The following is a 113,812-nucleotide window of genomic DNA, read 5'->3' as shown; positions in this document are numbered from 1 at the left end:
AACCAATTTTCTAAGGTCCAATCGTCCCGCCGATTGACAGTGCTTCTTAGTTTCGGTGTAATCTGCATCATGGGGATTTGAGCGATCTCCCCACGAGGCGACAGGCCCAAGCATCGCGTCCCGTTCGGTTCTTGCGAGGACGCATCATGTCTACATTCACGACCATTTCATCTGACAAAATGGCACGGCTGATCGGAACGGCGAACGCGCCTGTCCTGATCGACGTTCGGACAGAGGAGGATTTTGCCGCAGACCGGCGGCTGATCCCCGGCTCCGTCAGGCTCAGCCACGACAATGTGACGGACTGGGGCGGCGCATTTGCCGGCCGCCGTGTCGTCGTCTCCTGCTTCCGCGGCGAGAAGCTCGCGCAGGGCACGGCGGCCTGGCTTCGTCAGCTCGGCGTGCAGGCCGAGACGCTGGAGGGCGGCTTCGAGGGCTGGAAGGCGGCCAAGCTGCCGCTGCTCGACGCCCGCAAGCTGCCGCCGCGCGATGCCAGGGGGCGCACCGTCTGGGTCACGCGGGCGCGGCCCAAGGTCGATCGCATCGCCTGCCCGTGGCTGATCCGCCGCTTCGTCGATCGCAATGCGGTGTTCCTGTATGTGGCGCCGTCCGAGGTGGTCGGGGTCGGGGAGCGGTTCAATGCGGCCCCCTTCGACATCGAGAACGTGTTCTGGAGCCACCGCGGCGAGCTCTGCACCTTCGACGTGATGATCGAGGAGTTCGGCATAGCGACGGCGCCCCTGCTCCGGCTGGCGACGCTCGTGCGCGGCGCCGACACCGCGCGGCCCGAGCTCGCGCCGGAGGCGCCCGGCCTGCTCGCGGCCTCGCTCGGACTGTCGCGCATGTATGACGACGACCTCGAGCAGCTCGAGGCCGGCATGTTGCTCTACGATGCCTTCTACCGCTGGTGCCGCGACGCCACCACCGAGACCCACAACTGGCCGACCAACAAGGTGAAGGCGTAATGGATACCCGTAACGTTCAAGCAGGAGCTGACGCCGGTCACGGCGTCAGCTTCAATGAGGCCTTTCGCGTCTGGCTCCGCGTCGCGTCCTTGAGTTTTGGCGGGCCCGCTGGCCAGATCGCAGTGATGCACCGCATCCTGGTCGAGGAGAAGAAATGGATCTCCGAAGGCCGTTTCCTGCATGCGCTGAATTACTGCATGCTGCTGCCGGGACCTGAGGCGCAGCAGCTCGCGACCTATGTCGGCTGGCTGATGCATCGCACCGCCGGCGGGCTGATGGCAGGCGGGCTGTTCATCCTGCCCGGCATCATCGCCATCATGGGTCTCAGCTACATCTACGCCGCCTTCGGCAATGTCAGCTTCGTCGAGGCGCTGTTCTTCGGACTGAAAGCCGCCGTGCTCGCCATCGTCGTCGAAGCCGTGGTCCGCGTCGGCAAGCGTGCGCTGAAGAACCGCATCATGATCGCGCTCGCGGCCGCGGCCTTCGTCGCCATCTTCTTCTTCGCGGTCCCCTTCCCGATCATCATCATCGCCGCCGGCCTCATCGGCTATGCCGGCGCGCGGGCCGGCCGTCCGGAGTTCGCGCCGGCCGGTCACGGCCATGGCGGCAACGGCGCCGCGATCGACAGCATGCTCGGCGAGGCTGTGCCCGATCACGTACGCCCCAACACGGCACGCACGATCCGCGTCGGCGCGGTGTGGCTGGCGCTCTGGCTGGTGCCGGTGATCGCGCTGCTGGTGGTCTTGGGCCAAGCCAATGTGTTCAGCCAGATCGCACTGTTCTTCTCCAAAATGTCGCTCGTCACCTTCGGCGGCGCCTATGCGGTGCTGGCCTATGTCGCCCAGCAGGCGGTCGAGCACTATCATTGGCTCAAGCCGCACGAGATGCTCGACGGTCTCGGCATGGCCGAGACCACGCCGGGCCCGCTGATCATGGTGCTCCAGTTCGTGGGCTTCATGGCCGCCTATCGCGACCCCAGCGGGCTGTCGCCGATGCTTGCGGCCACGCTCGGCGGATTGCTCGCGACCTGGGTCACCTTCACGCCCTGCTTCCTCTGGATCTTCGTAGGCGCCCCCTACATCGAGCGCCTGCGCGGCAACACGGGCCTCGCCGGTGCGCTCAGCGCGATCACCGCCGCCGTCGTCGGCGTGATTCTGAACCTTTCGATCTGGTTCGCGCTGCACACGCTGTTCCGCGAGACCGTGCCGGTGCATGCGTTTCCGCTCGCGTTCGACCGGCCGGTGCTGACCAGCGTCGACGTGCCGGCGCTCGTGCTGTCGATCGCGGCGGCGACTGCGATCTTCCGGTTCAAGCTCGGGATGCTGACGGTGCTGGCGGGAAGCTGCGCGGCTGGTGTGGCGCTAAGGCTGGCGGGGGTGATTTAAGGCACGTACTCGTCCGTTCGTTGTGTCCGGTTTGCTGTTGGAAGGCGACATCGAAGCCGACGGGGCTGCATGGCGGCTTTGGGCCAGAGCACTAAATCGCTGCGCGATAACCCGCTGAGGCGGGCGGCCTAACCGCGAGCACTGTCTCCAGGGAGAGATCATCGGTGGCGGGCGTGGCGCCCTGTCTTGAAGATCGAGGTGTGATCCACCTCATCCCAGGCAGGAGTCGTCTATGACCACCGATACTATCAGTCCGCTGCGCCAGCGCATGATCGAAGACATGAACGCGCGCAAGCTGTGCGCGGGTACGCAGCGGGGCCACATCAGCAGCTGCAAGCGGTTCGCTGCGTTTCTCAAGCGCTCCCCAGACACGGCCACACTTGAGGACATCCGCCGCTTCCAGCTGCACTTGGCCGAGACGGGCGCGAGCATCTGCAACCGCAACCGCATCATGACCGGGCTGCGGTTCTTGTTCCGCGTGACGCTGCGGCGATTGGACCTTGCGGCCGAGATCTATGCTCCGCGAGCCTCAGAAGATTCCGCTGGTGATGAGTACGGATGAGACGAAGCGCCTGCTGGCCGTCGCCAGCAGCCTCAAGGCCCGCCTTCTGCTCAGTCTCGGCTATGGCTGCGGGTTGCGCGCTGGCGAGGTGGTCCGGCTGAAGGTCAAACATATCGACAGTGCGCAGAAGATCATTCGCATCGAGCAATCCAAGGGCCGCAAGGACCGCAATGTCATGCTGTCATCCGAGACGCTCGATCTCTTGCGCCAATGGTGGAAGGTGCGCCCATCGCGTCACGATGCGCAAACGCCTGTGCCGGAACGCTGGCTATTTCCTGGCACCAGGGCCGGCAAGCCCATGACCACCCGCCAGCTCAACCGCCTGTTTCATGAGGCGGCCGAGGCGGCCGGGATCAGGAAGGGCGTGACGCTGCACGCGCTGCGCCACAGCTTCGCGACCCACCTGCTGGAACGCGGAACCGACATCCGCATCATCCAAGCGTTGTTGGGGCACGACAAATTAGACACCACGGCGCGCTACACGCGCGTTGCCACCGGCATGATCGCTGCCATCGAGAGCCCGCTCGACCTGCTGTCGTTGCCTCGCAAGCCCAGGAAGAACAGGAAAGACCCGCCGCCGGCATAATCGCCCGCGGCCATGTCCCGCCCAGTATTGGAGGTCGCGGATATCTTCCGCGGCCATGGACCGGCATGGCGCCAAGCCAATGCCGGCCATGTGAGCCTCGGCCAACTCAAGGTGATGTCGGCGATCGAGAACTGCCGCACGGCAGCGCTCGGCGGTCACGTCGCGCGCTGCGAGAACGAGAAGTGCGCCTATACGCAGATCGCCTACAACTCCTGCCGCAACCGGCATTGCCCCAAATGCCAGGGAACGGCGGTAAGGGAATGGCTCGCCGAGCGCGAGGCCGAGCTATTGCCGGTGCCTTACTTCCACCTCGTGTTCTCGCTGCCGGCCCAAATCGCCGACATTGCCTACCACAACAAGGCCGTGATCTACGACATCCTGTTCAAGGCCTCGGCCGACACCATGATCGCCATCGCGGCCGACCCCAAGCACATGGGCGCCCGCATCGGCGTCCTCTCCGTCCTCTACACCTGGGGCTCGGCGCTCACCCACCATCCGCATGTCCACATGATCGTGCCAGGCGGTGGCATCTCGCTTGATCGCGAGCGCTGGGTTGCCTGCCGCCCTAACTTCTTCCTGCCCGTGCGCGTGCTCTCGCGCCTGTTCCGCAGGCTGGTCCTGGAGAGACTTGATGCCGCTCACCGCGCCGGACAGTTACAGTTCTTCGGCAAGCACGTCGCCCTGACCAATGCACGAGCCTTTGCCGCCTATCTGGCTCCGCTGCGCGACAGCGAATGGGTCGTCTACAGCAAACGACCGTTCGGTAGCCCCGAGGAAGTGTTGCGCTATCTCGCGCGCTACACCCACCGCGTCGCCATCTCCAACCGGCGCCTGGTCGCGCTCGATGACAACGGCGTCACCTTCAAGTGGAAGGACTACCGCATCGAAGGTCCCGCGCGATACAAGTTGATGACGCTCGATACCCACGAGTTCATCCGCCGCTTCCTGATGCACGTCTTGCCGCAAGGCTTCCACCGTATCCGTTATTACGGTTGGCTCACGAGCCAAACCCGCGTCAGGAATATCGCCCGCATCCGCGAGCTGCTTGCAGCGCCACTCATCCCGATCGATACCATCAAGGCTGTCAACGCCAAGCCCGAAGAGCCAAAAGCGCCAGAGCATCCTTGTCCCTGCTGCGGCGGCCGCATGCGCATCATCGAGACCTTCTTGCGCGGGCAACAGCCGAGGCACCGCCGCTCGCCGGTTTCGCCCAAGATCAGGATCGACACCTCATGATGCCGACGCCAGTCCTCGACACACACGGCAACACTCACCGCCTGTGTTGGCTCTTGCCCGACAGCGCCGCCGCTTGCCGCGTCACGCCGGATTGTTGCGCAATCACAACCAAAAAACACACAATCTCGTCGCTCAAAATGCCCGCTGCTCGATCGTGCTTCAACCTACGTTCCGCCTACCTGGCAAAACGGGGCTCGCTGCCGCTTCGCGTCATCACAGGCGCACCAGAGCTCGCGGCCAAATCCCCATAGCACCCGCGGCACTGCTGCCGCCCACATCCCGCGATTTCGTGCCTTGGCGCTTTTCGGACGCCGGCCGCTGGAGCGCGTGGATAGTCCCACCCTCCCGGCATCCGAAAACCTGCACAGGAACGGACTCATGCGCCGCCGCAATTATCTATTCGATCACCTCGTCGGCGCCGGCGAGCAGCGTGATTGGAATGTCGAGACCGAGCGCCTTAGCGGTCTTGAGGTTGATATTCAGGGTCACGTCCGTCGTCTGCTGGACGGGAAGCTCTGCCGGACGCGCCCCTTTCAGAATGCGATCAACATAGCCTGCGGCGCGTTGCCATAGTTTGAAAAGGTTGGCAGAGTACGACATCAGTCCTCCTCTCTGAGTCGAGTCGCGGAATGGATAGATCGCCGGCATTCGCCGCTCTGCGGTGAGCGCGATCACCCGGGGAACGAGGGGTATCAGCGATGGATCATCGGTGACGACGAGGCCGTCGAGGCCGCTCTCTCCCAGAGCGGCGAAACTGTTATCGATTTCCGCGAGCCGCACCGAGAGGGCAGTCAACTCGAGACCGAGCCCGGGTGCCGCTTTTTGCATGAGTTCGACTTGGTTGGCAGTCGTCGGATTGTCAGGATTCCACAACACGGCGACACGATGCACTTTCGGTGCCGCCTCCTTCAGCAGCTCCAGCCACTTGACGCCGTAATCGCCGGAGAGCTGCGACAGCCCGGTGATGTTGCCGCCTGGCCGGGCAAGGCTTGCCACAAGACCGGCTCCGACGGGATCTCCGCTCATGCAGACGATCGGCACCGTGGATGTTGCACGTTGCGCAGCCTGCGAAGCGGGTGTGCCTGGAGTCACGAGAACATCGACCTTGAGCGTGAGGAGTTCAGCGATCAGCGCAGGAACACGCTCCGGCTTTCCCTCCGCATAGCGTTCTTCGAGCAGCAGGTTGCGCCCCACTACATATCCCGGGTCCGCAAGTCCCTGACGGAATCCGGTCTGGTAGTACACGTCCGTCCCGCGAACGCCGCTCCAGACGTAGCCGACCCGCGGCACCACAGGTTGCTGCGCGTGGGCTGCGAGGGGCAAGGCTACCATCGCAGCGCCGAGAAGCGTGACAAAGTCGCGGCGTTTCATTGAGCCATCTCGCGGCGCGCTACCACTACAATATGCGCCCGCAACTTGGAATTTTGAATGGGTTGAGCCGGTGAAATAACCGTCAGCCTGAGATGAGTCCAACGGCGGACCTCGCCGACGTGTGCCACATGGAAGTGACATTCACGTTGGAGGCGGATTTCGTTGAACGGTGAGCCTCTTGAGTAGAGGCGGCGCAGTCCCCGATGTCCGGGTTGGGTCATAAGCCGTCGATGATGACCAAGCGGGGCTAGAAGCTGCCATTCACGAGCACCCGTCCTCAAAGAATAGCTCGTCGCAGCGCGCCCGTCGGGCAAAACAGCCCGGTCAGTTTGACCAAGCCGCCTGTCAAGCCCCACCTCGCAAAACATTCCACTTTACCGAAATTCGGATTTGTCGTATACGCGAAACACCCTGGCCCGAGACAAGGGGCGGATCGCGATCGTCACGAACCGCGGGCTGGGCAGCGATGGACGCGACGGCGTCGGGCGCAACAGGCATTGCGGGGCGGGACACCGTGAGCAATTGCCTTCGCGCCAACGACACGGCGCTGACAGCGTCTTCGCATGGCTTCGGGGGCGAGCACACGCCACCCCTCGAAAGTCCCAGCGAGGACGTGCGCGGACGGAGAAGTCGTGTGGTCCTGACGCCCGGGGTCTGTGCGTCAAGTCCTGCGGTGATGATGCGGGTCCGACCGGATGCGCACATCAGCTATCCGCAGGGCGACGGGGGCAATAGTGCATCGCTCCCCGAGGAGAGCACGAAGGACACCGTAAAAACCATTCGCGCAGGGAAGGCCGGGCGACCGGCATCACCTGTGGTCCACCCGTGTGCATTTCTGTCGCGCACGGATCTCGGGTGCCGCCGGCGCCCGGCCTTCCCTGCGCCCTTGTCAATTTCGAGGGCGAGCGAGACGCAAAACTCGGGCGAGTCGCGCCGCGAGAAGGCGATGGTGTGTCTGCTATTTGAAATGTGCATTGGAGAACGATGGCCTCTCCGCTTGCTCCGTCATTGCGAGCGCAGCGAAGCAATCCAGGCCGTCTCCGCGGAAAGATTCTGGATTGCTTCGCTGCGCTCGCAATGACGACGTGGAAGCCGCTCCTCACCCCTCACTGTCATCGCCCGGCTTGATCGGGCGATCCAGTACGCCGCGGCGGACATTGTGCGAACCAACTGCCGCCGCGGCGTACTGGATGCCCCGCCTTCGCGGGGCATGACACCGGTGTTGTGGTGCCTTGCGCCTCATTCGATTCCGCTACCGCATCATCATCCGCGCAATCGCCTCGCCAATCACCACCGTCGTGAAGTGCGTGTTGGCGCGGCAATCGGACGGCATGATCGAGGCATCGGCGACGCGCAAGGCCGCGATGCCCTTCACCGTGCCGTCGGGGTTGACCACACCATCGGCATCGCCAGCGCCGCTCATGCGGCAGCTGCCGGCGGCGTGCTGGATGTCGCCGGTCTCTCGCCGCAGCACGGCATCGAGCTCATGATCCGGCAGGCTAGCTGCCTGCGGCAACGTCAGGTCGGTGTCCGCCAGCCGGATCCAGTCGGCGATGCTTGATAGCGCCGGCTGTGAGGTGATCACGGCCAAACGTTTCACCGCGTCCATCATCCGCAGCATGTCGCGGGGATCGGCCAGCATGTTCTCCTCGACGACAGGATCGATTCCAGGATCGGTCGAGGCCAATTTGAGCGTCCCACGCGAATACGCGTTGAACAGCCCGGCGCCGATCGCCCCGGGATTACCGATGCCACGGTGATTGAACGCGATCAGGATCATGTCGCGCTTGCCGCCATCGGCGAGGCCCGACGAGTAGGTCACGCAGCAATTGGTGTGGCGCGTATCGGGATCGGTGGGACGAAGCTCCTCCCGGAGCTGGATCGTGGCACGAAACAGCGGGTGGTCGAAGAAGTGGCGGCCGACCGGCAGATCGCGCTCGACCGCAATCCCCATCGCCTTCAGCTCGTCGGCCGGGCCAATGCCCGAGCGCAGCAGGATCGCCGGGCTGTGGATGGCGCCGGCGCACAGCACGACCTGGCGCGCGCTGATCTCGTGGGTGCCCTGCCCCTCGACATGAACGCGGACGCCGGTCGCCCTTCCGTCGCTGATCAGCACGCGATCGACCAGCGCATGCCCGCGGATCTCCAGATTGGCGCGGCCGCGCGCGGGCTCGAGATAGCCCTCATTGGTGGTGATGCGGCGGCTGTCGCGGCTGTTGATGGGATAGCAGGCGACGCCCTCGCCATCGGGGCCGTTGAGATCGGCGCACCAGGGATAGCCGCTCGCCAGCGCCCCGTCGCGCAGGCCGCGATCGATCGGGCCCCATGTCTCCGGCGGCGCGCGATAGACCGGCAACGGCCCGCCGCGTCCGTGGCCATCGGCATCGCCAAACTCCAGATCGTCCTCGATCACCGAGAACAGCGGCATCACCTCCTCGGCCGACCAGCCGGTGCAGCCATTGGCCGCCCATTCGTCGAAGGCATCCGCAACGCCGCGGATCGCAATCTGGCCGTTCATCATCGACGAGCCGCCCAGACCCTTGCCGCGCCAATAGAAGCGCGGCTCCTGCCCCGCCACGCGGCGCGTCAAGAGATCAGGCCACTGCCATTTCTCCTGATACTCGCGCTTGTGGATGATCGGGATCGGGTTCGGCGTCCGCACCTCCCACGTTGCCTCGTCGGCGCGCCAGTCACGCCCCGCTTCGACCAGCAGGACGCGCCGAGCCGGATCCTCGGAGAGCCGTGCCGCAACGGCGGCGCCGGCGGAGCCGCCGCCGACAACAATGACATCGTACATCGCGTTACTTCTCGACGTTCCAGAACAACGGAATGGCGGACGGTATCAGACCGCGCAGAGTGGCGCGATAGGCTGCCGGCTGCGCGAACTGCCCCCACGGAATTGCGGGCGCCTGATCGTACATGACGGCCTGGATCTCGCCCGCGATCTTCTTGCGGTCCTCCTCGGCCGGCGCCTTGGCGAAGGCTTCCATCAGCGGCGTGATGCGCGCATCGCATTGCCAGCCGGTGAAGTCGGCGCAGTTGAAGGCGACCATGACGTTCGTCAGCGGCGAGCCGAGATCGAAGCCGCCGGCGTGAACGCCGTAGACACTCCAGCCCTCCTTCTTGGCGCGGCGCGCCAGCACGCTCGCCCAGTCCATCACCTGCAGATCGACCTTGAAGCCGGCAGCCTTCAGCCGCTCGGCCAGCACCTGCGCCGAGACGCGCGGAGCTTCGAGATCGTTGGCCTCCATGACGACCACCGGCTCGCCCGCATATTTGGTCGCCTTCAGCGCAGCCTTCGCCGCCTCGATCGACGGCTTGGCAGCAGCTTCGATGCCGGCCTTGCTTTCATATGTGGTGCCGCAGGTGAAGTAGGTCGCGCAGGGCATGGCGTATTTGGCATCGAGCCCGAGCGCATCCAGCACTTCGCGCTGATCGACCAGCTTCCACAGCACGCGGCGAATCTCGGGATCATCGAACGGTTTCGACGCGGCGTTGAGGCGATAGGCGCCCGCGAACATGTTGCCGCCGGTGAAGTTGACGAGCTTGACGCGCGAGTTCTTCTCCAGCTGCGGCAGCAGATCGAACGGCGCGTAATGCATGAAGTCGACCTCGCCGGCCTGCAGCGCAGACGCGGCGGTCGCGCCATCGGGAATGACGCGGATCTCCAGCGTGTCGACATTGACGCGCTTGCCGCCGGCGAGGAAGTCGGCGGGCTCGGGACGCGGCACATAGTCGGCGAACTTCCTCAGGATCATGCGGTCGCCAGTACGGTGATCGTCCCTGCTGTAGACGAACGGACCGGAGCCGACGATCTCGGTGATGCGCTGGTCGCCGGGCGTTTTCGCGATGCGCTCGGGCATCATGAAGGCGACCGGGCTGACGGGATTGCCGAGCGCGTCGATGACGAGCCCGGACGGCTCCTTCAGCGTCAGCACAAAGGTTTTGGCATCGGTCGGCTCGAGCGAGGCGGTGATCGCGAAGATGCGGCGGCCGAGTGCGCTGCGGGTGCCCCAGCGGCGCAGCGAGGCCACGCAATCGGCTGATGTGACCGGCTGGCCATCATGCCACTTCAGGCCGTCGCGCAAGGTGAAACTGTAGGTCAGGCCGTCGGCCGAGACTTTCCAGTCCTGCACCATCTGCGGTTTGATGTCGCCCTTGGAATCCTTCGCAAACAGCGTGTCGAACACCATGTAGCCGAACGTGCGCGAAATATAGGCCGTGGAGAAATGCGGATCGAGCGTGACGATTTCCGCCTCGAGCACCGCGACGAGATTGCCCGCCGCATGCGCGGGCGCCGCCACCAGCGCGAGGCCGAACAGCGCCGGAATGAAAGCCTTCAGTTTGAACATTGGGGTTATTGCCTTTTTGACCAGCCGCTTGCAGTCGCCAGGAAAAAGCAATGTTCGTGCCCGCTCGTATGCGCTCGGGACTATCTGCTACGCGTTTGCGGGATACACAATGTCAGTTGGAGAGCAGCGCTAGCGCCTGTCGTCATTGCGAGCGCAGCGAAGCAATCCAGACTGCCACTCGCGGAAAGAATCTGGATTGCTTCGCTGCGCTCGCAATGACGATGGGGAGGCAGCTGCGCACCGCTCTCTCGTGCCCCGGACGCAGCGCAGCGCCCCCGGCGATGCGAAGCATCGTCCGGTGCGGTGCGCTGCAGAGCCGGGGCCCATGTCTCCAAGAGTACCCGTGCAGCGTGGGTCCCGGCTCTGCGCAGCAACGCGAGAGCGTTGCAGCGCGTCCGGGACACGAGAGCCCTATCCGATCACCCGGCCGAACTTGTTCGACTTCGGGAAACCCTTCGGCGGCAGGCGGCCGGCATCGGCGCGGGTGCCTTGCCACTCCGCAAGCTCCTTCATGGTCGCGGAGAATTCGCGGCCGGCGGAGTCCTTCCAGGTCAGGCCCGCCTTGGCGTCGAATACCGCAACGTCGGAAAGGCCGCCGTCCTTGTACTTCTGCAGGCGCACGCCGCGGCCGCGGGCCATTTCCGGCACCTGGTCGAGCGGGAAGACCAGCATCTTGCGGTTCTCGCCGATGACCGCGACGGTGTCGCCTGTTACCTCGGTGATCGCGCGCGCCTCGTTCGGCATGTCGACGTTGAGGACCTGCTTGCCCTTCTTGGTGGTGCCGACGCAATCGTCCTCATTGACGACAAAGCCCTGGCCCTCATGGCTCGCGACCAGGAACTTGCGTCCGCCCTTGTTGACGAACAACGCGACCGGCGCCGCCTCCTGCTCGAGGTCGATGAACAGGCGGATCGGCTCGCCGTGACCGCGCCCGCCCGGCAGCTTTGCGACATCGAGCGAGTAGAACTTGCCGTTGGTGGCGAACAGCAGCAGCTTCGAGGTCGTCTCGGCGAAGAAGGCGAAGCCGAGCTTATCGTCCTGCTTGAAGGCGAGCCCTGAGAGATCCTCGACATGCCCCTTCATGGTGCGGATCCAGCCCTTGTCGGAGACGACGACGGTGACCGGCTCGCGCTCGACGAAGGCCTCCTCGATCGCGGCGAGATCGTGCTCGGGCGCATCCGCAAAGGTGGTGCGGCGCTTGCCGAGCGGCGTCTTCGGTCCGAACATGTCGCGGACCTTGCCGACCTGCTCGCCGACCTTCTTCCACTGTTCGGCTTCGGAGGCGAGCACCGCATTGATGCCCTTGAGCTCGGCGCGGAGGTTCTTGTCCTCGGTGCGGATCTCCATCTCCTCGAGCTTGCGCAAGGAGCGCAGGCGCATGTTGAGGATGGCTTCGGCCTGCACCTCGGTGAGCTTGAACGCCTTCATGAGCTCGGGCTTGGGCTCATCCTCGGTGCGGATGATCTTGATCACCTTGTCGATGTTCAGGTAGGCGATCAGGAAGCCGCCGAGCACTTCCAGCCGGTGCTCGATCTGCGCCTTGCGGTAATTGCTGCGCCGGATCAGCACGTCGCGGAGATGGTCGAGCCATTCGCGCAAGCACTCCGCGAGCCCCACGACCTTGGGAATGCGGCCCTTGATCAGCACATTGAGGTTCAGCGGAATCTTGCTTTCGAGCTCGGTCAGCCGGAACAGCGATTCCATCATCAGCGCGGGATCGACGTTCTTCGACTTCGGCTCGATCACGATGCGGACGTCTTCGGCCGACTCGTCCCTGACGTCGCCGACCAGCGGCAGCTTCTTCTGGTCCTGCAGCTCGGCGATCTTCTCGATCAGGCGCGACTTCTGCACCAGGAATGGGATCTCGGTGACGACCACGACCCAGGTCCCGCGCGCACCCTCTTCCTGCTGCCATCGGGCGCGGACGCGGAACGAGCCGCGGCCCGTGGTGTAAGCTTCAGCGATCGCCTGCTTGGAGTCGACGCAGATGCCGCCGGTCGGGAAATCCGGGCCCTTGACCCACTTCAGCAGCGCCTTGGATTTCGCGTCGGGCTTCTCGATCAGATGCAGCGCGGCATCGCACAGCTCGGCGGCATTGTGCGGCGGAATCGAGGTCGCCATGCCGACGGCGATGCCTTGCGCGCCGTTGGCGAGCAGGTTCGGAAAGCCGCCGGGCAGCACGACGGGCTCTTTCGACTGGCCGTCGTAATTGGCGCGGAATTCGACGCCGTCCTCGTCGATGCCCTCGAGCAGAAGCCGCGCGACGTCGGTCATGCGCGCTTCGGTGTAGCGGTAGGCGGCGGGGTTATCGCCGTCGATATTGCCGAAATTGCCCTGGCCGTCGACCAGCGGGTAGCGCGAGGAGAAGTCCTGCGCGAGGCGGACCATGGCGTCGTAAATCGCCTGGTCGCCGTGCGGATGGAACGAGCCCATCACGTCGCCGACGATCTTGGCGGATTTCTTGAAGGCAGTGCCGGGGTCGAGCCGGAGCAGGCGCATGCCGTAGAGGATGCGCCGGTGCACCGGCTTCAGGCCGTCGCGCGCGTCCGGCAGCGCGCGGTGCATGATGGTGGACAGCGCATAGGCGAGATAGCGCTCTTCGAGCGCATCACGCAGCGGAACCTCATGGATTTGGGCCGGTTCTTCCGGCGGAACGATTCGTTTTCCCATGCCGCCCGGTTAAACCGTGGAAGCGAATCGGGCAAGGATCGAATGGTTCCTGTGGGCCGCCTACTGGCCTGCCCAGCCGGCCGTGAATGTCTGGGTTTTGGCCTGACCAGGCGTTTGGGCGGGCGCCGGCGCATTGGTCACGCAGCGGCGGGCCGCCTCGATCTCGGCCTCAGTCGCCCCATGGGACCGCGCCCATGTCTCTGCGGCGGCAGCAGAATATTTCGCCACATAATACCGAACGAGCGTGCACGACGCCCGGCGAAAGACGCCGGGTTGCGGCTCGCCAGCCATGGCGTCGGGCGCAAACGCAAGCAGCGTCGCGGACAAGGCGAATCCCCTGATCAACATTTGGGCTGTCCCCCTGTGTGGAACCTGAAGGCGAACTCGACCGGCCCGATTTAGTTCCGCGGAACTCCATGCCGGGGAGCAATACAGAGTCCCGACTGGCTCATGGCGCCAGGATCGCCGCTCTCGCCTGCTGCCGCATCAAGGCGTTGATGAAGCCGGCCCGCGCATCGGAATGGCCCTGCCCGCGCGGCTCCAGCACGTGGCGCAGCAGGAACAGGCCGGTCAGCCGAAAACCGTCCTGGAGATCCTGCTCGGTGAGATCGCTCGCGGCCTCGCCATGACGCAGGAACGGCGGCAGGCGCAACAGGCGGTCGCGCCACGGCTCGCCCGCGCCGCGCGACACCGCACCGCCGGATTTCGGCGAGACATAGATCAGGTCCGTGGTCTCGCCGGTCACCGCGCAGTTGTCCAGCGCCAGCCCGAAACCCAGCTCGGCGAGCATCGCCAGCTCGAAATGGATCAGGTGCACGGCGGCGCTGCCGATATCGTCGAAATCATCCAGCGAATGTTCGAGCAGCGTAAAGATGTCCTCGTGCGGATCTCGCTCCGGCAGGAGCCGCGCGACCGAGGCGAGATGGGTGACGCCATAGACGCCGTGGGACGATGCCAGCAGCGTCGCCGCGCGCAGCTTCAAGCCCTCGATCGCATAGGTCCCGAGATGCTCGTCGAGCCGGGCTCGCCACACCGCACTGACGCTGTTCCCCGGCTGCAAAAGCGGCCGCATCCGCGAGCTGACCCCGCCGCGCACAAGGCCGAGATGCCGGCCGTGCGCGCGCGTCAAAAGCTCGACGATGGCGCTAGACTCGCCATGTCGCCGCACCCCCAGCACGATGCCTTCGTCGGTCCATTCCATGGGGGAATACTACAGGATTCCAGTGCCGCTCGCACTCACTCCTGCCCCGGACAAAACGCGGCGCGCAAGCGACGCGCTGCCGAGCCGGGGCCCATCTTTCCGCGCGCTCCTGGGTTCCGGCCCTGCGGCGCAGCGCTGACGCGCTGCACCTTGTCCGGGACACGAGGCCGTCACGCGTTGAACCAGCCCTGCGCGTCGCCCGTGAAGGAGAAATACAGGCCCATCGTCGTCAGCGCACAGGAGACGATCTCGATGGCGCTGTCGAGCTCCATGCCTTTCTCGCCGATGATCTGGCCGAGCGAGATCACCGACAGCACGAGGGCTGCCGCCAGTACCCAGCGCGGCCAGTTCTTGCGCCAGTGCGCAGCTAACCAGACGAAATAGACCAGCAGCAGGATCATGCCGCCGGCGAGCAGCGTCGCCGTCATGATCATCTGCTCGGTCACCTCGGCATTCGGCGTGCGGTCCTGCACGGCGACCGACAGGGCATCCAGCATCAACGATGCATAGAGCAGCGCTTCGAAGCGCCTGATGTTGCTGGGCACGCTCATCGGAGACCGATCTTGTCTTGGTTATTCCTTGGGGAAGTCCAGGCCCATCTCGCGGTAGCGATCGGGATCGTCGCCCCAGTTCTCGCGCACCTTGACGAACAGGAACAGATGCACCGGCACGTCCAGGATCTGCATCAGCTCTTTCCGCGAATCCGCGCCGATCGACTTGATGGTGGCGCCGCCCTTGCCGAGCACGATCTTGCGCTGGCTTTCGCGCTCGACGAAGATCGTCTGCTCGATCCGCACCGACTTGTCCTTGCGCTCCTCCCACTTGTCGGTCTCGACCGTGGACTGGTAGGGCAATTCCTGGTGCAGCTTCTGATAGATCTTCTCGCGCGTGATCTCGGCCGCGAGCTGCCGCATCGGCGCGTCCGACATCTGGTCCTCGGGATAGAGGAACGGGCCCGGCGGCACCATTTCCGCGAGCGTCTTGCGGATGTCGTCCACGCCGTCGCCCGAGATCGCCGAGATCATGAAGGTCCGTGCGAACTTCATGCGCTCGTTGGCGGCCTGGGCCAGCGCCAGCAGCTTCTCGCGCTGGACCAGATCGACCTTGTTGATGACGAGAATCTTCTCGTGATTGACGCTGGCGGCCTTGGCGAGGATCGCTTCCGCTTCCTCGTCGATCCCGGTCTTGGCATCCAGCAGCACGCAGACGAGATCGGCGTCATGCGCCCCGCTCCAGGCGGTCGAGACCATGGCGCGGTCGAGCCGGCGCTTGGGCAGGAAGATGCCGGGCGTGTCGACCAGGATGATTTGCGCGTTGTTTTCGATGACGATGCCGCGGATCAGCGCACGCGTGGTCTGCACCTTGCGCGAGACGATCGTGACCTTGGCCCCGACCAGCGCGTTGACCAGCGTGGACTTGCCGACGTTCGGTGCGCCGATCAGCGCGACGAAGCCGCAGCGCGTTGCGGTGGGCGCCTCGCCGCTTGCTTCAGCCGTCATTGCCGCCGCCAACGCCTTCGCGTTCGATCATCACTGATGCCGCCACCTTCTCTGCCGCGCGCTTGCTGCCGCCGATGCCTTCGGCCGGCGCCAGTCCCGGCAGGTCGACGGCGACACGGAACTGCGGATCGTGATGCGGGCCGGTGCGCTCGACCTCGCGGTAAACCGGCGTCGGCAATCCCTTGCCCTGCGCCCATTCCTGCAGCACGGTCTTGGGATCGCGCAAGGGACGGCGCGGCTTGTGCATGCGCTCGGTCCAGTTGCGCTTGACGAATTCGGCCGCTGCCGCATGGCCGCCGTCGAGGTAGATGGCGCCGATCACGGCCTCGCAGATGTCACCGAGGATGGATTTGCGCAAGCGGGCATCCGCGCTGGAGCCGACCGAACCGAGCTTGATGTCGTCGAGCAGGCCGAGCGACTTGGCGACGTCGGCGCAGCTTTCCTTGCGCACGAGCTCGGCAAGACGCTTGGACAGCTCGCCCTCGTCGGCGTTCGGGAAGGCATGATAGAGCATGTCGGAGACGACGAGCCCGAGCACGTGGTCGCCGAGGAATTCCAGCCGCTGATAGCTGTCGCCGCGCTTGCGCCCGGACTTCAACGCCGAGACATGCGTGATCGCCTGCATCAAGAGGTTCGCGTCAGCGAAGCTGTGGCCGATGCGCGCCTCGAGCGCCGCGTTCGCATCTGTGCCCTTGGCCTTGCTGCTGCGCGCCCGCTTCTTCTTCGCAGGTGTCTTGTTTGCAGGCGTCTTGGTCGCAGTTTCCCCTTCGGGGCCCGCTTGCGCCTCGATCGGCTGGGTCGCGATGTCCTTGGCTTCGTCTTTCATCGGACGATTTTGAAGAAGCGATTCCAGCGCACCGCCCACGGCCAGCGCCAGAACATCCAGGCATGCTCGCCTTCAGCGATGGAGAAGAAGATCATCTGGGCGCGGCCGATCAAGTTCTCCTGTGGCACGTAGCCGACCTGGCCGAGAAAGCGGCTATCGGTAGAATTGTCGCGATTGTCGCCCATCATGAAGAAGTGACCGGGCGGCACCGTGTAGATGTTGGTGTTGTCCATGTAGCCGTTGTCGGCGCAGTCCAGCGTCTCGTAGGACACGCCGTTCGGCAGCGTCTCCTTCCAGCGCTTCACCCGGGAGATGCCACCGCCTTCCGAGCCACAGGGATCCTCGCCGACATATTCGCTCATGCGCTGCCGCTCGACCGGCGTATCGTTGATGTAGAGCAGCCCGTCGCGCATCTGGACGCGGTCGCCGGGAAGACCGATCACGCGCTTGATGTAGTCGGTGGAATCGTCCTTCGGCAGGCGAAACACGACGATGTCGCCGCGGCTCGGATCCGAGCCCCAGATTCGCCCCGAGAAAAGCGGCGGCGAGAACGGGATCGAATAGTGGCTGTAGCCGTAGGAATATTTCGAGACGAACAGATAGTCGCCGACCAGCAACGTCGCCTTCATCGAGCCGGACGGGATGTTGAAGGGCTGAAACAGGAAGGTGCGGATCACCAGCGCGATCAGGAGAGCATGGATGACGACCCGGATCGTTTCACCGACGCCGCTCTCAGTTTTCGTTCCTGAAGTCACGCTCATTGCTCTCTCAATTCCGGCCGGCGGTCACAGAGCGCCCTCCTGGCGCGAACAGCCCATTGCTTCGCGGCCCATGGAGATTGTCCTGATTCTGATAGTGAGGGCCAATTCCGGCGTAAAGCCGAATTCGCCCAAGCTGATTTGCGTCCGCGGACTTTTAGACGGTTGTCGGAGGCCACGCAATCAAGGATCGCATCAAAACTGAATAAGACATTGATTTCAAATAGAATTATAAAATCGAACGGATCGCGTCAGGACTTCGCCTGCGGCACGGCGGAAATGATGACAAAGGCCTGCGCCAGCGGCCAGTCGTCGGTGATCGAAACGTCGATCCGCGCCTCGAACCCCTCCGGCATCAGGGCCTGGAGCCGGGCCAGGGCGCCGCCGGTCAGTTGCATGGTCGGCCGCCCGCCCGGCAGGTTGACCACTCCCATGTCGCGCCACCAGACGCCACGCCTGATGCCGGTGCCGAGCGCCTTGGAGCAGGCCTCCTTGGCGGCGAAGCGCTTGGCGTAGGTCGCTACCACCATCTTCTCGTTCTTGGCGCGCCGCTCCGCCTTGTCCCGCTCGGCCGCGGTGAAGATGCGGTCGAGGAAGCGCTCACCGTGGCGCTCGATCACCTTGGCCACGCGGGTGATGTCGATCAGGTCGGAGCCGACGCCGATGATCATGCCCGGCTCCGGCCGCGGTCCATCGCCGCGCGCATGCTGCGCACGGTCTCGGCCAGCCCCACGAACAGCGCCTCGCCAATCATGTAGTAGCCGATATTGAGCTCCATGATCTCAGGCAGGGCCGCGATGGTCTCCGCCGTCGCATAGTCCAGCCCGTGCCCGGCGTGGACCTCGAGCCCCGCACCCTTGGCGAGCTTTGCCCCCGCCACGATCCGCTGCCATTCGGCCTCGGCCTTGTCGGTGTGGCCGTCGACGACGGCGTCGCACCAGGCGCCGGTGTGGATCTCGATCACGGGCGCGCGCAGCCGCGCCGCCATCTCGATCTGGGCGGGATCGGCGGCGATGAACAGCGAGACCCGGATGCCGGCATCGTTCAGCCGCGCGATATAGGGCGCGAGCGCGTTGTGCTGGCCGACCACGTCCAACCCGCCCTCGGTCGTCACCTCCTGGCGCCGTTCCGGCACGAGGCACACCGCGTGCGGCTTGGTGGCGAGCGAGATCCGCATCATGTCGTCGGTCGCCGCCATCTCGAAATTGAGCGGCTTGGAGATCTCCGCCTTCAGCCGCGCCATGTCCTCGTCACGGATGTGCCGGCGGTCCTCGCGCAAATGTGCGGTGATGCCGTCGGCGCCGGCCTCGATCGCGAGCAGCGCCGCGCGCACCGGATCTGGATTGCGGCCACCGCGCGCGTTACGCAGGGTCGCGACATGGTCGACATTGACGCCGAGGCGGAGCGGAGGTGCGGGCATTTCAGAACTCACGAAATCGGGGCGATAGGCGCAGACGCAAAGCGTCTATCCATTAACACGTTCGACACGGGCGACGACCGCCTTCGCGCGCAACTGGGCTATGATCGCGCTCAGGTGCTTCAGGTCGTAGACTTCGAGATCGATCGTCGTCTCCGTGAAATCCGGCGAGCGGCGCTGCATGCTGATGTTGTCGATGTTGCCGTCGTGCTCGGCGATTACTGTGGCGATCTGGGCGAGCGCGCCGGGCTCGTTGACGTTCTCGACCTTGATCCGGGCCGGGAAACGCTGCGGCACCGTGTCCTCGATGTCCCAGCGGACGTCGAGCCAGCGCTCCGGCTCCTCCTCGAAATCCTTCAGCGCCGGCGCCTGGATCGGGTAGATCGTGATCCCCTCGCCCGGCGTGACGATGCCGACGATGCGGTCGCCCGGCACGGCGCCGCCGTTCGGCGCGAACTTGACCGGCAGGTCGGAATTGATGCCGCGGATGGGGATGGCGACCGGGCTGCGCGACGGTTCGGAGACCCCCTTCTCCTTGAGCTTGGCGGCGAGCCCCTTCTTGACGCCGTAGCGCGCGACGCGCTCCTCCTTGTAGTCGGGATACATCGCACGCGCCACGTTGGAAGCCTTGATCTCGCCGCGGCCGACCGCCGCCATGACGTCGTCGATCGAGGTGCGCGCGAGCCGCGGCAGCGCGCCCTTCAGCTTGTCGTCGGCATATTCGATCTTGGCGCGCTCGAACAGACGCTCGACGATACGCCGGCCGAGCCCGGCATATTGATCGCGCACGGCGGTGCGCGTGGCGCGCCGGATCGCGGCACGCGCCTTGCCGGTGACCGCCAGCGTTTCCCAGGCCGACGGCGGCGCGGATTGCGCCTCCGAGGTCAGCACCTCGACCTCGTCGCCGTTCTGGAGCTCCGAGGACAGCGGCGCGAACTTGCCGTTGATCTTGCAGCCGACCGCACTGTTGCCGACGTCGGTGTGCACCGCATAGGCGAAATCGATCACGTTGGCGTGGCGCGGCAGCGCGATCAGCTTGCCCTTCGGGGTGAAGCAGAACACCTGGTCGTGGAACAGCTCGAGCTTGGTGTGCTCGAGGAATTCCTCGGGATTGGCGCTCTCGGAGAGAATTCCGATGGTGTGGCGCAGCCAGGCGAACGCGTTGGACTCGCGCTTGAGGTATTCGGTCGGCGAGCCCACGCCTTCCTTGTAGAAGACGTGCGCGGCAATACCGCGCTCGGCGATCTGGTCCATCGCCTCGGTGCGGATCTGGAGCTCGACGCGCTGGTTACCGGGGCCGATCACCGTGGTATGGATCGAGCGGTAGTCGTTCTGCTTCGGCGTCGAGATGTAGTCCTTGAAGCGCCCCGGTACGACCGGCCAGGTGGTATGGACGATTCCGAGCGCGCGATAGCAGGCCTCGATGTCGCTGACGACGAGGCGAAAGCCGAAGATGTCGGACAATTGCTCGAAGCCGATCGACTTGCGCTCCATCTTGGTCCAGATCGAGAACGGCTTCTTGCGACGGCCATAGACCCGCGCCCCTAAGCCCCTGTGGCGCAGATTGTTGGAGAGCTGGTCCTCGATCTCGCCGATCAGATTGCGGTTGCGCTCGGCGAGCGCGTCGAGCCGCTGCATCACGACCGAATAGGCTTCAGGATCGAGGGTGCGGAAGGACAGATCCTCCAGCTCCTCGCGCATTTCCTGCATGCCCATGCGCCCGGCCAGCGGCGCGTAGATGTCGAGCGTCTCCTCGGCGATGCGCCGGCGCGATTCCGTCGGCACGAAATCCAGCGTGCGCATGTTGTGCAGGCGGTCGGCGAGCTTGACCAGGAGCACGCGGACATCGTCGGCAATGGCCAGCAGCAATTTGCGCAGGTTCTCGGCCTGCTTGGCCTCCCGCGAGACCAGCTCGAGCCGCTTCAGCTTGGTCAGGCCCTCGACCAGCGCGCCGATCTCCGGCCCAAAGATCTGGTCGATCTCGGCCCGCGTCGCCTCGGTGTCCTCGATCGTATCGTGAAGCAGCGCGGCCACGATGGTGGCGTCGTCGAGCTTCAGGTCGGTGAGAATCGCCGCCACTTCGAGCGGGTGCGAGAAATAGGGGTCGCCCGAGGCGCGGGTCTGCGAGCCATGCGCCTTCATGGCGTAGACATAGGCGCGGTTCAGCAGGTCTTCGTTGGTATTGGGATTGTAGGACCTGACGCGCTCGACGAGGTCATATTGACGCATCATGCGCGCGCGGGGCCTGGCCGGGCGCGCGACCGGCGCAGTCGGGGCCACGGCAACCGATTCGGTTGCGGCCTGCATCTGCGTGGATCTGCGGCGCCGATATACCATGCCGTCCTGCCTTCAAACGGACCCTGAGCCGGCCCGTTGTATACATCCTAGCTCCGATCGCGCTTGTGTCCGATCAATTCGGTGACAGGGCGCAGCGCCAACCGGCAACGCTATGGTAACCACGAAAAGGTCAACAAAAGCAAAGGCCCGAACGACGGTTCGGGCCTTTGATAAGATCACAAGAAGTCGATGATCGCGACGGAGGAATTACTCGTCTTCCTCGGGCTGCTCCTCGGGCGGAGCGAGGCCTTCCAGGCCTTTCAGAAGCTCCTCCTCGGTCATGCGCTCCACGGCGACTTCGGTGTCGTCCGCGTCGACGCTGGCACCTGCGGAACCGATCAGCGGCACCGTATCCGGCTCGGGCTCATCCACCTCGACGAACTTCTGGAGCGAGTGCACCAGCTCCTCGCGGAGGTCCTCCGGCGAAATCGTCGTCTCGGCAATTTCACGCAAGGACACAACAGGGTTCTTGTCGTTATCGCGGTCAACCGTTAGTTGTGAACCGGACGAGATCATGCGGGCACGGTGGGCGGCCAGCAGGACCAAGTCAAACCGGTTGTCGACCTTGTCGATACAATCTTCTACGGTGACGCGAGCCATGGACTGTCGCTCCGTTGTGGGTGGACGAAAGATGTGGATGATTGGGGCTAGTTATAGGGGCCGGGACGGTTTCGCAAGGCTAATTTGTGATTTGGCCTCGCCAAACGGCTCTGCTACCCCCACATTAGGGCTGGGACGGGTGGTTTTCCGGGCTGCCGTTGAGGGCGGCCATGGGTCTATGCAAGTTCGCCATAACTATACCTTGATTGCCCCGACTTCTCCGGATTTGCGGTTTCGACGGGACTCAGCGGCACCTTAGAACTGCGCGGCTTGCTGTCGCCGCGCCAACAAAAAACGATCAATCACGAGCACTACGCGAGCAAACTGAATGTCACCTTCTCCTACCAACAAGATCGCGCTCTTCATCGACGGGGCCAATCTCTACGCGACGGCGAAAACTCTGGGCTTCGACATCGATTACAAGCGCCTGCTGAAGGAGTTTCAGAGCCGCGGGACGTTGTTGCGGGCGTTCTATTACACCGCCATCATCGAAGACCAGGAATACTCCTCGATCCGCCCGTTGATCGACTGGCTGGACTACAACGGCTACACCGTCGTCACCAAGGCGACCAAGGAATTCATCGACGCCTCCGGCCGCCGCAAGGTGAAGGGCAACATGGACATCGAGCTCGCGGTGGACGCCATGGAGCTCGCCGAGCACATCGACCAGATGGTGCTGTTCTCGGGTGACGGCGACTTCCGCTCCCTGGTCGAGGCGGTGCAGCGCCGCGGCGTGCGCGTCACGGTAATCTCCACCATCGCCAGCCAGCCGCCGATGATCGCCGACGAGCTGCGCCGCCAGGCCGACGTCTTCACCGACCTCGTCGAGCTGCAATCCAAGCTCGGCCGCGATCCCTCCGAACGCCCCGCCCCGCGCGACCGCGGCGAGCGTGGCGAACGCCACCACGCCCCGCAATTCCTCCAGCGCGCAACCACGATGGCGCCGAGGGGCGATGACGATTTCGAGGAGTGAGGCGGCCCGATCGAGCCGCCAGCCCCTCACCGTCGTTCCCGACCGTGACTGTCCGCTCTGCCCGCGCCTGGTCGCCTTTCGCGAGGCGAACCGTGTGCGCGAGCCGTCGTGGCACAATGCCCCGGTGCCGCCCTTCGGCGACATCACGGCGCGCCTTCTGATCGTCGGCCTCGCGCCGGGCATGCAGGGCGCCAACCGCACGGGACGGCCGTTCACCGGTGATTATGCCGGCGACCTGCTCTATGCCACGCTGATCGAATATGGTTTTGCCAAGGGCACCTATCGGGCGCGTCCCGACGACGGTCTGAAATTGGTCGACTGCCGGATCGCGAACGCGGTGCATTGCGTGCCGCCGCAGAACAAGCCGCTGCCGGTCGAGATCACCACCTGCCGCCGGTTTCTCGTCGCGAATCTAGAGACGATGCCGAACCTGCGCGCGATCGTCGCGCTCGGGCGGATTGCGCACGACAGCGTGCTCAAGCCGCTGAATCTGAAGGCCTCTCAGGCCCCCTTCAGCCACGGCGCCGTGCATCAGGCCGGCGCGTTCAAGCTGTACGACAGCTATCACTGCTCGCGTTACAACACCAACACTGGCGTGCTGACGCCGGATATGTTCCGGAGCGTGTTCGCGAAGGTGAAGGCCGACCTCGACTAGAGCACGGGCGCTCGTGCGGCCATGTGCAATGTTCAAACCGTCATCCTGAGGCGTGAGCCGTGCGGCGCGGAGCGCCGCTCGGCGAGCCTCGAAGGATGAGCGGCCGGGATACAGCCGGGCCGTCGCCCTTCGAGGCTCGCCCTGCGTTGCAGGACGAGCACCTCAGGATGACGGCGAGAGCTTTGGGCGCGCGATACCAGCCTCATCACTGCCAGGCGATTGCCCTGCCCTCATGCGGGATCATGCTTTACGCCCTGGCCGGATTAGCCTTCAGCCAGTCGAGCACGTCGCCGGCGTTCCGGTCGGGCGGAAACACCGGATAGAACACATGCGTGATCCTGGCGTCGTCGATGATCAGCGCCAGGCGCTTGATCAGCGTCAGGCCTGCGACCTCCATGGTCGGCAAATCCAGGGCGCGCGTCAGCGCCAGCTTCTCGTCCGAGAGCACCGGGAACGGCAGATGCAGGCGCGAGGCCATCTCGGTCTGGTAGTCGTTGCTCTGGGTCGAGAGGCCGAACACGTGCGAGGCGCCGGCGGCTTTCAGCTCGGCGTACAGATCGCGGAATGCACAGGTCTGGGGCGTGCAACCGCGCGCTCCCGGGATCATGTCCCAATCGTCGACCAGCGCGATCTTGCCGGGCTCGCCGGTGCGGGGATAGGCGAACACCACGGTGCGGCCACGCAGCGCCGACAGCGTGACCGACGTATCGTCGGTCGCGAGCAGGCCGATCGGCGGCAACGTCATGCCCTTGAGATGCGCGGCGCGGCCGTCATCGGCGGGCGCGGGAATCTGGCTCCAATCGACCTCGAGCAGGTTCCGTTGATTCATCGCGTCATCCCCTCGCCCGCAGCAGGCGGCCCTTCTCCCGGCTCCAGTCGCGCTTCTTCTCGGACTCGCGCTTGTCGTGCAGCTTCTTGCCCTTGGCAACCGCGAGCTGCAATTTGGCGCGCCCGCGCTCGTTGAAGTAAAGCTTGAGCGGGATCAGCGTCATGCCCTCACGGTCGACCGCGCCGATCAGCTTGTTGATCTGCTGACGGTGGAGAAGCAGTTTGCGCGGACGCTTGGGCTCGTGATTGAAGCGATTGCCCTGGAGATATTCGGGAATGGTGGCGTTGATCAGCCAGATCTCGCCGTTCTTGGAGTCGGCGTAGGATTCGGCGATCGTGCTCTTGCCATTGCGGATCGACTTGACCTCGGTGCCGGTCAGCGCAATGCCCGCTTCGATCGTGTCCTCGATGGCGTAGTTGAAGCGGGCCTTGCGATTTTCCGCCATGACCTTGATCGGACGTTCGTTCTTATCGGCCATGATGGGCAAACCTGATCGACATGCGCGCGGATTCTAACAGTTCGGATGAAGTGGGCGCGTCACTTCTTGAGGAGATCGCGGATCTCCGTCAGGAGTTCGACCTCGGCCGACGGTTTTGGCGGAGCGGCAGGGGCCGCCTCGTCCTTGCGCTTCAACGTGTTCATGGCGCGGATCACCAGGAACAGCACGAAGGCGATGATGATGAAGTTGATCGTCAGCGTGAGAAAGCTGCCCCAAGCCAGCACGGCGCCTTGCTTTTTCGCATCCGCTAAGTTGGTGGCTGTGACCTTCGCCGACAAGGGGGTGAAGTAGTTCGAGAAGTCGAGCCCGCCGGTGACGGCACCGATGATCGGCATGATCACGTCGCCGACCAGCGAGTTGACGATGGCGCCAAACGCTGCGCCGATGATGACGCCGACCGCGAGATCGACGACGTTGCCCTTCATCGCGAACTCGCGGAACTCCTTCAGCATCCGTGCGCCCTTCTCCTCGACGCTCATGAAGACTCCCCCCGACGGGCTGATGCGTCAGTTGATCAGCCCGGCGTGAATCATCGCGCTGCGCACAGCAACGCGGGTCGGCTCGGAAACCGGAACCATCGGCAGCCGCAGCGTCTCGTCCAGCTTGCCGAGCAGCGACATCGCGTACTTGATCGGCGCCGGGTTGCTCTCGATGAAGAGGTTGTTGTGCAGCGGCATCAGCTTGTCGTGGATCGCGAGCGCCGTCTTGGTGTCGCTCTTCTGCCAGGCGGCGTGGAACTCCGAGCACAGGCGGGGCGCGACGTTCGAGGTCACCGAGATGCAGCCATGGCCGCCATGGGCCATGTAGCCGATGATAGTGGCGTCCTCGCCCGAGAGCTGGTTGAAATCCTCGCCCATCGCCGCGCGCTGCTGCGACACGCGAACCATGCTGGCGGTGGCGTCCTTGACGCCGGCGATGTTCTTCAGCTCCCACAGCCGCTTCATGGTGTCGACCGACATGTCGATCACCGAGCGCGGCGGGATGTTGTAGATGATGATCGGAATGCCGATCGCGTCGTTGATCGCCTTGAAGTGCTGGTACATCCCTTCCTGGGTCGGCTTGTTGTAGTAGGGCGTGACGATCAACACGGCGTCTGCGCCCGCCTTTTCGGCGTGCTGGGAGAGCTCGACCGCCTCCTTGGTCGAGTTGGAGCCGGCGCCCGCGATAACAGGCACGCGGCCTTTGGCCTCAGCGATGCACCATTCGACGACCTTCTTGTGCTCGTCATGGCTGAGCGTCGGGCTCTCGCCGGTGGTGCCGACCGGGACGAGACCATTGGTGCCCTCGGAAATCTGCCAGTTGACCAGGGAGCGGAACGCCGCCTCGTCCAGCGCGCCGTTCTTGAACGGCGTGACCAAGGCGGTGAACGACCCCCGGAATTTCGTCTTGGCTGCCATGGACTTCCTCCGTACGCGGCGATCTCTTGAGCAAGCTCCATTCATATCGGGTCTATCCCGCCGGTAAAAGGCCCGCTTCGGTGCGGGGCTGCGTTTAGGCCGCGATTTTGCCGCGGTGCTGGTGCAAATCGGCCTGAGGTAAGCGGCTGTTGATATTTTTCTCCGCATATTCAATCAAATTCAGTCTTGAGCCACTTCACTGATTCGGGGCGACAAAACGCCGTGACCTCCTTTGCTCGTGCCGCATGGCGATCCCTAGGTCTGGCCGTGTGCCTGATGGCAGGGCTGTCGGTGGGCTGCGCCGCCCTCGCCAAGTCCAATGAGACGGCCGCGGAGACCAAGGATACCGCGAAGCCAGCCGCCAAGGGCGCCCCGAAGCCAACCACCAAGGACGCCGCAAAGGGAACCGGCAAGGACGCCGCGAAGGGCACGAGCAAAGGCGCCCCCAGCGCTCCGGCCAAGGATGCCGCGAAGAAGCCTGCCAAGGATGCCGCTGGCAAGGAACCCGCGAAGGACAAGCCGAAGCCCGCGGCAGCGATCCCCGCGCCAAAATCGCAATCCACGGCGTCCCCCAAGTCAGCACCCGCGCCGGCCGTGACCGCCACGGTCAAACCCAACGCACCGGCCGCTGCCAGACCGGTCGCCGCTCCCGTGCTGGCGCCTGCGACCCGCCAGCATGCAGCCCCGCGCAAGCCGGTCATCCCGGCCGCGCTCGCTGCGACATCGTCGACGTCGCAAGCCGACAAGGACACGCTGGAGAGCGTCATCGAGCTCGTGCGCAAGCGCAAGGCCGGTGACGCCACCAATGTCGCGGCTGGCATCTCGGATCCCGTCGCGCGAAAGCTCGCCGAATGGATCATCCTGCGCAGCGAGGACAACGGCGCGACCGTCGAACGCTATCGCGCCTTTCTCTCCGCCAATCCGAGCTGGCCGTCGCAGACCTTCCTGCGCCGGCGCCTCGAGGCCGCGATGTGGGACGACAGGCGCGACGATTCGGTCGCGTGGTCGTGGTTCGAGAACGAGTCTCCGATCTCCGCCAAGGGCCGCTTCACCCTCGCCAAGGCGATGCTGGCGCGCGGTGACCGCTCCAATGCCGAGCGGCTGGTGCGTGAGGCCTGGCGCAGTGATCCGATGTCGGAGGACACCGAGAACAACGCACTCGACCAGTTCGGCGCCCTGCTGACGCCGGGCGATCAGAAGGCGCGGATGGACACCCTGCTCTACGGCAGCGAGACCGAGGCGGCGCTGCGCGCCGCAAAGCGCCTCGGCGCCGGCTATGTCGCCCTCGCCAAGGCGCGCATCGCCGCGGTCAAGAAGGCGCCAAACGCGCGGGCGCTGCTCGATGCGGTACCGCGCGAGCTGCACAGCGATCCCGGCTTCATCTTTAGCAAGATCCAGCTCTTGCGCCGCGAGGAGAAGTTCGCCGAGGCCGCCCAGCTGATGCTGTCCGCCCCCAAAGATACGGGGCGCCTCCACAATCTCGACGAATGGTGGATCGAGCGGCGCCTGCTGGCGCGCAAGATGATCGACACCGAGGAATTCCGCAGCGCCTATCTGATCGCGCGCGACGCCGCCCTGCCTTCGCGCGACATCTACAAGACCGAGCAGGAGTTCACCGCCGGGTGGATCGCGCTGCGCTTCCTCAACGACCCCGCGACCGCCGCCCAGCATTTTGCCCGCATCGGCGTCGGCAGCGTCAACCCGACCACGCTGGCGCGCGCCGGCTATTGGCAGGGCCGCGCCGCGGAAGCGATGGGCCGCCAGCAGGAGGCGCGCAACGCCTATGCCCGCGCAGCCGAGCAGTCGACCAGCTATTACGGCCAGCTCGCGCGCGCAAAGCTCAGCCTGCCGCAGATCGAGCTCAACAGCCAGCCGCGCGGGCGCGGCGCCGAGCGGCTCGAGATCGTGCGCGCCGCGCAACTGCTCTACGAGCTCGACGAGCGCGAGCTCGCGGTGCCCATGCTCGCCGACATGGGCGAGAACGGCGATCCCGAGGCGCTTGCCGGCCTCGGCGAGCTCACCCAGCGCTACAGCGATGCGCGCGGCATGTTGCTGGTCGGCAAGGCCGCGCTCAACCGCGGCCTGCCGTTCGACTTCTACGCCTACCCCATCAATGGCATTCCGCACTTCACGCCGATTGGCCCCGAGGTCGAGCGCAGCATCGTCTACGCCATTGCCCGGCAGGAGAGCGCGTTCAATCCGTCGGTGGTCTCGCCGGCCCAGGCATACGGGCTGATGCAGGTGACGCCGGATGCCGCTCGCTATGTCTGCAAGCGCCACGGCGCGACCTACGATCTCGGGCGGCTGAAGAACGATTCGGTCTACAACGCCACGCTCGGCTCGGCCGAGCTCGGCGGACTGCTCGAGGATTATCGCGGCTCCTACATCATGACCTTCGCCGCCTACAATGCCGGCCGCGGCAGCGTGAAGAAGTGGGTCGAACGTTACGGCGATCCCCGCGACCCCAAGGTGGACGCGGTCGATTGGGTCGAGCTGATTCCATTCTCCGAGACGCGCAACTACGTGCAGCGGATCATGGAGAACCTGCAAGTCTACCGCGCTCGCTTCGGCGGCGGCACCCGCCTGCAGATCGAAGCCGATCTGCGCCGCGGCGCCGGAAGCGTCGAATAGCAGCACACGCCAGGTAAGGTTGCGGCGGAGGTGCCGTCGGGCCTGAAGGCGCCGCGCGCGACACGATCGCCCCATCCCGATTCAACGAGGCGGCCCCACCTACTCCGTTATTGCGGGATGTATTGCGGGATGCGTGCGAAGCATGAAGGGCCAGGAACCCATCGGGCCGCACGCTCTGTGGCGGAATGGATTCCGGGCTCGCCCTTCGGGCATCCCGGAATGACGATCGGAGTCTGCGGACAGCGCCCACACCTACTCCGCCATTTCCGGGATGCGCGTGAAGACCGCGGCAACAACCCAAGACCCCCGCCGCGGCCAGGTCGGTCAGCGCCATCGCGTCGTCAACAAGCGCACATGACAAAGAAAGAACCCCGGCGGTTTCCCGCCGGGGTTCTCATTCAGGTCGTTAGACCGAACTTACCAGTTGCGCTGAGCGCGGAGGAGCAGGGTGATGGTGTCCTGATCCTTCAGCTCGTAGAGCGCGGTCGGCTTGGCGGTCACGCCGGAGGGGGTAACACCAACCGTACCGGTGTACTTCTGGTCAACGCGGGTCCAGGCGAGGTCAGCCGAGAACGTCAGGTTCTTGACCGGCGTCCAGCGAGTGATGATACCCGCCGAGTACACGGAGAAGTCCGGGTTGCAACCCGTCACACCGGCCACAGCCGCCCCCGTGACGAACACGCCACCGACGCCGCAGATCGTGGTCTTAGCCAGGGTACCGAACTGGGCCTGAGCGTAGGCACCGTAGATCGAGGTGTTCCAGTACGGATCCCAGTTGTGGGTGTACGCACCACGGAAGCCCCAGGTCTTGACGGTTTCCTGCGAGCTGCCGGTCACGAACACCGTGTCCGGAGCGTTGGCGAAACCGACGCTCTGGTAGGCGATGCCCGAGCTGCCGAACATCGAGTAGCTGCTGCCCGCGAGGTTCTGGAAGTTGTAGCGGGTCGCACCGTCGGTATAGACGCCCTGGACGTTGATCGTGTCACCCGCGCCGGTCGGGATGTTCTTGATCGACAGAGCGAGCTGAACCGCCCAACCCCACTTGTCGTCGGGGTGGCCAGTGGGCTCGGTCGCGCCGTAGTAGGCAACGTGGTTGTCCTTCGCAGCAACCGACGCCTGGAACAGACCCCAAGCCTGGTCGACGCGAATCTGACCGACGAGGTTCGGCGAACGCGAACCGCCGATGGCGTTGGAGCCATACGAACCACCAACAATGCCAGCCACCGAAGCGCCGCTCATGTTGAGGTTGCCGGCCTGCATGTAAGCAGTCGGGTCTTCAGCCGAGAACGACGCCGTGATGCCCTGACCGAAGTCAGCAGTGTAGCTGAACTGGGTGATACCAGTGACCGTGCCGCTGCCGCCGACGAGACCGTCGTAGTTGTTGCCGGGATAGTTGGTCCAGGGCGCGTCGAACTGCGACACGGCCTTACCCATCGTGAAGCCGGCGAACTGGATGAAGGCGTAGTACACGCCGAGCGAACCGCCCGAGGTACCGCCGTCAGTCGGGTTGATCGTCGAACCAACGAGCGCCGGAGTGGCACCGGAGGTGTTGAGGCCCAGCGCGGCGCTGTAGACCGTCGAGCCGGTCGCACTGCCGCTGCCGGAATAGTTGCCGGTCGTCCAGGAGAACACGCCGTCGAAGAAGGTACGGACGACGCCGTACTCGGTCGCGGTGCGCGTGTCGATGTTGAGATCTTCACGAGCGCGCATCGTGTAGTAGTTCGTCAGACGGTTGCGCGCACCGTTGTTCGTGGTGAACTGGCCGTTGTAGTCCGAGTTCGTGTTCAGCGCGACTTCAGCGCGCAGATAACCACCCAGCTTGATGCAAGTGTCAGTGCCCGGGATGTAGTAGAATCCAGCACCGTACAGGGAGCAGATCTTCACGTATTCGACCGCCTTGGCCTTCACGGGGAGATCGGCTGCCTGCGCTCCGCCCACGGCGATCAGACCCGCCGCTGAGCCGAGCAAAAGGCTCTTAACCAACTTCATGTTAAACCTCCAAGTTGCTCTTCAGGGAAGGTCACTGACCGGACGGCCAATTCCCCAACCCCCTCTAAATCACCGCTTTGGGCCCCTTCGCGCCTTCGGACACACCCGCATGAACGCGAGGGACTTAAGCGAACGACCTAAACGGGACGACCTCGGGATGCCCCCCTCCGTCGCTTAGTCACAATTACCGAACGTCCTTGCACACACAACAACAGAACGCTTCGAAACGGGCCGATGAAGCGTGTTTTCCGACGGGTGTTGCACAAATAACACGCAGATGTGATCAAACCGCCCTCGCAACATATTGTTTACATTGACGTTTTTAGAGTGGTTCCATTTGCCATCAAAGTTCCCCACATGAGGCGCCGCAGCCGAGATCTCAGCCCGGAGCCGCTTTGACGCGCTCGAATCGTGGAATCAGAAAGGAGACTCAACGTGCAGGCATCAATCGCCTCCGCGCCTCCAGCCTGACGCAAGCCCGGTCACTGCGACGCCTCAGGGGGCGCGGCAAGCACTCTTAATGGAGGCGGGGATGATTGGGACGGACCGGCAGCCGAGCGAGCCAAGACGCAGGGATCCCGACTTTCCATCAGCCCCTCTCGCGTAGCATTGAATTTCCTAGCAAATTCGGCTTCCGACACGAGCAAGGATGTCCTTCTACGCGGATCATCCCCGCGTCATGTGCCAGATGTTCCAGCCTTGGATCTGCTCTCGCAGCGCCACACTCTCGCCCGAGAACAAACCCGTTTGCTTCGAAAATCACTGGGAATATTCGAGCGAAAACACACGCTTCCAAATTGACCGCCCCAAGTAATTAGAGGCATAAGGCTCGCACCGGAGAGGTGGCCGAGTGGCTGAAGGCAACGCTTTGCTAAAGCGTCATACGGTCTCAAGCTGTATCGAGGGTTCGAATCCCTCCCTCTCCGCCACCCAGCAGCGGAATCAATCAAGCTCTCTGCGTTCTTTCGCCTGAAAGCGATCGTGACGCCGGCGCGAAAGCCTGGCGCAAGGATGAACGCGGCGGGCCCAGCTCGATTCGCATGCTCCTTATATATGTGTGCACGCACCTAGATACTGGATCGCCATATCCGCCAATACGACGGCGATATCAGCACAGCCTCGTCGGCCCAAACATTGAACCAGGCGCCGCCCTTGCGCCGGTATGGAAACGACCAGGGCAAAATTCCCATCTTGTGCAGACGCCCGAGTTCCAGATCGCACTCATCGGGAGCGATCTGAATCGGTAGCCATCGTCCATTCGTGTCTTGGCCGCCCCTGCCGTCGGGTCTTATGCGGCGGCACAGCGCGGAAACTTGATTCAGCGCAACCGGGCCCACCCGTGCAAATGCGGGGCCAGACGCGCCTCTCATCTCAGTGCGCGGTGACCCAGGCCCTCGCCTCGCGCTGCGCGACCGAGATCTCGGCATCCGACATCTGCCCGGCGACTTCCTGGCGCAGCGCTACGGCGTCCTTGCGGCCCTTCAACGCGGCGAGGTTGAACCATTTGTGCGCGGCGACGAGATCGACGATCCCGGAGCGGCCGCTCGCCCAATAGATCCCGCGCTCGAACAGCACGTCCGACAGCGCGCTCGCGTCGACCGGCGTTGCCGTCTCCAGATCGAAAGTACCCTGAAACATCACGCATCCCCTTTATTCTTATGCCGTCTCGTTCCCCCGAGCGCGGCTCCCGTCCAACTGCGACTTGCATGATCCCTTTCTGGGACCGTGCGCTGTTCAACTCATCCCCCATGCCGTTTGCCGGCTTGTTGGAGGCGATGATGGCGGGCAAATTTGAATGGCAGTTTAAGTATCGCGATGAAGCAGACGTAAACGCGAGCGCGCGGCATGAGCGCGCAGAATTCGAAAAGTCCCTGGTTCGCAGGCACTTCTGCGATTCGTCAGATTCTGTTTACCCCGGGATTTTGGGACATCGATAACCATCGCGCGCGGACGGATGCGCGGCGTGGCGTATCGCGAGCGGCTTATCGTCGTCACCTGCGCAGGTGACCCAGTATTCCGACAGACAGTAGTCATCCCCCGAGAAGCCGCGGCGTACTGGATCGTCCGGTCGAAGCCGGGCGATGACACCGCGAATGGGGATACTGCGTGCGAGCAATGGAATCAGGGCCGCAGCCCTCGCCTGCTCCAAGGCAGAACACCGACGTCAGTGCGCCGACGTCGCGGTCAGATCAGCAATGTCGGGGGGAAAGGGATGCCGGCAATGCCCCGGCTTCAAGAGAACGAGGGCGTCGGCGAACACGTCAGGACCAGATTTCACATTGGCCCGAAGGCCTCTCGTGAAATTGCGGAGCCCCCAAGAAAGAGAACCGCACCGAACGAAGAAAACTCGTTTCTTCTGCCGGACCGCAAAAGAGAACGGTCCGACCGTTGACCTGATGTCTCGCCGACACCCTCTATCGTCGACCAGAACCTCTAGGAGGCGCTGATGACGAGCCGGCTATCGGGAGCCGGCAACTTCAGAAGCGAAGTTACTTCTTCTTCTTCGCGACCTTGCGGGTCTTCTTCGCAGTCTTCTTCACTGCGCTCTTCGCCTTCTTCGCCTTCTTCGCTTTCTTGGCCATGTTGCCCTCCGATGTGTGAGATGGCTTTAATCGCTGCGTGCACTCGGGGATCGAATGCACTTCATCCCGAATACACCAACACGAAGAAAAAAACAGCTTCTCGCTTAAAGAAGTGTTGACGCAGCAAGGCGTGTGCGCTTGGCGAGCACGACGCAGGCGCTTCGCGTGGCGTGCGGTTGCGATCGCGCAGAGTGATCGCATCGTCGATGTTCGCGAACGACGCGATTGCACAAAAACACTATGCAGCAAGTATTTTTTCGCACGCGCGCATCGCGTGCGATCAACGCGATGATGCGCATCGACAATCGCGCGATCGCCTCGCGAAAGCGTTTCGCGGACTCTGAGTCGCGAGTTTTGGCAACGAAAATATTTTCATGCTTAACGGCGCGAGCGCTCGTCGGAGCGTGCGCAAGGCGCCGTTTTGGGCGAATCGCGCGGCGGCGATTCGGTCGCCGCCTCGCTGTCGATCGGGATGAAGTTTGCCGTTCGAGGATGCGCGCGAGCGTCGCACCGAGAGCCGAAAGCGAGGCGACGAAACGTGTCCGTCACCTCGTTCGAACGCGTGACGCTAGACGCCGAGCTTGGACTTGAGCAGGTCGTTGACGCTCTGCGGGTTGGCCTTGCCGCCGGACGCCTTCATCACCTGGCCGACGAACCAGCCGAGCGACTGCGGCTTGTCCTTGACCTGCGCCGCCTTGTCGGGATTGGCCGCGATGATGTCGTCGACCACCTTCTCGATCGCCGAGAGGTCGGTCACCTGCTTCATGCCGCGGCTTTCCACCAGCGCGCGGGGATCGCCGCCCTCCTGCCAGACGATCTCGAACAGGTCCTTGGCGATCTTGCCGGAGATCGTGCCCTCGCCGATCAGGTCGATGATCGCAGCCAGCTGCCCGGCATTGACCGGAGAAGCCGTAATATCCCGGCCTTCCTTGTTGAGACGGCCGAACAGCTCGTTGATCACCCAGTTCGCCGCCATCTTGCCGTCGCGGGCACGGTTGGCGAGCTTGTCGAGCACCGTCTCGTAGAACACCGCGCTCTCGCGCTCGGCGACGAGCACGCTCGCATCATAGGCCGACAGGCCGAAATCGGCGACGAAGCGCGTCTTCTTCTGGTCCGGCAGCTCCGGCAGCTTCGCTTTCAGCTCCTCGACGAATTCCTGGCTGAACTCCAGCGGCAACAGGTCGGGATCGGGGAAGTAGCGATAGTCGTGAGCCTCTTCCTTCGACCGCATCGAGCGCGTCTCGCCCTTGTTGGGATCATAGAGCCGCGTCTCCTGATCGATCTCGCCGCCATCCTCGAGGATCTCGATCTGGCGTCGCGCCTCGTACTCGATCGCCTGGCCGATGAAGTTGATCGAGTTCATGTTCTTGATCTCGCAGCGGGTGCCGAGCGGCCCGCCGGGCTTGCGCACCGAGACGTTGACGTCAGCGCGCAGAGATCCCTTCTCCATGTCGCCGTCGCAGGTGCCGAGATAGCGCAGGATCGAGCGCAGCTTGGTCACGTAGGCCTTGGCCTGCTCGGCATCGCGGATGTCGGGTTTTGACACGATCTCCATCAGCGCGACGCCGCAACGGTTGAGGTCGACGTTGGACATGGTCGGCGACCGGTCGTGCAGCAACTTGCCGGCATCCTGCTCCAGATGCAGCCGCTCGATGCCGATCGTGACGCTGCGGCCGCCGTCGAGCTCGACCAGCACCTCGCCCTCGCCCACCACCGGCGATTTGTACTGGCTGATCTGGTAGCCCTGCGGCGAGTCCGGATAGAAATAGTTCTTGCGGTCGAACACCGAGCGCAGATTGATCTTGGCGTTGAGACCGAGTCCCGTCCGGACAGCCTGCCTGACGCATTCCTCGTTGATCACAGGCAGCATGCCCGGCATTGCGGCGTCGACCAGCGACACGTGGCTGTTCGGCTCGCCGCCGAATGCAGTCGAAGCGCCCGAGAACAGCTTCGCATTCGACGTCACCTGGGCATGGATCTCCATGCCGATGACCATCTCCCAATCGCCGGTGGCGCCTTTGAGAAGCTTGTGCGATGCCGTGCTCATGTCGTGCTCCCGAGCAGCGTGGCAGCGATCCGCTCCCACTCCGCTTCCAATGAATCCTTTGCCGTCGGCTGGCCGGCCTGGCGATACCAGTAGCCGGCATTGCCGAGATCGCCTTCGACGCGGTGCAAGTATGCGTGCACCCAGGCCGCCTCGCGGCTGCTCTCGTCCTGGACGATCTTGTGCGCGCGGTCCCAGTCGCCCCTCGCCGCCCACCAGAGGCCGGCCAGCGGCGCGCTCAGCTCCGGCGCGGGCGCCGCGCCGTCGAGGCTCGCGATGAAATCAGCGACATTCACCACCACCTCGCGGGCGTGAAGCGGCCGGCGGCCTGCTCGATCACCTCGCCGAGCGAGAACAGCGTCTCCTCGTCGAAGGGCCGTCCGATCAGTTGCAGGCCGAGCGGCAGGCCCTGCGCGTCCTTGCCGGCGGGCACGGCGATGCCGGGCAGGCCCGCCATGTTCACGGTGACCGTGAAGATGTCGTTGAGGTACATCTCGACCGGATCGGCTCCGCCCTTCTCGCCGATGCCGAAAGCAGCCGAGGGCGTCGCCGGCGTCAGGATCGCATCGACGCCTCTCGCGAAACAGTCCTCGAAATCCCTCTTGATCAGCGTGCGCACCTTTTGCGCGCGCAGATAATAGGCGTCGTAATAGCCGGCCGAAAGCACATAGGTACCGATCATGACACGGCGCTTCACCTCCGCGCCAAAGCCCTCGGCGCGGGTGTTCTCGTAGAGCTCGATGATGTTCTTAGCCGACTCGCGCAGGCCGTAGCGCACGCCGTCATAGCGCGCGAGGTTGGAGGAGGCCTCGGCCGGCGCCACGATGTAGTAGGCCGGCAGCGCATATTTCGTGTGCGGCAGCGACACCTCGACCAGCTCGGCGCCGGCGCTCCTGAGCCAGTCGGCGCCCGATTGCCAAAGCTTCTCGATCTCCGCAGGCATGCCGTCGAGGCGGTACTCCCGGGGAATGCCGATCTTCATACCCTTCACCGACTTGCCGATCGCAGCCTCGTAATCCGGCACCGGGATGTCGACCGAGGTCGTGTCCTTCGGGTCATGGCCCGCCATCGAGCGCAGCAGCATCGCGGCATCGCGCACGCTGCGCGCGATCGGACCGGCCTGGTCGAGCGAGGAGGCGAAAGCGACGATGCCCCAGCGCGAGCAGCGGCCATAGGTCGGCTTGATGCCGACGGTTGCGGTGAACGCCGCCGGCTGGCGGATCGAGCCGCCGGTATCGGTTGCGGTGGCGCCCATGCACAGCAGCGCCGCCACGGCCGAGGCCGAGCCGCCGGACGAGCCGCCCGGCACCAGTGTGGTGTTGCTGTCGTCGCGCCGCCAGGGATTGCCGACGGGCCCGAAGCACGAGGTCTCGTTCGACGAGCCCATCGCGAACTCGTCATTGTTGAGCTTGCCGAGCATCACCGCGCCGTCGCGCCAGAGCTGCGACGTGACAGTCGACTCATAAGTCGGCACGAAAGTGCCGAGGATTTTTGAGCACGCCGTGGTGCGCACGCCCTTGGTCGCGAACAGATCCTTGATGCCGAGCGGGATGCCGGCGAGCGGGCCGGCATCGCCCTTGGCGATCCTGACGTCGGCCTCGCGCGCCATCGTGCGCGCCTGGTCGGGCGTCTCCATCACAAAGGCATTGAGCACGCGCGCGGCCTCGATCGCGCTCAGATGCGCGTCGGTCAGCTCGAGCGACGTGAAAGTTTTTGCCGCGAGACCCTTGCGGGCCTCGGCGAGCGTCAGCGATGTCAAATCGGTCATTTATTGATCGGGCTGCAGAAGAACGGAGACAGGGTCTTGTCGTTGGCCGGGTCGTCTTTTTTGGCAGCGGCTTTCGCGGCAGCCTCGATCTCGTCGAGCACGGCATTGACGGCGACATCGGGATCGGCGGCCTTGCCCTGCCGCTCCATCTTGTCGAGGTAATTCATGTAGGCCTGATAGGCCTTCTCATCGTCGCATAGCAGGCACATCGGACAGCGTCCTAAGACTCTTTACTTTGACGCGTTTTCTTCACGCGAACCGGCTTCCACTTCGCTCGAAAACGCTATGCTACTCGACGACCTTCGGCACCAGGAAGAAGTGACCTTCGGTCGCGGGCGCGTTGGCAACGATATCGTCGGCGATCTCGCCGTCATTGACCACGTCCTGCCGCTTCTTCATCTGCGTCGGGGTCACCGAGGTCATCGGCTCCACGCCCTCGACATTGACCTCCGAGAGCTGCTCGACAAAGGCGAGCATGGCATTGAGCTCGCCCTGCAGATGCGGAACCTCGTCCTCGGAAACCGCAATGCGCGCCAGATGCGCGATGCGGCGGACGGTAGCGGCGTCGACGGACATTATATAAGGCCTCTCACGGCAAATCCTACGTGCCGTATAGCAGAGGCCGGTTTTGCGCCGCAACCGGCGCTTCCCACCTATCCGGCCAGCGCCTTCAGGCGGGCCAGCGCCGATTTGGCGAGATCGCGGGTCAATTCGGCCGCAGGGACCTCACGGCCCAGGGCAATCGCCTGTCCCGCCCAAAGATTGGTGAAATCCACCCTGCCCTGCTTTTCGGCAGCGGCCTTCAGCGGCCCCAGCGCGGTCGCGGCATGGGGAAAGGGAGGCGCATCCGGCGAGACCGGCCCCGCCTCGCGCATCAGGCGGTTCTGCACGCCGCGCGCCGGCCGGCCGGTCATGACATTGGTGATGACGGTGGACTCGTCGTCCGCCTCGGCGAGTGCCTTGCGGCCTCCCGGCGCGACCTTGGATTCCGGACAGCGCAAGTAGGCGCTGCCGATCTGCACGCCGGAGGCACCGAGCGCGAAGGCCGCGGCAATGCCGCGCCCGTCCGCAATGCCGCCACATGCGATCACCGGTACCTTCACGGCATCGGCGACCTGCGGCACGAGCGCGAAGGTGCCGGGCTGCTCGGCGATTTTGTCGGTCAGGAACATGCCGCGATGGCCGCCCGCCTCGGCGCCCTGCGCGATCACCGCGTCGACGCCGCGCTCTTCCAGCCAGACCGCTTCCTTCACCGTCGTCGCGGAGGAAATGATGAGGCAGCAGGCCGCCTTGACGCGCCTCAGCAGCGTTTGCTCCGGCAGGCCGAAATGGAAGCTGACGACTTCCGGCTTCAGCTCCTCGACGACCTCGCAGAACGCCGCATCGAATGGCGCGCGGTTCGCAGCAGTGATCGGCGCTGAGGGATCGAGACCATGCTCGGTGTAATAGCCCGCGAGCCGCTGCTTCCAGCGCGCATCGGCTTCCGTCGTGAGCTCGACCGGCGTGTGGCAGAAGAAGTTCATGTTGACCGGCGCCTTCACGCGCTGGCGGATGAGACCAACCTGCTCGCGCGCCTTCTCCGCCGAGATCATCGCACACGGCAGCGAGCCCAGCGCTCCGCCTTGCGCAGCCGCAATCACCAGCTCCGCATCCATCACGCCCGCCATCGGCGCCAGCACGATCGGGAATTCGGTCTTGAAGAGATCGATCAGTCGACGGTCAGGCCACATGGTTTGTTCTCTCTCGTTGGTCCTTACCCTCCCCTGGAGGGGGAGGGTCGATCGCGCGTAGCGCGAGCGGGGTGGGGTGACGGTCTCTCCGCAGAGAAATTGCTCGTGTGGAGAGATCACCCACCCCGCTAGGCATTCCGCTTCGCTACATGCGTAGCGACCCTCCCCCTCCAGGGGAGGGTAAAAAGTCTACGCCGCTGTCACCGAATTTCTCCGCCCGGCAAGCAACTGCTCGGCCTCAACCACAATCCGCTCGACGATCTCCGCCGCGGGTGGAATATCATGGATCAGCCCGACCGCCTCGCCCGCGATCACGGCCGCGACATCGAAATTGCCGGCGGCCTTTGCCGCCGCATACTCGGCCGCGACCGCGGCGACATTCTGCATCAGCTCGACCTCGCGCCCGATCCAGAGCCGCGCGTGGTCGTTGACAAGGCACCGTCCCGTGAACGGCGCCGGCCAGACATTGTTGCGGGACAGATCGAAGATGATGCCGCGCAGCGTCGAACCACTGTTCGCCGCGCAGATGCGCCGCTTGGCCTCCTCCGCGCCGTCGGCCTCCTGGCTCGCATAGAAACGCGTGCCGAGCAGCACGCCGCTCGCGCCGAGCATCATCATGGCGGCGAGCCCGCGCCCGTCGGCGATTCCGCCGGCCGCCACCACGGGAACGCGCCCCGCGGCGAGATCGACGATGGCAGGCACGAGATCGATCGTGGAGCGCGAAGCACCATGACCACCCGCCTCCGTCCCTTGCGCGATCAGGATGTCGGCGCCGGCATCGAGCGCCTGTAGCGCCATCGCCTCGTCCTGCACCTGGCAGATCAGGCGCGCGCCGGCAGACTTGATCTTTGGCGCGAACGGCGCGGGATCGCCGAACGACAGCATGATCGCGGATGGTTTTGCGCCGAGCGCCACGTCGAGAAGCTCGGGCTTTCTCGCGAGGCTCCATGTGATGAAGCCGATCCCGAACGATGCACGCAGACCAGCGAGCTTCGCCGTTTCCTGCTCCAGCCACGCCCGCTCGCCATAGCCGCCGCCGAGAATGCCGAAGCCGCCGGCGCGGCTCACGGCCGAGACCAGCCGGCTGCCGGCAATGACATCCATCGGCGCCAGCAGGATCGGATGCTTGATCTCCAGCAGCGTGGTCAGCGGCGTCACAATCGGCATGGCTCCTCCCCGATCTGGACAGCGAGACTAGGCGCGGCTAGCATTCTCGAAAAATGAATTGTTACGAACGCTGCCATCTCAGAAGCGGAACGACGCCATGGAACTCAGCGACCTCAAGACCTTCGCCGCCGTTGCCCGCACCGGCGGCATCACCCGCGCCGCCGAAGAGCTCAACACCGTGCAATCGAACGTCACCCAGCGTGTGAAGGCATTGGAGGCGGAGATCGGCACGCCGCTGTTCGAGCGCCACAGCCGTGGCATGACGCTGACCGGCGCTGGCAAGCGCCTCCTCCCCTACGCGCAAAAGATGGCGGCGCTGTCGCGCGAAGCCTTGCTCGCCGCGCGCGACGATGGCGAACCGAAAGGACCGCTCGCGATCGGCTCGATGGAGACAACGGCAGCCGTGCGATTGCCGCCGCTGCTCGCCGATTTCCACCGCCGCTTCCCGGCCGTGCGCCTCTCCCTGCGCACCGCAACCACGGCCGACCTCGTCGCCGGCGTGCTCGAACGCACGCTCGACGGTGCCTTCGTCGCAGGCCCGATCGCACATGCCGATCTTACCGCGACCAGTGCCTTCCGCGAGGAGCTTGTGCTGGTCAGCGCACGACGCTGGGCTTCGCTCGCCGAGCTGCGCGCCGGCACGCCGGAGTCAGGCCCGACCGCACTGGTTTTCCGCACCGGCTGCACCTACCGTCAGCGGCTAGAGCAGGTGTTCGTCGAGTTCGGCTGGCCGTCGGCCGCACGCTTCGAGCTCGGCACGCTCGACGGCATGATCGGCTGCGTCGCTGCCGATATGGGCGTGACGCTGCTGCCGCGCGCCGTCGTGGAGCGCAGTGCGATGAACGGCAGTGTCTCCATCCACACGCTCAGCCCGTCGCATGCCCGCGCGGAGACGCTTTTCATCCAGCGCAGCGCCGGACATCAATATAGCGCGCTTCAAGGCTTTGTCGCGTGCCTGAAGAAGGACGAGGACGTCATCGCGGCCTGACGCGACGCAAACGTTCCACGTCACGAAATTCGTCACAAATCTATCGCGTTTGAATTGATCCGCGCTGCGTTCTGCCATCGCAGCGCAGCACTTCGAAAAGCTTTGAAGCCCGCGCTCCTTCTACGTTAGGATGAGCGACTGGCCAGCGCGAAACCATAGACGAAGCCAAAACATCGGGAGGATTATCGATGCGCAATACGCTCGTGTTGTGCTGTGTCGCCGCGTTGTCGGCGATTTCAGGAACTGCAAGCGCACAGGACTGGACCAAATCGAAATGGGGGCCGAACGATGAGATCGGTGCCGCCAATTACATGACGCCCGAGCTGGTGGTGAAGGCGGCGTCGCTGGTGAAGACCGGTAAGACCTATGCCCTTGGCATTCCCGTCACGCCGCAGACGCCCGCTTATCCGCCGCGCACCTTCAAGCTCACCATCGTGCAGCCCGGACAGGCCGGCAGCCCGGGTCTCGGTCCGAACAAGGCCACCTATAACGACGACATCCTCGACACCTGGGTCGGCATCGGCAGCCAACTCGACGGGCTCGGCCATCTCGGCGTCGAGCACGTCTATTATAACGGCAACAAGCTCGCCGATTTCGCCGATCCCAACGGGCTGAAGAAGCTCGGCATCGAGAAGGTGCCACCCATGGTCACGCGCGGCGTGCTGCTCGACATGGCCGCCTATTTCAAGACCGACGTGGTGAAGGAAGGCACCGCCTTCAACGTCAAGGAGATCGAGGAAGCCGCCAAGCAGCAGAACGTCGAGATCCGCCAGGGCGACGTCGTCATCTTCCACACCGGCTGGCTCAGCCTGATCGGCAAAGACGACAAGCGTTACTCGGCCGGCGAACCAGGTCTCGGCGTCGAAGGTGCGAAGTACTTGACCGGCAAGGGCGTCGTCGCAGTCGGTGCCGACACCTGGGGTCTCGAGGTGCTGCCGTTCGAAGGCAAGACCGTGTTCGAGGTGCACCAGATCCTGCTCGCGATGAACGGGACCTACATCCTCGAAAACATGGACACCGCCGCGCTCGCCAGAGACAAGGGCTACGAATTCCTGTTCGTGCTGGGACAGCCGCGCTGGACCGGCGGCGTGCAAGCGATGATCAACCCGATCGCGATCCGCTGACCCCTGCTCGGAGGAAGCCGGGTGAGGTCTTGCAGTATGCCGATAAGAACGCGCTGCTGCCCTCACCCGGATGCCGCGCCGTGCCGCTACTCTGCAGGACCATCGCATATGGCGTTGTGGAGCGGCCTGAGCGCCCGCCTCGTCCTTCGAGACGACCCGCTCCGCGGGTCTCCTCAGGATGAGGCTCGTCGGCATCGGCGTTCGTTGAAGCCGCCGCCGCGCACTCCGTCCTCATCCTGAGGAGCTCGCCGCAGGCGAGCGTCTCGAAGGATGGAGCAGGGCAATCACTCTCAAACGCGATTGCACTGCCCTGCTCCGTGAGGCAAAGTCCTAGATCCGAATATCCTCATAGGATTCGATCCGCCGCGGGCCGACCGAGGTCGCCTCATGCGAGTCTGCGTCGGCGAGATTGCCGAAGTCGAGCTTGGTCAATTTCGCGAGGTCCGCGGCCGAGACCTGGAAGACGCTGACGTCCTCCTCGGACATCCGCTCGAGCAGATCCGCCTCCTGGATGCGGTCGATCTCCATGACCTGCTTTCGCTGGCTCATCAGGAATGCCGCCGCCTTGAGCGCGTCGTCATCCTCGTTGCGGCGGATCAGGATCTTCCAGAAATATTTCGGGATTTGAACGCCGCCGAAGCTCGGATCCTTGTGCGGCCGGCCGGCCGGATTGGGCAGATCGGATCCGTCGGCATCCGGTCCGTCGAACACCGGACCGTTCATGACGATGCCCTTCTCCTCGCCTTCGAGCAGGACATCGCGCGTGTAATCTTCCAATCCCGCCCAGAGCTGCTTGCCCTGATTGAACGAGAAGAATTGCGGCGAGCAATTGGTGAAATGGAAGGAATCGTCGCCATGCTGCTTGGCCGCGGCGACGGTGTCGCCCCAGGTCGCATCGAGGCGGCGCACGAGATGACCGCGGTCGAACGGATTCTTGCTGCGGTCGGCCTCGAAAGTGGCCTGCTTTCGGTAGAACTCATCACCGATCTGGGCATCGTCGTCGATGCGCGGATCGCGCAGCCAGGAATCGCCTTCCCGCTTGCCGACGTCCTGCTGCTCGCCGCCGTCGATATTGACACAACTGAAGAAGGCGAGCTTGCGCGCCTTGTTCATGACGACGCTGTAGTTGAAATATTTCAGCTCGGACTGCTTGGAGCTTCCCTTCAGCATCGCGATGTGGGACCTGAGGGCGGCCGGGATCTTCGGCAAGGGCACTGCGAACTTGCCGGTGCCCAGGAAATTCGCCTTGTATCCGGGACGCGATTTCAGCGTGCTCTGATCGATATGCACGGCCTCCATGGGCAGGCCGTTCTTCGCACTGATGTGAGGCAAGAGGCCCGCCGGTGGGGCGATCAAGGGCTTGCTGCCGTTCTGCATCCCGCCGTTCGGTGCTCGTCCGTTACCTCCCGCCGGTCCCGGCACGGGCGGGAGCGGAGGCATCGGAATTTCCGTCCTGAACATCGGCAATGGCACGCGGATCGGAACGACGAGCGAGGTCCCGTCAAGGGATTGCTCGACCCAGGCGTTGGCACCGAAAGCAGGCGGCGCGGAGGCCGGCGGCCGGACTTTCGCGACCTCGTCCCGGACCGGCGGTTCCTCCTCGTCGAGCACCGGCCTGATCAAGGGATGAGATCCAACCGCAACCTTGAGATCGGCGACGATCGCACTGATCCGGATGCCTTCGTTGGCGATCCAGTCGATCGAGGATTCGTCCATCGACGGCTTCCACACCTTGCCGTCCTTGGTCAGGGTGCGGCCCTGCCCATCCTTCCGGGGAACGCCACTGTGGTGCAGCGCGACCACCTGCCAAAAGCGGTTGAACGCCGGCGACCCTGACGACCCGGCGGTCGTATCGGTGTTGTACCAGAGGAAGTCGCCGACATATTTGAGCATCTTGTTCTCGCGGACGCAGACCTGCTTCATCTGCCCGCTGGGATGCTGGATGATGGTGAGATACTCGCCCGGGTCTGCCTTGCCGGGCGCGCCGCTCAGCGGCAGCCATCCCCAATCCTCGAGCTCCTCGTGGCCTGACAGCGAGGTCGGCGCCACGGCAACGATCGAGAAATCCAGCCTGTCGTTGGTGTAGAAGAATTTGCCCGGCTCGAATCCGAATCGCACCGGCACACGCTCCTGTCCCGAAACGTCCAATTCGTAATTGAAATCGGCGATCGAATTGGCTGCGTCGGCCGGCCTGCCGAAGACATGATGGTTCGTCAGCAGCAGGCCGGGGCCGATCAGAAAGCCCGAGCCATAGCCGAGCAGATTCGACTTGAGGTCCCTGAGCTGAATGCGGCAGACCGAGCGCGAGGCGGCCGTCCCCTTGGCGAGATAATTGATGCTGTCGAGATCATTGCCCTGGAGGATCCGCTCCAGGCCGATCTCGGCCGCTTGCACGTCCTGCGTCTCGGCCAGGAGCTGGCGCTGGCGCTGGCGTATCTTTTCAGCGGTCAGCTCGATCGGGCCGTCACCCAATTTTCGGTTCAAGGCATCGGGTGAGAACTCGGCTTGCTTGAATCGCCTTTCTGAGCCCGCGATCAGGCTTGGCTTGATAAGCATCATGACCTCTCAAATAACTGGGCGAATATTGGACGTGGTCGGCGCCTGAAAATCTGCGCCAAGGTTGCAGCGCGGTTCGGACCGCCGGTCGCTGCCGATCGTTCTGAGATTTGCCACAAATGATCGTTGCATTCGTGCGCTATCATTCTCACGCGCCTCTTCCCATCGCCTTCAGGTGCCACCGCCGCAGCGCCACGACGAACCAGATCGCCTCGACCAGGCCGAATGGCCAGGCGCCCTGAAGGAAACCGTAGGCCGAGCCGAGCGCGCAGGATGCGGCGAACATCAGCACGAACCAGTGGCTGCGATCCTCCAGGGCGTAAGTGACCAGCCTCGCCGTGACGGCGAACAGGCCGAATAATGTCAGCGCATCCATGTTCCGGGTTCACTCCGCAGCGTGACGCGTGATATGCGCTAACACCATGCCGGCTCTTATCCTGCCTCTCGTCGAAGCTGCAACCCACTGGCCCCCGCGTGGCGCGCTGGTCGGACTCGATCTCGGCACCAAGACCATCGGCGTCGCCGTGTCCGATCCAGACCGGCGGCTCGCAACCGGCGTCGAGACCATCTCCCGCAAGGCGTTCAAGCAGGACGCCGCCCGTCTTCTAGCGATCGCGGCCGAGCGCAAGGCGGCCGGCTTCGTGCTCGGCCTGCCCATCAACATGGACGGCAGCGAGGGCCCGCGCGCGCAATCCACCCGCGCCTTCGCGCGCAACCTTGCCGGCCTGACCGCGCTTCCCATCGGTCTCTGGGACGAGCGCCTCTCGACCGCGGCGGTCGAGCGCGAGCTGATCGGCATGGACGTCAGCCGTGCCAAGCGCGCCGAGGTGATCGACGAGCATGCCGCGATCTTCATCCTGCAAGGCGCGCTCGACCGCCTCGCCAATCTTCGCGCCAGCCCGGGGATCGACTGATCCATGGCCGTCGTCGTCGCGGCGCTGCTGCCGGTCTTCATACTCATCGTGCTCGGCGTCGTGCTCAAGCGCAGCCTGATGCGGCTCGACACGCAATGGCACGGGCTTGAGCGGCTGACCTATTTCGTGCTTTTTCCGATGCTGCTGATCCAGACGCTGGTGAAGGCGGACCTCTCCAAGGTGCCGGTCGCCGGCGTCGGCGGCGCGCTGCTGCTGTCGGCGCTCGCGATGTCGCTGCTGTGCCTCGCGCTGCGCCCCGCCCTTTCGCGGCTCGGTATCGACGGCCCTGCCTTCACCTCGATCTTCCAGGGCGCGACGCGCTGGCAGACCTTCGTCGGGCTGTCGGTGGCCGCCAACATGTTCGGCGACATCGGGCTGGCGCTCGCCTCAGTGGCGATGGTCGCGATCATTCCTCTGGTCAACGTGTTCAGCGTCGCGGTGCTTGCCCATTACGCATCGCCCGAGAAGCAATCCGGCCCTGCCATCGTCATGACCTTGGTGCGCAATCCTCTAATTTGGGCCTGCGCGATCGGCCTCTTCATCAATGTCACCCACCTGCCGCTGCCAAAGCTCTGGCATGAGGTTGCCGACGCGCTCAGCCGTTCCTCGCTCGCCATCGGCCTGCTGGTCACCGGCGCGGGGCTGCATCTGGAAGGCCTGCTGCGTCCGAGCGCTGCCGCTGCGATCGGCGTCGCCTTCAAGCTGGTGCTGATGCCAACACTCGCCCTCGCGCTTGCCGTCTGGTTCGGCCTGTCGGGCGAGAGCCTGGCGATCGTTGCGATCTGCTCGGCGGTGCCGACCTCGTCGAGCGCCTATGTCCTCGCCCGCCAGATGGGCGGCGATGCGCCGCTGCTGGCGCAGATCATCACGCTGCAGACGATGCTGGCGGCGATCACGATGCCGGTGGCGATCGCGCTGGCGGCTTAGACCTCGTCATTGCGCGCGGACCTCTTTTACCTCGTCATTGCGAGGAGCCCTTGCGACGAAGCAATCCAGACCGCGCCACGCGGAAAGACGCTGGATTGCTTCGCTTCGCTCGCAATGACGGAGTGTGAGGCTTCTCAGCTTCCCACCCACATCGTCAGCACCACCGCGGTCAGATTGTTCAGCGCATGGAGCGCGATGGTGAGCCAGAGCGAGCCGGAGCGATAGCGCATGTAGCCGAACCACAGGCCGATGGTGAAGACTTCGGCAAGGAAGTAGATGTCGTATTGCAGGTGCACGATCGTCCAGACCAGCGACGACAGCAGGATCGCGCCTGATGCGCGCAGGAAGCTCGCCGACCAGCCGCGATAGAGGAAGCCGCGGGCCAGAACCTCTTCCGACATCGGCGCGGCCACGCTGAAGGCGAACAGAAGCAACAGCGCGGCGCCCTTGTCGCGGCCCGATTTCAGCAGATCGGTCATGAAGCCCGGCGTCGCCTCACGGCCGAGTGCGCGCGACATCGTCTCCCAGACCAGCACGATCAGGATGAGGCCGACGGCGCCGAACAGCAGCTGCTTCCAGGACGGCCAATGCAGCGCGAGATAATCGATAAAGGAGGCCTTCTTGATGCGGATGGCGAGCCAGACCGCAAGAAGCGTCGCCGGCAGGCCCATGATGACCGAAAGCGCGAGCGTCTGGGGCTCATGGCCGACGAGCTGGAGCGAGGCGAGGTCCATGGGAAGACCACGGAGCGCCGCCAGCAGAACGACGGCGCCGATCTGCCCGACGAACATCGCGACGAAGATGAAGAGGCCCCACAGCGCCGTGCCCCAGAACTTCCAGACACGTGGCACGTGCTCCGCTGGCGTCATGACGAGAGGCGGATGGTCGGGATTGAGGATGTCCATCAGAAGGCTTTCGTTAGAACTTCACCGTCATTCCGGGGCGATGCGCAGCATCGAACTATGGTGCGTAATTGCGCACCTGAGAATCTCGAGATTCCGGGTTCGGTCCTTCGGACCGCCCCGGAATGACGTGATAAACACTCACGGCAGCGCCCGCTCCAGCAGCGCGCGCACGTCGCCGCTGTCGAGTTCGACCGCGCCATACATGCTGGCATGGTTGGTCGCGAGGCGTGTCGCGGCGAACAGATCGGCGTGACGCGGCGACACGCCGTTGAGCGCGGCAGCCGCGGCGAGCAGCGCAAGCTTCTCGACGGCAAGCCGCGCGACGCGCTCGCCGTCGGCGCGGCGAAAAGTCTTGCCGATGAAGGTGACCGCCTCACCGGCCCCCGGCAGGCCCTTCGTTTCGGCCGCAAGCGCTTGCAGCACCGCCATCGCCGGCTCCGGCTCGCGCGAGAGCGCACGGAGCACGTCGAGGCACATCACGTTGCCCGAACCTTCCCAGATCGCATTGACCGGCGACTCGCGGTAGTGGCGCGCCAAAATGCCGTCCTCGACATAGCCGTTGCCACCGAGGCACTCCATCGCCTCGTAGAGGAACGGCGGCGCGCTCTTGCAGGTCCAGTATTTGATCGCGGGCGTGAGCAGCCGCATATAGGCTGCCTCCGCCGCATCGTGCGGCGTTCGGTCGAAGGCGCGGCACAGCCGCATCACGAGCGCTGTGCTCGGCTCGACATGCAGCGCCATGTCCGACAGCACGGCCTGCATCAACGGCTGGTCGGCCAGATGCTTCTGGAACACGCTGCGGTGCCGCGCATGATGCAGCGCATGCGCTAGGCCCGAGCGCATCAGGCCGACGGACGCAATCGCGCAATCCTGCCGCGTCAGCTGCACCATCTGGATGATGGTGCGGATGCCCTTGCCCTCCTCGCCGACCGCTTGTGCATAGGCGCCAACGAACTCGACCTCGGACGAGGCATTGGAGCGGTTGCCGAGCTTGTCCTTCAGCCGCTGGAACTGGATGGCGTTCACCGAACCATCCGGTGCAAAGCGCGGCATGAAGAAACAGGTCAACCCGCCATCCGCCTGCGCCAGCACCAGGAACGCATCGCACATCGGCGCCGACATGAACCATTTATGGCCAGTGATGCGATAGCCGTCCCCGTCGCGCACCGCGCGCGTCATGTTGGCGCGCACGTCGGTGCCGCCCTGCTTCTCGGTCATGCCCATGCCGAGCGTCATGCCGCGCTTTTCCCACCACGGCGCGAAGCTGGGATCATAGCTCCAGGTCGACAGCACCGGCATCACGCGCGCGAGCAGGTCGGGCTGCATCGCCAGCGCACCGACGGAGGCGCGCGTCATCGTGATGGGGCAGAGGTGGCCGGTCTCGACTTGCGCGGCGATATAGAATTTCGCGGCCCGAATGACTTCGGCGGCATCGCCAGCAGGCTTTCCATCCGCCGTCCACGTCGAATTGTGTACGCCCGCGTGGGCACTATGCGCCATCAGCTCGTGATACGAGGGGTGAAACTCGACCTGGTCGCGCCGGTTGCCTTTGGCATCGAAGGTGCGCAGCTTCGGGGTGTTCTCGTTCGCGAGGCGCCCGCGATCGGCCATCGCGGCAGAGCCCCAGTGCCTGCCGAATTCCGACAGCTCGCGCTCCGCCGCCGCGCCACCATTAGCCTTGACCGCCTCGACCAGCGGCCGGTCCGTGGCGAACAGGTCGACATCCTCGAACGGCGGCGACTGGTTGAAGACCTCGTGTGTCGCAAAGCTCGGCTGGGTCATGGGTGCTTCCTCGGATCGGACTTAGTTCCGCCGTGGCTGGATCTGGAAATCATAGGCCGCCCCACCCGCCCCCGGCAGGGAAAAATGCCACCACTCCTTCGAATAGTTCACAAAGCCTTGCCTGGCCATCGCGGCCACCAGCCGCTTGCGCCAGGCGCGCTGCTCCGGATTGATTGCGGTTGCGGCGGTATGCCCCTTCACATCGGTACAGTCGTAGCCGGTGCCCATGTCGACGCTGCCCTCCGGGGCCCGCGCCTCGACCGACGCCGTGCAATCGGCATAGCTCTTCGACCGATCATATTTGGCGGAATTATCGGCCTTGAGATCGACCAAAGTGAGATCGAGCGCTGCACCCGTGGAATGCTGCGACCGGCTCGCAATGTAGCCGAGGCGGAACAGCTCGGTCTTCGGGATCTTCGGGTTGTAGCGCCGCTCGGCTGCCGTCTCATGACCGTTCTGCGACCACCTCACCATGTCGAGCGAGGCCCGCGCCGGCCGGTAGCAGTCGAACATCTTTAGCGACAAATTTTGCGCCGCCAGTTCCTCCTGCACCACCTTCAGCCGCAGCCCCACCTCGCGCTTCACCACGCATTCGCCGGCGCCGTAGCCGGCAAGCGGCCGGCCGACGAAATTGTTCGATGTGGCGTAGCGGATGTCCTGGATGATGCTGGCATCGATGTCGCGCAAGTACACGAAGCCGCCGGGGAGAGATTGGGCGTGGGCGGAGGAGATTGAGCTGATTGCTACAAGTGCGATCAAGATTGACTTGATGGAGCGCATCTAAGCTTCCCTGTCATTCCGGGGCGGCTCGAAGAGCCGAACCCGGAATCTCGAGATTCTCGGGTGCGCAAGGGCGCACCCCCAAGTTCGATGCTTCGCATCGCCCCGGAATGACAGCAAGACAGATCAGGGGATAACTCACTTCCTCGCCTTTGCCCCTTGCTCCCCCCGCCATCCGCGCCTATAGCTCTGGCTTTAATGACATCGAAATCGACCTTCGTCCTCGGCCACCGGCATTTGCTGGGCATCGAGGGCCTTTCCGCGGCCGACATCAGCGGCCTCCTCGACCTGTCCGAAGAATATGTCGAGCTCAACCGCCAGGTTGACAAGAAGCGCACCGTCCTGCGGGGACGGACGCAGGTGAACCTTTTCTTCGAGGCCTCCACCCGGACCCAGTCCTCGTTCGAACTCGCAGGCAAACGGCTCGGCGCCGACGTCATGAACATGTCGGTGTCCTCGTCCTCGATCCGCAAGGGCGAGACCCTGATCGACACCGCGGTGACGCTGAACGCGATGCACCCGGACATCCTGGTGGTGCGCCATCACGCCTCGGGCGCGGTGGAACTGCTGGCGCGCAAGGTTGACGGTTCCGTGATCAATGCCGGCGACGGCGCGCATGAGCATCCGACCCAGGCGCTGCTGGATGCGCTCACCATCCGCCGCAACAAAGGGCGGATCGAGGGCCTCGTGGTCGCGATCTGCGGCGACGTGCTGCATTCGCGCGTCGCCCGCTCCAACATCATCCTGCTGAACACTATGGGCGCCCGCGTCCGCGTCGTCGGCCCCTCCACGCTCTTGCCCCCCGGCATCGAGCGGATGGGCGTCGAGGTCGCGCGCGACATGCGCGAGGGTCTCGAGGGCGCCGACATCGTCATGATGCTGCGGCTGCAGCGCGAGCGCATGAACGGCTCCTTCGTGCCCTCGTCATCGGAATATTTCCACTATTTCGGGCTCGACCAGAAGAAGCTCGCCTACGCCAAGCCGGATGCCCTCGTGATGCATCCAGGTCCCATGAACCGCGGCGTGGAGATCGACTCGATCGTGGCCGACGGCGCGCAGTCCCTGATCCGCGAACAGGTGGAGATGGGCGTCGCCGTGCGCATGGCCGTGCTGGACGCGCTCGCCCGCAACCTGCCGAACGCGTGATGCCGATGTTGACCGACCGCCGCCCCATCCTGCTCGCCAATGCCCGCGTCGTCGATCCCTCCAGGGACTTCGACGGCATCGGTGACGTCCTGATCGCCGACGGCACCATCCGCGAGACCCGCCGCGGCATCGGCGCGGCCGGCGTCCCCGAGGGCACCGACATCATCAACTGCTCCGGCAAGATCGTGGCGCCGGGCCTGATCGACATGCGCGCTTTCGTCGGCGAGCCCGGTCTCAGCCACCGCGAGACCTTCGCCTCCGCGAGCCAGGCCGCGGCGACCGGCGGCATCACCACCATCATCTGCCAGCCCGATACTTCTCCGGTGATCGATAACTCGGCGACGGTCGATTTCGTAATGCGCCGCGCCCGCGACACCGCGATCGTCAACATCCAGCCGATGGCCGCGCTCACCAAAGGCATGCACGGTGAGGAGATGACCGAGTTCGGCCTCTTGAAGGCGGCCGGGGCGGTCGCCTTCAGCGACGGCGACAAGAGCGTGACCAACGCCCAGGTGATGCGCCGCGCGCTCACCTATGCCCGCGACTTCGACGCGCTGATCGTGCATCACACCGAGGATCCCAACCTGGTCGGCGAAGGCGTGATGAACGAGGGCGAGTTCGCGACCCGGCTCGGCCTGATGGGGATCCCGAACGCCGCCGAAGCCGTGATGCTGGAGCGCGATCTGCGCCTCGTCGCGCTCACCGGCGGCCGCTACCACGCGGCCTCGCTGACCTGCATCGACTCCCTGGAGATTCTCCAGCGTGCCCGTGACGCCGGGCTCGCGGTCAGCGCCTCGGTCTCGATCAATCATCTGGCGTTGAACGAGAACGACATCGGCCCCTACCGATCGTTCCTGAAGCTGTCGCCGCCCCTGCGCACCGAGAACGACCGCCGCGCGGTGGTGGCGGCGCTCGCCTCCGGCCTGCTCGACGTCATCATGTCCGACCACAATCCGCAGGACGTCGAGGTCAAGCGCCTGCCGTTCGCGGAAGCCGCACCCGGCGCCGTCGGCCTCGAGACCATGCTGCCGGCCGGCTTACGGCTGGTGCATAATGGCGAGATGGAACTGAAGACGCTGATCCGCGCGATGTCGACCCGGCCGGCCGAGCTGCTCGGGCTGCAGGGCGGAACCCTGCGCGCCGGCAGCCCGGCCGACGTCATCGTGATCGACCCCGATACGCCCTGGGTGGTCGATCCAGCCGATCTCAAATCGCCCTGCAAGAACACCCCGTTCGACGAGGCCCGCTTTACAGGCCGCGTGGTGCGCACCATTGTCGGTGGGCGAACGGTCTATGAGCATGTCTAGAGCAGAATGCCTGTTGATTGAACCAGTCGGGCCGCGGGCTCGCTTCGCCTCTCCCGCTTGCGGGAGAGGCCGACGCGCTCGCAGAGCGCGGCGGGTGAGGGTTCTTGCCACCCAGGGACAGCCTCCGCATTTCTCGACAACCCCGCCGCGGAGACACCCCCACCCCAGCCCTCCCCCGCAAGCGGGAGAGGGAGCCGAGTCCCGACGCCGGAGCATCATTCACATCAAGCGGGAGAGGGAGTGCACCTCCCCGCGCCGCTGCAGTTCAGCATGGAGCTGCTGCTATGGGGCTTGAAGCATTTTTGCCGGTGGCCTTCGTCATCGGCTATCTCCTCGGCTCGATTCCGTTCGGGCTGATTCTGACCAGGCTCGCGGGCACGCAGGATATCCGCTCGATCGGCTCCGGCAGCATCGGTGCCACCAATGTGCTGCGCACGGGACGCAAGAGCCTTGCCGCGGGCACCCTGCTGTTCGACGCGCTCAAGGGCACCGTGGCCGTGGTGATCGCCGGCTACATCGCAGGCCCCAATGCCGCGATAGTGGCCGGGCTCGGCGCGTTCCTCGGCCATCTCTTCCCGGTCTGGCTGAAATTCAAAGGCGGCAAGGGCGTAGCGGTCTATATCGGCATCCTGCTCGGCCTGTTCTGGCCCGGTGCCGTGGTGTTCTGCGTGCTTTGGCTGGCGACCGCCTTCACCACCCGCTACTCATCGCTCTCGGCGCTGGTGGCGGCATTCATCACGCCGATATTCCTGTGGTGGTTCGGTCATCTCGCATTGTCCGCACTGGCAGCAGTGCTGACCCTGCTGCTGTTCTACGCGCATCGCGAGAACATCAAGCGCTTGCAGGCGGGCAAGGAAAGCCGGATCGGCGAGAAGGCGTGAAGCCGGAAAAAGTACGGATACCGCCGCACCCTTTCCGCATTATCTGCCAAATCCTGTTCGCAACTCTCGTACCAGTTGGGGCAAACAGTAGCGAACGGGTTCCATGCCTGTCATCCTGACACAGGAAACGGCGTTACGCGGTTGCTCAGAATGAGCGAGAAGATGATCGGCGCGCATGACGGGAATGGTTCGCCAAGTGCTGCCGGCACCGCGGCAAGCCGGCTGCTCTCGGCGACCAACATCTGGTCCGACGCGCCGCCGCCGGCGCCTACCCCTGTTTCACGGCCAGCGCCGCAGCCTGAGCCCGTCGCGCCAGCCGCCGCTCCGCTCGATATCGTGGCCACCAAGGCTGCACCGGTCGCGCGGGCGCGTTCCGACCGCTGGCCGCCGCGAAAACTTTCGCTGGCGCTGCAGGGTGGCGGCACCTTTGCCGCCTTCACCTGGGGCGTGCTGGAGCGGCTGCTGGAAGAGCCTGACATCGCAATCGACACCGTGAGCGGCGCCAGCGCCGGCGCCATCAATGCGCTGTTGCTCGCGTGCGGCCTTGCCGAAGGCGGCCGCGAAGGCGCCCGGTCGCGGCTGAACCGGTTCTGGACCCGGCTGATGCACGAGGCCTCGTTCCGCTCGCTGATGCTGATCGGCGGCTTTTCGCCGGCGGGAAGCTCGGTCGCGTTCGGCCCGACCCTGCGCTCCGGGCAGTTCGATCCGTTCGATCTCGATCCGCTACGGCAGGCGCTGTCGCGTCACATCAATTTTGCGGCCTTGCACGACGCGAAATGCCCGAAGCTGCTGATCGCGGCAACGCGGATCCGCGACGGGCAGCAGCAGATCTTCCGCAACGACACCATCACCGCCGACGTCGCCCTCGCCTCGACCTGTCCGCCGCTGGTCCACTGTGCGGTCGAGATCGACGGCGAAGCCTATTGGGACGGCGGCCTTGGCGGCAATCCGCCGCTGCTGCGGCTGGTGCAGGAAACGGCGGCGACCGATCTGCTGCTCGTCCAGGTCACGCCGACGCGCGACAGCTACGTGCCGATCACGCTCGCCGCGATCGACCGCCGGCTCGACCAGATCGCGGCCAACGCCGCGCTCAATGCCGAGATCGCGGCGATCGAATGGACGCAGGCCCATGCTGCGCCTTCGTTGCGGCTCTCCAGGATCGCGGCCGAAGACTCCGTTGACGGCCTGGCGCAGCGCTCATCGACTGATCTTGGCCGGGGCTTCATTCGCGCGCTGCACCGGAGCGGTCGCGAGGCCGCCGGGCGCTGGCTCGGGCAAGGCGTCGGCGGCAACGCGCCCGCGCGCGATCAACAGGCAGCTCGCGCCGAACCGGCGCTAGCCTGATTTCGCCAGCGCCTCCTCCAGGAACCAGGCCGCCGCAAGCGCGAGCGGATCATTGCCGAAGCGCGCGATCACCTGCACGCCTACAGGCAGGCCACCGACCTTCAGCGCCGGCACGTTGACGCAAGGATTACCCATCAGCGTCCAGAGCCGGTTATAGCGGGGGTCGCCGGTGGTCGCGAGCTCCTTGGCCGGCGCCGTGCCCGGCGCCGAATAGGTCAGAAGCACGTCGACACCTTCGAACAGCTCGCCGAGCTCGCGCCGGCCGCGACGGCTGATCCGCCGCGCCTCGTCATATTCCTTCGGCGTCAGGTGGACCGTCGCATCGAGACTGGCGCGCAGCATCGGCGCGATCTCGTCGTGACGCTCGGAAAACTCCCAGGCGAGCGCGCGATGCGCCTCAAAGTCCTGGATGATGGGGTGGATGCGCCAGGCCTCCTGCACGGCCTCGGGCAGATCGATGGTCTGCACGCTGGCACCGGCGCGCATCGCCGCCTTGATTGCCGCTTGCAGCCCCTCCTCGGCCGCAGCCTCCACCGCGCCCGCGAACTCCTGCCGGACCACGCCAATCCGCGGCGACTTCGCCGGCGTGATATCCGAGAATTCGCTGCGGCCGGTCATCGCCAAGAGCCCGCGCGCAAGATCCTCTGCCCGGGCGCCGAACAGGCCGACCGTGTCGAGCGCCCACGAATAGCACTTCACGCCAACCGTCGGCAGCATCCGGAACGACGGCTTGATCGCTGCCGTCCCGCAATACGCCGCGGGCCGGATCACCGAGCCACCGGTCTGGGTGCCCAGCGCCAGCGGGATCATGCCGGCGCCAACGGCCGCCGCCGAGCCAGAGGAGGAGCCGCCCGGCGAATGACCCAGATTGTGCGGATTGCGCGTCGGGGTCGGATCGCGCGAGGCGAACGCGGTCGTGGTTGTCTTGCCGATGATGGTGGCCCCTGCCCGCTTCAGCATCATCACGACAGGTGCGTCGCTGCGCGGCTGCCAGCCGCGATAGATCTCCGAGCCCATCTCGGTCGGCATGTCAGCGGTATCGATGATGTCCTTGATCCCGACCGCGATGCCCCGCAGCGGACCGGAGCCTTGCGCCTTCGCCGACTTGTCATGACGGACGAAGGCGTGGACGTCCTTCTCCTTGGCCTCGATTGCCGCGTGCGACTGGGCGATGGCGGCATCAGTCGAAAGCTCGCCCGCTTCGATGCGGCGCTGGAGGTCGGCGAGTGAGATCATGGCAAAATCCTTCTTATTGCCATCGCTTTTAGCATCGGGACGACGCCGCGCAAGCGCACGTCCCTGTTGCGCAACGCCCTCAGGTTGTTCCATGCTGTCCCTGCAAGGAGACGCCGTGGACGCCATTAACCCAAGCGTGGAGCTGACCGAGGCTGAGCGGATCGACCGCCTGCGGCTGATCCGCTCCGACAATGTCGGGCCGCGCACCTTCCGTTCGTTGGTCGATCATTTCGGCAACCCGCGCGCGGCGCTGGAGCGACTGCCGGATCTCGCCCGCCGCGGCGGCGCGGCGCGGTCGGGCCGCATCTGTAGCGTCGATGAGGCAAAGGCCGAGCTCGCCGCGAGCCGCAAGTTCGGCATCGCCTGGCGCGCGCCCGGCGAGGATGGCTATCCGGCGCGGCTGGCAACGCTCGAAGATGCGCCGCCGCTGCTTGCCGTGCGCGGCGACACAAAAACCTTGATGCGGTCGATGATCGCGATCGTCGGCTCGCGCAACGCCTCCGGCGCCGGCCTGAAATTCGCCGGCCAGCTCGCGCGTGAGCTTGGCGAAGCCGGTTTTGTCGTCATCTCGGGGCTGGCGCGCGGCGTCGACCAGGCCGCACATCGCACCAGCATCGAGAGCGGCACGATCGCCGTGCTCGCCGGCGGCCATGACTGCATCTATCCGCCCGAGCACGGCGACCTGGTCGCCGCGATCCTCGATCACGCGGGGGCTGCGATCTCCGAGATGCCGCTCGGCCACGAGCCGCGCGCCCGCGATTTCCCCCGCCGCAACCGGCTGATCTCGGGCGCCGCGCTCGGCGTCGTCGTGGTGGAAGCGGCGCACCGCTCCGGCTCGCTGATCACCGCACGCATGGCAGCCGAACAGGGACGCGAGGTGTTCGCAGTCCCGGGCTCCCCGCTCGATCCGCGCGCCGCCGGCACCAACGACCTGATCAAGCAGGGCGCAACGCTGGTCACGGAAGCTGCCGACATCATCAACGCGGTGCAGCCGATCATGGAGCGGCCGCTGATGCACCCCGTTGGCGAGCCCGACAGCGAGCCGTTCGAAAGCGATCCGCAAAGCCATGACCGCGACCAGATCACGGGCCTGCTCGGCCCGGCCCCGATCTCGATCGACGATCTCGTCCGGATGTCAGGCGCCTCGCCCGCGATCGTGCGCACCGTGCTGCTGGAGCTCGAGCTCGCCGGCCGGCTCGAACGTCATGGCGGCGGCTTGGTGTCGCTGCTTTAGTGAGCTGGCCCGTACTCTACCCTCCCCTCCAGGCAGGGCCATCGCGTATGAGAGCTTTTCCCTGCGGCCATCCTTCGAGACGCCCGCTTTTAGGCGGCTCCTCAGGATGAGGGCGGAGTGCGCGGCAGCAGTTTCAACAGGCACTGACGCTACTTAGCCTCATCCTGAGGAGGCGCGTAAGCGCCGTCTCGAAGGACGAGGCGTGCGCGCAGCCCGCCGCCACGAGTCATGTGCGATAGCCCTCCCCCTCCAGGGGAGGGTAAAAATCGACCTCGCAGCACGAGCAGGCGCCCACCCCTTAATTCTCCGCTTTAGCCGTCGTTGCGCTCGTCGAAGCGCGCCCGTGCCGCCGCGATTTGCTGCTGATGCGCGATCGCCCACTCTCCGAGCGCTTTCACCGGCTGCTGGAGTCCGCGGCCGAGATCGGTCAGCTCATAGTCGACCCGCGGCGGGATGGTGGGAAAGATCGTGCGCGTGACGAGGCCGTCACGCTCCAGCCCACGCAGCGTCAGGGTCAGCATGCGCTGCGAGATGCCGTTGATCATGCGCTTGAGCTCGTTGAAGCGCTTTGGCCCGTCGCTCAGCATCATGATGACGAACACGCTCCATTTGTCGCCGACGCGAGACAGCACGGAGGCAACCCCGCGACAGTCCGCATGGTTCGGATCCGGCCTTTGATCCGGACCTGGAACCAGCCTTGGCGAGACAGGCAAATCGGTGTTCCCAGGTTTCAATAATGTGCTCATGGCTCAAGAAAGTGCGTTCTTGCGGGGATTTCGACAGTCACTCATGTAGCGCTGGTTACAAACCTATACCAGGGTGACCCCACATGAAACTGCTCCATATCGACTCCAGCGTGCTCGGCCCCCATTCTGTCAGCCGGCAGGTTTCCGCCGCCATCGTCGACCGGCTCCGGCAGGCGACGCCCTCGCTTGAGGTGGTCTATCGCGACCTGAGCCAGACGCCGCTTGCCCATCTCTCCGGCTCGCACCTTGCGGCCGCGCAAGGCGCCCCCGCGCCGGCGGAACTCGGACCCGACCTTGCCGCAAGCGCGGCGGCGCTGGAGGAGTTCCTGGCCGCCGAAATCGTCGTCATCGGCGCGCCCATGTACAACTTCACGATTCCGAGCCAGCTCAAGGCCTGGATCGACCGCATCCTGGTGGCGGGGAAGACTTTTAAATATGGCGCGGCGGGGCCGGAGGGGCTCGCCGGCGGTAAGCGCGTGATCGTCGCGATCTCGCGCGGCGGTTATTATGGCGCGGGCTCGCCCGCTGCAGCACTCGAGCACCTCGAAAGCTATCTGCGCGGCGTGTTCGGCTTCATGGGCATCCACAATGCCGAGTTCATCATCGCCGACGGCATCCAGGTCGGACCGGATCATCGCGAGAAGGCGCTCGCCGGCGCGCTTCAGGCAGCCACCAGCCTGCACGCGGCCTGACGCCGTGCCGAAATCAGCCGCCGCCGGATTGCGCGGCGGCTGACGGCTGCACGATCTGAGACGCTAAAACCAGACGCCCTGCATACCCAACATCACGGCAACGAGCGAAACGAGCAGGCCGATCCCAGAGAACAACGCGATGGCGACGAACTCGGAGGCGTCGGAATGCTTGGCCGGTATGGTGGATCTTTCGGTGAAAATGCGCGGAGATGAAATCGACGAGAAAAGGCGGGCTGCTTTCGTCATAGCGGACTCCCTTAAAAGTGAGTCTTCTGCCCCCTGCCTGTAAAAATGTCTTTGCAGCTTGCGCGAAGATTCAACGCCTCACGCAAGGTTCAGTCAATGTATCTCACAGGACGTCAAAACCGGCCGGCGCAACCGCACTGCGCCGGCCGATTCAATTTGCGCTTGATTTGTTCAGCCGCGATAGATCGGCGCACCGCTCGGGGAGGCCACGGCGCCGCCGTCGACGAAGATTTCCTGGCCCTGCACGTGCGCGGCATCATCGGAGGCGAGGAACAGCACCGTCTTCGCGACGTGATCCGTTTCACCGATGCGGCCGAGCGGCGTCGATAGCGCAATCCGCTTCTCGAACGCCTTCTCGGCTTCCGGTGTTGCAGTCGCGGGCCCCCAGATCGGCGTGCGGATCGCACCGGGCGCCACGACGTTGACGCGGATGCCGCGCGGCGACAGCTCCGAGGCCATGATCCGCGCCATCGCCCGCACCCCGGCCTTCGCGGCGCCGTAAGCGGAGTAACCGGGAATGCCGAGCACGGAGATCACGGAGCCGTTGAGGATGATCGAGGCGCTGTCGTTGAGATAAGGTAGCGCGGACTGCACGGTGAAGAACACGCCCGTCAGGTTCGTGCTGATCACCTTCTCGAAGACTTCAAGCGTGGCCGACCCCAGCGGCGTGCCGCCGGCGATGCCGGCATTGGCGAACACGATGTCGAACTTGCCGAACTTTTCCGCGCCCTGCTTGATCGCAGCTTCCGTCGCCGCGACGTCCGTCGCGTCGGCTGGCAGCGCGAGCCCGTTCGGCCCGAGCTCTTTCGCGGCAGCCTCCAGCGTCTCCTTGTTGCGCCCGGTGATCACCACCTTGGCGCCCTCGGCCACGAACAGTTTTGCCGTCGCAAGCCCGATGCCGCTATTGCCGCCAGTGATCAGAGCCGTCTTGTCTTTCAGTCTCACGCTCGCCTCCAGTAGTTGCATTATGAAACTATATTGCCATCTAGGGCAATTGGTTTTATGATGCAACCACACAAGCGCGTGATCGGCGCTGGCGCCGTGCGAACGCGACAGGACGAAGATGATGGTGAAAAGAACGAGCTTCGAGGGCGATTCCTGCCCGATCGCGCGGTCGCTGGAGGCGCTCGGCGACTGGTGGTCGCTCTTGATCATCCGCGAGGCGCTGTTCGGCGTCCGCCGCTTCGGCGAGTTTCAGAGCAAGCTCGGCATGGCCAAGAACATCCTCTCAGTGCGCCTGCGCGCGCTGGTCGACCACGGCATTCTGGAAACCGCCCCCGCCTCCGACGGCAGCGCTTATCAAGAATATGTGCTGACGCCGAAGGGCCGCGGCACCTTCCCGATCCTGGTCGCGCTGCGGCAATGGAGCGAGGAGTTCGATGATCACCCTGAGGAGATTGCGACCATTTTGGTGGACCGCGCAAAAGGCCGCCCGGTCAGGAAGCTCGAAATGCGCGCGGAGGACGGACGGCTGCTCAGCCCGGCGGACACCACGCTGAAGCCGCGGCCGGCGCGGCGGCGGCGGTCGGCGTGATGGCGGCGAACTGCCATCACGCGTCATTGCGAGTGCAGCGAAGCAATCCAGAGTCTTTCCGCGGAGGCAGTCTGGATTGCTTCGCTGCGCTCGCAATGACGAGGTTGGGGCAGCGTACTCCATATCTATCACCGTCACCCTGAGGTGCTCGCCTCTTCGGCGAACCTCGAAGGGCGACGGCCCGGCTGCATCTCGGCCGTTCATCCTTCGAGGCTCGGCTTGCGATGCGTTCGCATCCCAAGCCTCACGCCTCCAGCGACGAGCGCTACGCGCTCGCGCAGGAATGACGGGGACTGACAAAGGTCCAAACCTCACGACAGCTTGCGCTTGGTCCGCAGCCGCAGATGCTCATCGGCCTCGAGCTGCGTCATTCCTAAGAGATAATGCAGCATGTCGAGCTTGTGGCGCTCGGCCAGCTTGCGCAAGGCGGCCACCTGCTCGGCGATGAAGGCCACCGCCTCATCCGCCCCGCCCTCCCCCGGTTCCTCGTGACGCGAGCCCACCCGCGCGCCCGATCCAGCGCGCGCCCGTTTCTTTCCCGGCCTTGTCACCAGACCCCACCCGAATCCATGTCCCGCGGAAACATTACGCCGACATGGATCGCAACTCCAAGGTGGTATTCTGCAACTTTCTCGATATGAAACTTTTCCCATTTCGGCGGCTTTCAACACCCCCGGATTTGACAGGGGCCGCCTCACCACCCATGTTCGGGGCGAAACGGCCGACCCGAGTCCTTTCGTTTTCGGCCCGAGATTTTCCCGTAAGCCACTGGAACTAAATGAATATCGTCATTGTGGAGTCGCCGGCGAAAGCCAAGACGATCAACAAATATCTGGGCTCGTCCTATGAGGTTCTGGCCTCATTCGGCCATGTCCGCGATCTCCCGGCGAAGAACGGTTCCGTCGATCCCGACGCCAATTTCAAGATGATCTGGGAGGTCGATCCCAAGGCGGCCGGCCGGCTCAACGAGATCGCCAAATCCCTGAAGGGTGCCGACCGCCTGATTCTCGCCACCGACCCTGATCGCGAGGGCGAGGCCATCTCCTGGCACGTGCTGGAGGTGATGAAGGAAAAGCGCGCGCTGAAGGATCAGAAGATCGAGCGCGTGGTGTTCAACGCCATCACCAAGCAGGCGGTCTCGGACGCGATGAAGCATCCGCGCCAGATCGACGGTGCACTGGTCGACGCCTACATGGCGCGCCGTGCGCTCGATTATCTGGTCGGCTTCACCCTTTCGCCCGTGCTGTGGCGCAAGCTGCCGGGCGCCCGCTCGGCCGGCCGCGTGCAGTCGGTGGCGCTGCGCCTCGTCTGCGACCGCGAGCTCGAGATCGAGAAGTTCGTGCCGCGCGAATATTGGTCGCTGATCGCGACCCTGCTCACGCCGCGCGGAGAAGCCTTCGAGGCCCGCCTCGTCGGCGCCGACGGCAAGAAGATCCAGCGCCTCGACATCGGCACCGGCGCGGAAGCCGAGGACTTCAAGAAGGCGCTGGAAGCAGCCGCCTACGCCGTGACCGCGGTCGACGCCAAGCCGGCGCGGCGCAATCCGCAGGCGCCCTTCACCACCTCGACGCTGCAGCAGGAAGCCAGCCGCAAATACGGCTTTGCGCCGGCGCACACCATGCGCATCGCCCAGCGCCTTTATGAAGGCATCGACATCGGCGGCGAGACCACCGGACTCATTACTTATATGCGGACCGACGGCGTCCAGATCGCGCCCGAGGCGATCACCCAGGCCCGCAAGGTGATCGGCGAGGATTACGGCAATGCCTATGTGCCGGACGCTCCCCGCCAGTACCAGGCCAAGGCCAAGAACGCCCAGGAAGCGCACGAGGCGATCCGTCCGACCGACCTGTCGCGCCGCCCCGACAGCATGAGCCGCAAGCTCGATGCCGATCAGGCCAAACTCTATGAGCTGATCTGGAAGCGCACCATCGCGAGCCAGATGGAATCGGCCGAGCTCGAGCGCACCACGGTGGACATCACGGCGAAGGCCGGCGGCCGGACGCTGGAGCTGCGCGCCACCGGCCAGGTCGTGAAGTTCGACGGCTTCCTCGCGCTCTACCAGGAAGGCCGCGACGATGAGGAGGACGAGGATTCCCGTCGCCTGCCCGCGATGAGCCAAGGCGAGGCCGTGAAGCGGCAGAGCCTGTCCGTCACCCAGCATTTCACCGAACCGCCGCCGCGCTTCTCGGAAGCATCCCTCGTCAAGCGCATGGAAGAGCTCGGCATCGGCCGGCCCTCGACCTATGCCTCGATCCTGCAGGTCCTGAAGGACCGCGGCTACGTCAAGCTGGAGAAGAAGCGCCTGCACGGCGAGGACAAGGGCCGCGTCGTGATCGCGTTCCTGGAGAGCTTCTTCAGCCGCTACGTCGAATACGACTTCACCGCCGCGCTGGAGGAACAGCTCGACCGCATCTCCAACAACGAGATCTCCTGGCAGCAGGTGCTGAAGGATTTCTGGCGCGACTTCATCGGCGCCGTCGACGACATCAAGGATCTGCGCGTTGCGCAGGTGCTGGACGTGCTCGACGAGATGCTGGGGCCGCACATCTATCCGCCCCGCGCCGATGGCGGCGATATCAGGCAGTGCCCGAACTGCGGCACCGGCCGGCTGAATCTCAAGGCCGGCAAGTTCGGCGCCTTCGTCGGCTGCTCGAACTATCCGGAATGCCGCTACACCCGCCAGCTCGCCGCCGATGGCGAAGCGACCGCCGACCGTTCGCTCGGGCAGGATCCCGATACCGGCTTCGACGTCTGGGTCAAGGCCGGCCGCTTCGGGCCCTATATCCAGCTCGGGGAACAGAAGGATTATGAAGAAGGCGAGAAGCCAAAGCGCGCAGGCATCCCCAAGGGCACCTCGCCCAGCGATGTCGACCTCGAGCTCGCACTGAAGCTGCTGTCGCTGCCGCGGGAGATCGGCAAGCATCCCGAGACCGGCCATCCGATCATCGCCGGCCTCGGCCGCTTCGGGCCGTTCGTGAAGCACGAGAAGACCTATGCGAGCCTGGAAGCCGGCGACGAGGTGTTCGACATCGGCCTCAACCGCGCCGTGACGCTGATCGCGGAGAAGGTCGCCAAGGGCCCGAGCCGCCGCTTCGGCGCCGATCCCGGCAAGGCGCTCGGCGATCATCCGACGCTCGGCACCGTCACCGTCAAGAGCGGCCGCTATGGCGCCTATGTCACGGCCGGCGGCGTCAACGCGACGATCCCGGCCGAGTTCGAGAAGGATACGATCACGCTGCCGCAGGCGATCGCGCTGATCGACGAACGCGCGGCCAAAGGGGGCGGAAAGACCAAGGCGAAGAAGGCGGCAAAGCCTGCCAAGACCAAGAAGGCTGCAGAGAAGGCCGACGGTGAGGACGTCGCGCCAAAACCGAAGAAGCCGGCCGCGAAGAAAGCCGCGGCCAAATCCAAATCCGAATCCACCAGCAAGGCGCGCGCCGCCGTGCCGTCGACGGCGAAGACGTCCGCCACTAAGCCGTCGCCGACCAAGACCGCCGCCGCCAAGGCCCCGGCCAAGAAGAGTGCCGGCAAGACTTAGATCAAGAATTAGAGGTTAAGTGAAACGCACGAATGACCGTGGCTTTCCCGACAGGAACGCCATCGTCGCCTTCATCAAGGCAAATCCAGGAAAGGTCGGAACTCGCGAAATTGCGCGCGAGTTCGGCCTGAAGAATGCCGATCGCGCCGAGCTCAGGCGCATGCTGCGCGAGCTCGCCGACGACGGCATCATCAAGAAGAAGCGCCACAAGGTCTCGGAGCCGGACGCGCTGCCGCCCACCCTGCTCGCCGACATCACCGGCCGCGACAGCGACGGCGAACTGATCGCCTCCCCCGCCGAATGGGACGAGGTCGGGAGCGGCGAGCCGCCCAAAATCCTCATCGAGATGCCGCGCCGGGCCAAGCCCGGCACCGCCGCCGGCGTCGGCGACCGCGCCCTGCTGCGCGTCGATCGCAGCGAGGATGACGAAGGCCCCGCCTATCGCGGCCGCATCATCAAGGTGATCGACAAGGCCAAGAGCCGCATCCTCGGCGTGTTCCGCGCGCTTCCCGAAGGCGGCGGACGGCTCGTCCCCGTCGACAAGAAATTCGCCGATCGCGAGCTGAACATCGCGAAAGCGGACACCCAGGGCGCACAGGACGGCGACCTCGTCAGCGTCGACATCGTCCGCTCGCGCGGCTTTGGCCTGGCGTCCGGACGGGTCAAGGAGAAGCTCGGCTCGGTCAAGTCCGAGAAGGCGATCAGCCTGATCGCGATCTACGCCCACGACATCCCGCTGCAATTCTCCTCCGCCGCGATGCGCGATGCGGAAGCCGCGGAGCCCGCCAATCTGAAGGGTCGCGAGGATTGGCGCGACGTCCCGCTCGTCACCATCGATCCGCCCGACGCCAAGGATCACGACGACGCGGTGCATGCGCAAGCGGACGACGATCCCAACAACAAGGGCGGTTTCATCGTCAACGTCGCCATCGCCGATGTCAGCTTCTACGTCCGCCCCGGCACAGCGCTCGATCGCGATGCGCTCGACCGCGGCAACTCGGTCTATTTCCCCGACCGCGTCGTGCCGATGCTGCCCGAGCGCATCTCCAACAATCTCTGCTCGCTGGTGCCGGGCGAGCCGCGCGGCGCGCTCGCGGTGCGGATGGTGCTCGGCCCTGACGGCCGCAAGCGCTCGCACAGTTTTCATCGCATCCTGATGCGCTCGGCCGCGAAGCTGCATTACGCGCAGGCGCAGGCCGCGATCGACGGGCGGCCGGACGACACCACGGGCCCCCTGCTCGATCCGATCCTGAGGCCGCTCTATGCCGCCTATGCCTGCGCCAAGCGCGCGCGCGACGAGCGCGACCCGCTCAATCTCGATCTGCCCGAGCGCAAGATCCTGCTCAAGAGCGACGGGACGGTCGACCGCGTCGTCATCCCCGAGCGGCTCGATGCGCATAAGCTGATCGAGGAGTTCATGATCCTCGCCAACGTCGCGGCAGCGGAGATGCTGGAGAAGAAATCGCTGCCGCTCATCTACCGCGTGCATGACGAGCCGACGCTGGAGAAGGTCCACGCGCTCGCGGAATTCCTGGAGACGCTCGACGTCTCCTTCGCCAAATCGGGCGCGCTGCGCCCGACGACGTTCAACCGCGTGCTGGCCCAGCTCGAAGGCCACGACTATTACCCGCTGGTCAGCGAGGTCGTGCTGCGCGCCCAGGCGCAGGCGGAATACTCCGCAGAGAACTACGGCCATTTCGGCCTGAATTTGCGCCGCTACGCGCATTTCACCTCGCCGATCCGCCGCTATGCCGACCTCGTCGTGCACCGCGCGCTGGTCCGCGCCCTCGGCCTTGGCGAAGGCGCCCTGCCCGACAGCGAGACGCCGGAATCGCTCGGCGAGGTCGCCGCTCATATTTCCCTGACTGAGCGGCGCGCGATGAAGGCCGAGCGCGAGACGGTGGACCGCCTGATCGCCCATCACCTCGCCGACCGCATCGGCGCGAGCTTCCAGGGCCGCGTCTCCGGCGTCACCCGCGCCGGCCTGTTCGTGAAGCTCACTGATACCGGCGCCGACGGACTGATTCCGATCCGATCCCTCGGCACGGAATATTTCAACTATGACGAGAGCCGGCACGCCCTGGTCGGCACGCGCAGCGGCACCATGTATCAGCTCGGCGACGTCGTTGACGTCCGCCTCATCGAAGCCGCTCCCATTGCAGGCGCGCTGCGCTTCGAGCTGCTGTCGTCGGAAAGCGAGAGCGGCCAGCGCGACCGCAGGTCATTCCGCCCGCAGCGCAAATCTTTAAAGGCCCATCCCGGACGCAGTCCGGAGAGAAAACGCAAGCCGGAAAAGCAGAAGTCTGCCAAGGGGAAGAAGGCCAAAGGGAAGAACAAGGGAAGCGGCAAGGGACAGAAGGGCAAGGCATGGTGACGACGAGCACGGCCCCAAAGATCTGGACGCGCGAGAGCGGGCTCGTCGAGAAGCGCGACGTCTGGCCTGCGATGAAGCGCGGCTTTCGCGGCCGCTGTCCGCGCTGCGGCGAGGGCAAGCTGTTCCGCGCCTTCCTGAAGACCGCCGACAATTGCGCCAAATGCGGCCTCGATTTCACACCACATCGCGCCGACGATTTGCCCGCCTATCTCGTGATCGTCATTGTCGGCCACATCGTGGTGCCCGCGATCCTTTGGATCGAGACCAATTACACCACGCCGGTCTGGCTCAGCTTCGCGGCCTATCTGCCCTTCACCTTCGTCGCCTCGCTCGCGCTGTTGCAGCCCGTGAAGGGAGCTGTGGTCGGCTTGCAATGGGCTCTGCGCATGCACGGGTTTGACGAGAACCCTCCGGATGGTATTCCGCCAGTGTAAGCAATAAGCAAGAAACGGTTTGGGTGAGGACATGACGGATATTGCGCAGGCTGCGGAGAAGGCAAGGGTTCACGAGGAGAAGGAAGCCGACCACCATCCCTATTTCCGCCCCAAGGATGCGGCGACACTGATCCTGGTCGATCGCAGCGGCGCCGTTCCGAAAGTGCTGGTCGGCAAGCGCCACGACAAGGTGGTGTTCATGCCCGGAAAATTCGTCTTTCCCGGCGGCCGCGTCGACAAGGCCGATTATCGCGTGCCCTGTGCCGCCCCGATCACCGCGGAGTTAGAGGCCAATCTCGCCAAGGGCAGCCCGAAGACACCGGCCTCGCGCGCGAAATCGCTCGCCATTGCCGCGATCCGCGAAGCCTGCGAGGAGACCGGCCTCTGCCTCGGCCGCCAAGCGGAAGGCAAGCTGGCAAAGCTCGAAGGCCCCTGGAAGCCGTTCGCGGATGCGGGCCTGCTGCCCGATCCCTCAGGCCTATTCCTGATCGCGCGCGCGATCACCCCGCCCGGCCGCGTCAAGCGCTTCGACACGCGCTTCTTCACCGCCGATGCCTCCGCAATCACCCACCGCGTCGAAGGCGTGATCCACGCCGATGCCGAGCTGGTCGAATTGGTCTGGGTCGAGCTCGGCTCGAAACCGCTTGCGGATCTGCATCCGATGACGCGCAACGTCCTCAACGAGCTCGACACCCGCCTTGCCACCGGCCCGTTGCGCCACGACGCGCCGGTGCCGTTCTTCCATTTCTACGGCGGCAAGATGCAGAAGGATATTTTGAGCTGACTGCCTCACCTCCCGAGCGCCGTCGGCGCGCGATGGCCCTCCCTGTCATTCCGGGGCGATGCGAAGCATCGAACTCTGGTGCGCAATTGCGCACCTGAGAATCTCGAGATTCCGGGTTCATCGCTGCGCGATGCCCCGGAATGACGAACATGCTGAGGCACGCCCCAAAATCAAAAAATTGTTTCGCACGATCCCCGTGGCACCCGCGCGGCCCGCACCTATGTCTTTCCGAACGACAATGAAGAAGGACACCGGGCGATGGCACAACGGCAACTCACAGCTTGGCGCGTTCATGCGCCCGATCAGCATTCATACCGGCGCCTGGCGCTATCCCGGGGCCTGGCCCGACGCCAATTTCAACTTCTCGCACATCAAGCAGCTGATCCAAAAGCTCGAGGCCGGCAAGTTCGACGCCTTCTTCATGGCCGATCACCTCGCCGTGCTGAACATGCCGATCAATGCGCTGAAGCGCAGCCACACCGTGACCTCGTTCGAGCCGTTCACGCTGCTGTCGGCGCTCTCGGCCGTCACCGAGCGGATCGGCCTGATCGCGACGGGCTCGACCACCTTCGATGAGCCCTATCATGTCGCGCGCCGCTTCGCCTCGCTCGACCATCTCAGCGGCGGACGTGCGGGCTGGAATATCGTCACCACATCGAACCCGGATGCCGCGCTGAATTTCGGCCTCGACGATCACATGGAGCACGCCGAGCGCTACAAGCGCGCCCGCGAGTTCTACGACGTCGTCACGGGCCTGTGGGATTCCTTCGCCGACGATGCCTTCGTGCGCGATGTCGAGAGCGGCCTGTTCTTCGATCCCGCCAAGATGCACACGCTCGACCACAACGGCAAATATCTGAAGGTACGCGGCCCGCTCAACATCGCCCGCCCCGTGCAGGGTTGGCCGGTCATCGTGCAGGCCGGCGCATCGGAAGACGGCAAGCAGCTCGCGGCCGAAACCGCGGAAGCCGTGTTCACCGGCGGCGGCAGTCTCGCCGACGGCCAAAAACTCTACGCCGATATCAAGGGCCGCATGGAGAAGGTCGGCCGCGATCCTGAACACCTCAAGATCCTGCCCGGCGCCTTCGTCGTGGTCGGCGACAGCGTCGACGAGGCCAAGGAGAAGCGCGCCCTGCTCGACAGCCGCGTGCATTACGACAGCGCCATCGCCTCGCTCTCCGTCATCTTCGGCACCGACGCCTCCGGCTTCGATCCCGATGGCCTCCTCCCCGAAATCCCCGAGACCAATGCCAGCAAGAGCGGGCGCCAGCGCATGGTCGACCTCGCCACCCGTGAAAAACTCACCGTGCGCCAGCTGGCCCAGCGCGTTGGCGGCTATGGCGGGCTGTCCTTCGTCGGCACCGCCAAGACCATCGCCGACCAGATGGAGGAATGGCTGGTCGGGCGCGGCTCCGACGGTTTCAACATCATGTTCCCGTTCCTGCCCGCCGGCCTCGACGATTTCGTCGACAAGGTGGTCCCGGAGCTGCAGCGGCGCGGGATTTTCCGCAAAGAGTATGAAGGGGCCACTTTGAGGGAGAATCTGGGCTTGCCGCGGCCGAAAAACCGCTTCTTCGAGGCCTAATGGGCCCGATTTGAGTGGTTTCTGCCCCCTAAAACCTTGACATCAGGCGGTTTCTGGCTAGGTTGCCGGCCAACGCGGGCCGTTTGGCCGGCTCCAGATTCCCCTGATATTCTGAGGTTCAGAACATGGCCAAAGCGGTCACCATCAAGGTCAAGCTCGTGTCCTCGGCCGACACCGGCTTCTACTACGTCGCCAAGAAGAATTCGCGCACCATGACCGACAAGCTGGTCAAGAAGAAGTACGATCCGGTCGCGCGCAAGCACGTCGAATTCCGCGAAGCCAAGATCAAGTAAGATCGCGGGACGAACTGACGACTTTTGCGGGGCCCTCACGGGCCCCGTTTTATTTTGCCTGCTCTCTCGTGTCCCGGACGCGCTGCAGCGCTGCTGCGCCGAGCCGGGACCCAGCAGGCCACACAGCACGATGCCGCGACATGGGCCCCGGCTCTGCAGCGCACCGCTAAAGGAGCGCTGCGCTGCGTCCGAGGAGCTCTTGCGACGAAGCAATCCGGAATGTCTCGGCCGAGGTAGTCTGGATTGCTTCGCTTCGCTCGCAATGACGGTGTGTGCGGAGCTCGCCAACGTGCCGAGACACCATCACCCATGCATCCTACGAAAATTGCGTCGAGACGAAGGTGTTCCTGGGCGAGTTTCGAAACAGAGCCCACTGGTTTTGCAGCAGCCTGCAGGCCGGCAACAGGTTTAAGGTCGCCGATCTCAAGCGGTCAAAACGTTCGCAATAAAGCATGAGCCGGCCCCAAGGGTCGCGCCAGCGCAAGTACGAAACCGTTCTCCGGAAAGATCTGCGCATACAACAACATGAAGCGCGATGGCGATTGATCCAAATCTCGTCGCGCTTTGGTCTATCCGGCTAGGGCTTGCCGAGATGCCGGTCGCCTTCGAGACCTCTCCTCGCGGTACATTGCGGGATGAGCGCCTCAGGCCAGGCGAACCAGCAGCGACCACCAAGAATGAACATTCGGCCGCTTCGGCGCGACCAAGGGCTGATCCCTTGGGAAACCACACCATGCCCAGCCCGATGTCTGCCATCGCGAGAATCAGCCCTGCCTGCCGCATCCTGCAGGGGGTGATAGCAATTACCTTCATTGCCGTTGCCTCGCCGAGCACGGCCGGCGAATGGCGCTACGGCTGCCGAGGTGTGCTACCGAGTGACGATGCACCGGTCGTCGTCTTCAGCCGCTCGTCGCTTGTGATATTGCCGAAGGCGTGGGTGAACGGGCCGTTGCTCGCGGCCGTCAACGATGACCTCCTGATCTCGAAATTTGAGGCGATCGACATCAATTCGGGTCTCGACAAAAAGATGGTGTTCAAGCGCGAAGGGAATCCCGACGAGAAGCTGACGCTGGCCGAGATATCGTCCAAAACGATCGCGGATGTTTACCGTCCACCCGGCAGCCTGCCGCGCTCCGAGCAAACAACCAACTACCGCAAGGTGTTTCGGTGGGTCAGCAACGGCATCTATGAGGGTCAATACGAGATCAAGATGGACTGCATCAACTACGAGCTCTCCGCGCCGCAACGTTGACAACTCCTGCTGTGAGCTCGAGTGGCGTTGCCGCCGCGAGACGCAAGCGATTGTCGGCCAACCATGGTCATGGGAAACTGAAGCCATCGCGGCCGTGGGCCAAGGCAGGTCTGAGCCCTTATGGGTTCGCCCGCGCAGTCGCTCTTATGCGCCTAACGAAATCGCCGATGATAGCAGACAATTCGCAAACTGGATTTGGCGATGACACACCCCGGTAGAGGTTCGACCCTTTCCATCTCATGGCTAAGAAGCTGCGCTGAGGGTAAGCTACTAGAGGAAGTCGCAAGCAAGGAAGGAATCCCCCATGAACCGCCTGCTCGCACTTTTTTTTGCAATCCTCGTCGCCCTCCCCGGAGCGGCTCGGGCCGACTATCCATCCAGAGCAATTACGCTCATAGTGCCCTATGCGGCCGGCGGATCGAACGACACCTTGTCACGTATCCTGGCCGAGCACATGTCGAAGACACTCGGCCGGCCCATAATCGTCGACAACGAGCCCGGTGCTGCAGGCACAACCGCGACAGCGCGTGCTGCCCGTGCGGCACCGGATGGGTATACGATCATCATGGGCAACATGGGGACGCACGGCGCCGCCCCAGCGCAGTATCCTGACCTAAAATACGATCCAATCAATGACTTCGCGCCCATCGGTCTCGCCGCCGATGTACCTGCTGTCATAGTGACGCGAAAAGACTTCCCGGCGAACAGCCTCGCGGAGTTCATCGCCTATGTCAGAGCGAACCGCGATAAGGTCAATGAAGCGCATGTCGGCGTCGGAGCTCCTACCCATCTTTTCTGCACGCTGCTGCAATCAATCCTTGATATTCAAACGGGGCGTGTCCCTTATCGCGGCGGCGCACCAGCGATGAACGATTTGATGGGCGGCCAAGTCGATTTCAGTTGCATTTCACTGAGTGGCACGATCTCCCAGATTCAGAGCGGAGCCCTGAAGGCAATCGCCATCGCGAGTCCGCAGCGCGCCGTCATCATCCCCAACGTTCCCACAACCGTCGAAAGCGGCCTCCCTCAATTCGTCGTCTCGACTTGGAACGCGATTTTCGCACCCAAGAATCTCACGCCTGAAGTACAGACCAAGCTAAGCGAGGCCTTGAACAAAGCACTGGATGACGAAGCGACGCGCAAGCGACTTATCGACATTGGATTTGTCATCCCCGACGCCACGCGGCGGACGCCGGAGGCTCTCCGCGAATTTGTCGCAAGCGAGGTGCCCCGCTGGGGCAAGGTCGTGACTTCACCCCCGGCAAAGCAAGAGTAGAGAGGCATTATTCAAGCCGCGACGGACCGACGCTTTGACCAGCATCGAGCTAAGGCAGTTTCGGGCCAATAAGCGAGCTCAGAGTGCCTCACTACATCGGCCCGCGTCAGCAAGGTCGGTGGCATGTTGATGCCGCGTGCTTTGGCGGTCTGGAGGTTTATAACAAGTTCGTACTTGGTCGGCCGTTCGACGGGCAGATCGCCCCGTTTCGTACCCTTGAGAATCTTGTCGACAAGGATCGCAGACCGGCGAAACTGATCTGGCAAGTCAGTTCCGTAGCTCAAAAGAAAGCCCCGCTTCCGCGTATTCTCTGACTCAGAGCCAGTCGCCGGCACGGCTTGGCCGCACCAAACGCGGAGCAATCCGCCGGCCTACTTTCACCTGCTCTAAGGCGGCCGGTGCGGAGAGGGCAAATTCCATGACGAAGCGTCCTGACCGCAAATCCCGGCGGAACTGCTGCCTGAACATTTCCGCGACGTCAGGCTCGTCATTGACCACCACGATATATGTGCTCATCTCGTGCTCCGCTGATTGCTTTGCGCGCCCGATGCGCGGGGCAGAGTCACGATAAAGTCCGTGAATGCGCCGGGTTCGGTCTCAACCCGGATGGTACCACCATGTTGTTTGACGATGATGTCGTGGGTCATCGATAGCCCGAGCCCCGTTCCTTCGCCAGCTGGTTTGGTGGTGAAGAACGGATTGAATATCTTCTCCTTGACCTCTGACGGTATGCCGATGCCGTTGTCGCGAATGCATATCCCTACCGAGCTGCCAAGATTCGTTGTAGTGGCCGACAAGATCGGCTCAAAGCCCGCTTCGCCGTTTTCAGTCTTACGTTTGGTCGCAGCATAGAAGCCGTTTGAGATCAGGTTGAGCAGAGCGCGGGTGATTGCCTGTGGATAGACGTCGGCCATGCCAGCGGCAGGATCCAAGTTACGCTGCAGGACGATGTTGAAGCCTGGCTTTTCGGCCCGTGCGCCGTGATAGGCCAGGTTGAGGCTTTCCTCCACCAGTCCATTGATATCGACGGCACGTAGCTCGCCCGATCCCTCGCGCGAATGCAGCAGCATATTCTTGACGATAGAGTCGGCGCGCTTGCCGTGCTGCACGACCTTTGAGAGGTTGTTCTTCAGCAAAGCGGTCAGCTCATCCACCTCTTTACGAAGCTGTTCCGTAAGGGTCGCCTGCTTCAGAAGATCATTGAGCTCATCCGTGAGCTCAACGGAGAGCGCCGAGAAATTGTTGACGAAATTTAGCGGGTTCTTGATTTCGTGGGCGATGCCGGCAGTAAGCTGGCCCAGGGAGGCCAGCTTCTCGGTCTGGATCAGACGGTCCTGGGCCGCCTGCAAATCAAGCAACGCCTTCTCGGCGGCATCGCGAGCCATGCGAACAGCGTCTTCGGAACGCTTACGCTTGGTGATATCGGCATAGATCAGCACAAAGCCGCCATCTGGTACCGGGTTGCGGCGAACTTCGACAATGCGGCCATCGGGACGGACCCGTTCGTAACGCATTTCGCGGCCGATATCGTCAACGCTCCGCGCGAGTTCCGCCTCGAGATCGCCCGAACCAAACTCGCCTCTGGCGGCCAAGTAGCGGAACAACTCTGCGAAATTCGGACGGCTGACGAGCAGGTCGTCCGGCAGATCGAGCATGTCCTGCAGATTGCGATTCCACGCGGCAAGCCGCTTGTCGGCGCCGAACATCGCGACCGCGTCCCCCATATTGTCGAAGGTAACGCGCAGCTCCGCCTGGCGCTCGCGCAACTCATCGAATAGCCGCGCGTTCTCGATCGCGATCACCGCCTGGTCGGCGAAGCTGGTGGCGAGTTCGATGTCCTTGCTCGCGAAGGGTTCAACGCGCGTACGCGCAATGCTGAAAACGCCTATCAGCGTATTCTCGCGAAGCAACGGAACGCCAAGCGTCGACCGATAGCCGGCGATCGCCTGCCCTTCGCCGAGAGTGTATTCCGGATCCTGCAAGACGTCAGCGATGGGGACGGCGCGAAGCTCCATCGCCGCTCGGCCAGACGTCGAGCCCCGGCCAGGCGTGAATGGGTTCGTCTTGAAGAATTCTCTGGCCTCGATCGATAGCCCGTAATCGGCGATCAAGTGCCAGAGGTCATGCCGAAGATGGAACATGTACACCTGGTCAGCCCGGCAGAGGCGTGCCACCGTCTCAACCAGAGTTTCGAGTACCGTCTCCAGGTCGACGGATGAGCGGCTTATGATCTTGAGCACGTCTCCGGTTGCAGTCTGCCGCTCCAGCGCCTCCCTCCTCTCGTCGAAGAGGCGGGTGTTCTCGATCGCGATAGCGGCTTGATTGGCGAAGGTCTGCAGCAGCTGAACGTGATGATCGGCGAATGCTCCCGGGTCCCGCCGAGTAATCGTTATGAAGCCAATGGCCGCTCCCTTGTTCAATAAAGGCGTGAACGTCACGCTGCGCCAGCCTCGTGTCCGTCCGAGTCTTTGAGTTTGCAGATCAGCCGTTTCGCTATCCGCAATCTGCACAAACTCGCCGTTCGCGGCCAATGCTACGGGAGGGGCAGCTCGGTTCAGTTTCACCGGAAATTCAGCCCTGATAGCTTTATCGGCCTCCGGGCTGGTGGGCGTCAGCGCAACGAGATGAATAGCATCATCGACGAGGCGGTAGACCGCGGCTGTATATCCACCCAGTAGGCGTTTTGCGCTTGACGCGATGGCCTCAAACACCGGCTGAACGTCGGACGGCGAACTCGCGATTACCTTTAATATCTCGGCTGCCGCCGCCTGTTGCTCGCGAGCTTCCTTCGCCTCCATTTCGAAAGCTCTTGAAGGCTTCATTCGGGTGGCGGGCCGAACGGGCTGTTTGGTCTTGGCGCGGCTGCGGCCCTGCGCTGAGCGCGCCTTGCGCACCCTCGCCATGCTCCTCTTGCCGCCCGCTTTTGCTGACCGCGTCATATCCGCCCCCCGGAGGGTTTGAAAGGCCATCTTATCGGGCGGAACCCGTTCTGGAAGGGATCGAACGAGCCAGAATCTTGCCCGGCTTGATGTCCGTTCAGGGGGTCACAAGCGGCCTTTCACGATTGAGCAGGGCGGCGTCCGCTGTAACTTCCGAAGCTGAAGCTAGGCAGCCCGCCCCTGCTACGCCGTCCGCAGCACCGGCGTGGGGGGCTGCGACGGCCTGACAAGCGCGAACGCCACCTGCACGATGCCGCCGGCTAGACCAAGCGCCACGCCGATGCGCCAGGCCATGGTGTAGGAGCCGAGCGCGTCGTAGAGCAGCCCGCCCCCGTAAGCGCCGAGGAAGCTGCCGATCTGATGGCTCATGAAGGCGAGGCCCTGGATCATCGCCTGCCAGCGCAGACCGAACATCTCGGCGACGGCGCCCGCGACCAGCGGGCCGACGCCCATCCAGAGGAAGCCCATGATGGCGCCGAACAGCAGCGTCGAGAACGATGTTGCCGGCAGCATGAAATACCAGGCGAGCGCGACCGAGCGCAGGATGTAGATGCCGCCAAGCAGCGCCAGCTTGTTCCAGCGCTGGCCGGCCCAGCCGAAGAACAGCGAGCCCAGCACGTTGAAGCCGCCAATCATGCCGAGCGTCTGCGCGCTCAGCATCGGATCGAGGCCGCAGATCGCCAGATATGACGGCAGATGCGTGGTGAGGAACACCAGCTGCATGCCGCAGACGAGATAGGCGCAGGTCATCACCACGAAGGAGGCGTTGCCGAATGCGGTCCTCGCCGCCGTCGCGGCCGTGGCATCGTCGATCTCGTCGGCCGCCGGCTTCGGCAGCGGAATCCTGTCGACGCGCCCGGCGTACCAGGCGGCAGGGATCATCAGCACCGACATAATGACGAAGCCGGCAAGCCCGATGCGCCAGCCAAAGCCCTCGTTGAGCATCTGGCCGATCGGCGCCGACAACAGCGCGCCGAGCGAGCCCGCACCGGAGACAATACCGAGCACGGTGGAGCGCACCGTCTCCGGCACCGCACGCGCCGCCACCGACATCGCGATCGCCGCTGCGGTGCACGCGAGCGAGGTCCCGATCAGCACGCCGGCGCCGATCATGATGCTGATCATCCCATTGGCGGTCGCCATCAGCGCGAGGCCCACGATGTACATCAGCGCGCCCGCGATCATGATCGGACGGAAGCCGTAGCGCACCGTCAGCGCGCCGGCGGGCGGTTGCAGAAAGCCCCAGGCGAGGTTTTGCACGGCGAGCGCCAGCGTGAAATCCGAGATGGAAATATGAATGTCATGCGTCAGCGGCTGCATGAATATGCCGAGCGACTGCCGCAGCCCCATGCTCAGCGTCAGCATGATCGAGGCGCCGATCAGGATCGGCAATGTCGGACGCAGGACCTGCAACAGGGGCATTCTTCTTCTCCCTTTTGGGCGCGGCACACGTGCCGACGTCTGCTTTTGCCGTTGATTTTGGTTACACAGACCTGTGTACTTAGGCTATAGATAGTCGCAGCTGTCAAGCGAACAGGACGCGCGCTATCGCATGGCTCCCCCGCCCAACCCACAGACGATGAAAGAGCGGATCCTTCAGACCGCCGACAAGCTGTTCTATCTGCAAGGCATTCGCGCGATCGGCGTCGACACCATCGCGGCCGAGATCGGCATCTCCAAGCGCACGCTCTACAACCACTTCCCGTCCAAGGACGCGCTGATCGCGGCATATCTCGAGCGCCGCTTCGTAAGCGCACGCACCTCCGACAAGCCGCCGGCCGAGCAGATCCTCGCCACCTTCGATTCGCTGGAGCGGCGCTTTGCGGCCAAGGATTTTCGCGGCTGCCCGTTCGTCAATGCGGTGGCCGAGCTCGGGCCGACCGACCGCGCCGTGAAGAAGATCGCGATCGCCTTCAAGGAAAGTCGCCGCGTCTGGTTTCGCGACCGCCTGACCGAGCTCGGCGTTGCCGACGCCGACGCGCTGGCGACACAGCTCGTGCTGCTCGTGGATGGCTCCATCGCGCAGGACCTCGTGCGCGATGATCCCGCAATGGCAAGAGCTGCGAAGGAAGCGGCGAAGGTGCTGCTGCGGAACGCGGGCGTGGATGTGGGTGGTAGCGCGAAGACGGTGAAGGGACGCAAGCGCGCGCCATAATGAGCGCTGTCGCCGTATCATTCGGTGTCATCACCCGCGAAGGCGGGTGATCCAGTATTCCAGAGACAGTGAGGCTAGAACCGAGGTGCCGCGGCGTACTGGATTCCCCGCCTTCGCGGGGAATGACAGGCGGAGTTTGGAGGGCCGCCGCCATCCTACCAACATGCTCCTGTTTTGCCCGACGAGTCAAACGGCGCCGCCCCCAGCGCAAGCCGTTTTGCCACCCGCGTAAGCCATTGATCCGACTACTGCCGGCTACTGTGCATGGGGTTGTTTTCGCAACTTTTGTGTCGCGGCAGCCTTTAGGCCGCCTGCGACACCACCCGATTGCGGCCGTCGTGCTTGGCCCGGTACAGCGCGGTATCGGCGCGCTTGAGGACGTCGGCGACCGCCTCGCCCTTTCTCTCCAGCGTGGTGAGCCCGATCGAGATCGTGACCTCGATGCGCTTGGCGCCTTTGTGGATCGCGAACGGCTCGCCCGCGATCGAGCGGCGCAGGCGCTCGGCGACCATGCCGGCGACGTGGAGATCGGTCTCCGGCATCACGATCACGAACTCCTCGCCGCCATAGCGGCAGGCCAGGTCAATGCCGCGGATCGACTTGCGCACGCGCACCGCGAATTCGCGCAGCACGTCGTCGCCGGCGTCGTGGCCGAAATTGTCGTTGATCGATTTGAAGTAGTCGATGTCCAGGATCATCAGCGCGAGCGGCTTACCGCGGATTGCGGCCTGCTCGGCGAGCGTTGCGAGATGGCTTTCCATGTAGCGGCGATTGTGCAGGCCGGTGAGCGCGTCGGTGATCGCCATCTCGATCGAGTTCTGCACGTTGTCGCGCAGATGATCGGTGTAGCGGCGGCGCCGGATCTGGGTGCGGGCGCGCGCCAGGAGCTCGGTCTTGTCGATGGGGCGCAGCAGATAGTCGTTGACGCCGATCTCGAGGCCCCGGAGCAGCCGCGTCGAATTCTCGGGGTCGGCGATCGCCAGGATCGGCACATGGCGCGTGCGCTCCAGCGAGCGCGCCTGGCTGCACAGCCTGAGGCCGTCGAAATTGTTGAGGTCGAGCGAGACGATCAGGAGGTCGTAATTGCCCTCGGCGGCGTGGAACAGCGCCTCCGTCGGGTTCGGCTCGACGTCGATGGTGTGCTCGGCGGCGAGGATCGTCGCCAGCCGCTCATAGGAGGACTCGCGGTCGTCGACCAGGAGGATGCGGCCGCCCTTGCCGGTGTCGGCCACGGCGCTGCGCTCGGGCGCCTGCATGCCGATCTCGAGCGAGGTGATGGCGCGCATGCGCAATTCGTCGGTCATCATCTTCAGCCGCGTCAGCGAGCGCACCCGCGCGATCAGCACGACGTCGGAGACGGGCTTGGTCAGGAAGTCATCGGCGCCGGCTTCCAGCCCGCGATTGCGGTCGGCGGGGCTGTCGAGCGCGGTGACCATCACGACCGGGATGTGATGCGTGGCCGGATCAGTCTTGAGGCGGCGACAGACTTCGAAACCGTCCATGTCCGGCATCATCACGTCGAGCAGGATGATGTCGCATTCGGCACGATGACAAATCGCCAGCGCCTCGGTGCCGTTCGAGGCGGTCATCACGTCGAAATATTCGGCGGACAGGCGGGCTTCGAGCAGCTTGACGTTGGCGGGGACGTCGTCGACGACCAGGATACGCGCGGACACTGTGAACTCACTTCCTATCCGATGAAACGCCGGACCGTCTCAATGAATTTGCCGACCGAGATCGGCTTGGACAAATAAGCTTCGCAGCCGCCTTCGCGGATGCGCTCTTCGTCGCCCTTCATCGCGAACGCCGTGACCGCGACGACGGGAATGGTGCGCAGCTCCGGATCGTCCTTGATCCAGCGCGTCACCTCGAGCCCGGAGACCTGCGGCAGCTGGATGTCCATCAGCACGAGGTCGGGCCGCATCTTGCGCACGAGGTCCAGCGCCTCGTAGCCGTTGCTGGTGCCTGTGGTCTGGTAGCCGTGCGCCTCCAACAGGTCGCGGAAGAGCTTCATGTTGAGCTCGTTGTCTTCCACGATCAGGACGGTCTTAGCCATCCCGCCCTCCTGATTGGTCCGCAGACCGGTACATGTGACGCCTCAGACGCCGCTTCCCGGCGTTTCGAAAACTGGATTCAAACTAGCCTCAGATTCGCTTGAGTTTCGTTAAACCCGAGGGTCGACTTTCTGCGATGTGGTTTCCAGTTGCTTGTCTGGGCCGGAAGACTTGAGGACGAGACTCGGGCATGATGATTCCAAATTAGAGACCGAAAGTTAACGGAAAGGCAAATCGTCCCCGTGAAAAAGCCTGTTCACAACCCCCGCGAAGTCGCTGAAATTGTTGCGATTCAGGCCCTGTCCTTCGTCGCGGGCGAGCCCGAGCGGCTGGGCCTGTTCCTGGCCGAAACGGGTGTCGGCCCGGAGACCCTGCGCAACGCCGCCGCGGACCCGAATTTCCTCCTCAGCGTGCTCGATTTCGTGCTGCGCGATGACGCCACCGTGAAGGCCTTTGCGCAGGCCGCGGAACTGGATCCGACCAACGTTGCCGCAGCGCGGCAGGTTCTCGGCGATGCGCTCGGCGACCCCTCCTGGGAGCGCGACGTGCCGTGAGCGACCGCGACCCGGCCGGGCCCCGCTGCTTCTGCCGGGATTGTCTGGCCGATCTGGACGTGGGCGTGCGGCGGTGTTCCGCCTGCGGATCCCCTCGCCTCGTCCGCCACCGGGCGCTCGCGAGCCTGACCATCGCCCATATCGACTGCGACGCCTTCTATGCGACGGTCGAGAAGCGCGACAATCCTGACATCGCCGACAAGCCCGTCATCATCGGTGGCGGCAAGCGCGGCGTGGTATCGGCCGCTTGCTACATCGCGCGCACCTATGGCGTGCGCTCGGCCATGCCGATGTTCAAGGCACTGGAGGCCTGCCCGCATGCGACCGTGATCCGCCCGGACATGGCGAAGTATGTCCGGGTCGGCCGCGAGGTCCGGCAGGCCATGCAGGCGCTGACGCCGCTGGTCGAGCCGCTCTCGATCGACGAGGCCTTCCTCGACCTCTCCGGCACCGAGCGCGTGCACGGCATGATCCCCGCAAAGGTGCTGGCGCGCTTTGCCCGCGACGTCGAGCGCGACATCGGCATCACCGTGTCGGTCGGCCTGTCCTGCAACAAGTTCCTGGCCAAGATCGCCTCCGACCTCGACAAGCCGCGCGGCTTTGCCGCGCTCGATCAGGAGGAAGCGCGTTTGATGCTGGCGGAAAAACCGGTCGGCTTCATCTTCGGCGTGGGACCCGCAACGCAGGAGCGCCTCGTGCAGCGCGGCTTCCGCATCATCGCCGACCTCCAGAAGGCCGACGAGATCGAGATGATGCGGCAGTTTCCGAGCGACGGCCGCAGGCTGTGGCGGCTCGCGCGCGGCATCGACGACCGCCGTGTCGAGCCTGATCGCGGCGCCAAGACGATTTCCAGCGAGACCACCTTCGAAACCGATATCCGAGACTTCGCGACGCTGGAGAAGATCTTGTGGCGGCTGTGCGAGAAGACGTCGTCGCGGCTCAAGAGCAGCGAGCTCGCCGGCTCGACCGTCACGTTGAAATTGAAGACTGCCGACTTCCGCCAGCGCACCCGCTCGCAGTCGATCGCAGCGCCGACGCAGCTCGCCGCAAAGATCTTCTCGATCTGCCGCGAGATGCTGGCCAAGGAGATCGATGGCACCGCCTTCCGCCTGATGGGCGCCGGCGTCAGCGCGCTGCGCGAGGGATCAGCGAGCGACGATACCGACATGCTTGAGCGCCGCGCCGCTCACGCCGAACGTGCAGTCGACAGCCTGCGCAAGAAGTTCGGCAGCGCCGCGGTGATCCGCGGCATTGCGTATGAGGGGCCGAAAGCGCAGGAGTGATCTAGTCCTGCTCCACTCAGTCGCGTTCGAAGATCCGTGCACCCGGATAGGCGCGCCGGGCATACTGGACGACCAACTGTCGATCCTGAGTCTCCAGGAACGGCGTTCGGATCTGGCAAGTCCCGACGATGAGGTGCCACAAGCCATTGAGCTTTCGAATGACGACATTCATTTGAGCCTCTTCGCAGTGACCCGAGCGGACTCTAATTGTAAGAATCTGCCGCCGTCGCTCAATTGTACCAGCGTAACGTCAGCGCATGAGAAGGATTAGAGGAGATATACAAAGGTATGTTGGTTGCGACTTTATCAACCGCTGGCGCCGATAGCTTCGCAGGGGCTCAGACGATCTTACCGGGTCGGGGACTGGCACCGTGACAGGCGAACGCGATCTCGACGTGCTACTGCGTAACATGAAGCCGGAGATCCTCGACGGCACCTTCGTGTTTTGCACGCTTGCGCCGAATGCGGACATTCCAGCCACCATCAGCCCGATGCTGACGTTCCGCGAACGCCAAGGAACAACGCTGGTGATACTGCACGAGGAGGCCGAACGTGCCGGGCTGCGCCATGAATTTCCCTCGCGGCTGATCACCTTGTCAATTCACTCCGCGCTCGACGCGGTGGGCTTTCTGGCGGCAATCACGGCGCGTCTGGCCGAAGCCGGCATCAGCGTGAACGCCGTGTCGGCCTTTCACCACGACCATCTCTTCGTGCCGGCGGATAGGGCCGATGAAGCGCTGGTGCTGCTACAAGAGATGTCAGAGGCGAAGCACCTGTAGCCCGGATGGACCGCAGCGCAATCCGGGACAATGCCTCCGTAGCGACAGGCTTCCCGGATTACGCTTGCACTCCATCCGGGCTACAGGAAAACCTCAGTCCGCGACCGCCACGGCCTCGATCTCAATCAGCCATTCCGGCGCGGCGAGCGCGGAGACACCGACGAGCGTGGAGGCCGGCGGCTCCATGCCTTCGAAGAAGGCGGAGCGAGCCTTGCCGATGATGGGGCGCAGCTCCGGCTTGTAGTTCACGACGAAGGTGGTGATCTTCACGATATTGGAATAGCTCGCACCGGCCGCCTTCAGCGCCAGCCCGAGATTCTGCATCACCTGCGTCGTCTGCGCGGCGATATCGCCCTCGCCGACGATCCGCCCTTCCTCGTCAGTCGAGACCTGTCCGGAAATGTAGATGGTGCGCGCGCCCGAGGCGGTGACGACGTGAGAATAAGCGGGATTGTGATGCAGGCCGCTGGGGCGGAGATGGTCGAGCTTGGGCATGGAGGGGCTCCCGGAGTTTGTGGTTGGGACGAAGCGTAGCTGGAGAGTGTGACGAGAGCCAGTCCCGTCATTGCGAGGAGCTCTTGCGACGAAGCAATCCAGAATCTTTCCGCGGAGAGACTCTGGATTGCTTCGCTGCGCTCGCAATGACGGAAGAGAGACCGCCCCTCAATTGCAGGGCTTGCTGTCCTTGACGTCGAACTTGCCCATCGCGCCGGAGATGACGAAATCGTTGTAATCGAGCACGAGCTGGCGCGAGACGCCGTTCTCGTAGAGCTCGAACGACATCGCGTAGACCGGGGTCTGCTCGCCCTCCTTCTGCTGGGCGTCGCGATCGAAATAGCTGACGGTGACGGGCCAGCGCTTCAGCGATTTCATGTGCTCGTCCGAGATCGACGGATCGGTCGAGGTGGCGCGGTCGGCGGGGATCGGCTGGCCGATCACGGTCAGCGTGTTGTAGACCTTCTGGCCGTCGTCGGAGCCGTCATAGACGGACAGTTCCAGCAGCGACTTGCCCTCCTTGGCGGCAGCAATGATGCGCTGGATCTGCTCGGTCGGGAACACGATCTTGCCGTCGAGGGTGAAGGTCTTCGGCGCCGGCAGCTTCAGCTTGACGTTGATATGGTCGCCGTCGCGCTCGGCCGAGCCGTCGACCCGCCCGGCATCCGCCTCGTTCATGCGCGTTTCGATCTTGAAGCGGTAGCTCTTGCCGGCGGCGTCCTCCCAGGAATTGGAGCGGAGGTCGCTGAGCGTGACCTTGCCCTCGCCGCTGTCGAGCTCGGAGACCTGACGGAACTCGGAGGTGTAGCCCTCGCAGGCGCTGCCGGTGAAGTTGTAGAGGATCCGGCCACGGGCGCTGTTGACCGAATTGGAGCGCGATTTGACGAGGCTGAGATCATAGAGCGCCTGGTGCGCGAGAAACGGACCGTTGGCGGCTTGAGCCCCGCCACCAAGGCCGACACTGGCCGCGGCGAGCGCCATCACACCGAGCGAAGTCCGGAAAAGGTGCACCATGTCTGTTCCTTGAGGAAAGCGCAGATTCGACATTTTAATGACCGTTCCATTGCGTCGCAACTGAGGCCGCTTCACGTAAAGTTGCCCCTTCGCGTTGAACCTGCTGCCCTGCCCCAACCAAATGCAGCCGCCTCCGGCTGCTTGCATGTGACGGCACGATGAGCGAAACAGGGCGCGCCGGCCTTCAGACGGACGTGCCGGGAGCGAATGATTTTGGACAACGAGGTCGGACATGGCGGGCACGGTCGAGCAGAAACTGGCGGAGCAGGGCATCAAGCTACATGAGGCCCCTACCCCCGTCGCCAACTACGTCCCGTTCGTGCGCACTGGCAATTTGCTGTTCGTCTCCGGCCAGGTCTGCTTTGATCCCGCCGGCAAGCTGATCGCCAAGGGCAAGCTCGGCGCTGGCGTCTCCATCGAAGAAGGTGCGGCGGCCGCACGTGGCTGCGCCGTCAACCTACTGGCCCAGGTCAAGGCGGCGCTCGGCGATCTCGACAAGGTCGTGCGCGTGGTGCGCCTCGGCGGCTTCATCAACTCGGCGCCGGATTTCCTGGACGGGCCGAAGGTGCTGAACGGCGCCTCCGACCTGATGGTCGCCGCCTTCGGCGACAAGGGCCGCCATGCCCGCACCACCGTCGGGGTCGCCTCGCTGCCCGCGGATGCGGCGGTCGAGGTCGAAGGCGTGTTCGAGGTCGCCTGACGCGAATGCGCGCTCCGGATTGGCTGACAGCCCGGCCGGTCGCCCATCGCGGCCTGCACGACATCTCGCGCGGCATCGTCGAGAACATGCCGGGCGCGGTGCAGGCTGCGATTGCAGGCAATTTCTCTATCGAGGTCGATATCCAGCTCTCGGCCGACGGCGAGGCCATGGTGCATCACGACCATGCCCTCGGCCGCCTGACTGAGGTCTCTGGTGACGTCATCTCGAAAACTGCCGCGGAGCTGAAAGCCCTCAAATTCAAGGACACGGACGAGCGAATGATGTCGCTGTCCGACCTCTGCGCCATGGTCGCCGGCCGCGTGCCATTGGTGATCGAAGTGAAGAGCCATTTTGGCGGTGACCGCAACCTGGTGAAGCGGATGGCGGAGGTGCTGGCGTCCTATGACGGCCCCGCGGTCGGCATGTCGTTCGATCCCGACCAAGTGCTGGCGCTGCGCGAATTGCTCCCCTCCCGTCCGCGCGGCATCGTCGCGCAGCGGACCTATGAGGACGAGTACTGGGCCAAGCTGACCCAAGAGCAGCGCGACGGCATGCTGTACCTGCGCCATGGCTTCCAGACCCAGCCGCATTTCGTCGCCTTCAAGGTCGATCACCTCCCGGCCCCCGCGCCCTGGATCGCCCGCAACCTGTTCGGCTGCGCCCTGCTCGGCTGGACCGTCCGCACGCCGGAGCAGCGGTCCCGGGTCGGGCGCTATGCGGACCAGATGATTTTTGAGGGGTTCGTGCCGTAGGCATGGCACCTCTCGTGTCCCGGACAAGCTGCGACGCTATAGCGTTGCAGCGCAGAGCCGGGACCCAACTGTCCTCGAACTCGCTGCCACATGGGCCCCGGCTCTGCAGGGCACCGCTCCGGACGATGCTTCGCATCGCCGGGGGCGCTGCGCCGCGTCCGGGGCATGAGAGCCCGCCTGTTCCCGCCCCTTGAAGTCGCTGCTGCAATGCACGATCTTGCACGCAATGGCATCATCCGACATTACGCTCGAGGCCGTACCGTCCATTGGCGAAGTCTCGCCCGCGGATTGGGACGCCTGCGCCAATCCCGGCAAGGCCTTCAGGGAAAAGGCTTGCAACGGGCATGGCGCGGGAACCTCATCCGTCTTTCTAGGCGATTCCCTCGGGCTCTCAAGACCTGCCTATAACCCGTTCGTCTCGCACGCATTTCTCTCCGCCGTCGAGAAATCGGGTTCGGCCACGATCCGCACCGGCTGGGGTCCGTGGCATCTCGTGGCCAAGGTCGACGGCCGGGTCGCCGGCGTCGTGCCCTGCTATCTGAAATCACACTCGCAAGGCGAATATGTCTTCGATCGCGGCTGGGCGGATGCCTACGAGCGCGCCGGCGGGCGGTACTATCCCAAGCTCCAGGTCTCGGTCCCCTTCACGCCGGCCACGGGACCGCGGCTTCTGGTCCGCGACGGCGTCGATCGCGAGCAGATCAGGGAGGCGCTGGCGAGCGGGTTGGTGGCGCTGTGCGGCGTCAGCAAGGCGTCCTCAGTGCACGTCACCTTCGCGCGCGAGGACGAATGGAAGCTGCTTGCCGAGCACGGCTTCCTCCAGCGCACCGACCAGCAGTTCCACTGGCACAACGAGGGTTTTACAAGCTTCGACGATTTCCTGGCGACGCTGAACTCCCGCCACCGCAAGTCGATCAAGCGCGAGCGGCGCGATGCGCTGGCGGCGGGCATTTCGATCCACTGGCTCACCGGCAAGGACATCACCGAGGATGCGTGGGATGCCTTTTTCGAATTCTACATGGAGACGGGCTCGCGCAAATGGGGCCGGCCGTATCTGACGCGCGAGTTCTTCTCGCTGATCGGCGAGACCATGAGCGAGGACGTGCTGCTGGTGATGGCCCGCCGCAACAATCGCTGGATCGCGGGCGCGATCAACTTCATCGGCTCGGACACGCTGTTCGGCCGCAACTGGGGCGCGGTCGAGCATCATCCGTTCCTGCATTTCGAGGTCTGCTATTACCAAGCGATCGACTTCGCAATCAAACACGGCCTGAAACATGTCGAGGCCGGCGCGCAGGGCGAGCACAAGATCGCGCGCGGCTACCTGCCGCGTACCACCCATTCCGCCCACTTCATCGCCGATCCCGGCCTGCGCCGCGCCATCGATGACTACCTCAAGCGCGAGCGCGCCTATGTCGCCGAAGCCGGCCGCGAGCTTGCCGAGCTCGGCCCGTTCCGAAAAGGCCCCGACGAGGCGCCTTGACGCATCGCCGTTGCTGGTGACAGTAAGCGCAAAATCTCGAGGAGCCGCCGAGGAGTTATCATGACCGCCTACGACACCAACAACATCTTCGCAAAGATCCTGCGCGGCGAGCTGCCCTGCTACAAGGTGTACGAGGACGAGCACGTCCTCGCCTTCCTCGACATCATGCCGCGCGTACTCGGTCACACGCTGGTGATCCCGAAGGTCCCCGCTCGCAACATCCTCGACATCAACCCGGACGACTACGCCCATGTCGCCCGTGGTGCGAAGAAGATCGCGATCGCCGCGATGAAGGCGTTCAACGCTGACGGCATCACCGTGCAGCAGTTCAATGAGCCTGCCGGCGGACAGGTCGTCTTTCATCTCCACATGCACGTGATGCCGCGCTACGACGGCGTCGCCATGCTGCCGCCGGCGAGCCGCAAGGAAGACGACAAGGTGCTGCAAGAGCACGCGGCGAAGCTGATCGCGGCGTTGAAGAGCTGATCGTCATTCCGGGGTGCGCCCCGTAGCCCGGATGGAGCGAAGCGCAATCCGGGACAGTGCCCGCATTACGATGCGCTCCATGCGGGCTACGATCTCTCCTTGTCATTGCGAGCGCAGCGAAGCAATCCAGACTTTTCCCGCGGAGACAGTCTGGATTGCTTCGTCGCAAGAGCTCCTCGCAATGACGGGGTTGGAGCGATGCCCCCTCACTCGGTCTGGAAATCCCCCGGCTGCGGCGCCGCCAGCGGGGTGAACTCGCAGCGATCCGGTTTGATGTCGATCAGCGGCGTGTTGTCGATGCAGTCGAGGCCGCGAACGAGGATCGCATTGCCCTCGATGCCGATCAGCTTCACGATCGAGGTGCCGATCGGATTGGGCCGCACCGGCGAGCGCAGCGAGAACGTGCCGCGGGTCTTCTCGTTGTTCTTCGGGCTTTGCAGGATGATGTCCCGTCGCGACTTGTCGAGCCAGTAGAGCACTTCGAGATTGCTGTAGAAGTCGACGCCCTTGATCGCCGGCACGAACGGCTCGAAGATCTCGAGCCGGCACACCGGGCCATCCTGGCGTCCCTGCCGCGGCGTCTCCAACCGCGAGGTCCAGGGTGTGCGGATACGGCCGATGAAGACGAGGCCGGCATCTTGCGTCGGCGGCAGCTCGATGGTGACCTCGCCCTCGCGGAGCTCCTGTTCGCGAACCATATTTCTTGTTCCTTAGCTTGTCGGAAGCGGTTTTAGCCCAACCACCACTTGCCGGCCAGCATGAAGACTTCGCCCGTGACCACGCCCGCGAAGATCGAGCGGCGGGTCAGCAGGAAGACGACGAGCCCTGCACCAACCGCGCCATAGCGCAGAACGTCAGGCACGGTGGCCAGCGCCCCTGGCGGCTCGACCACGATCTGGGCGATGACGCCGGCCAGGATCGCGGTCGCGACCGCCCTCACCCAGACCAATAGCTCGGAGCCCTCGTCGATCCCGCCGCCGAACCAGAGGCCCAGCATGCGCCAGATCTGGTTGGGAACGACGCCGGCGACGAACAGCACGGCGAGCGCGTGCCAGTCGCCGATCGCTTGCGCAAAACTCATGCGCGCACCTCCCGCCACCAATGCACGCCATAAGCGATCGTGCCGGCGACCATGCCGCTGACAAGGATGTCGAGACCGGAGTTCATCTTTGATGCCAGCGGATAGAGCACGATGCCCAGCACGAGCGCGACGACATCGGCAACCTCGCGGCTGTTGCGCGCCGTCGAGAACAGGAACGACAGCGGCGTCAGCAGCAGAATCGCCGCACCAAAAGTCTGCGTCAGGTTGGCGGCGAGGAAATAGCCGACAATATTGGCGACAAGGCACACCGAGACCAGGCCACAGCCGAGCCCATGCACGAAGGCGATGCGCCGCTCGCGCGGCACTTTCGGCAGGAAGCGGTGGCATTCGACCCACAGCGTCACCGCGGTGAGATGCGCGGCGAAAATCAGCTCGCGCCGCTTGGTCTTGGGTGTGCGCATCAGCGGCAGCACGGAGACCACCATCGGAAACAGGCGGATGGCGCTGACGGTCACCGCGATCGCCGACTGGATGATGGTGGCGCCCGAGCCGAGCGTCGTGATCAGGATGATCTGCGCCGGACCTGCCCAGACGAACAGCGTCGAGCAGAGCGCCCAGAGCAGGCTGAAATGGGTGTCATGGGCGAGCGCGCCGATGCCGAGATAAGTCACGAACAGCACGATGGTGAGGATCGTCTGCGTGATCGAGCGCAGCCCCCACGCGAAGGCGCGCCAAGGACTTTGCCATTGAGATGAATCGAGCGGAGGAAGCGCCACGGAGCGGCCGGCTGAGATTGCGGAATCGTGCCTGCATAACGGGCAATGCGGGGAGCCGCGTCAAGGAAGCGCGCGGCGGGGCTGGCATGCGCACGACACCCACCGCCCTACCCCGCCACACCCCGATTCCTCAGCACGAAGCAGGCGCCGCCCGCCTTGCGGATGCGGTTGCACAGATCATCCGCCTCGCTCCGTGTATCCGCCCCGATGCGCACCTGGTAGAATATGCGCGTGCCGCGGCTGCGCATCACCGAGCTCAGCAGGCTCGGATCGCGCTCTCCGATCACCGCGCTGAGCCGCGTGACCGCGCGCGAATACATCGCCAGCGCCCTGTTGCGATCGAAACCGGCGGCGAGCTGCACGCCCCAGACCTTTGCAGCCGCAAGCTCCACATGCTGCTCGAGCTCGGCGACGAAGGCATTCGGCGCGCGCTTGAGCAGCGCCATCAGATCGCGGCAGCTCGTCGGCGGCGCGCTCGGCGGCCCTTGGCCGGTGCTGCCCGCCTTGGCCCAGGCATCGACACTCGTGCCAGTGACGGCATAGACGTAGTTGCGGGTCTGCTCCGGCATAGGGCCGGTGCCGGCGAGCCATTCCTGGACGCGGCGCGGTCCGGCGTTGTAGGCGGCTGCGGCAAGTCCGAGATTGCCGAACTGGTTGCGCAGCTCGTTCAGGAATTCGGCCGACTTCGGCAAGGCCTGCACCGGATTGAACGGATTGAGCAGCCCGCGCTCGCTTGCCGTGCCCGGCATGAACTGCGCGATCCCTTGTGCGTGCTCACCGCTGCGCGTCATGGGACCTACCGCATCGGCCTGGAAGCGGCTCTCCTGCCAGATCACCCGGGCGAAGAACTCGAGCGGAAGATTGGCATCGCGCGCGGCCGCCTCGACGATCAGGCAGATCGACTCCCGCGTGTCACTCTCGCGGGCGTCGTTTGGCTTCTCCGCCGGCTTCGCAGGTTCCTCTGCCTTCGGAGGCGCGACGGGGGGCGGCATCTCCTCCGCGAGCGCCGGCGACAGCACGAGGGTCTGGCACAAGACAACGATAACCCGAGCTATTCGCATGGCATCGACGCTATCGGACAAATCGGACCTTGACTTGGAACCCCAGCCAACTAGCAACAGACGGCAGTATCAACACAGGTCCCGCCTGATGGTGACAATCTTTTTTGATCTCGACGGCACGCTGACCAACCCAAAGCCCGGGATCACCCGCTCGATCCAATATGCACTGGAACGGCTCGGCGTTTCGGTGCCGAGCGAGGACGAACTGACCTGGTGCATCGGCCCTCCGCTGCTTGCGAGCCTCAGAAAGCTCACTGGAGCCGATGAGCTCGCCGACCGTGCACTGCTACTCTATCGCGAGCGCTTCAGCGATATCGGCCTGTTCGAGAACGAGGCTTACAGCGGAATTACGGACACATTATCGTCGCTCGCAGCGACACGTCAGCGCATGTTCGTGGCGACCAGCAAGCCCGCTATCTACGCCACCCGCATTGTCGACCATTTCGGTCTGAAGCCGTATTTCGAGCGCGTGTTCGGCTCCGAGCTCGACGGCACGCGCGTCGACAAGCGCGACCTGCTCCGCTATGCGCTGGATGAAGCCAAGGTCGATCCGAGCAGCGCGATTATGATCGGCGACCGCAGCCATGACGTGGTCGGCGCCCACACCAACGGCATGACGGCCATCGGCGTGCTCTATGGCTATGGCAGCGAGGCCGAGCTGCGGGACGCCGGCGCGCACCACATCTGCGCGGCGCATCCGGAATTGCTCGGCCATTGCGTGACCTAAAGCGGTTGAATCGATCGCCTGCGCTGGTTCACCTCTCCCGCTTGCGGGAGAGGTCGGCGCGAAGCGCCGGGTGAGGGCTTTCTCCTCTAGGGGATTGTCCCATTGCGGAAGCACCCTCTCCCCGACCCTCTCCCGCAAGCGGGAGAGGGAGTGCACCTTCGTCGTTGCAGCAATCAAGCCTCACCTCATCACGCTTTCTCCACCGCCGCCAGCATGCCCGTCTTTGGGTGACAGTTCAGATATTCGAAGAACTGTTCGTCGGCGGCTGCGACCGTCACCTCGTGATAGAGCCGCAGCTTGGCTGACGGCCCGAGCGTCGACAGATATTTCATCGCCGCGCCGAAGATCTTGACGTGGGTCGGATGCGACTCCGCCCAGCGTTCGAGCGCGGCGAGACTCTTCCACCAGCTCTGACCGTAGGACTTTTCGCGGACGCTGCCGTCGGCCGCGAGCACCCGCATATAGCGGTTGGCATAGCAGCCAATCGCGAGGCCATCATCACGCAGAAAGTCCATGCCCTCGCGTAGCACCGGTTCGACGTCGTCGAGATAGAGTTTTCGCTCCGACGCCTCGGTATCGCTCCAGTCCTGCCCGGAGCGGATCAGGCAGAGATTGTCATGGGCCTTCACGCGCAGCCGCGCGCCGTCGCAAATCAGCTCCGGTGCGCCACCTGGCGCCATCGCATCGGTCTGCGACAGCGGGATACGGTCACGCATGCCGCCCCAATAGGCGTGCTCCTGCACCTCGCCGCTCATGCCTTCCGCAACGACGGCGACACCTTCCGGCCGATCGGGCGAAGAGAACAGCGTCTCATGACGCGACACGGTGGGACGCAGCACCTCGATGAAGGTGCCGATACTGTCGCGCTGCTGTCCGGTCCAGGCCTCAAGCACCGGTGCAAACCAGGCGTCGAAACGCGCGAGATCATCCCAATAGGCAACGGAGACGACGTTCTCGTAGCCAGCCTGGTCGACATAGCGCGCGCGGTCCCAATGCGAGGGACCGCTTTCGATCGCGAAATGCCCCTCGACGCCAGGGCGGTCGTAGCGGTCAGCGGCGCCCGGCCGCGATATTGCACGCCGAAATAGGCCATCACGACGCGGCTGACCGCCGGCTTGTAGCGCGCCACGAAGGACGGATATGGCGGCTGGTAATCCTCCCGGCGATCAACTCGCGGCTGCGGCGATGTCAGTCGGCTCTACCGTATCCACCGGCAGCGCGAACTCCTCCACGCGCTTGTACGCCTTCTTGTTGAGCAACAGCCGCGTGACGTCGGGCCGTGAATAATGGCCGGCGGGATCGGCGGCGTTCTTGGCGACGCCGATGGCGCCGAGATCGATCTCGGCGATCAGCAAACCCTCCTGGTCCGGCGCGAGCTTGTCGCCGATCTGGCTGCCGTCGGGGCCGTAGATCGCGGCAAAGCCGCCGCCGGCGTGCAGCAGCGCGTGCTTGTCCGGCCGATCGCAGAGCTCGTCGATCATGGCCTGCGACACCGTCGCGCAAGGCGCCAGCACGAAGCAGGAGCCCTCCACCGCGTAGACGCGCGAGGCGGCGTTGTTGACCTCGGCGCCGAGCGCCGGCGCGAACGGATCGTAGAGCGAGAAGCTCGGCCAGGCCGCGACATGCACCTGCTCGTTCTGGGCGTACATCGCGTATTTGGACAGCGGCTGGAGATGCTCCCAGCAGCACAGCGCGCCGAGACGGCCAATGTCGGGCCTCGCATGCACGGCGAGGTCGCTGCCGTCGCCTTCGCCATAGACGGTGCGCTCGGCATGGGTCGGCCGCAGCTTGCGGCGCTTTGCGATGGTCTCGCCATCAGGTCCGATCAGCCATTGCGCCAGATAGAGGCTGCCGCCGTCGCGCTCGGACAAGCCGATCACGGCGGTGAGCTTTGCCTTGCGTACGACCTCGCGCAGCCGCTCGGCGTGCGGGCTGTCATACGACAGCGAGTTGTCGAAATAGCGCTGCACGAAGCCGCGGCCGATCGCCCAGGCCGGCGAGTCCATCCAGATGTGCCAGGGGTAACCGGGGATGAAGGCCTCGGGAAACGCGATCAGCTTGGCGCCCTTTTCCGCGGCCTCCCTGATCAGCGCGATCGACTTGTCGATCGAGGCGTCGAGATCGAGCCAGGCCGGCGCCGCCTGCACCACTGCCACCTTGTATTTCGGATGTTCGATGCCCATTCCCGCCTCCATTGCCGGTTGATCGGAAGCCGCGTCCGATGCAGTCTATTTGACCAGGCCGGACGGCCGGGCGCTCGACCGCGGCGGAACAAAAACTCGACTGGACGCGCTGCGGACCGGTACGGGATTTGCCTCCGGTCAGGCTGGATCCCAGGCGATTTTGCAGGGTGTGAAAGGGAGGCTCTCCAGATGCCAATCCAGTTCACGACGGACGGCAGCCCCGGCTATCGGCGGCTCGCCCTCTGGCAGGATATCGTCTGTGACGTCTTCGTCGGGCTCGACTGCAAGTCGGATCTCGGCAGCGCCTTTCGCGGCTCGGTCACGCAGGCTTCGCTCGGCAAAGCGGTCTGCTCCGAGGTCTGCTCGGACCGCCAGCACGTGTTCCGCACGCCCTCGCGCATCGCGCGCTCGGACCAGGATTTCGTTCTCATTGCGCTCGGCAATCGGGGCAACGGTGGCGTTGTGCAGGACGGCCGCGAGACGGTGATTCATCCCGGCGAGTTCGCGCTTTATGACACCACGCGTCCGTACGAGCTGAAGTTCAACGACACCTTCACGCAGACCATCTTCAAGGTGCCGCGCGAGATGTTGCAGCGCCGGCTCGGCGGCACCGAGACGCTGACTGCAATGTCGTTTGGCGCCGACGCACCGCTCGAGCGGCTCGCCCATGATTTCATCTTCCGGCTTTGCCAGAACGCGGACGGGCTGGCTCCCGACACCGCCGCCGCGCTGTCGGAGCAGGCGGTCGATCTGCTTGCGATGGCGTTGAGCGAGCGGCTCGGCAAGATATCGCTGCCGTCCTCAACCCACCGCTCGGCCCTGCTCTACCGATTGAAGGCGCACATCCGCGCGCATCTTTCCGATCCCGATCTCTCGCTCGCGGAGACCGCGGCCGCGCTCGGCATCTCGCCGCGTTACGTCAACGACCTTCTTGCCGACGAGGACATCTCTTTCCAGCGCCATGTCCTTGCCGAACGCCTCGCCCGATGCCGGCGTGATCTCGCCTCACCCGTGCTCGCCCATCGCCACATCAGCGAGATCGCCTTTGCCTGGGGCTTCAACGACCTCTCGCATTTCGGCCGGGTCTTCCGCGAGCATTTTGGAATGTCGCCGCGCGACTTCCGGCAGAGCCAGTTGCGGCATTGAGATCTCATTCCAGTCAGCTATCACCTCGAGCCTTCGCTTCCAGCGAAGGCAATGCTCGCCAATTCCAGATTGTACTGGCTGGCGGCCTGCATCAGGCTGGCGCACATGAGGACTCACCACACCATAAGCGGATCGGAGCTCTTGCTGGGTGTGATCGCGATCCGGCTCGCGGTGCTGGTCCTGGTGGGCTGGAGCCTGACGCTGCTGCCGCGGCAAACGCCTAACAGCGAACCCGCGTGCTTCCCCTCGCCCGCAACCGGGCTCGAAGCTCAATCTTTGGTGAGGACGCCCGGCTCGCACGTTACCAATGCAGCATTCGATGACATGCGCCTGCACGACTAGGCCGTTCCCAAGCAAAGCCGCTATGTGAGCACGTGATAGGACGCAGCGCCTGCTTGCAGTATCCTTTGCCACCGAGCCGCAGTGATCAATCAGCGGCCAGCCGAGGAGCATACCGATGGAATACCGACGCTTGGGCCGGTCAGGCCTCATGGTGCCCGCCTTGAGTCTTGGCACCGGCACCTTCGGCGGGGTCGGCCGCCTCGCCGCTTGGGGCGCGACCGACGCGACCGAGGCGCGGCGGCTTCTCGACATCTGCCTCGAGGCCGGCGTGTCGATGTTCGACACAGCGAATGTCTATTCGCTCGGCGAGTCCGAGCGGGTGCTCGGCGAAGCCATCAAGGGTCGCCGCGACAAGGTCCTGATCTCGACCAAGGCGACGTTCCGCTTCGGCGACGGGCCCAATGACATCGGCTCATCGCGCCAGCACCTGCTCACGGCCATTGACGGTTCGCTGAGCCGGCTCGGCACCGACTACATCGACCTGTTCCAGCTCCATGGCTTCGACGCCTTCACCCCGCCCGAGGAGGTGCTTGCCACCCTCGACGTGCTCGTGCGCGCCGGCAAGATCCGCTACGTCGGCGTCTCGAATTTCTCGGGCTGGCACCTGATGAAGTCGCTCAGTGTGGCCGACAAGCACGGCTTCCCGCGCTACGTCGCCAACCAGACCTACTATTCACTGATCGGGCGCGACTACGAATGGGAGCTGATGCCGCTCGGCCTCGACCAGGGCCTTGGCGCAGTGGTCTGGTCTCCGCTCGGATGGGGACGCCTCACCGGCAAGATCCGGCGCGGTCAGCCGAAGCCGGAAGTCAGCCGGCTGCCCAAGACCGCCGAGTTTGGCCCGCCCGTGCCGGACGAGCATGTCTATCGCGTTGTCGATGCGATCGACGAGGTCGCGAGGGAAACGGGCAAGAGCGTCTCGCAGATCGCGCTCAACTGGCTGCTCCAGCGCCCCACCGTGTCGACGCTGATCATCGGCGCGCGCAACGAGACCCAGCTGCGCGAAAATCTCGGCGCGGTCGGCTGGTCCCTGACCAAGGACCAGGTCGCGAAGCTCGACGCCGCGAGCAAGGTGACGCTGCCTTATCCCTATTGGCACCAGCGCACGACCTTCATCGACCGCAATCCGCCGGCGGTGTAGAGCGCGCCGCTCCGGTGGCAGTCGGTTCCGGAACTATCGCGGTCCTGCCCTGTTGGCGCAATACTCGGCCACCTGGCAGAGTCCGATTCGCCAACGACACGCCGCTCAAATGTCGACAGTCACAATCGAGCAGGCCGACGGACTGCCGCTGCCGCAGCGTCGATGGGCCATCCTCACCATCGCGCTCGGCATCACCATGTCCGTGATCGACGGCGCCATCGCCAATGTGGCGCTGCCGACGATCGCGGCCGACCTCGATGCGAGCCCCGCCTTCTCGATCTGGATCGTCAACGGTTATCAACTTGCCATCACGATCTCGCTGCTGCCGCTGGCCTCGCTTGGCGAGATCGTCGGCTATCGGCGTGTCTATCTGGCGGGGCTTGCGCTGTTCACCCTCGCCTCGGCACTTTGCGCCGTCGCGCACTCGCTGCCGCTGCTGACCGTCGCGCGCATCATCCAGGGTTTTGGCGCGGCCGGCATCATGAGCGTCAACACCGCGCTGGTGCGCTTCACCTATCCGCATGCGCTGCTCGGCCGCGGCATCGCGCGCAACGCACTGGTCGTGGCGGTGTCGGCCGCGATCGGGCCGACGCTGGCCTCGGGCATCCTGGCCGTGGGAAGCTGGCCCTGGCTGTTCGCGATCAACGTGCCGATCGGCGCGGTCGCCGTTGCGCTCGGCGCGCGCTGCCTGCCGCACACGCGTCTGGCCGCGCATTCGTTCGACTGGCAGAGCGCAGGCTTAAGTGCCGTCACTTTCGGTGTCGGTATTTTCGCGGTCGACAGCGTTGGCCATGGCGAGCCGCTCCTCACCTGCCTGATCGAATCCACTGTTGCTGCGATCGCGGGCGCTGCCCTGATCTGGCGCGAGACGCATGTGGCCGTGCCGCTGCTGCCGGTCGATCTCCTGCGCATCCCGATCTTCGCCCTGTCGATCGCGACCTCGATCGCCTCGTTCTGCGCGCAGATGCTCGCCTTCGTGGCGATCCCGTTCTACCTGCAAAGTCGCTTCGGCTATTCAGCCGTGCATATGGGCCTTCTGATCACGCCCTGGCCGATCACGGTCGCGTTCGCCGCCCCGCTTGCCGGACGCCTCGTCGAGCACTATCCGGCCGGCCTGCTCGGCGGCATCGGCCTGTTGCTATTCGCAGGCGGGCTCGCCTCGCTCGCGATGCTGCCAGACGTGCCTGGCGCATTCGACATCGCCTGGCGCATGGCCCTCGCCGGGTTTGGTTTCGGCCTGTTCCAGACGCCAAACAACCGCACCATGATCGCGGCCGCCCCGCGTGAGCGCTCCGGCGGCGCCAGCGGCATGCTCGGCACCGCCCGCCTGCTCGGCCAAACCACTGGCGCAGCGCTGGTCGCACTGTTCCTCGGCCGCTACCCGCAGGAGGGCACCAGGATCGCGCTGCTCGCCGGCGTCGGCTTTGCCCTGTGCGGCGCGCTGCTCAGCATGTTGCGTCTGTCACCCGCGGCCGCGCGCGGCGCCGAGCACGTCCGGGTTCAGGAAGGCCAACGGATGAAAGGGGAGTGAACGCGCCGCGGCCGCGTTCTCGGTGCCTCGCACGCAACCTGTGCGTGGCTTAACTATTTGGACGGCTGACATATTGCCCTCTCGCTCCGGTTGCGCTTCACTCGCCGCGGGACAAGGGGCATTTCATGCGTTCATTTGGAATAGTGGCGCTCAGCGTCATGCTGGGCGGCTGCGCGTCGGTCACGCGCGGCACGACCGAAAATATCAGCATCTCATCGACACCTTCAGGCGTGGAAGCCGTGGTCAGCGGAATGGAGGTTCCGACCACCTGCACGACCCCCTGCTCCGTGGTCGTCAAGCGGAACGCCGACATTTCGATCACCTTCCAGAAGGATGGCTATGAGCCGCAGGTCGTGCCGCTCAGCCGGGACATCCAAACCGGCGGGGCCGCGGGCTTTGCGGGCAATCTTCTGCTGGGCGGTGTCGTTGGTATGGGCGTCGACGCCGCGACCGGGGCTGCGACCGATCACAAGCCCAATCCGGTCATCGTGACGATGCAACCGTCGGCCCCTGCCCGCGCACGGCCCGCCGCTCCGAGAAAGCCGCGTCCGCCGGCAGCAGCGCCAGAGGCCGGAACGTAGAGTTACCTGCGACCCAAAACAAAAGGCCGGCTTTTCAGCCGGCCTTTTCGATTTCACCACATGCCGATCAAGCCTTGACCAGCGGCCCCTTGGAAGTTGGCCCCTTCGAGCCACCGGGGCCGCCCGGCTTGGACTTGCCCGGCGGGCGCTTGCGGGCGCCGGGCAGTTTTTCCTGCTTCGGCGTAACCGGGCCCTCGACGAACTCGAAGCCAATCTTCTCCTTGGTCTCGTCGGCGTCGTCCTTGACCAGAACGACGCGGACGTGGCCGCCACCCTTCAGCTTGCCGAACAGCACCTCGTCAGCCAGCGGCTTCTTGATGTGCTCCTGGATCACGCGGGCCATGGGACGTGCGCCCATCTGCTCATCATAGCCGTGCTGGATCAGCCAGGCCTTGGCCTCCTCGGACAGCTCGATTGTGACGTCGCGGTCGCCGAGCTGCGCCTCGAGCTGAAGCACGAACTTCTCCACGACCGTGCCAATCACCTCGACGCTGAGATGGCCGAACGAGACGATCGCATCGAGACGGTTGCGGAATTCCGGCGCGAACTGCCGGTTGATCGCCTCGTGGTCGTCGCCTTCCCGCTTGGAGCGGGTGAACCCGAACGCCTGCTTGGCGAGATCCGCTGCGCCCGCATTCGTGGTCATGATCAGGATCACGTTGCGGAAGTTAACCTGCTTGCCGTTGTGGTCGGTGAGCCGGCCGTGATCCATGATCTGGAGCAGCACGTTGTAGAGGTCTGGATGCGCCTTCTCGATTTCGTCGAGCAGCACCACGCAATGCGGATGCTGGTCGACGCCATCCGTGAGCAGGCCGCCCTGGTCGAAGCCGACATAGCCGGGAGGCGCGCCGATCAGGCGCGACACGGTGTGCCGCTCCATATATTCGGACATGTCGAAGCGCAGGAGCTCGACGCCCAGCGCGGCCGCGAGTTGCTTGGCGACTTCGGTCTTGCCGACACCGGTGGGCCCGGAGAACAGGTAGCAGCCGATCGGCTTCTCCGGCTCGCGCAGGCCCGCGCGTGCCAGCTTGATCGAGGCGGCGAGCGACTCGATTGCCTTGTCCTGGCCGAATACGGTGCGCTTCAAGGTCTGCTCGAGATGCTTGAGCACCTCGGCATCGTCCTTCGACACGCTCTTCGGCGGGATCCGCGCCATCGAGGCGATCGTGGTCTCGATCTCCTTGATGCCGATGGTCTTCTTGCGCTTGTTCTCGGCCACCAGCATCTGCGCCGCACCGGACTCATCGATCACGTCGATCGCCTTGTCGGGCAGCTTGCGGTCGTGGATGTAGCGCGAGGAGAGCTGCACCGCCGCCTCGATCGCCTCATTGGTGTACTTCAGCCGGTGGTAGTCCTCGAAATACGGCTTCAGGCCCTTGAGGATCGCGATGGCGTCCTCGACCGTGGGCTCGTTGATGTCGATCTTCTGGAAGCGCCGCACCAGCGCGCGGTCCTTCTCGAAGTGCTGGCGATATTCCTTGTAGGTGGTCGAGCCCATGCAGCGGATCGTGCCCGAGGCAAGCGCCGGCTTGAGCAGGTTCGAAGCGTCCATCGCCCCGCCCGAAGTCGCGCCCGCACCGATCACGGTGTGGATCTCGTCGATGAACAGGATCGCGTTGGGATGCGCCTCGAGCTCCTTGAGCACCTGCTTCAAGCGTTCCTCGAAGTCGCCGCGATAGCGCGTGCCCGCGAGCAGCGTGCCCATGTCGAGCGAGAACACGGTCGCAGCCGCCAGCACCTCCGGCACCTCGCTGTCGACGATGCGCTTGGCAAGACCTTCCGCGATCGCGGTCTTGCCGACGCCGGCTTCGCCGACGAAGAGCGGATTGTTCTTCTGCCGGCGGCACAGCACCTGGATCGCGCGGTTGATCTCGGAATTACGTCCGATCACCGGATCGATCTTGCCGTCGCGCGCCTTCTTGTTGAGGTTGACGCAATAGGTCTCGAGCGCCTCGCCCTTCTTCTTGGCGTCCTCGTTGCCCTTGGCCTCGGTCTCCTCGTCGACGCCGCGTACCGGCCGCGCCTCGGAGACGCCCGGCCGCTTGGCGATACCGTGGCTGATGTAGTTCACCGCGTCATAGCGCGTCATGTCCTGCTCTTGCAGGAAGTAAGCGGCATGACTCTCGCGTTCGGCGAAAATCGCGATCAGCACGTTGGCGCCGGTCACCTCTTCGCGACCGGAGGACTGCACATGGATCACCGCGCGCTGGATCACGCGCTGGAAGCCGGCGGTCGGCTTGGCATCGTCGGCGCCATCCGTCACCAGGTTCTCGAATTCGGTCTCAAGGTAGTTGACGAGGCTCGTACGGAGCTTGTCGAGGTCGACGCTACAGGCGCGCATGACGGCGGCGGCATCGGAGTCGTCGATCAGGGAGAGCAACAGATGCTCGAGCGTCGCGTATTGGTGATGACGCTCGTTTGCGATCGCCAGCGCACGATGCAGGGATTGTTCAAGGCTTTGGGAAAAAGTCGGCATTCGCGTCCTCTATGGCCCCCACCATCATGATCGTCATCGCCCGGTCAGGCAACAACAACCTTTGTCACATATGGTTATACAAGATCGCGGCGAAAGACCGGTTCCGCGACTCGGCAGCTAGCCACCTGGGCTATTTTCGATGCAAAACCCGTTCCGATTTGGGCGGGATCGGCGCCGGTGCAGAATTCCGTATTTTTGCCGACGCCAACGGACAGCGCGCGCAGCCGTCACGCGACAATCACGCTGCGGCTACACAAGAGCCGGCTTCAAACGCGTCGCAAGGCTCTTACTTCTTCTCCATCACGCATTGCAGCGGATGCTGGTGCTTGCGGGCGAAATCCATCACCTGCGTCACCTTGGTCTCGGCGATCTCGTAGGTGAACACGCCGCACTCCCCGATGCCGTGATGATGGACGTGCAGCATGATCTTGGTTGCGGCCTCGACGTCCTTGTTGAAGAACTTCTCCAGCACGTGAACGACGAACTCCATCGGCGTGTAGTCGTCGTTCAGGATCAGCACGCGGTACAGGTTCGGCCGCTTCGTCTTCGGCTTGACCTTGGTGATGACCGACGTGCTCGGACCCGAGGGGGTGCCCGAACGGTTCTCGTCGTTGCTCATGCGAGGAGCGTCGGCAGCGGCTGGCGCGGACAGGTCGAGGCTGGAAGTCAATTGCGGCATGGCACAGGCGTTCAAATTCCCCACGGAAGCGAATGGCGGTCACCGCGCGACCCCGCCCTTCGGAGCCTGGCGCAGGCGCGCCGCCTTGTTGGATCGCCGCTCCCGACAAACCCGGTTCAAGCCGGATCGTTCGCCAGCAATATGGGCCTGCCCCCGGCTGGCCGCAAGCATGCGAAGGTGTGGCCGCGGCAGTCCCGATTCCCGGTCCGGGCGATCCTCGTCAGGTTAATCAATCCGGACCGATTTGACAAAAATTTCTGCCGGCACGTTTAGGACGCGTTGACCAGGAACCTGGCCGTTGCCCCGCCTGCGACGGATGGCTCCGGTTTTGTGCGGTCCAGTTTACCTACCATTCAATGGCGTGGCGCGAAATCGGGCAAAACACAGATTTCGGGGATCGTCATGTCTCGCTTGCCCCTCGTCAGCCGCCTTGGTCGACAACTCGCCCGCTTTGCAGCGGCCGAGCAAGGCAATATCGCCGTGATCTTTGCCATCGCGCTCGTTCCGGTGCTGAGCTTCGTCGGCGCCGCAATCGACTATAGCCGCGCAGCCCAGGCCCGCACCTCGATGCAGTCGGCCCTCGACTCCACCGCGCTGATGCTCTCCAGGGACCTGTCGTCCGGCGCCATCACGACGTCGCAGATCGCCACCAAGGCGCAATCCTATTTCAATGCCCTGTTCACCGACACCAAGACCCTGCCGTCGGTCAGCGTCGCGGCCACCTATACCGCGAGCAGCAGCTTGGGCTCGACGATCCAGCTTACCGGAACCGGCACCTACACGACCAGCTTCATGAAGATCGCTGGCTTCCCGACGCTCGACATCGGCACCAGCTCCACCAGCGCCTGGGGCCTGACGCGCATGCGCGTGGCCCTGGTGCTCGACGTCACGGGATCGATGGCCTACGACGGCAAGATGGAGGCGATGCAAACGGCTGCGAAGAACCTGGTCGACCAGCTCAGCGCGCTCGCGAAGACCAATGGCGACGTCTACATCTCGATCGTGCCGTTTTCCAAGGACGTCAATGTCGGCAGCAGCAATTATGACAAATCCTGGATCGACTGGAGCGACTGGGAAGCGGTGAATGGCAGCTGCAGCGACAATTCGTACAAGCGGCAGTCAAGTTGCGTGAGTGCCGGCAAGACCTGGACGCCGAAGGACCACAACAAGTGGACGGGATGCGTCACTGATCGCGACCAGGACTACGACACCAAGAACACGACTCCCGTGAGCAGCAATTCGGCCACGCTTTTCCCGGCCGAGCAATATTCCTACTGCAACTCCAGCAATTCGGCCTTCATCCAGCCGATCATGCCGCTCAGCTACGATTGGACCTCGCTCAAGTCCCTGATCGACAAGCTGGTTCCGACCGGCAATACCAACCAGGGCATCGGCCTTGCCTGGGGCTGGATGACGCTGTCAACTGGCGATCCCATGAACGCGCCGGCCAAGGACACGAACTACACTTACAAGGATGCAATCGTCCTGCTCTCCGACGGTCTCAACACACAAAACCGTTGGTACAGCGATGCTTCGCAGATCGACGCCCGACAGAAGATCCTCTGCGACAACGCCAAGGCGCAGCCTTACAACATCACGATCTACACGGTACAGGTGAACACCGGCGGCGATCCGACTTCGAGCGTGCTGCAATATTGCGCCAGCAGCAGCGACAAGTTCTATCTGGTCACCTCGGCAAGCCAGACCGTCTCGGTGTTCAAGGATATCGGCACCTCGCTGTCGAAGCTGCGCGTCGCACGCTGAGGGATCCATTGCACACAACAAAAAGCCCGGCTGGTGCAGCCGGGCTTTTCGATTCCAGGATGTCCTGAAACGTTACTGAGCGGCCGGGGTGAACTTCGACACGATGGTCTCGACCGGCTTGAACGCCTGCTTGGCGAGGTCGCCGTAGAGGCCGGCGATTTTCTGCGATTCCGCAACGAAGGTCTCGTAGGTGGAACGGGCAAAATCGGTCTGCGCTTCCATGGCCTTGTCCAGCGACTTCACGCCGGAAAGCTTCTCGACGAAGGACTTGGTGTCTTCGAACGACTTCTTCGTGTAGTCGCCATAGGCGCTGGCGATCGCCTGGAGGCCGTGCTGCACCGAGGTCGCGGAGGCAACACACTGCTCGAACTGCTCTTTCCCGTAGTTCTGAAAGTCTTCAACCTTGAACATGTCGGAATCCTTTTCCCTGGCTCGCGTCGGGAAGCCCCGGCTCCCTGACGGTGCCCATAATTAGTGCAACGCACAACAAAGTCAAGAATCTTGTGCATCGCACAAAACTAGATGCAAATCGCGGAGATTTCCGGGTTTTCCCGCAAGGGTTCCTTAAGCTTTTGGAAACCGCGGCCCCCTACCCTGATTCCCTGGACGTGTTCACTTCCGCGAGCGGCCAAAAGCCGTTTGAGAACATCACCTTAGCCAGAACAGCGGCTCAGGCCCAACGTCCCCCGCGGCGAACACAAGCGGAGGGACAGCCTGAGCAGGTAATGATCCCGGGTCTTGTGGGCACAATTTCGCCTCACGGGCCGGTGATCAAGTCAGAAACGGGGACGGGGTTCCATGCTTCGTAAAAACTTGTCTTCCTCGCGCTTGGCGCGGGTTGGCGTTTTCGGGCTTCTTACGGTCACCACCGCAGTCATTTTCACCACCGATGCGGCGGAGGCGCGGCGCCATCGCCGACACTATGCGCACCACCGGGTCCAGCGCGATGTGTCCGAGAGCTCCAGCTCGAAATTCGCGTCCATCATCGTCGACGGCAATTCCGGCGCGGTGCTGCAGGCAACAAGTCCTGACGGTATCCGCCATCCGGCCTCGCTGACCAAGATCATGACGCTCTATCTGCTGTTCGAGCGCCTCGAATCCGGCAAGATGAAGCTCGACACCGAGCTGCCGGTGTCCCAGCACGCCGCCGATCAGGATCCGACCAAGCTGAATCTGCGTGCCGGCCAGACCATTCGCGTCGAGGACGCGATCAAGGGCCTCGTCACCCGCTCAGCCAACGACGCAGCTGTGGTGATCGCGGAAGCGATCGCCGGTGACGAGGACGACTTCGCCCAGATGATGACGCGCAAGGCGCGCTCGCTCGGCATGTCCAGGACGGTCTACCGCAACGCCAATGGCCTTCCCAACGACGAGCAGGTCACGACCGCGCGCGACCAGGCCACGCTCGGTCGCGCGATCCAGGAGCGATTCCCGCGCTACTATCGCTATTTCGCGACCTCGACGTTCAATTGGCGGGGACAGTCGATCCGCAACCACAACCACCTGCTCGGCAGCGTCGAGGGCGTGGACGGCATCAAGACCGGCTACACCCGCGCCTCCGGCTTCAACCTCGTCACCTCGATGCGCCGCGGCAACCGCCACCTGATCGGCGTTGTGCTCGGCGGCCGCAGCGGCGGCTCGCGCGACGCCATCATGCGCAACCTGCTCGCGGAGAATCTCGAGAAGGGCGCAACCGTCCACACCGTCGCCGCGGTCACGGAGCGCAACGGCGCCGAGGCCAATACCGACGTCGCCGATGCGTCGGATGCTCCCCGCTCCGCCCCGCAGGTCCAGGCCGCCGCTGCCGAGGCTGCCCCGTCGCGCCTTGCCGCGCGTCTGTCGACGCTGGCCGCTGCGACGGCCGCGATGCCGCCGGCTCAGCCCAAACCCGAAGTTCGGCCGACGGAGTCCAAGATCGAGCCTGCGCCGCTCACCAATGGCGTGATCTCGAGCCAGCCGCTCTCCATCATCCCCGGCTCGTCCGAACCGATGAAGCCGGTTCGGGTCAAGACGGTTCAGGTCAAGGCCGGCGCGGTGAAGGTCGCCTCCGCCGCCCCGGCCCAGGTCGGCGCCCAGGTCGGCGTCCAGGTCGCGCCGCCGGTCACCAGCACCATCCCGTCCCGTTCCGACGTCGCGGAAACCTCCGGCGCCGTGGTCGCCAGGGCGGATCTCATCAACAGGCCGGAGGCGGTGAGCCAGCCGGAAGCGCCGAAGGCCGAGATTGCCCGCACCGAACTGCCGCGGCAGCCGGCCGGCTTCGGCACCGGTAACGGCATCCTCGGGGTGCTGCCGGCCGCAACCGCCGCTGCGCCCGCTCCTGCCGCTCCGAAGCTCGCGTCCGCCGATCCGGCGCCGCAGCCGATCCAGATGAGCGCCACCACCAAGCCAGCCGTCACCCACAGCGGCTGGATCGTCCAGGTCGGCGCGCTCGAGAGCGAGAACGAAGCTCAGCAGCGCATCGACGCCGCCCGCAACTCGGCCCGCGGCCTGCTCAGCAAGGCTGACCCGTTCACCGAGCCTGTTGTCGCCAAGGACAATCGCAAGCTCTACCGCGCCCGCTTCGCCGGGCTCGAGCGCGACCAGGCCGAAGCAGTCTGCCGCACCCTGAAGCGCGCCGAGATCTCCTGCATCACCGTCCGCAACTGATCTCCTTCTCCGTTGCAGACCAAATGCCCGCGCCTTGCGCGGGCATTTTCGTTTCGGGGATGCGGTGATGCCGAGGCCGTTCACGACAAGGCTGTTCCACGACAACCTCTCGTCAAGGATTTAGGGTTAAAACTTTGCTCAAGGGATCGACCACGCCGACAAGGCGGGCGACGGCAGACAGAGCAAACGGAGCTCACGCGGTACGGGCGTTTGTAGCGTGGTGCCGGAGTTAGCCGTTATGCGTGCGAAGCAGAGTATCCTTGGCCTCGTTTACCCGGGCAGCGAGATACGTCGAGCCCCCCTGGTCGGGATGGAGTTTCTTCATCAGGGACTTGTGCGCCCGGCTGATGTCGTCGCGCCCCGCCCCCGGCTGCAAGCCAAGGATCTGGTAGGCTTCCTCCGCCGTCATTTTGCTGCTCGCCGCCGTGCGGCGCTGCCGCCCTGCCGCATCGCCCTGCGCGTTCTGACGCCAAGCGGGAAACCGGCGGTCCAGATAACTTTCAAGTAAAGCCACGCTCTCGGCGTCGAACGTCGGGACCATCGCCAAGAGGCCAGCGAGATCGAACTCGTCGAGACTGCGCCCGGCGTGAGGCCCCGCGACGATCTGGCCTGAAAGCTGGCCGGAGTCGTGGTCGAGCCGCATGTCCAGGAATTGCGAGCGCACCCGCGAGGCCTGCCCAGACGGACGCGTCGCGCCGCCGCCGAACAGCCCTCCGACATTGCCGAAGCCGGCATTCGCCAGTGGCGTCCAGCCGAGCAACCCGGCGCCAAAAATTCCGAGCGGGATTGCAACCGCCAGTTCGCCGCGCAAGCCCGTGAAGGCCGCGACCGCCAGCGCCAGTACGCCGCCGCCGAACTTGATGGTGCGCGCCAGCACCGCCGGATTGGCGGCGCGGAACATCTGGAGCAGCAGGTAAAGCGTGATAACGGCGACAGCGCCGGCGATCAGGGTCATGGCCGGAATATAGTCGTCCTCTTGTCAAAAAGCATGGCGTCCATCGCCGCCGGCCTGATCGCTACTTCATCTGGCTGATCAGCTTCGCCGCGCCGCTCACGCTTCCGGCCAGCTTCAACAACGCTTCGCGTCCGCCGGCGGCATAGGCCGCAGCTGCCCGCAACAGCTCGCGCAACTGCGCCGCCGCACCGGGATCGAACCGGCACCAGGCACCGCCAGTCAGGCGCGCGATCTCGCGGAAGGCCCGCTCGGCGATCGCGTCATGTCCTTCCTGAAACACGAACACGGGCACCTTGAGCATGCCGAGTTCGCCGGCTTTGGCGCAGAGCTCGTCGATTTCTTCCTCCATGGCATCGCCGACGAAGACCACGGCCCGCACGCCGGATGCGACCGCCTCGCGCCGGGCCTCGCTCAGCACCTTGCCGATCTGGGTATCGCCGCCGCGGCAATCGATCTTGCTCATCAGCGTCGCCAGCTTGGCGCTGTCGGAGATCCAACCCGTCGCGCGGCACTCGTTGAAGCCGCGATAGTAGACCAACCGGATGTCGAGACTGCCGAGCGCCGCGGTTTCGCGAAACATGTCGGCCTGGAGCGCGCAGGCCATGTCCCAGGTCGGCTGTCGGCTCATCGTCGCATCCAGCGCAAAGATCAGCCGTCCCTTCGCGCCCGGTGCATGCGGTGACAGTGCCCGCGCCTTGGCGACGAAGGCGGAGATGTCTTCCGAGGTTGAGGTCCCCGCTTTCGGTAGCGCGCCGTCTGCTTGCGCCGAGACGGCATCGCGACCGCGCGGTTTGATGGGTTCGCCCGACATCGCTTGCACCTTGCGTGGACGGTTAATGTGGTCAGCGCATGCGGCCCGGTCAATGCGCAAAGCCTCCGCGGCGGCGCCGGCGGAGGCTTTGACGATCGCTGCAGTCGAGTGGTGACGTCAGCTCTTGTAGGTCAGCTCTCGTACATCAGCTCTTGGCGGGTGCCATCAGGGCGACCGGACCAGGCTCGAGGATCTTGGGCGGGGACGATTGCGTGTCGACCGGCGCGATCTCGCTGTCAGTCGCGCTCAGGAACTTGTCGAGCATGCTCTGGATCGAGCTCTTGGCCACATCCGGACCGGTGTCGCGCATGTCGTTGTGCTGGAACTCGGTCTTCACGACCTGGATGCCCGCCTTCTCGCATTCCTCGTCCGTCGGAATCACGCCCGCATCGGCCTTGAATTGCGGATCCTGGGAGCGGAACGACAGGATCTTGAACTTGCCGGCGGTCACGAAGGGCACGCGCAGATTATCGAGCGTGACGACCTTCTTGACCTCGTCCGGATACTGTTTGGCGAAGTACATCGTGATGTCGCCGCCCATGGAGTGGCCGACCATCGTCACCTTGTCGTAGTCGGCGTTGGGCTGAACCTTCTTCATCTCCTGCATGGCGAGATGGATGTTGGCGACGCCGCGCAGGATCTGCGGCAGCCGGCCGACATAGAGCTCGCCGGGCTTGGTCACCATCGGAGGATCGGTCGGCAAGTCATGCTGCGGGCTCACGACCATGTAGCCGCGCGCAGCGAAGATGTTGGCGAGGAAGCCGTACTCCGTGTTCTTGACGGTGTTGCCGTGGTTGATCACGGCGACCGGCAGCGTGATCAAGCCGGCATTGGCCTGCATTTCCTTGTCGCGGCGCACCGCGATATAGACGGGCACCGGACGGTTGTCGCGCGAGGCATCGTAGAATGTAACAGTCTCATGCTTGATCGCCCACTTGCTCGCCGTGAAATAGGCGACGCCGCAGAGGGCACTGACCGAAACCAGAACGGCAATTCCACGCTTCATTTTCGTCCTCAGCCTCAGGCCTTAGCGGCCTGAATCCCTGTTGAAAATCGTGTTCTTCCGGGGCTCTTCGGCCCCTTGTCGCCTATTCCCTAATATATGTCACAGGAGCGTGACAGGAAGGCTAAATATTGTGACCCGGCAGCCCTTTCATTGTGCGTCGCACACGTTCCGTGAGCACCCCATTCTCGTACCGCTACGCCAGGGTGCAGGTCACCATTCGACGCAACCGGTTTCAATCGGGTTCAGGATGAAAACGCGCCAGGCGCCGGCCGGGTTCCCGAGGCGGTGGTTGGCCCGGGTCGGCTGAAAGTAGCGCTATACCGCGACGTCAGGCGCCGAGGATGTCGTGGACTTCAAGTGGCTTGTCGACTTGGCTGAACCACTCGGCCCGGTTGGCCGCGCGGCGGCGGCCGCGCTCGTCGAGCGGCAGCTTGAGCTGGCGGAGCAGGCTCGTCACCTCTTCCCGCGCGGTGAGATGGCCGAGATTGGGCCGCATGCCGAGCGTGGCCTCATCGATCTCGTCGAGGGCGGTCAGGCCGCGCGGAAAAAATTCGCGGTAGACGACGCGCTCGGCGAAGCCGTCGACGTAGCGGAAGCCGAGCCGCAGCGACAGATCCTTCAACCCCTCGGCGACCAGCTGCTTGTTGCGGGAGCCGAGCATGGACAGGCGGTTGCGCACGACGATCCAGTCGGTGGTCGCGCCGTCGAGCTGGCGGCGCTTGCGCCTGACGTCGCGCACCATCTCGGCATAGTGGCTCTCGCCCGTCACCGCGTAGCTCGCGGGATCGACGGTGCCGAGCACGTCGAAATCGAGGAAGCTGTCGTTGATCGGCGTCACCAGGGTGTCGGCCATCGAATGGGCAAGCCGCATCAGATAGCTGTCGGTGCCGGGCGTATCGATCACGATGAAGTCGAAGCTGCTCTCGACCGCCGAGACCGCCTCCATGAACTGCTGGAACTCGGAATTCTCGTTCTCGGCGATCTGCATGGTCTCGCCGAGCTTGATGCAGCGATGCACCGGCAGTTCGAGGTCGAGCTTGGTGCGGCGGGCCCAGGCGGCGCGGTTGTCGATATAGCGGGTGAAACTCTGCTGGCGGCAGTCGAGGTCGATGGTGGCGACCCGCTGGCCGGCCTTCAGGAGCGCAACGGCGATGTGCAAGGCGGTGGTCGATTTGCCGGAGCCGCCCTTCTCGTTGCCGAGCACGACGACATGCGCCGAGCCGGATTGGCCTTGGCTTGCCTGCACAAGCATAGCGATCCTCAACACCCCTAACGAATATCTTCGAGTTGGCCGCCTCTGCGGTCAAGTGAAATGCGTGACAGGTAATGCAAATCGCAGCGCGCCCTGCTTCATCATGAATCGCGGCGCCGTCTTTCGTCTGTGATCCAGCCCACAATGTCGCGACGTGCTGCGCCACCTTGCGCGGGATGCTGTGCCGCATCCGGATGCATGGCGTCCATGATCGGCCCTTGTTAAGGTTAGCCGGCCGGGCGCTATGCCCTCACCTTTCGCCGATTCCCAATCCGCCGAGTCCTGATGTCAGCAAGCCCATTGATCGCCCGCACGGTCCCTGCCCTGCGACGCGCCGTCGATAATCTCCGCAAGCGAAAGGCCACGATCGCGCTGGTCCCGACCATGGGGGCCCTCCATGACGGGCATGTGTCGCTGGTTCGTCTTGCCAAGCGACGCGCCACTCGCGTCGTGGTGTCGATCTTCGTCAACCCGACTCAGTTCGCCCCGACCGAGGATTTTGGCGCCTATCCGCGAACCTGGAAGGCCGACATCGCCAAGCTCGCCGCCGAGGACGTCGATATCGTCTGGCACCCGGGCGTCGAGGCCATGTATCCGGAGGGCTTTGCCACCCGCATCGTGCCGGAAGGGCCGGCGCTGGCCGGCCTCGAAGACCGCTTCCGCCCGCACTTCTTCGGCGGCGTCGCCACCGTCGTCGGCAAGCTGTTCACGCAGTGCCGGCCTGACGTCGCGATCTTCGGCGAAAAGGATTTCCAGCAGCTCCGGGTGGTGACACAGATGGCGCGCGACCTCGACCTCGGCGTCAAGGTCATCGGCTCCCGCACCGTGCGCGAGCGCGACGGGCTCGCAATGTCCTCGCGCAACGTCTACCTCTCGCCCGAGGAGCGCCAGACCGCCACGGTCCTCTACCGCGCCATGAAAGAGAGCGCCGCGCGCATCCGTGCCGGCGATTCGATCGCGCCGGCGATGGCCGGCGGCGCCGAGATGATCAAGGCGGCGGGCTTGGCGCTCGACTATTATGAGGTCCGCCATGCCGCAACGCTGGCACCGGTCACCTCGCGCAACGACGGTTCCCTGCGGATCCTGGTCGCGGCCAAGCTCGGCACCACCCGGCTGATCGACAATATCGCGGTTTAGAGCAGCCCGAGGTCACGCAGCTCGCGCCGCATCGGCTCCGGCATCGCCGCAATGGAGCCGGCGGCGGACTTGCCGAGATCGGCCGGCACGGCATCCTCGGTCAGATAGCGCCAGCCCTGGAAGGGGCGCATCGGCCGCGGCGAGACCGAGATGACTTTCGGCTGCATCACGATCCGGCAGCGCCCGATGCCGTCCTTGTCGCGGAACGGCTCGATGCCGATGATCTTTTCGCGCGCGGCAATCTCGCCCTTGATCACCCAATAGAGCGAACCGCCGGCGAGGATTTCGGCGTCGCGCTTGGGCACCATGCGGGTGATGTGGATGTGATGTTGGGGCAGACCCTTCTTCCTGGCGGTCTGCATCCGTTCGGCCACCCACTCCTTCAATTCCTTGACGGAGTCGCAGCCGACGGCGAGCTTGATCAGATGGAGTGGCATGCCCAAGCATTAGCCGGGCAGCCACGCATTTGGAATGCCGATCTACTCGTTTTCCGCAGCCGGAGCGGCGGCCGATGCCGGCGGCGGCGCGAGCGGAACCGGTGCGGCTGCCGGCGCACGCGGAGCTTTTGGCGCTGGCGGCTTCTTCGCGGCCGGCGCTGCGGCCTGTGCCGAGGCCGCGGCCGGCGCACGCGGCGCCGCCGCTGTATTTGCGGCCGGCGCCGCCTGGCGCGTTGCCGCCGTGGGCGGTTCCGGATTCATGATGCTCACCGGCGGCGTCGACGAAGCGCTCGGGAACTCGGCATTGGTGGGCTTGCCCGTCGGCACCGATGACGGCAGCCCGGCGAGCGCAGCGGTGGCCGGCACCGCCGGCGCTGTTGCGGGCGTGTTCCAGGTCGGCGCATAGCGCGCGACCAGCGTGTCGTAGAGATGGGAGTCCATGTTGGCGGCGACCCGCTGCTGGTCGGTCAGCGAGCGGAACGCGGCGCAATCGAACTGCGTGCAGCCGTCGCGCGCCACCAGCACGTGCGCGACAAGGCCGTAGCGATCACGCTCGAGCGACTTGCGCAGCACCTTCATGTCGAGTGTCAGGCTCTTCTCGGCCGTGGCGGCGTCGCCGAGCGCGGTCAGCCGGTCGATCCTGGCGGCAGTGTAGGAGACGGCCGCAGCCGCTGCGTCAGGCGCGCCGAACAGCGCCTTCTCACAGCCGGCGGCGACGGCATCGCCGGCGAGATCGTCGAGACAGGCCAGCGCCGGCAGGCTCGCGGTCACGGCACCTTGCGCGCGCGCTTCGGCGGGAGCGGACTGCGCTTCCGGTCCATAGACGCGCACGGTGGCTGCCCCCGCGATCGCGATGGATAGCAGCGTAATGACGGTCAGCGCCCCATTGGCGACCGATCTGTCGGCGCGTAGCAGCGTGATCAGGAGAATCAATCCGAAGAATCCGGCAGCCGCCAGCGTCATCCACATCGGGAAGGCCGGCGAACGCCAGATTTGGTCGAGCGAAGTGGCCCATGCCCAGTTCATGCGCGACGTCCCCTCACGCGAGCAAAGAGCGAATGGTCAAGCGAGCACCGCGAGCCGGCAGCTGCCCCCGCCCACCTTGGGAAGGTGAAGCGGGCCTTTTGACGGCGGCAGGACACAAATCCCTGATGGCACCAATGCGCGGGTGCGGTCAGCCTTCAGGAGAGCGCGAGCTGACTTTCCTTGGCGACGCGCTCGAAGGCTTCGGTCGAGCTCTTGATCCGGTACTGGCAGTCGTCGCCTTCGGTCGGCAGCAGACGGATGACCTCGTACGAGCCGCTGGCAGCGGGGCGCGCGACATTGCTGGCCGTGAACAGGACGCGCGATCCCACGGGAAATTTGTGCTTCAACACCCTCTCCATCACTCAAACAGCGCCTGCCTCGCCCAGTGTCCCACTGCGATGGCCGGCCGGAAACCCGGGCGGTTGTATAGCACGCGTCCCGCCGTTTTGGCCAGCGCCATGCCGGCATGGCGAGCGCACAAATTTTGCAGTTCTTTCAGAATGATAGAGATGGAACCGGCGGGCCGATGATACCATCGGGGCCGCTCGTTCAGGCGGCATGTCGCAGGCCGGTCGCAGCCCCAGGTGAGGCGTCGCCCCGGACGATTTCCAGACCACGAGAGCCGCCCGTCAGCGCGCGGCCGGCGGCCCCCTCGGACCCAGCGATCAGGCGTCCTCGAACTTTGCGATCCGAAGCGTCTCGGCCAGCCCGTCGCGCGTCCATTCCTGGAATGCCGGCAGCGCCGTCATCGTCTCCATGTAGGCCTTGGTGTCCGGCGCCACCTCGATCGCATAGGTGCGGAAGCGGTGCACGACCGGCGCGTACATGGCGTCCGCCGCGCCGAAGCGGCCGAACAGGAACGGCCCCTTCGCGCCATGGCGGGTGCGGCACTCGCGCCAGATCTCCTCGATGCGCGCGATGTTGGCCTTGGCGTCCGCCGACAGCGCCACGGGGCGGATCGGCCGATGCAGATTCATGCCGCATTCGTTGCGCAGAGCGGCGAAGCCGGAATGCATCTCGGCGCACACCGAACGGGCATGCGCGCGCGCAGCGACGTCGTCGGGCCACAGCTTCACTTCCGGGTAGCGCTCGGCGATATATTCGATGATGGCTAGCGAATCCCACACCGTGATGTCGCCGTCGACCAGCACCGGTACCTTGCCGGCGCGGCTGAAGGACAGGATCTGCTCCTTGTCCGCGGGATTGTCGGTGTAGAGCGGGATCAGCGTCTCCACGAACGGGATGTCGTTGGCGCGGAGTGCGAGCCAGGGCCGCATCGACCATGACGAGTAGTTCTTGTTGCCGATGGCGAGTTTCAGCGCAGCCATGTCATCATTCCTTCCCGAGACGCTTTGAAGCGAGCCGCTTTTAACGCCATCGCCTGCTGCCAATCAATCGTTGCTGCGCCCCCTCATGCGTGGCAATCGTTGCGGTCCTCGCCAGGAGACACACATGAGCAGGCATTGGGTCGACATCGCCGCCGTCGGCTTCTTCATCATCGAATGGCTGGCCTATGCCCTGACGCTGGAACATTCGACCTATGGCCGCGACAGCCTGTCGGCGCGCATGAACCGCTATCGCGAGGTCTGGGTGCGCCGGTTGCTCGACCGCGAGACGCGCATGGTCGACATGCAGATCATGACCTCGCTCCAGAACGGCACGGCCTTCTTCGCCTCCACCAGCCTGTTCGCGCTCGGCGGCGCGCTGGCGCTGCTGCACGCCACCAACGACGCGATCACGATTCTGAGCAAGCTGCCGATCGACCTCAGCACCTCGCCCGCGATGTGGGAGCTGAAATGCGTCGGGCTGGTGCTGATTTGCGTCTACGCCTTCTTCAAGTTCGCCTGGGCCTATCGCCTGTTCAACTATGTCGCGATCCTGTTCGGCGGCATGCCGCCGGCTGACCGGCGCGACACGCCGGAGGCCGAAGCCCATGTCATCCGCACCTCGCGCCTGTTCGAATCCGCCGGCCGCCATTTCAACCGCGGCCAGCGCGCGTTCTTCTTCGCGCTCGGCTATCTCGGCTGGTTCGTCAGCCCCTGGGTGCTGTTCGTGACCACGGCGGCCGTGGTGATCGTGACCTGGCGCAGGCAATTCGCGTCCAGTGCATGGGCCGCGATGGCGCCGGAGGTGGACGGCGAAGAGGCGCGGAAGCGTGGTCATTGATCTCGCGTGTCCCGGACAAGCTGCAACGCGTGAAGCGTTGCAGCGCAGAGCCGGGACCCAGCGCCACACGGCACGTAGATAGGTGGGCCCCGGCTCTGCAGCGCACCGCTGAAGGAGCGCTGCGCTGCGTCCGGGGCACGAGAGCGGAGCGTGGCGCGCGCTCTCTCTTCCTCGTCATTGCGAGCGCAGCGACTTGTCCGCCGAAGCCTCGGCGAAGGCGGAAGCAATCCAGAGTGTCCCCGCGGAGGGATTCTGGATTGCTTCGCTGCGCTCGCAATGACGGAGCAAGGGGCGACGTCGCATTCTTTCAATTCACATTTCAA

At 64.5% G+C, this 113,812-nt stretch carries 105 protein-coding genes, 1 tRNA gene and 3 pseudogenes; 46 read left to right on the top strand and 63 right to left on the bottom strand.

What is annotated here, in order from left to right; all coding sequences use genetic code 11:
* Positions 1-146: 146 nt before the first annotated feature.
* The 5 genes from YU9_RS0115545 to YU9_RS0115530 all read left to right on the top strand — a co-directional run bounded on the left by YU9_RS0115545 (position 147) and on the right by YU9_RS0115530 (position 4,734).
* Positions 147-965, top strand: coding sequence for a chromate resistance protein ChrB domain-containing protein (locus YU9_RS0115545; protein ID WP_027573675.1), 819 nt, complete (start codon positions 147-149; stop codon positions 963-965).
* Positions 965-2,350 carry a chromate efflux transporter gene (gene chrA, locus YU9_RS0115540; RefSeq protein ID WP_027573674.1) on the top strand — a complete coding sequence of 462 codons (1,386 nt, stop codon included), beginning with the start codon at positions 965-967 and terminating at the stop codon, positions 2,348-2,350. The genes YU9_RS0115545 and chrA overlap by 1 nt, the downstream gene beginning before the upstream one ends.
* Before the next feature lie 232 nt (positions 2,351-2,582).
* Entirely contained in the window at positions 2,583-2,912 is a 330-nt protein-coding gene (locus YU9_RS51060; RefSeq protein WP_371259153.1) for a phage integrase N-terminal SAM-like domain-containing protein, read from the top strand.
* Positions 2,899-3,498, top strand: coding sequence for a tyrosine-type recombinase/integrase (locus YU9_RS41520; protein WP_371259155.1), 600 nt, complete (start codon positions 2,899-2,901; stop codon positions 3,496-3,498). Before YU9_RS51060 ends, YU9_RS41520 begins: the two co-directional genes overlap by 14 nt.
* A gap of 12 nt (positions 3,499-3,510) precedes the next feature.
* On the top strand, positions 3,511-4,734 hold the full coding sequence (locus YU9_RS0115530; RefSeq protein WP_027573673.1) for an IS91 family transposase: 1,224 nt from the start codon (positions 3,511-3,513) through the stop codon (positions 4,732-4,734).
* Between the two features lie 396 nt (positions 4,735-5,130).
* Here the strand turns inward: YU9_RS0115530 and YU9_RS0115525 are convergent, their stop codons facing one another.
* From YU9_RS0115525 to rpoZ, 14 genes are all read right to left on the bottom strand, one after another.
* Positions 5,131-6,105: an ABC transporter substrate-binding protein gene (locus tag YU9_RS0115525; protein WP_027573672.1), complete on the bottom strand. Its 975-nt coding sequence runs from the start codon at positions 6,103-6,105 to the stop codon at positions 5,131-5,133.
* 1,252 nt (positions 6,106-7,357) lie between these two features.
* Positions 7,358-8,902 carry a GMC family oxidoreductase gene (locus tag YU9_RS0115520; RefSeq protein ID WP_027573671.1) on the bottom strand — a complete coding sequence of 515 codons (1,545 nt, stop codon included), beginning with the start codon at positions 8,900-8,902 and terminating at the stop codon, positions 7,358-7,360.
* A 4-nt stretch (positions 8,903-8,906) separates the two neighbouring features.
* Positions 8,907-10,457, bottom strand: coding sequence for an ABC transporter substrate-binding protein (locus YU9_RS0115515; protein ID WP_027573670.1), 1,551 nt, complete (start codon positions 10,455-10,457; stop codon positions 8,907-8,909).
* Positions 10,458-10,868: 411 nt separating this feature from the next.
* A complete protein-coding gene (gene parC / locus YU9_RS0115510; protein ID WP_027573669.1) occupies positions 10,869-13,127 on the bottom strand; it encodes a DNA topoisomerase IV subunit A in 2,259 nt (752 codons plus the stop codon).
* Between the two features lie 60 nt (positions 13,128-13,187).
* Positions 13,188-13,475, bottom strand: coding sequence for a hypothetical protein (locus YU9_RS49905; RefSeq protein ID WP_027573668.1), 288 nt, complete (start codon positions 13,473-13,475; stop codon positions 13,188-13,190).
* 100 nt (positions 13,476-13,575) lie between these two features.
* On the bottom strand, positions 13,576-14,328 hold the full coding sequence (gene recO, locus YU9_RS0115500; protein WP_027573667.1) for a DNA repair protein RecO: 753 nt from the start codon (positions 14,326-14,328) through the stop codon (positions 13,576-13,578).
* A 170-nt stretch (positions 14,329-14,498) separates the two neighbouring features.
* Positions 14,499-14,879 (bottom strand): hypothetical protein, encoded by a 381-nt coding sequence (locus YU9_RS0115495; RefSeq protein WP_027573666.1) that lies wholly within the window; start codon positions 14,877-14,879, stop codon positions 14,499-14,501.
* Between the two features lie 21 nt (positions 14,880-14,900).
* Positions 14,901-15,827, bottom strand: a complete 927-nt coding sequence (era, locus tag YU9_RS0115490; RefSeq protein ID WP_027573665.1) for a GTPase Era — start codon at positions 15,825-15,827, stop codon at positions 14,901-14,903.
* On the bottom strand, positions 15,817-16,653 hold the full coding sequence (gene rnc / locus YU9_RS0115485) for a ribonuclease III (protein ID WP_027573664.1): 837 nt from the start codon (positions 16,651-16,653) through the stop codon (positions 15,817-15,819). Before rnc ends, era begins: the two co-directional genes overlap by 11 nt.
* A complete protein-coding gene (lepB, locus tag YU9_RS0115480; protein ID WP_027573663.1) occupies positions 16,650-17,414 on the bottom strand; it encodes a signal peptidase I in 765 nt (254 codons plus the stop codon). Before lepB ends, rnc begins: the two co-directional genes overlap by 4 nt.
* Before the next feature lie 248 nt (positions 17,415-17,662).
* Entirely contained in the window at positions 17,663-18,082 is a 420-nt protein-coding gene (acpS, locus tag YU9_RS0115475) for a holo-ACP synthase (protein ID WP_027573662.1), read from the bottom strand.
* Positions 18,079-18,831: a pyridoxine 5'-phosphate synthase gene (locus YU9_RS0115470; RefSeq protein WP_027573661.1), complete on the bottom strand. Its 753-nt coding sequence runs from the start codon at positions 18,829-18,831 to the stop codon at positions 18,079-18,081. Before YU9_RS0115470 ends, acpS begins: the two co-directional genes overlap by 4 nt.
* 45 nt (positions 18,832-18,876) lie before the next feature.
* On the bottom strand, positions 18,877-21,165 hold the full coding sequence (locus YU9_RS0115465) for a bifunctional (p)ppGpp synthetase/guanosine-3',5'-bis(diphosphate) 3'-pyrophosphohydrolase (protein WP_027573660.1): 2,289 nt from the start codon (positions 21,163-21,165) through the stop codon (positions 18,877-18,879).
* Between the two features lie 207 nt (positions 21,166-21,372).
* On the bottom strand, positions 21,373-21,765 hold the full coding sequence (rpoZ, locus tag YU9_RS0115460; RefSeq protein ID WP_007603391.1) for a DNA-directed RNA polymerase subunit omega: 393 nt from the start codon (positions 21,763-21,765) through the stop codon (positions 21,373-21,375).
* A gap of 328 nt (positions 21,766-22,093) precedes the next feature.
* Between rpoZ and YU9_RS0115455 the strand changes: the two genes are divergently transcribed.
* Together YU9_RS0115455 and YU9_RS0115450 are read left to right on the top strand one after the other, a co-directional pair.
* The gene (locus tag YU9_RS0115455) at positions 22,094-22,738 is read left to right on the top strand and encodes an NYN domain-containing protein (protein ID WP_027573659.1); all 645 of its coding nucleotides are present in this window, start codon (positions 22,094-22,096) and stop codon (positions 22,736-22,738) included.
* Positions 22,719-23,393 (top strand): uracil-DNA glycosylase, encoded by a 675-nt coding sequence (locus YU9_RS0115450; protein WP_027573658.1) that lies wholly within the window; start codon positions 22,719-22,721, stop codon positions 23,391-23,393. Before YU9_RS0115455 ends, YU9_RS0115450 begins: the two co-directional genes overlap by 20 nt.
* Before the next feature lie 247 nt (positions 23,394-23,640).
* Here YU9_RS0115450 and YU9_RS0115445 read toward each other — a convergent pair whose 3' ends face one another.
* From YU9_RS0115445 to dapA, 4 genes are read right to left on the bottom strand one after another with little or no spacing between them, the layout of a single operon-like run.
* Positions 23,641-24,222: a peroxiredoxin gene (locus YU9_RS0115445; protein WP_027573657.1), complete on the bottom strand. Its 582-nt coding sequence runs from the start codon at positions 24,220-24,222 to the stop codon at positions 23,641-23,643.
* 4 nt (positions 24,223-24,226) lie between these two features.
* Entirely contained in the window at positions 24,227-24,700 is a 474-nt protein-coding gene (smpB, locus tag YU9_RS0115440) for an SsrA-binding protein SmpB (RefSeq protein ID WP_027573656.1), read from the bottom strand.
* A 59-nt stretch (positions 24,701-24,759) separates the two neighbouring features.
* A complete protein-coding gene (gene mscL / locus YU9_RS0115435; protein ID WP_027573655.1) occupies positions 24,760-25,173 on the bottom strand; it encodes a large conductance mechanosensitive channel protein MscL in 414 nt (137 codons plus the stop codon).
* A gap of 54 nt (positions 25,174-25,227) precedes the next feature.
* Complete coding sequence (gene dapA, locus YU9_RS0115430; RefSeq protein WP_027573654.1) at positions 25,228-26,118, bottom strand: 4-hydroxy-tetrahydrodipicolinate synthase; 891 nt, start codon at positions 26,116-26,118, stop codon at positions 25,228-25,230.
* Between the two features lie 276 nt (positions 26,119-26,394).
* Between dapA and YU9_RS0115425 the strand changes: the two genes are divergently transcribed.
* Positions 26,395-28,749 carry a lytic transglycosylase domain-containing protein gene (locus YU9_RS0115425; RefSeq protein WP_036017294.1) on the top strand — a complete coding sequence of 785 codons (2,355 nt, stop codon included), beginning with the start codon at positions 26,395-26,397 and terminating at the stop codon, positions 28,747-28,749.
* A gap of 417 nt (positions 28,750-29,166) precedes the next feature.
* On the opposite strand, the gene YU9_RS0115420 is transcribed toward YU9_RS0115425, so the two are convergent.
* On the bottom strand, positions 29,167-30,738 hold the full coding sequence (locus YU9_RS0115420; protein ID WP_027573652.1) for a porin: 1,572 nt from the start codon (positions 30,736-30,738) through the stop codon (positions 29,167-29,169).
* 836 nt (positions 30,739-31,574) lie between these two features.
* On the opposite strand from YU9_RS0115420, the gene YU9_RS0115415 reads away from it, so the two are divergent.
* Positions 31,575-31,667 (top strand) — tRNA-Ser (locus tag YU9_RS0115415).
* A 442-nt stretch (positions 31,668-32,109) separates the two neighbouring features.
* Here YU9_RS0115415 and YU9_RS0115410 read toward each other — a convergent pair.
* The 8 genes from YU9_RS0115410 to YU9_RS0115360 form a co-directional block, all read right to left on the bottom strand.
* The gene (locus YU9_RS0115410) at positions 32,110-32,376 is read right to left on the bottom strand and encodes a hypothetical protein (protein ID WP_027573651.1); all 267 of its coding nucleotides are present in this window, start codon (positions 32,374-32,376) and stop codon (positions 32,110-32,112) included.
* 1,512 nt (positions 32,377-33,888) lie between these two features.
* A complete protein-coding gene (gene gatB, locus YU9_RS0115390; protein ID WP_027573649.1) occupies positions 33,889-35,367 on the bottom strand; it encodes an Asp-tRNA(Asn)/Glu-tRNA(Gln) amidotransferase subunit GatB in 1,479 nt (492 codons plus the stop codon).
* Positions 35,364-35,666 (bottom strand): hypothetical protein, encoded by a 303-nt coding sequence (locus tag YU9_RS0115385; protein WP_027573648.1) that lies wholly within the window; start codon positions 35,664-35,666, stop codon positions 35,364-35,366. Before YU9_RS0115385 ends, gatB begins: the two co-directional genes overlap by 4 nt.
* A complete protein-coding gene (gene gatA / locus YU9_RS0115380) occupies positions 35,657-37,132 on the bottom strand; it encodes an Asp-tRNA(Asn)/Glu-tRNA(Gln) amidotransferase subunit GatA (protein ID WP_027573647.1) in 1,476 nt (491 codons plus the stop codon). Before gatA ends, YU9_RS0115385 begins: the two co-directional genes overlap by 10 nt.
* Positions 37,129-37,341, bottom strand: coding sequence for a hypothetical protein (locus YU9_RS0115375; protein WP_027573646.1), 213 nt, complete (start codon positions 37,339-37,341; stop codon positions 37,129-37,131). Before YU9_RS0115375 ends, gatA begins: the two co-directional genes overlap by 4 nt.
* A gap of 79 nt (positions 37,342-37,420) precedes the next feature.
* Positions 37,421-37,708 carry an Asp-tRNA(Asn)/Glu-tRNA(Gln) amidotransferase subunit GatC gene (gene gatC, locus YU9_RS0115370; protein ID WP_027573645.1) on the bottom strand — a complete coding sequence of 96 codons (288 nt, stop codon included), beginning with the start codon at positions 37,706-37,708 and terminating at the stop codon, positions 37,421-37,423.
* Between the two features lie 77 nt (positions 37,709-37,785).
* Positions 37,786-38,862 carry a nitronate monooxygenase family protein gene (locus YU9_RS0115365; protein WP_027573644.1) on the bottom strand — a complete coding sequence of 359 codons (1,077 nt, stop codon included), beginning with the start codon at positions 38,860-38,862 and terminating at the stop codon, positions 37,786-37,788.
* A gap of 189 nt (positions 38,863-39,051) precedes the next feature.
* Positions 39,052-40,029 carry a nitronate monooxygenase family protein gene (locus YU9_RS0115360; protein WP_027573643.1) on the bottom strand — a complete coding sequence of 326 codons (978 nt, stop codon included), beginning with the start codon at positions 40,027-40,029 and terminating at the stop codon, positions 39,052-39,054.
* Between the two features lie 97 nt (positions 40,030-40,126).
* Here YU9_RS0115360 and YU9_RS0115355 point away from each other — a divergent pair, with 97 nt between their 5' ends.
* Positions 40,127-41,017 carry a LysR family transcriptional regulator gene (locus YU9_RS0115355; RefSeq protein ID WP_027573642.1) on the top strand — a complete coding sequence of 297 codons (891 nt, stop codon included), beginning with the start codon at positions 40,127-40,129 and terminating at the stop codon, positions 41,015-41,017.
* 188 nt (positions 41,018-41,205) lie between these two features.
* Positions 41,206-42,141, top strand: coding sequence for a cyclase family protein (locus YU9_RS0115350; RefSeq protein WP_027573641.1), 936 nt, complete (start codon positions 41,206-41,208; stop codon positions 42,139-42,141).
* 330 nt (positions 42,142-42,471) lie between these two features.
* Here YU9_RS0115350 and YU9_RS44610 read toward each other — a convergent pair whose 3' ends face one another.
* Both YU9_RS44610 and YU9_RS0115340 read right to left on the bottom strand, forming a co-directional pair.
* A complete protein-coding gene (locus YU9_RS44610; RefSeq protein ID WP_051380398.1) occupies positions 42,472-44,700 on the bottom strand; it encodes a DNA/RNA non-specific endonuclease in 2,229 nt (742 codons plus the stop codon).
* A 145-nt stretch (positions 44,701-44,845) separates the two neighbouring features.
* Positions 44,846-45,073, bottom strand: a complete 228-nt coding sequence (locus YU9_RS0115340; RefSeq protein WP_027573640.1) for a hypothetical protein — start codon at positions 45,071-45,073, stop codon at positions 44,846-44,848.
* A 46-nt stretch (positions 45,074-45,119) separates the two neighbouring features.
* On the opposite strand from YU9_RS0115340, the gene ruvX reads away from it, so the two are divergent.
* Entirely contained in the window at positions 45,120-45,611 is a 492-nt protein-coding gene (gene ruvX / locus YU9_RS0115335; protein WP_027573639.1) for a Holliday junction resolvase RuvX, read from the top strand.
* Positions 45,612-45,614: 3 nt separating this feature from the next.
* Positions 45,615-46,538, top strand: a complete 924-nt coding sequence (locus YU9_RS0115330; RefSeq protein ID WP_027573638.1) for an AEC family transporter — start codon at positions 45,615-45,617, stop codon at positions 46,536-46,538.
* 134 nt (positions 46,539-46,672) lie between these two features.
* Here the strand turns inward: YU9_RS0115330 and YU9_RS0115325 are convergent, their stop codons facing one another.
* The 3 genes from YU9_RS0115325 to YU9_RS0115315 all read right to left on the bottom strand — a co-directional run bounded on the left by YU9_RS0115325 (position 46,673) and on the right by YU9_RS0115315 (position 50,005).
* Positions 46,673-47,443 (bottom strand): CPBP family intramembrane glutamic endopeptidase, encoded by a 771-nt coding sequence (locus YU9_RS0115325; RefSeq protein WP_027573637.1) that lies wholly within the window; start codon positions 47,441-47,443, stop codon positions 46,673-46,675.
* 138 nt (positions 47,444-47,581) lie between these two features.
* A complete protein-coding gene (locus YU9_RS0115320; protein ID WP_027573636.1) occupies positions 47,582-49,225 on the bottom strand; it encodes an acyl-CoA dehydrogenase family protein in 1,644 nt (547 codons plus the stop codon).
* Between the two features lie 21 nt (positions 49,226-49,246).
* Positions 49,247-50,005 carry a M15 family metallopeptidase gene (locus tag YU9_RS0115315; protein ID WP_027573635.1) on the bottom strand — a complete coding sequence of 253 codons (759 nt, stop codon included), beginning with the start codon at positions 50,003-50,005 and terminating at the stop codon, positions 49,247-49,249.
* A 198-nt stretch (positions 50,006-50,203) separates the two neighbouring features.
* On the opposite strand from YU9_RS0115315, the gene YU9_RS0115310 reads away from it, so the two are divergent.
* The 4 genes from YU9_RS0115310 (at position 50,204) to YU9_RS0115295 (ending at position 54,683) form a co-directional block, all read left to right on the top strand.
* Entirely contained in the window at positions 50,204-51,151 is a 948-nt protein-coding gene (locus YU9_RS0115310) for an aspartate carbamoyltransferase catalytic subunit (protein WP_027573634.1), read from the top strand.
* A 5-nt stretch (positions 51,152-51,156) separates the two neighbouring features.
* Positions 51,157-52,458: a dihydroorotase gene (locus YU9_RS0115305; RefSeq protein ID WP_027573633.1), complete on the top strand. Its 1,302-nt coding sequence runs from the start codon at positions 51,157-51,159 to the stop codon at positions 52,456-52,458.
* Between the two features lie 284 nt (positions 52,459-52,742).
* Positions 52,743-53,339, top strand: coding sequence for a glycerol-3-phosphate 1-O-acyltransferase PlsY (plsY, locus tag YU9_RS0115300; RefSeq protein WP_027573632.1), 597 nt, complete (start codon positions 52,743-52,745; stop codon positions 53,337-53,339).
* Positions 53,340-53,489: 150 nt separating this feature from the next.
* Positions 53,490-54,683: a patatin-like phospholipase family protein gene (locus YU9_RS0115295; RefSeq protein WP_027573631.1), complete on the top strand. Its 1,194-nt coding sequence runs from the start codon at positions 53,490-53,492 to the stop codon at positions 54,681-54,683.
* On the opposite strand, the gene YU9_RS0115290 is transcribed toward YU9_RS0115295, so the two are convergent.
* Positions 54,675-55,919, bottom strand: a complete 1,245-nt coding sequence (locus tag YU9_RS0115290; protein ID WP_027573630.1) for an amidase — start codon at positions 55,917-55,919, stop codon at positions 54,675-54,677. The two genes, YU9_RS0115295 and YU9_RS0115290, sit on opposite strands and share 9 nt — an antisense overlap.
* 91 nt (positions 55,920-56,010) lie before the next feature.
* Between YU9_RS0115290 and dprA the strand changes: the two genes are divergently transcribed.
* Positions 56,011-57,153: a DNA-processing protein DprA gene (gene dprA, locus YU9_RS0115285; protein ID WP_036017293.1), complete on the top strand. Its 1,143-nt coding sequence runs from the start codon at positions 56,011-56,013 to the stop codon at positions 57,151-57,153.
* Positions 57,154-57,464: 311 nt separating this feature from the next.
* Here the strand turns inward: dprA and YU9_RS0115280 are convergent, their stop codons facing one another.
* Positions 57,465-57,899 (bottom strand): helix-turn-helix domain-containing protein, encoded by a 435-nt coding sequence (locus YU9_RS0115280; protein WP_027573628.1) that lies wholly within the window; start codon positions 57,897-57,899, stop codon positions 57,465-57,467.
* 83 nt (positions 57,900-57,982) lie between these two features.
* Here YU9_RS0115280 and YU9_RS0115275 point away from each other — a divergent pair, with 83 nt between their 5' ends.
* Positions 57,983-58,591, top strand: coding sequence for an FMN-dependent NADH-azoreductase (locus YU9_RS0115275; protein WP_027573627.1), 609 nt, complete (start codon positions 57,983-57,985; stop codon positions 58,589-58,591).
* 63 nt (positions 58,592-58,654) lie between these two features.
* Here YU9_RS0115275 and YU9_RS0115270 read toward each other — a convergent pair whose 3' ends face one another.
* Together YU9_RS0115270 and YU9_RS0115265 are read right to left on the bottom strand one after the other, a co-directional pair.
* A complete protein-coding gene (locus tag YU9_RS0115270) occupies positions 58,655-58,837 on the bottom strand; it encodes a hypothetical protein (RefSeq protein ID WP_027573626.1) in 183 nt (60 codons plus the stop codon).
* A 171-nt stretch (positions 58,838-59,008) separates the two neighbouring features.
* The gene (locus YU9_RS0115265) at positions 59,009-59,782 is read right to left on the bottom strand and encodes an SDR family oxidoreductase (RefSeq protein ID WP_027573625.1); all 774 of its coding nucleotides are present in this window, start codon (positions 59,780-59,782) and stop codon (positions 59,009-59,011) included.
* Positions 59,783-59,903: 121 nt separating this feature from the next.
* Here YU9_RS0115265 and YU9_RS0115260 point away from each other — a divergent pair, with 121 nt between their 5' ends.
* Entirely contained in the window at positions 59,904-60,371 is a 468-nt protein-coding gene (locus YU9_RS0115260) for a helix-turn-helix domain-containing protein (RefSeq protein WP_027573624.1), read from the top strand.
* A gap of 311 nt (positions 60,372-60,682) precedes the next feature.
* Here YU9_RS0115260 and YU9_RS49900 read toward each other — a convergent pair whose 3' ends face one another.
* Positions 60,683-60,826, bottom strand: coding sequence for a hypothetical protein (locus YU9_RS49900; protein WP_245266391.1), 144 nt, complete (start codon positions 60,824-60,826; stop codon positions 60,683-60,685).
* A 323-nt stretch (positions 60,827-61,149) separates the two neighbouring features.
* Between YU9_RS49900 and topA the strand changes: the two genes are divergently transcribed.
* From topA to YU9_RS0115215, 8 genes and pseudogenes are all read left to right on the top strand, one after another.
* Positions 61,150-63,912, top strand: a complete 2,763-nt coding sequence (gene topA, locus YU9_RS0115250; RefSeq protein ID WP_027573622.1) for a type I DNA topoisomerase — start codon at positions 61,150-61,152, stop codon at positions 63,910-63,912.
* Positions 63,913-63,931: 19 nt separating this feature from the next.
* Positions 63,932-66,286 (top strand): ribonuclease R, encoded by a 2,355-nt coding sequence (rnr, locus tag YU9_RS0115245; RefSeq protein WP_027573621.1) that lies wholly within the window; start codon positions 63,932-63,934, stop codon positions 66,284-66,286.
* Positions 66,280-66,720 (top strand): DUF983 domain-containing protein, encoded by a 441-nt coding sequence (locus YU9_RS0115240; protein ID WP_027573620.1) that lies wholly within the window; start codon positions 66,280-66,282, stop codon positions 66,718-66,720. The genes rnr and YU9_RS0115240 overlap by 7 nt, the downstream gene beginning before the upstream one ends.
* 31 nt (positions 66,721-66,751) lie before the next feature.
* Positions 66,752-67,504, top strand: a complete 753-nt coding sequence (locus YU9_RS0115235; RefSeq protein ID WP_027573619.1) for an NUDIX domain-containing protein — start codon at positions 66,752-66,754, stop codon at positions 67,502-67,504.
* A gap of 258 nt (positions 67,505-67,762) precedes the next feature.
* A pseudogene (locus YU9_RS41505) lies at positions 67,763-69,089 on the top strand (LLM class flavin-dependent oxidoreductase).
* A gap of 125 nt (positions 69,090-69,214) precedes the next feature.
* Positions 69,215-69,382, top strand: a complete 168-nt coding sequence (rpmG, locus tag YU9_RS0115225) for a 50S ribosomal protein L33 (RefSeq protein ID WP_007603295.1) — start codon at positions 69,215-69,217, stop codon at positions 69,380-69,382.
* Between the two features lie 535 nt (positions 69,383-69,917).
* On the top strand, positions 69,918-70,634 hold the full coding sequence (locus YU9_RS0115220) for a hypothetical protein (protein ID WP_156951901.1): 717 nt from the start codon (positions 69,918-69,920) through the stop codon (positions 70,632-70,634).
* 304 nt (positions 70,635-70,938) lie between these two features.
* Positions 70,939-71,910 carry a tripartite tricarboxylate transporter substrate-binding protein gene (locus YU9_RS0115215; RefSeq protein ID WP_027573617.1) on the top strand — a complete coding sequence of 324 codons (972 nt, stop codon included), beginning with the start codon at positions 70,939-70,941 and terminating at the stop codon, positions 71,908-71,910.
* A gap of 11 nt (positions 71,911-71,921) precedes the next feature.
* Here the strand turns inward: YU9_RS0115215 and YU9_RS41500 are convergent, their stop codons facing one another.
* The 4 genes and pseudogenes from YU9_RS41500 to YU9_RS0115200 all read right to left on the bottom strand — a co-directional run bounded on the left by YU9_RS41500 (position 71,922) and on the right by YU9_RS0115200 (position 76,271).
* Entirely contained in the window at positions 71,922-72,245 is a 324-nt protein-coding gene (locus tag YU9_RS41500) for an ABC transporter substrate binding protein (RefSeq protein WP_036017292.1), read from the bottom strand.
* A gap of 49 nt (positions 72,246-72,294) precedes the next feature.
* Positions 72,295-72,426: pseudogene (locus YU9_RS45725) on the bottom strand (response regulator); the annotation flags it as partial.
* Positions 72,423-74,804: a PAS-domain containing protein gene (locus tag YU9_RS45085; protein WP_245266389.1), complete on the bottom strand. Its 2,382-nt coding sequence runs from the start codon at positions 74,802-74,804 to the stop codon at positions 72,423-72,425. The gene YU9_RS45085 and the pseudogene YU9_RS45725, both read right to left, overlap by 4 nt.
* Before the next feature lie 228 nt (positions 74,805-75,032).
* Positions 75,033-76,271: an MFS transporter gene (locus YU9_RS0115200; RefSeq protein WP_027573615.1), complete on the bottom strand. Its 1,239-nt coding sequence runs from the start codon at positions 76,269-76,271 to the stop codon at positions 75,033-75,035.
* Positions 76,272-76,401: 130 nt separating this feature from the next.
* Between YU9_RS0115200 and YU9_RS0115195 the strand changes: the two genes are divergently transcribed.
* Positions 76,402-77,004 (top strand): TetR/AcrR family transcriptional regulator, encoded by a 603-nt coding sequence (locus tag YU9_RS0115195; protein ID WP_027573614.1) that lies wholly within the window; start codon positions 76,402-76,404, stop codon positions 77,002-77,004.
* Between the two features lie 302 nt (positions 77,005-77,306).
* On the opposite strand, the gene YU9_RS0115190 is transcribed toward YU9_RS0115195, so the two are convergent.
* Positions 77,307-78,680, bottom strand: coding sequence for a PleD family two-component system response regulator (locus YU9_RS0115190; protein ID WP_027573613.1), 1,374 nt, complete (start codon positions 78,678-78,680; stop codon positions 77,307-77,309).
* A 14-nt stretch (positions 78,681-78,694) separates the two neighbouring features.
* Positions 78,695-79,060: a response regulator gene (locus tag YU9_RS0115185; RefSeq protein ID WP_027573612.1), complete on the bottom strand. Its 366-nt coding sequence runs from the start codon at positions 79,058-79,060 to the stop codon at positions 78,695-78,697.
* Between the two features lie 240 nt (positions 79,061-79,300).
* Between YU9_RS0115185 and YU9_RS0115180 the strand changes: the two genes are divergently transcribed.
* Together YU9_RS0115180 and YU9_RS0115175 are read left to right on the top strand one after the other, a co-directional pair.
* Positions 79,301-79,612 (top strand): DUF3572 domain-containing protein, encoded by a 312-nt coding sequence (locus YU9_RS0115180; RefSeq protein WP_027573611.1) that lies wholly within the window; start codon positions 79,301-79,303, stop codon positions 79,610-79,612.
* The gene (locus tag YU9_RS0115175) at positions 79,609-80,895 is read left to right on the top strand and encodes a DNA polymerase IV (protein ID WP_027573610.1); all 1,287 of its coding nucleotides are present in this window, start codon (positions 79,609-79,611) and stop codon (positions 80,893-80,895) included. Before YU9_RS0115180 ends, YU9_RS0115175 begins: the two co-directional genes overlap by 4 nt.
* A gap of 16 nt (positions 80,896-80,911) precedes the next feature.
* Here the strand turns inward: YU9_RS0115175 and YU9_RS49025 are convergent, their stop codons facing one another.
* Entirely contained in the window at positions 80,912-81,067 is a 156-nt protein-coding gene (locus tag YU9_RS49025) for a hypothetical protein (RefSeq protein WP_198028245.1), read from the bottom strand.
* Between the two features lie 199 nt (positions 81,068-81,266).
* Between YU9_RS49025 and YU9_RS0115165 the strand changes: the two genes are divergently transcribed.
* Entirely contained in the window at positions 81,267-81,674 is a 408-nt protein-coding gene (locus YU9_RS0115165; protein WP_027573609.1) for an ACT domain-containing protein, read from the top strand.
* A 93-nt stretch (positions 81,675-81,767) separates the two neighbouring features.
* Here YU9_RS0115165 and YU9_RS0115160 read toward each other — a convergent pair whose 3' ends face one another.
* Positions 81,768-82,169, bottom strand: a complete 402-nt coding sequence (locus YU9_RS0115160) for a RidA family protein (RefSeq protein WP_027573608.1) — start codon at positions 82,167-82,169, stop codon at positions 81,768-81,770.
* A 168-nt stretch (positions 82,170-82,337) separates the two neighbouring features.
* Positions 82,338-83,183, bottom strand: coding sequence for a cell envelope integrity EipB family protein (locus YU9_RS0115155; RefSeq protein ID WP_027573607.1), 846 nt, complete (start codon positions 83,181-83,183; stop codon positions 82,338-82,340).
* Between the two features lie 232 nt (positions 83,184-83,415).
* On the opposite strand from YU9_RS0115155, the gene YU9_RS0115150 reads away from it, so the two are divergent.
* From YU9_RS0115150 to YU9_RS0115135, 4 genes are all read left to right on the top strand, one after another.
* A complete protein-coding gene (locus YU9_RS0115150; protein WP_008130072.1) occupies positions 83,416-83,883 on the top strand; it encodes a RidA family protein in 468 nt (155 codons plus the stop codon).
* A gap of 5 nt (positions 83,884-83,888) precedes the next feature.
* A complete protein-coding gene (locus YU9_RS0115145; RefSeq protein ID WP_027573606.1) occupies positions 83,889-84,635 on the top strand; it encodes a glycerophosphodiester phosphodiesterase in 747 nt (248 codons plus the stop codon).
* Between the two features lie 226 nt (positions 84,636-84,861).
* Positions 84,862-86,118 (top strand): GNAT family N-acetyltransferase, encoded by a 1,257-nt coding sequence (locus YU9_RS41490; RefSeq protein ID WP_027573605.1) that lies wholly within the window; start codon positions 84,862-84,864, stop codon positions 86,116-86,118.
* A 60-nt stretch (positions 86,119-86,178) separates the two neighbouring features.
* Positions 86,179-86,604 (top strand): HIT family protein, encoded by a 426-nt coding sequence (locus YU9_RS0115135; protein ID WP_027573604.1) that lies wholly within the window; start codon positions 86,179-86,181, stop codon positions 86,602-86,604.
* 206 nt (positions 86,605-86,810) lie between these two features.
* Here YU9_RS0115135 and tsaA read toward each other — a convergent pair whose 3' ends face one another.
* The 4 genes from tsaA to YU9_RS0115115 all read right to left on the bottom strand — a co-directional run bounded on the left by tsaA (position 86,811) and on the right by YU9_RS0115115 (position 89,414).
* Positions 86,811-87,302, bottom strand: coding sequence for a tRNA (N6-threonylcarbamoyladenosine(37)-N6)-methyltransferase TrmO (gene tsaA / locus YU9_RS0115130; RefSeq protein WP_027573603.1), 492 nt, complete (start codon positions 87,300-87,302; stop codon positions 86,811-86,813).
* A gap of 32 nt (positions 87,303-87,334) precedes the next feature.
* Positions 87,335-87,685 (bottom strand): AzlD domain-containing protein, encoded by a 351-nt coding sequence (locus tag YU9_RS0115125; protein WP_027573602.1) that lies wholly within the window; start codon positions 87,683-87,685, stop codon positions 87,335-87,337.
* A complete protein-coding gene (locus YU9_RS0115120) occupies positions 87,682-88,422 on the bottom strand; it encodes an AzlC family ABC transporter permease (protein WP_027573601.1) in 741 nt (246 codons plus the stop codon). Before YU9_RS0115120 ends, YU9_RS0115125 begins: the two co-directional genes overlap by 4 nt.
* Before the next feature lie 107 nt (positions 88,423-88,529).
* On the bottom strand, positions 88,530-89,414 hold the full coding sequence (locus YU9_RS0115115) for a lytic transglycosylase domain-containing protein (protein ID WP_245266394.1): 885 nt from the start codon (positions 89,412-89,414) through the stop codon (positions 88,530-88,532).
* A gap of 157 nt (positions 89,415-89,571) precedes the next feature.
* Here YU9_RS0115115 and YU9_RS0115110 point away from each other — a divergent pair, with 157 nt between their 5' ends.
* Positions 89,572-90,210: an HAD family hydrolase gene (locus YU9_RS0115110; RefSeq protein WP_027573599.1), complete on the top strand. Its 639-nt coding sequence runs from the start codon at positions 89,572-89,574 to the stop codon at positions 90,208-90,210.
* Between the two features lie 188 nt (positions 90,211-90,398).
* Here YU9_RS0115110 and YU9_RS41485 read toward each other — a convergent pair.
* Positions 90,399-91,402: pseudogene (locus YU9_RS41485) on the bottom strand (phenylacetaldoxime dehydratase family protein).
* Positions 91,377-92,393, bottom strand: coding sequence for a carbon-nitrogen hydrolase family protein (locus YU9_RS0115100; RefSeq protein ID WP_027573598.1), 1,017 nt, complete (start codon positions 92,391-92,393; stop codon positions 91,377-91,379). Before YU9_RS0115100 ends, YU9_RS41485 begins: the two are co-directional and overlap by 26 nt.
* Positions 92,394-92,582: 189 nt before the next feature.
* On the opposite strand from YU9_RS0115100, the gene YU9_RS0115095 reads away from it, so the two are divergent.
* The 5 genes from YU9_RS0115095 to YU9_RS0115075 all read left to right on the top strand — a co-directional run bounded on the left by YU9_RS0115095 (position 92,583) and on the right by YU9_RS0115075 (position 97,134).
* A complete protein-coding gene (locus YU9_RS0115095; RefSeq protein WP_027573597.1) occupies positions 92,583-93,539 on the top strand; it encodes a helix-turn-helix domain-containing protein in 957 nt (318 codons plus the stop codon).
* Between the two features lie 150 nt (positions 93,540-93,689).
* On the top strand, positions 93,690-93,881 hold the full coding sequence (locus tag YU9_RS0115090) for a hypothetical protein (RefSeq protein ID WP_245266392.1): 192 nt from the start codon (positions 93,690-93,692) through the stop codon (positions 93,879-93,881).
* Between the two features lie 115 nt (positions 93,882-93,996).
* Positions 93,997-95,022, top strand: coding sequence for an aldo/keto reductase (locus YU9_RS0115085; protein ID WP_027573595.1), 1,026 nt, complete (start codon positions 93,997-93,999; stop codon positions 95,020-95,022).
* Between the two features lie 109 nt (positions 95,023-95,131).
* Positions 95,132-96,553, top strand: a complete 1,422-nt coding sequence (locus YU9_RS41480; RefSeq protein WP_051380396.1) for an MFS transporter — start codon at positions 95,132-95,134, stop codon at positions 96,551-96,553.
* A gap of 125 nt (positions 96,554-96,678) precedes the next feature.
* On the top strand, positions 96,679-97,134 hold the full coding sequence (locus YU9_RS0115075) for a PEGA domain-containing protein (RefSeq protein ID WP_027573594.1): 456 nt from the start codon (positions 96,679-96,681) through the stop codon (positions 97,132-97,134).
* A gap of 67 nt (positions 97,135-97,201) precedes the next feature.
* Here the strand turns inward: YU9_RS0115075 and clpA are convergent, their stop codons facing one another.
* Both clpA and clpS read right to left on the bottom strand, forming a co-directional pair.
* Positions 97,202-99,610, bottom strand: coding sequence for an ATP-dependent Clp protease ATP-binding subunit ClpA (gene clpA, locus YU9_RS0115070; protein ID WP_027573593.1), 2,409 nt, complete (start codon positions 99,608-99,610; stop codon positions 97,202-97,204).
* Between the two features lie 286 nt (positions 99,611-99,896).
* Positions 99,897-100,229, bottom strand: a complete 333-nt coding sequence (gene clpS, locus YU9_RS0115065; protein ID WP_027573592.1) for an ATP-dependent Clp protease adapter ClpS — start codon at positions 100,227-100,229, stop codon at positions 99,897-99,899.
* 462 nt (positions 100,230-100,691) lie between these two features.
* Between clpS and YU9_RS0115060 the strand changes: the two genes are divergently transcribed.
* Entirely contained in the window at positions 100,692-102,053 is a 1,362-nt protein-coding gene (locus YU9_RS0115060; RefSeq protein ID WP_027573591.1) for a TadE/TadG family type IV pilus assembly protein, read from the top strand.
* Positions 102,054-102,125: 72 nt separating this feature from the next.
* Here YU9_RS0115060 and YU9_RS0115055 read toward each other — a convergent pair whose 3' ends face one another.
* On the bottom strand, positions 102,126-102,464 hold the full coding sequence (locus YU9_RS0115055; RefSeq protein ID WP_027573590.1) for a phasin family protein: 339 nt from the start codon (positions 102,462-102,464) through the stop codon (positions 102,126-102,128).
* A 387-nt stretch (positions 102,465-102,851) separates the two neighbouring features.
* On the opposite strand from YU9_RS0115055, the gene YU9_RS0115050 reads away from it, so the two are divergent.
* Positions 102,852-104,699, top strand: a complete 1,848-nt coding sequence (locus YU9_RS0115050) for a D-alanyl-D-alanine carboxypeptidase (protein WP_027573589.1) — start codon at positions 102,852-102,854, stop codon at positions 104,697-104,699.
* Between the two features lie 229 nt (positions 104,700-104,928).
* Here YU9_RS0115050 and YU9_RS0115045 read toward each other — a convergent pair whose 3' ends face one another.
* From YU9_RS0115045 to YU9_RS0115030, 4 genes are all read right to left on the bottom strand, one after another.
* A complete protein-coding gene (locus YU9_RS0115045; RefSeq protein WP_027573588.1) occupies positions 104,929-105,654 on the bottom strand; it encodes a DnaJ domain-containing protein in 726 nt (241 codons plus the stop codon).
* Between the two features lie 61 nt (positions 105,655-105,715).
* A complete protein-coding gene (locus YU9_RS0115040) occupies positions 105,716-106,465 on the bottom strand; it encodes a hypothetical protein (RefSeq protein WP_027573587.1) in 750 nt (249 codons plus the stop codon).
* Positions 106,466-106,610: 145 nt separating this feature from the next.
* A complete protein-coding gene (locus YU9_RS0115035) occupies positions 106,611-107,471 on the bottom strand; it encodes an alpha/beta fold hydrolase (RefSeq protein WP_027573586.1) in 861 nt (286 codons plus the stop codon).
* A gap of 328 nt (positions 107,472-107,799) precedes the next feature.
* The gene (locus tag YU9_RS0115030; protein ID WP_027573585.1) at positions 107,800-108,723 is read right to left on the bottom strand and encodes a division plane positioning ATPase MipZ; all 924 of its coding nucleotides are present in this window, start codon (positions 108,721-108,723) and stop codon (positions 107,800-107,802) included.
* A gap of 285 nt (positions 108,724-109,008) precedes the next feature.
* Between YU9_RS0115030 and panC the strand changes: the two genes are divergently transcribed.
* Entirely contained in the window at positions 109,009-109,860 is an 852-nt protein-coding gene (panC, locus tag YU9_RS0115025; protein ID WP_027573584.1) for a pantoate--beta-alanine ligase, read from the top strand.
* Here panC and YU9_RS0115020 read toward each other — a convergent pair.
* The 4 genes from YU9_RS0115020 to YU9_RS0115000 form a co-directional block, all read right to left on the bottom strand.
* Entirely contained in the window at positions 109,857-110,297 is a 441-nt protein-coding gene (locus tag YU9_RS0115020) for a DUF1489 family protein (protein ID WP_027573583.1), read from the bottom strand. The genes panC and YU9_RS0115020 overlap by 4 nt on opposite strands.
* Before the next feature lie 42 nt (positions 110,298-110,339).
* Positions 110,340-111,323 carry a hypothetical protein gene (locus YU9_RS0115015; RefSeq protein ID WP_027573582.1) on the bottom strand — a complete coding sequence of 328 codons (984 nt, stop codon included), beginning with the start codon at positions 111,321-111,323 and terminating at the stop codon, positions 110,340-110,342.
* A gap of 155 nt (positions 111,324-111,478) precedes the next feature.
* Positions 111,479-111,682, bottom strand: coding sequence for a hypothetical protein (locus tag YU9_RS0115010; RefSeq protein WP_029674288.1), 204 nt, complete (start codon positions 111,680-111,682; stop codon positions 111,479-111,481).
* A gap of 306 nt (positions 111,683-111,988) precedes the next feature.
* On the bottom strand, positions 111,989-112,651 hold the full coding sequence (locus tag YU9_RS0115000) for a glutathione S-transferase family protein (protein ID WP_027573581.1): 663 nt from the start codon (positions 112,649-112,651) through the stop codon (positions 111,989-111,991).
* A gap of 124 nt (positions 112,652-112,775) precedes the next feature.
* On the opposite strand from YU9_RS0115000, the gene YU9_RS0114995 reads away from it, so the two are divergent.
* On the top strand, positions 112,776-113,489 hold the full coding sequence (locus tag YU9_RS0114995; protein ID WP_027573580.1) for a DUF599 domain-containing protein: 714 nt from the start codon (positions 112,776-112,778) through the stop codon (positions 113,487-113,489).
* The last annotated feature ends 323 nt before the right edge of the window (positions 113,490-113,812 follow it).

The organism is Bradyrhizobium sp. WSM1743, assembly GCF_000473065.1.
In the GTDB taxonomy this organism is placed as follows: Bacteria; Pseudomonadota; Alphaproteobacteria; order Rhizobiales; family Xanthobacteraceae; genus Bradyrhizobium.
Note: the sequence above shows the minus strand (reverse complement) of the source record. Positions and strands in the feature narration are given on the sequence as shown.

Coding starts and splice junctions, on each gene's coding strand:
- dapA (WP_027573654.1), bottom strand. CDS start 26,118: ATGGCAGCCAAGACGAAATTCCGGGGGTCGTTCACCGCCTTGGTCACG.
- YU9_RS0115315 (WP_027573635.1), bottom strand. CDS start 50,005: ATGCGCTCCATCAAGTCAATCTTGATCGCACTTGTAGCAATCAGCTCA.
- YU9_RS0115445 (WP_027573657.1), bottom strand. CDS start 24,222: ATGAATCAACGGAACCTGCTCGAGGTCGATTGGAGCCAGATTCCCGCG.
- YU9_RS0115035 (WP_027573586.1), bottom strand. CDS start 107,471: ATGAAGCGTGGAATTGCCGTTCTGGTTTCGGTCAGTGCCCTCTGCGGC.
- YU9_RS0115160 (WP_027573608.1), bottom strand. CDS start 82,169: ATGCCCAAGCTCGACCATCTCCGCCCCAGCGGCCTGCATCACAATCCC.
- YU9_RS0115220 (WP_156951901.1), top strand. CDS start 69,918: ATGGCGATTGATCCAAATCTCGTCGCGCTTTGGTCTATCCGGCTAGGG.
- YU9_RS0115310 (WP_027573634.1), top strand. CDS start 50,204: ATGACATCGAAATCGACCTTCGTCCTCGGCCACCGGCATTTGCTGGGC.
- YU9_RS0115295 (WP_027573631.1), top strand. CDS start 53,490: ATGAGCGAGAAGATGATCGGCGCGCATGACGGGAATGGTTCGCCAAGT.
- smpB (WP_027573656.1), bottom strand. CDS start 24,700: ATGGCCGATAAGAACGAACGTCCGATCAAGGTCATGGCGGAAAATCGC.
- YU9_RS0115305 (WP_027573633.1), top strand. CDS start 51,157: ATGTTGACCGACCGCCGCCCCATCCTGCTCGCCAATGCCCGCGTCGTC.
- YU9_RS0115320 (WP_027573636.1), bottom strand. CDS start 49,225: ATGACCCAGCCGAGCTTTGCGACACACGAGGTCTTCAACCAGTCGCCG.
- parC (WP_027573669.1), bottom strand. CDS start 13,127: ATGGGAAAACGAATCGTTCCGCCGGAAGAACCGGCCCAAATCCATGAG.
- YU9_RS0115085 (WP_027573595.1), top strand. CDS start 93,997: ATGGAATACCGACGCTTGGGCCGGTCAGGCCTCATGGTGCCCGCCTTG.
- YU9_RS0115100 (WP_027573598.1), bottom strand. CDS start 92,393: ATGGGCATCGAACATCCGAAATACAAGGTGGCAGTGGTGCAGGCGGCG.
- YU9_RS0115355 (WP_027573642.1), top strand. CDS start 40,127: ATGGAACTCAGCGACCTCAAGACCTTCGCCGCCGTTGCCCGCACCGGC.
- YU9_RS0115420 (WP_027573652.1), bottom strand. CDS start 30,738: ATGAAGTTGGTTAAGAGCCTTTTGCTCGGCTCAGCGGCGGGTCTGATC.
- era (WP_027573665.1), bottom strand. CDS start 15,827: ATGACGGCTGAAGCAAGCGGCGAGGCGCCCACCGCAACGCGCTGCGGC.
- YU9_RS0115240 (WP_027573620.1), top strand. CDS start 66,280: ATGGTGACGACGAGCACGGCCCCAAAGATCTGGACGCGCGAGAGCGGG.
- YU9_RS0115515 (WP_027573670.1), bottom strand. CDS start 10,457: ATGTTCAAACTGAAGGCTTTCATTCCGGCGCTGTTCGGCCTCGCGCTG.
- panC (WP_027573584.1), top strand. CDS start 109,009: ATGTCAGCAAGCCCATTGATCGCCCGCACGGTCCCTGCCCTGCGACGC.
- YU9_RS0115040 (WP_027573587.1), bottom strand. CDS start 106,465: ATGTCGGGCGAACCCATCAAACCGCGCGGTCGCGATGCCGTCTCGGCG.
- ruvX (WP_027573639.1), top strand. CDS start 45,120: ATGCCGGCTCTTATCCTGCCTCTCGTCGAAGCTGCAACCCACTGGCCC.
- gatA (WP_027573647.1), bottom strand. CDS start 37,132: ATGACCGATTTGACATCGCTGACGCTCGCCGAGGCCCGCAAGGGTCTC.
- YU9_RS41480 (WP_051380396.1), top strand. CDS start 95,132: ATGTCGACAGTCACAATCGAGCAGGCCGACGGACTGCCGCTGCCGCAG.
- YU9_RS0115425 (WP_036017294.1), top strand. CDS start 26,395: ATGGCAGGGCTGTCGGTGGGCTGCGCCGCCCTCGCCAAGTCCAATGAG.
- YU9_RS0115260 (WP_027573624.1), top strand. CDS start 59,904: ATGGTGAAAAGAACGAGCTTCGAGGGCGATTCCTGCCCGATCGCGCGG.
- mscL (WP_027573655.1), bottom strand. CDS start 25,173: ATGCTGAAGGAGTTCCGCGAGTTCGCGATGAAGGGCAACGTCGTCGAT.
- YU9_RS41520 (WP_371259155.1), top strand. CDS start 2,899: ATGAGTACGGATGAGACGAAGCGCCTGCTGGCCGTCGCCAGCAGCCTC.
- YU9_RS0115470 (WP_027573661.1), bottom strand. CDS start 18,831: ATGCCCGCACCTCCGCTCCGCCTCGGCGTCAATGTCGACCATGTCGCG.
- YU9_RS0115520 (WP_027573671.1), bottom strand. CDS start 8,902: ATGTACGATGTCATTGTTGTCGGCGGCGGCTCCGCCGGCGCCGCCGTT.
- YU9_RS0115125 (WP_027573602.1), bottom strand. CDS start 87,685: ATGAGTTTTGCGCAAGCGATCGGCGACTGGCACGCGCTCGCCGTGCTG.
- YU9_RS0115010 (WP_029674288.1), bottom strand. CDS start 111,682: ATGGAGAGGGTGTTGAAGCACAAATTTCCCGTGGGATCGCGCGTCCTG.
- YU9_RS44610 (WP_051380398.1), bottom strand. CDS start 44,700: ATGATGCTTATCAAGCCAAGCCTGATCGCGGGCTCAGAAAGGCGATTC.
- acpS (WP_027573662.1), bottom strand. CDS start 18,082: ATGATCATCGGCGTCGGCTCCGACCTGATCGACATCACCCGCGTGGCC.
- YU9_RS0114995 (WP_027573580.1), top strand. CDS start 112,776: ATGAGCAGGCATTGGGTCGACATCGCCGCCGTCGGCTTCTTCATCATC.
- YU9_RS0115155 (WP_027573607.1), bottom strand. CDS start 83,183: ATGGTGCACCTTTTCCGGACTTCGCTCGGTGTGATGGCGCTCGCCGCG.
- YU9_RS0115325 (WP_027573637.1), bottom strand. CDS start 47,443: ATGGACATCCTCAATCCCGACCATCCGCCTCTCGTCATGACGCCAGCG.
- YU9_RS0115290 (WP_027573630.1), bottom strand. CDS start 55,919: ATGATCTCACTCGCCGACCTCCAGCGCCGCATCGAAGCGGGCGAGCTT.
- YU9_RS0115450 (WP_027573658.1), top strand. CDS start 22,719: ATGACGATTTCGAGGAGTGAGGCGGCCCGATCGAGCCGCCAGCCCCTC.
- YU9_RS0115015 (WP_027573582.1), bottom strand. CDS start 111,323: ATGAACTGGGCATGGGCCACTTCGCTCGACCAAATCTGGCGTTCGCCG.
- YU9_RS0115545 (WP_027573675.1), top strand. CDS start 147: ATGTCTACATTCACGACCATTTCATCTGACAAAATGGCACGGCTGATC.
- YU9_RS49025 (WP_198028245.1), bottom strand. CDS start 81,067: ATGAATGTCGTCATTCGAAAGCTCAATGGCTTGTGGCACCTCATCGTC.
- YU9_RS49905 (WP_027573668.1), bottom strand. CDS start 13,475: ATGTTGATCAGGGGATTCGCCTTGTCCGCGACGCTGCTTGCGTTTGCG.
- dprA (WP_036017293.1), top strand. CDS start 56,011: ATGCTGTCCCTGCAAGGAGACGCCGTGGACGCCATTAACCCAAGCGTG.
- YU9_RS0115030 (WP_027573585.1), bottom strand. CDS start 108,723: ATGCTTGTGCAGGCAAGCCAAGGCCAATCCGGCTCGGCGCATGTCGTC.
- YU9_RS0115280 (WP_027573628.1), bottom strand. CDS start 57,899: ATGAGCACATTATTGAAACCTGGGAACACCGATTTGCCTGTCTCGCCA.
- YU9_RS0115270 (WP_027573626.1), bottom strand. CDS start 58,837: ATGACGAAAGCAGCCCGCCTTTTCTCGTCGATTTCATCTCCGCGCATT.
- YU9_RS0115525 (WP_027573672.1), bottom strand. CDS start 6,105: ATGAAACGCCGCGACTTTGTCACGCTTCTCGGCGCTGCGATGGTAGCC.
- clpA (WP_027573593.1), bottom strand. CDS start 99,610: ATGCCGACTTTTTCCCAAAGCCTTGAACAATCCCTGCATCGTGCGCTG.
- YU9_RS0115215 (WP_027573617.1), top strand. CDS start 70,939: ATGAACCGCCTGCTCGCACTTTTTTTTGCAATCCTCGTCGCCCTCCCC.
- YU9_RS0115530 (WP_027573673.1), top strand. CDS start 3,511: ATGTCCCGCCCAGTATTGGAGGTCGCGGATATCTTCCGCGGCCATGGA.
- YU9_RS0115235 (WP_027573619.1), top strand. CDS start 66,752: ATGACGGATATTGCGCAGGCTGCGGAGAAGGCAAGGGTTCACGAGGAG.
- YU9_RS0115115 (WP_245266394.1), bottom strand. CDS start 89,414: ATGCCGCCCCCCGTCGCGCCTCCGAAGGCAGAGGAACCTGCGAAGCCG.
- YU9_RS51060 (WP_371259153.1), top strand. CDS start 2,583: ATGACCACCGATACTATCAGTCCGCTGCGCCAGCGCATGATCGAAGAC.
- YU9_RS0115135 (WP_027573604.1), top strand. CDS start 86,179: ATGACCGCCTACGACACCAACAACATCTTCGCAAAGATCCTGCGCGGC.
- YU9_RS0115075 (WP_027573594.1), top strand. CDS start 96,679: ATGCGTTCATTTGGAATAGTGGCGCTCAGCGTCATGCTGGGCGGCTGC.
- YU9_RS0115045 (WP_027573588.1), bottom strand. CDS start 105,654: ATGACCCTGATCGCCGGCGCTGTCGCCGTTATCACGCTTTACCTGCTG.
- tsaA (WP_027573603.1), bottom strand. CDS start 87,302: ATGGTTCGCGAACAGGAGCTCCGCGAGGGCGAGGTCACCATCGAGCTG.
- gatC (WP_027573645.1), bottom strand. CDS start 37,708: ATGTCCGTCGACGCCGCTACCGTCCGCCGCATCGCGCATCTGGCGCGC.
- clpS (WP_027573592.1), bottom strand. CDS start 100,229: ATGAGCAACGACGAGAACCGTTCGGGCACCCCCTCGGGTCCGAGCACG.
- YU9_RS0115365 (WP_027573644.1), bottom strand. CDS start 38,862: ATGTGGCCTGACCGTCGACTGATCGATCTCTTCAAGACCGAATTCCCG.
- YU9_RS0115145 (WP_027573606.1), top strand. CDS start 83,889: ATGCGCGCTCCGGATTGGCTGACAGCCCGGCCGGTCGCCCATCGCGGC.
- YU9_RS0115275 (WP_027573627.1), top strand. CDS start 57,983: ATGAAACTGCTCCATATCGACTCCAGCGTGCTCGGCCCCCATTCTGTC.
- YU9_RS0115455 (WP_027573659.1), top strand. CDS start 22,094: ATGTCACCTTCTCCTACCAACAAGATCGCGCTCTTCATCGACGGGGCC.
- YU9_RS0115495 (WP_027573666.1), bottom strand. CDS start 14,879: ATGAGCGTGCCCAGCAACATCAGGCGCTTCGAAGCGCTGCTCTATGCA.
- YU9_RS0115150 (WP_008130072.1), top strand. CDS start 83,416: ATGGCGGGCACGGTCGAGCAGAAACTGGCGGAGCAGGGCATCAAGCTA.
- rnc (WP_027573664.1), bottom strand. CDS start 16,653: ATGAAAGACGAAGCCAAGGACATCGCGACCCAGCCGATCGAGGCGCAA.
- YU9_RS0115095 (WP_027573597.1), top strand. CDS start 92,583: ATGCCAATCCAGTTCACGACGGACGGCAGCCCCGGCTATCGGCGGCTC.
- rpmG (WP_007603295.1), top strand. CDS start 69,215: ATGGCCAAAGCGGTCACCATCAAGGTCAAGCTCGTGTCCTCGGCCGAC.
- YU9_RS0115020 (WP_027573583.1), bottom strand. CDS start 110,297: ATGCCACTCCATCTGATCAAGCTCGCCGTCGGCTGCGACTCCGTCAAG.
- YU9_RS0115465 (WP_027573660.1), bottom strand. CDS start 21,165: ATGGTATATCGGCGCCGCAGATCCACGCAGATGCAGGCCGCAACCGAA.
- YU9_RS0115060 (WP_027573591.1), top strand. CDS start 100,692: ATGTCTCGCTTGCCCCTCGTCAGCCGCCTTGGTCGACAACTCGCCCGC.
- YU9_RS0115340 (WP_027573640.1), bottom strand. CDS start 45,073: ATGGATGCGCTGACATTATTCGGCCTGTTCGCCGTCACGGCGAGGCTG.
- YU9_RS0115375 (WP_027573646.1), bottom strand. CDS start 37,341: ATGTGCCTGCTATGCGACGATGAGAAGGCCTATCAGGCCTACATGAAT.
- YU9_RS0115055 (WP_027573590.1), bottom strand. CDS start 102,464: ATGTTCAAGGTTGAAGACTTTCAGAACTACGGGAAAGAGCAGTTCGAG.
- gatB (WP_027573649.1), bottom strand. CDS start 35,367: ATGAGCACGGCATCGCACAAGCTTCTCAAAGGCGCCACCGGCGATTGG.
- YU9_RS0115000 (WP_027573581.1), bottom strand. CDS start 112,651: ATGGCTGCGCTGAAACTCGCCATCGGCAACAAGAACTACTCGTCATGG.
- YU9_RS41490 (WP_027573605.1), top strand. CDS start 84,862: ATGGCATCATCCGACATTACGCTCGAGGCCGTACCGTCCATTGGCGAA.
- YU9_RS0115200 (WP_027573615.1), bottom strand. CDS start 76,271: ATGCCCCTGTTGCAGGTCCTGCGTCCGACATTGCCGATCCTGATCGGC.
- chrA (WP_027573674.1), top strand. CDS start 965: ATGGATACCCGTAACGTTCAAGCAGGAGCTGACGCCGGTCACGGCGTC.
- lepB (WP_027573663.1), bottom strand. CDS start 17,414: ATGAGCGTGACTTCAGGAACGAAAACTGAGAGCGGCGTCGGTGAAACG.
- YU9_RS0115050 (WP_027573589.1), top strand. CDS start 102,852: ATGCTTCGTAAAAACTTGTCTTCCTCGCGCTTGGCGCGGGTTGGCGTT.
- YU9_RS0115195 (WP_027573614.1), top strand. CDS start 76,402: ATGGCTCCCCCGCCCAACCCACAGACGATGAAAGAGCGGATCCTTCAG.
- rpoZ (WP_007603391.1), bottom strand. CDS start 21,765: ATGGCTCGCGTCACCGTAGAAGATTGTATCGACAAGGTCGACAACCGG.
- plsY (WP_027573632.1), top strand. CDS start 52,743: ATGGGGCTTGAAGCATTTTTGCCGGTGGCCTTCGTCATCGGCTATCTC.
- YU9_RS0115350 (WP_027573641.1), top strand. CDS start 41,206: ATGCGCAATACGCTCGTGTTGTGCTGTGTCGCCGCGTTGTCGGCGATT.
- YU9_RS0115410 (WP_027573651.1), bottom strand. CDS start 32,376: ATGTTTCAGGGTACTTTCGATCTGGAGACGGCAACGCCGGTCGACGCG.
- YU9_RS0115330 (WP_027573638.1), top strand. CDS start 45,615: ATGGCCGTCGTCGTCGCGGCGCTGCTGCCGGTCTTCATACTCATCGTG.
- YU9_RS0115360 (WP_027573643.1), bottom strand. CDS start 40,029: ATGCCGATTGTGACGCCGCTGACCACGCTGCTGGAGATCAAGCATCCG.
- topA (WP_027573622.1), top strand. CDS start 61,150: ATGAATATCGTCATTGTGGAGTCGCCGGCGAAAGCCAAGACGATCAAC.
- YU9_RS0115185 (WP_027573612.1), bottom strand. CDS start 79,060: ATGGCTAAGACCGTCCTGATCGTGGAAGACAACGAGCTCAACATGAAG.
- YU9_RS0115110 (WP_027573599.1), top strand. CDS start 89,572: ATGGTGACAATCTTTTTTGATCTCGACGGCACGCTGACCAACCCAAAG.
- recO (WP_027573667.1), bottom strand. CDS start 14,328: ATGGAATGGACCGACGAAGGCATCGTGCTGGGGGTGCGGCGACATGGC.